This window comes from Streptomyces sp. NPDC051243 (assembly GCF_044455405.1).
Taxonomy (GTDB): Bacteria; Actinomycetota; Actinomycetes; order Streptomycetales; family Streptomycetaceae; genus Streptomyces.
In genome coordinates this window covers 115,344-229,130 of record NZ_JBITES010000005.1, presented here as the reverse complement: position 1 = coordinate 229,130, position 113,787 = coordinate 115,344, and the positions used below count along the sequence as shown (strand labels likewise).

At 71.0% G+C, this 113,787-nt stretch carries 95 protein-coding genes and 5 pseudogenes (2 of these 100 running past the window's edge); 47 read left to right on the top strand and 53 right to left on the bottom strand.

Translation table 11 applies throughout. The features are described from left to right. Window positions 1–1,296, bottom strand: partial view of a GAF domain-containing protein gene (locus tag ACIBAG_RS14800; RefSeq protein WP_399104868.1) — the 5' portion only. It extends 435 nt beyond the left edge of the window; 1,296 of the gene's 1,731 nt are visible here — the first part of the coding sequence; the start codon lies at window positions 1,294–1,296; its stop codon lies off the left edge, out of view. 122 nt (window positions 1,297–1,418) lie between these two features. Next, window positions 1,419–2,447: a type I glyceraldehyde-3-phosphate dehydrogenase gene (gap, locus tag ACIBAG_RS14795; protein ID WP_399104866.1), complete on the bottom strand. Its 1,029-nt coding sequence runs from the start codon at window positions 2,445–2,447 to the stop codon at window positions 1,419–1,421. 472 nt (window positions 2,448–2,919) lie between these two features. Between gap and ACIBAG_RS14790 the strand changes: the two genes are divergently transcribed. Then, window positions 2,920–3,372 (top strand): pyridoxamine 5'-phosphate oxidase family protein, encoded by a 453-nt coding sequence (locus ACIBAG_RS14790; protein ID WP_399104864.1) that lies wholly within the window; start codon window positions 2,920–2,922, stop codon window positions 3,370–3,372. An 81-nt stretch (window positions 3,373–3,453) separates the two neighbouring features. Here ACIBAG_RS14790 and ACIBAG_RS14785 read toward each other — a convergent pair whose 3' ends face one another. The 4 genes and pseudogenes from ACIBAG_RS14785 to ACIBAG_RS14770 form a co-directional block, all read right to left on the bottom strand. After that, window positions 3,454–4,284: a universal stress protein gene (locus ACIBAG_RS14785; RefSeq protein ID WP_399104862.1), complete on the bottom strand. Its 831-nt coding sequence runs from the start codon at window positions 4,282–4,284 to the stop codon at window positions 3,454–3,456. Between the two features lie 150 nt (window positions 4,285–4,434). Continuing rightward, window positions 4,435–4,875, bottom strand: a complete 441-nt coding sequence (locus tag ACIBAG_RS14780; RefSeq protein WP_399104860.1) for a pyridoxamine 5'-phosphate oxidase family protein — start codon at window positions 4,873–4,875, stop codon at window positions 4,435–4,437. A 120-nt stretch (window positions 4,876–4,995) separates the two neighbouring features. After that, on the bottom strand, window positions 4,996–5,676 hold the full coding sequence (locus tag ACIBAG_RS14775) for a helix-turn-helix domain-containing protein (RefSeq protein WP_399104858.1): 681 nt from the start codon (window positions 5,674–5,676) through the stop codon (window positions 4,996–4,998). 19 nt (window positions 5,677–5,695) lie between these two features. Then, window positions 5,696–6,592: pseudogene (locus ACIBAG_RS14770) on the bottom strand (zinc-binding dehydrogenase); the annotation flags it as partial. A gap of 218 nt (window positions 6,593–6,810) precedes the next feature. Here ACIBAG_RS14770 and ACIBAG_RS14765 point away from each other — a divergent pair. The 4 genes and pseudogenes from ACIBAG_RS14765 to ACIBAG_RS14750 form a co-directional block, all read left to right on the top strand. Further along, window positions 6,811–6,993, top strand: a pseudogene (locus ACIBAG_RS14765) (glycine/betaine ABC transporter substrate-binding protein); the annotation flags it as partial. A 222-nt stretch (window positions 6,994–7,215) separates the two neighbouring features. Next, window positions 7,216–7,977, top strand: coding sequence for a hypothetical protein (locus ACIBAG_RS14760; RefSeq protein ID WP_399104856.1), 762 nt, complete (start codon window positions 7,216–7,218; stop codon window positions 7,975–7,977). Further along, window positions 7,977–9,632 (top strand): PQQ-binding-like beta-propeller repeat protein, encoded by a 1,656-nt coding sequence (locus ACIBAG_RS14755; RefSeq protein WP_399104854.1) that lies wholly within the window; start codon window positions 7,977–7,979, stop codon window positions 9,630–9,632. The genes ACIBAG_RS14760 and ACIBAG_RS14755 overlap by 1 nt, the downstream gene beginning before the upstream one ends. 93 nt (window positions 9,633–9,725) lie before the next feature. Then, window positions 9,726–10,607 (top strand): annotated as a pseudogene (locus ACIBAG_RS14750) (IS982 family transposase). An 18-nt stretch (window positions 10,608–10,625) separates the two neighbouring features. On the opposite strand, the pseudogene ACIBAG_RS14745 reads toward ACIBAG_RS14750, so the two are convergent. Next, window positions 10,626–10,802: pseudogene (locus ACIBAG_RS14745) on the bottom strand (alcohol dehydrogenase); the annotation flags it as partial. Between the two features lie 246 nt (window positions 10,803–11,048). Between ACIBAG_RS14745 and ACIBAG_RS14740 the strand changes: the two are divergent. After that, window positions 11,049–11,429: an STAS domain-containing protein gene (locus ACIBAG_RS14740; RefSeq protein WP_399104852.1), complete on the top strand. Its 381-nt coding sequence runs from the start codon at window positions 11,049–11,051 to the stop codon at window positions 11,427–11,429. A gap of 22 nt (window positions 11,430–11,451) precedes the next feature. Here ACIBAG_RS14740 and ACIBAG_RS14735 read toward each other — a convergent pair whose 3' ends face one another. Beyond that, window positions 11,452–12,435 carry an Acg family FMN-binding oxidoreductase gene (locus ACIBAG_RS14735; RefSeq protein ID WP_399104850.1) on the bottom strand — a complete coding sequence of 328 codons (984 nt, stop codon included), beginning with the start codon at window positions 12,433–12,435 and terminating at the stop codon, window positions 11,452–11,454. A gap of 260 nt (window positions 12,436–12,695) precedes the next feature. On the opposite strand from ACIBAG_RS14735, the gene ACIBAG_RS14730 reads away from it, so the two are divergent. Then, window positions 12,696–13,271, top strand: a complete 576-nt coding sequence (locus tag ACIBAG_RS14730) for a hypothetical protein (RefSeq protein ID WP_399104848.1) — start codon at window positions 12,696–12,698, stop codon at window positions 13,269–13,271. 433 nt (window positions 13,272–13,704) lie between these two features. On the opposite strand, the gene ACIBAG_RS14725 is transcribed toward ACIBAG_RS14730, so the two are convergent. Beyond that, complete coding sequence (locus ACIBAG_RS14725) at window positions 13,705–14,733, bottom strand: alcohol dehydrogenase catalytic domain-containing protein (protein ID WP_399105427.1); 1,029 nt, start codon at window positions 14,731–14,733, stop codon at window positions 13,705–13,707. A 143-nt stretch (window positions 14,734–14,876) separates the two neighbouring features. Beyond that, window positions 14,877–15,746, bottom strand: coding sequence for a universal stress protein (locus tag ACIBAG_RS14720; protein ID WP_399104846.1), 870 nt, complete (start codon window positions 15,744–15,746; stop codon window positions 14,877–14,879). Between the two features lie 208 nt (window positions 15,747–15,954). Between ACIBAG_RS14720 and ACIBAG_RS14715 the strand changes: the two genes are divergently transcribed. Continuing rightward, entirely contained in the window at window positions 15,955–16,776 is an 822-nt protein-coding gene (locus tag ACIBAG_RS14715) for a universal stress protein (RefSeq protein WP_399104844.1), read from the top strand. A gap of 210 nt (window positions 16,777–16,986) precedes the next feature. Here the strand turns inward: ACIBAG_RS14715 and ACIBAG_RS14710 are convergent, their stop codons facing one another. Continuing rightward, window positions 16,987–17,658 (bottom strand): CBS domain-containing protein, encoded by a 672-nt coding sequence (locus ACIBAG_RS14710; RefSeq protein ID WP_399104842.1) that lies wholly within the window; start codon window positions 17,656–17,658, stop codon window positions 16,987–16,989. A gap of 116 nt (window positions 17,659–17,774) precedes the next feature. Between ACIBAG_RS14710 and ACIBAG_RS14705 the strand changes: the two genes are divergently transcribed. Both ACIBAG_RS14705 and ACIBAG_RS14700 read left to right on the top strand, forming a co-directional pair. Further along, window positions 17,775–18,698: a DUF1918 domain-containing protein gene (locus ACIBAG_RS14705; protein WP_399104840.1), complete on the top strand. Its 924-nt coding sequence runs from the start codon at window positions 17,775–17,777 to the stop codon at window positions 18,696–18,698. Between the two features lie 58 nt (window positions 18,699–18,756). Further along, a complete protein-coding gene (locus ACIBAG_RS14700; protein ID WP_399104838.1) occupies window positions 18,757–19,764 on the top strand; it encodes an Acg family FMN-binding oxidoreductase in 1,008 nt (335 codons plus the stop codon). A gap of 22 nt (window positions 19,765–19,786) precedes the next feature. On the opposite strand, the gene ACIBAG_RS14695 is transcribed toward ACIBAG_RS14700, so the two are convergent. Further along, window positions 19,787–20,464 carry a CBS domain-containing protein gene (locus tag ACIBAG_RS14695; protein ID WP_399104836.1) on the bottom strand — a complete coding sequence of 226 codons (678 nt, stop codon included), beginning with the start codon at window positions 20,462–20,464 and terminating at the stop codon, window positions 19,787–19,789. Window positions 20,465–20,662: 198 nt separating this feature from the next. Between ACIBAG_RS14695 and ACIBAG_RS14690 the strand changes: the two genes are divergently transcribed. The 3 genes from ACIBAG_RS14690 to ACIBAG_RS14680 all read left to right on the top strand — a co-directional run bounded on the left by ACIBAG_RS14690 (window position 20,663) and on the right by ACIBAG_RS14680 (window position 24,987). Continuing rightward, window positions 20,663–21,538, top strand: coding sequence for a universal stress protein (locus ACIBAG_RS14690; RefSeq protein WP_399104834.1), 876 nt, complete (start codon window positions 20,663–20,665; stop codon window positions 21,536–21,538). Between the two features lie 57 nt (window positions 21,539–21,595). Next, on the top strand, window positions 21,596–23,995 hold the full coding sequence (locus tag ACIBAG_RS14685; protein WP_399104832.1) for a glycoside hydrolase family 65 protein: 2,400 nt from the start codon (window positions 21,596–21,598) through the stop codon (window positions 23,993–23,995). Window positions 23,996–24,108: 113 nt separating this feature from the next. Continuing rightward, window positions 24,109–24,987 (top strand): potassium channel family protein, encoded by an 879-nt coding sequence (locus ACIBAG_RS14680; protein WP_399104830.1) that lies wholly within the window; start codon window positions 24,109–24,111, stop codon window positions 24,985–24,987. A gap of 49 nt (window positions 24,988–25,036) precedes the next feature. Here ACIBAG_RS14680 and ACIBAG_RS14675 read toward each other — a convergent pair whose 3' ends face one another. Next, window positions 25,037–26,398 carry a wax ester/triacylglycerol synthase family O-acyltransferase gene (locus ACIBAG_RS14675; RefSeq protein WP_399104828.1) on the bottom strand — a complete coding sequence of 454 codons (1,362 nt, stop codon included), beginning with the start codon at window positions 26,396–26,398 and terminating at the stop codon, window positions 25,037–25,039. 246 nt (window positions 26,399–26,644) lie between these two features. On the opposite strand from ACIBAG_RS14675, the gene ACIBAG_RS14670 reads away from it, so the two are divergent. The 5 genes from ACIBAG_RS14670 (at window position 26,645) to ACIBAG_RS14650 (ending at window position 30,514) form a co-directional block, all read left to right on the top strand. After that, complete coding sequence (locus tag ACIBAG_RS14670; RefSeq protein ID WP_399104826.1) at window positions 26,645–27,325, top strand: hypothetical protein; 681 nt, start codon at window positions 26,645–26,647, stop codon at window positions 27,323–27,325. 86 nt (window positions 27,326–27,411) lie between these two features. Continuing rightward, window positions 27,412–28,089 (top strand): hypothetical protein, encoded by a 678-nt coding sequence (locus ACIBAG_RS14665; RefSeq protein ID WP_399104824.1) that lies wholly within the window; start codon window positions 27,412–27,414, stop codon window positions 28,087–28,089. A 323-nt stretch (window positions 28,090–28,412) separates the two neighbouring features. Continuing rightward, complete coding sequence (dhaK, locus tag ACIBAG_RS14660) at window positions 28,413–29,405, top strand: dihydroxyacetone kinase subunit DhaK (RefSeq protein WP_399104822.1); 993 nt, start codon at window positions 28,413–28,415, stop codon at window positions 29,403–29,405. Between the two features lie 49 nt (window positions 29,406–29,454). Beyond that, on the top strand, window positions 29,455–30,054 hold the full coding sequence (gene dhaL, locus ACIBAG_RS14655) for a dihydroxyacetone kinase subunit DhaL (RefSeq protein ID WP_399104820.1): 600 nt from the start codon (window positions 29,455–29,457) through the stop codon (window positions 30,052–30,054). Window positions 30,055–30,076: 22 nt separating this feature from the next. Further along, window positions 30,077–30,514 carry a PTS-dependent dihydroxyacetone kinase phosphotransferase subunit DhaM gene (locus ACIBAG_RS14650; RefSeq protein ID WP_399104819.1) on the top strand — a complete coding sequence of 146 codons (438 nt, stop codon included), beginning with the start codon at window positions 30,077–30,079 and terminating at the stop codon, window positions 30,512–30,514. Window positions 30,515–30,616: 102 nt separating this feature from the next. On the opposite strand, the gene ACIBAG_RS14645 is transcribed toward ACIBAG_RS14650, so the two are convergent. Next, window positions 30,617–31,267: a TetR/AcrR family transcriptional regulator gene (locus ACIBAG_RS14645; protein WP_399104817.1), complete on the bottom strand. Its 651-nt coding sequence runs from the start codon at window positions 31,265–31,267 to the stop codon at window positions 30,617–30,619. A gap of 179 nt (window positions 31,268–31,446) precedes the next feature. Here ACIBAG_RS14645 and ACIBAG_RS14640 point away from each other — a divergent pair, with 179 nt between their 5' ends. Next, window positions 31,447–32,208: an SDR family NAD(P)-dependent oxidoreductase gene (locus ACIBAG_RS14640; RefSeq protein ID WP_399104815.1), complete on the top strand. Its 762-nt coding sequence runs from the start codon at window positions 31,447–31,449 to the stop codon at window positions 32,206–32,208. A gap of 7 nt (window positions 32,209–32,215) precedes the next feature. Here the strand turns inward: ACIBAG_RS14640 and ACIBAG_RS14635 are convergent, their stop codons facing one another. Then, window positions 32,216–33,007, bottom strand: coding sequence for a glycoside hydrolase family 75 protein (locus ACIBAG_RS14635; protein WP_399104813.1), 792 nt, complete (start codon window positions 33,005–33,007; stop codon window positions 32,216–32,218). A gap of 415 nt (window positions 33,008–33,422) precedes the next feature. Between ACIBAG_RS14635 and ACIBAG_RS14630 the strand changes: the two genes are divergently transcribed. Both ACIBAG_RS14630 and ACIBAG_RS14625 read left to right on the top strand, forming a co-directional pair. Beyond that, window positions 33,423–34,409: a fibronectin type III domain-containing protein gene (locus ACIBAG_RS14630; RefSeq protein ID WP_399104811.1), complete on the top strand. Its 987-nt coding sequence runs from the start codon at window positions 33,423–33,425 to the stop codon at window positions 34,407–34,409. Between the two features lie 167 nt (window positions 34,410–34,576). Further along, window positions 34,577–35,116: a hypothetical protein gene (locus tag ACIBAG_RS14625; protein WP_399104809.1), complete on the top strand. Its 540-nt coding sequence runs from the start codon at window positions 34,577–34,579 to the stop codon at window positions 35,114–35,116. Window positions 35,117–35,293: 177 nt separating this feature from the next. Here ACIBAG_RS14625 and ACIBAG_RS14620 read toward each other — a convergent pair whose 3' ends face one another. Continuing rightward, on the bottom strand, window positions 35,294–35,845 hold the full coding sequence (locus ACIBAG_RS14620; protein ID WP_399104807.1) for a PadR family transcriptional regulator: 552 nt from the start codon (window positions 35,843–35,845) through the stop codon (window positions 35,294–35,296). 53 nt (window positions 35,846–35,898) lie between these two features. Further along, entirely contained in the window at window positions 35,899–37,914 is a 2,016-nt protein-coding gene (locus ACIBAG_RS14615) for an FAD-dependent oxidoreductase (RefSeq protein WP_399104805.1), read from the bottom strand. Window positions 37,915–38,001: 87 nt separating this feature from the next. Here ACIBAG_RS14615 and ACIBAG_RS14610 point away from each other — a divergent pair, with 87 nt between their 5' ends. Both ACIBAG_RS14610 and ACIBAG_RS14605 read left to right on the top strand, forming a co-directional pair. Further along, window positions 38,002–38,319, top strand: a complete 318-nt coding sequence (locus ACIBAG_RS14610) for a DUF2716 domain-containing protein (protein ID WP_399104803.1) — start codon at window positions 38,002–38,004, stop codon at window positions 38,317–38,319. Window positions 38,320–38,411: 92 nt separating this feature from the next. Beyond that, the gene (locus ACIBAG_RS14605; protein WP_399104801.1) at window positions 38,412–39,572 is read left to right on the top strand and encodes a M20 family metallopeptidase; all 1,161 of its coding nucleotides are present in this window, start codon (window positions 38,412–38,414) and stop codon (window positions 39,570–39,572) included. Between the two features lie 29 nt (window positions 39,573–39,601). Here the strand turns inward: ACIBAG_RS14605 and ACIBAG_RS14600 are convergent, their stop codons facing one another. After that, window positions 39,602–39,979, bottom strand: a complete 378-nt coding sequence (locus ACIBAG_RS14600) for a hypothetical protein (RefSeq protein ID WP_399104799.1) — start codon at window positions 39,977–39,979, stop codon at window positions 39,602–39,604. A gap of 144 nt (window positions 39,980–40,123) precedes the next feature. Continuing rightward, window positions 40,124–40,996 (bottom strand): hypothetical protein, encoded by an 873-nt coding sequence (locus ACIBAG_RS14595; protein WP_399104797.1) that lies wholly within the window; start codon window positions 40,994–40,996, stop codon window positions 40,124–40,126. 269 nt (window positions 40,997–41,265) lie between these two features. Here ACIBAG_RS14595 and ACIBAG_RS14590 point away from each other — a divergent pair, with 269 nt between their 5' ends. After that, window positions 41,266–43,344 (top strand): SpoIIE family protein phosphatase, encoded by a 2,079-nt coding sequence (locus ACIBAG_RS14590; RefSeq protein WP_399104795.1) that lies wholly within the window; start codon window positions 41,266–41,268, stop codon window positions 43,342–43,344. Between the two features lie 151 nt (window positions 43,345–43,495). After that, window positions 43,496–44,254 carry a hypothetical protein gene (locus ACIBAG_RS14585; RefSeq protein WP_399104793.1) on the top strand — a complete coding sequence of 253 codons (759 nt, stop codon included), beginning with the start codon at window positions 43,496–43,498 and terminating at the stop codon, window positions 44,252–44,254. Here the strand turns inward: ACIBAG_RS14585 and ACIBAG_RS14580 are convergent, their stop codons facing one another. Continuing rightward, window positions 44,255–45,079, bottom strand: coding sequence for a putative protein N(5)-glutamine methyltransferase (locus ACIBAG_RS14580; RefSeq protein WP_399104791.1), 825 nt, complete (start codon window positions 45,077–45,079; stop codon window positions 44,255–44,257). It abuts the gene before it with no gap. A gap of 303 nt (window positions 45,080–45,382) precedes the next feature. On the opposite strand from ACIBAG_RS14580, the gene ACIBAG_RS14575 reads away from it, so the two are divergent. From ACIBAG_RS14575 to ACIBAG_RS14565, 3 genes are all read left to right on the top strand, one after another. After that, window positions 45,383–45,988, top strand: a complete 606-nt coding sequence (locus tag ACIBAG_RS14575; protein ID WP_399104789.1) for a sulfite oxidase-like oxidoreductase — start codon at window positions 45,383–45,385, stop codon at window positions 45,986–45,988. A gap of 91 nt (window positions 45,989–46,079) precedes the next feature. Beyond that, window positions 46,080–46,826 (top strand): ferredoxin reductase, encoded by a 747-nt coding sequence (locus ACIBAG_RS14570; RefSeq protein ID WP_399104788.1) that lies wholly within the window; start codon window positions 46,080–46,082, stop codon window positions 46,824–46,826. A gap of 76 nt (window positions 46,827–46,902) precedes the next feature. Beyond that, window positions 46,903–47,487: a hypothetical protein gene (locus ACIBAG_RS14565; RefSeq protein ID WP_399104786.1), complete on the top strand. Its 585-nt coding sequence runs from the start codon at window positions 46,903–46,905 to the stop codon at window positions 47,485–47,487. A 93-nt stretch (window positions 47,488–47,580) separates the two neighbouring features. Here ACIBAG_RS14565 and ACIBAG_RS14560 read toward each other — a convergent pair whose 3' ends face one another. After that, complete coding sequence (locus ACIBAG_RS14560; RefSeq protein WP_399104784.1) at window positions 47,581–48,960, bottom strand: 8-oxoguanine deaminase; 1,380 nt, start codon at window positions 48,958–48,960, stop codon at window positions 47,581–47,583. A gap of 103 nt (window positions 48,961–49,063) precedes the next feature. Here ACIBAG_RS14560 and ACIBAG_RS14555 point away from each other — a divergent pair, with 103 nt between their 5' ends. Together ACIBAG_RS14555 and ACIBAG_RS14550 are read left to right on the top strand one after the other, a co-directional pair. Next, window positions 49,064–50,032: an acetylxylan esterase gene (locus tag ACIBAG_RS14555; RefSeq protein WP_399104782.1), complete on the top strand. Its 969-nt coding sequence runs from the start codon at window positions 49,064–49,066 to the stop codon at window positions 50,030–50,032. A gap of 105 nt (window positions 50,033–50,137) precedes the next feature. After that, window positions 50,138–51,304 (top strand): serine hydrolase domain-containing protein, encoded by a 1,167-nt coding sequence (locus ACIBAG_RS14550; RefSeq protein ID WP_399104780.1) that lies wholly within the window; start codon window positions 50,138–50,140, stop codon window positions 51,302–51,304. Window positions 51,305–51,383: 79 nt separating this feature from the next. Here the strand turns inward: ACIBAG_RS14550 and ACIBAG_RS14545 are convergent, their stop codons facing one another. From ACIBAG_RS14545 to ACIBAG_RS14535, 3 genes are read right to left on the bottom strand one after another with little or no spacing between them, the layout of a single operon-like run. Then, window positions 51,384–52,181, bottom strand: coding sequence for an acyl-CoA thioesterase (locus ACIBAG_RS14545; RefSeq protein WP_399104778.1), 798 nt, complete (start codon window positions 52,179–52,181; stop codon window positions 51,384–51,386). A 60-nt stretch (window positions 52,182–52,241) separates the two neighbouring features. Further along, window positions 52,242–52,973: a class I SAM-dependent methyltransferase gene (locus ACIBAG_RS14540; RefSeq protein WP_399104776.1), complete on the bottom strand. Its 732-nt coding sequence runs from the start codon at window positions 52,971–52,973 to the stop codon at window positions 52,242–52,244. Between the two features lie 5 nt (window positions 52,974–52,978). After that, window positions 52,979–53,536, bottom strand: coding sequence for a PadR family transcriptional regulator (locus tag ACIBAG_RS14535; RefSeq protein WP_399104774.1), 558 nt, complete (start codon window positions 53,534–53,536; stop codon window positions 52,979–52,981). A gap of 70 nt (window positions 53,537–53,606) precedes the next feature. Here ACIBAG_RS14535 and ACIBAG_RS14530 point away from each other — a divergent pair, with 70 nt between their 5' ends. Next, window positions 53,607–54,005, top strand: a complete 399-nt coding sequence (locus tag ACIBAG_RS14530) for a nuclear transport factor 2 family protein (RefSeq protein WP_399104772.1) — start codon at window positions 53,607–53,609, stop codon at window positions 54,003–54,005. 228 nt (window positions 54,006–54,233) lie between these two features. Here ACIBAG_RS14530 and ACIBAG_RS14525 read toward each other — a convergent pair whose 3' ends face one another. From ACIBAG_RS14525 to ACIBAG_RS14515, 3 genes are read right to left on the bottom strand one after another with little or no spacing between them, the layout of a single operon-like run. Next, entirely contained in the window at window positions 54,234–55,502 is a 1,269-nt protein-coding gene (locus ACIBAG_RS14525; protein WP_399104770.1) for an RNA polymerase sigma factor, read from the bottom strand. Then, complete coding sequence (locus ACIBAG_RS14520; protein ID WP_399104768.1) at window positions 55,499–55,840, bottom strand: YciI family protein; 342 nt, start codon at window positions 55,838–55,840, stop codon at window positions 55,499–55,501. The genes ACIBAG_RS14525 and ACIBAG_RS14520 overlap by 4 nt, the downstream gene beginning before the upstream one ends. Continuing rightward, on the bottom strand, window positions 55,837–56,550 hold the full coding sequence (locus ACIBAG_RS14515) for an SgcJ/EcaC family oxidoreductase (protein ID WP_399104766.1): 714 nt from the start codon (window positions 56,548–56,550) through the stop codon (window positions 55,837–55,839). Before ACIBAG_RS14515 ends, ACIBAG_RS14520 begins: the two co-directional genes overlap by 4 nt. A 352-nt stretch (window positions 56,551–56,902) precedes the next feature. Here ACIBAG_RS14515 and rho point away from each other — a divergent pair, with 352 nt between their 5' ends. Further along, the gene (rho, locus tag ACIBAG_RS14510) at window positions 56,903–58,039 is read left to right on the top strand and encodes a transcription termination factor Rho (protein WP_399104764.1); all 1,137 of its coding nucleotides are present in this window, start codon (window positions 56,903–56,905) and stop codon (window positions 58,037–58,039) included. Window positions 58,040–58,132: 93 nt separating this feature from the next. Continuing rightward, window positions 58,133–58,966 (top strand): annotated as a pseudogene (locus ACIBAG_RS14505) (D-alanyl-D-alanine carboxypeptidase family protein); the annotation flags it as partial. 86 nt (window positions 58,967–59,052) lie between these two features. Here the strand turns inward: ACIBAG_RS14505 and ACIBAG_RS14500 are convergent. From ACIBAG_RS14500 to crcB (ACIBAG_RS14450), 11 genes are all read right to left on the bottom strand, one after another. After that, window positions 59,053–60,417 carry a glycosyltransferase family 87 protein gene (locus ACIBAG_RS14500; protein ID WP_399104762.1) on the bottom strand — a complete coding sequence of 455 codons (1,365 nt, stop codon included), beginning with the start codon at window positions 60,415–60,417 and terminating at the stop codon, window positions 59,053–59,055. Next, window positions 60,414–61,808, bottom strand: a complete 1,395-nt coding sequence (mptB, locus tag ACIBAG_RS14495) for a polyprenol phosphomannose-dependent alpha 1,6 mannosyltransferase MptB (RefSeq protein ID WP_399104760.1) — start codon at window positions 61,806–61,808, stop codon at window positions 60,414–60,416. Before mptB ends, ACIBAG_RS14500 begins: the two co-directional genes overlap by 4 nt. A 226-nt stretch (window positions 61,809–62,034) precedes the next feature. Further along, window positions 62,035–62,976, bottom strand: coding sequence for a glutaminase (locus ACIBAG_RS14490; RefSeq protein WP_399104758.1), 942 nt, complete (start codon window positions 62,974–62,976; stop codon window positions 62,035–62,037). Between the two features lie 50 nt (window positions 62,977–63,026). After that, window positions 63,027–64,436 carry an aspartate ammonia-lyase gene (gene aspA, locus ACIBAG_RS14485; protein ID WP_399104756.1) on the bottom strand — a complete coding sequence of 470 codons (1,410 nt, stop codon included), beginning with the start codon at window positions 64,434–64,436 and terminating at the stop codon, window positions 63,027–63,029. 144 nt (window positions 64,437–64,580) lie between these two features. Next, on the bottom strand, window positions 64,581–65,606 hold the full coding sequence (locus ACIBAG_RS14480) for an asparaginase (protein ID WP_399105425.1): 1,026 nt from the start codon (window positions 65,604–65,606) through the stop codon (window positions 64,581–64,583). A gap of 50 nt (window positions 65,607–65,656) precedes the next feature. After that, the gene (locus ACIBAG_RS14475; protein WP_399104754.1) at window positions 65,657–67,108 is read right to left on the bottom strand and encodes an amino acid permease; all 1,452 of its coding nucleotides are present in this window, start codon (window positions 67,106–67,108) and stop codon (window positions 65,657–65,659) included. Further along, window positions 67,105–67,782 (bottom strand): FadR/GntR family transcriptional regulator, encoded by a 678-nt coding sequence (locus ACIBAG_RS14470; RefSeq protein ID WP_399105423.1) that lies wholly within the window; start codon window positions 67,780–67,782, stop codon window positions 67,105–67,107. Before ACIBAG_RS14470 ends, ACIBAG_RS14475 begins: the two co-directional genes overlap by 4 nt. A 242-nt stretch (window positions 67,783–68,024) precedes the next feature. Beyond that, a complete protein-coding gene (locus ACIBAG_RS14465; protein ID WP_399104752.1) occupies window positions 68,025–68,351 on the bottom strand; it encodes a hypothetical protein in 327 nt (108 codons plus the stop codon). A 16-nt stretch (window positions 68,352–68,367) separates the two neighbouring features. Beyond that, complete coding sequence (crcB, locus tag ACIBAG_RS14460) at window positions 68,368–68,742, bottom strand: fluoride efflux transporter CrcB (RefSeq protein WP_399104750.1); 375 nt, start codon at window positions 68,740–68,742, stop codon at window positions 68,368–68,370. Next, window positions 68,739–69,119 carry a DUF190 domain-containing protein gene (locus ACIBAG_RS14455; RefSeq protein WP_399104748.1) on the bottom strand — a complete coding sequence of 127 codons (381 nt, stop codon included), beginning with the start codon at window positions 69,117–69,119 and terminating at the stop codon, window positions 68,739–68,741. The genes crcB (ACIBAG_RS14460) and ACIBAG_RS14455 overlap by 4 nt, the downstream gene beginning before the upstream one ends. After that, window positions 69,116–69,577, bottom strand: coding sequence for a fluoride efflux transporter CrcB (gene crcB, locus ACIBAG_RS14450; protein WP_399104746.1), 462 nt, complete (start codon window positions 69,575–69,577; stop codon window positions 69,116–69,118). The genes ACIBAG_RS14455 and crcB (ACIBAG_RS14450) overlap by 4 nt, the downstream gene beginning before the upstream one ends. Window positions 69,578–69,866: 289 nt before the next feature. On the opposite strand from crcB (ACIBAG_RS14450), the gene ACIBAG_RS14445 reads away from it, so the two are divergent. Beyond that, window positions 69,867–70,355, top strand: coding sequence for an SRPBCC family protein (locus ACIBAG_RS14445; protein WP_399104744.1), 489 nt, complete (start codon window positions 69,867–69,869; stop codon window positions 70,353–70,355). A 74-nt stretch (window positions 70,356–70,429) separates the two neighbouring features. Here the strand turns inward: ACIBAG_RS14445 and ACIBAG_RS14440 are convergent, their stop codons facing one another. The 3 genes from ACIBAG_RS14440 to ACIBAG_RS14430 all read right to left on the bottom strand — a co-directional run bounded on the left by ACIBAG_RS14440 (window position 70,430) and on the right by ACIBAG_RS14430 (window position 74,650). Continuing rightward, the gene (locus ACIBAG_RS14440) at window positions 70,430–70,717 is read right to left on the bottom strand and encodes an ArsR family transcriptional regulator (protein WP_399104742.1); all 288 of its coding nucleotides are present in this window, start codon (window positions 70,715–70,717) and stop codon (window positions 70,430–70,432) included. Window positions 70,718–70,910: 193 nt separating this feature from the next. Further along, window positions 70,911–72,479: an arabinogalactan endo-beta-1,4-galactanase gene (locus ACIBAG_RS14435; RefSeq protein ID WP_399104740.1), complete on the bottom strand. Its 1,569-nt coding sequence runs from the start codon at window positions 72,477–72,479 to the stop codon at window positions 70,911–70,913. Window positions 72,480–72,628: 149 nt separating this feature from the next. Next, a complete protein-coding gene (locus ACIBAG_RS14430) occupies window positions 72,629–74,650 on the bottom strand; it encodes a beta-galactosidase (protein WP_399104738.1) in 2,022 nt (673 codons plus the stop codon). A gap of 183 nt (window positions 74,651–74,833) precedes the next feature. Here ACIBAG_RS14430 and ACIBAG_RS14425 point away from each other — a divergent pair, with 183 nt between their 5' ends. The 6 genes from ACIBAG_RS14425 to ACIBAG_RS14400 all read left to right on the top strand — a co-directional run bounded on the left by ACIBAG_RS14425 (window position 74,834) and on the right by ACIBAG_RS14400 (window position 80,077). Next, the gene (locus ACIBAG_RS14425) at window positions 74,834–76,162 is read left to right on the top strand and encodes an ABC transporter substrate-binding protein (RefSeq protein ID WP_399104736.1); all 1,329 of its coding nucleotides are present in this window, start codon (window positions 74,834–74,836) and stop codon (window positions 76,160–76,162) included. Continuing rightward, the gene (locus ACIBAG_RS14420; RefSeq protein ID WP_399104734.1) at window positions 76,159–77,133 is read left to right on the top strand and encodes a carbohydrate ABC transporter permease; all 975 of its coding nucleotides are present in this window, start codon (window positions 76,159–76,161) and stop codon (window positions 77,131–77,133) included. The genes ACIBAG_RS14425 and ACIBAG_RS14420 overlap by 4 nt, the downstream gene beginning before the upstream one ends. Next, complete coding sequence (locus ACIBAG_RS14415) at window positions 77,130–78,038, top strand: carbohydrate ABC transporter permease (RefSeq protein ID WP_399104732.1); 909 nt, start codon at window positions 77,130–77,132, stop codon at window positions 78,036–78,038. The genes ACIBAG_RS14420 and ACIBAG_RS14415 overlap by 4 nt, the downstream gene beginning before the upstream one ends. Next, window positions 78,035–79,066 carry a LacI family DNA-binding transcriptional regulator gene (locus tag ACIBAG_RS14410; protein ID WP_399104730.1) on the top strand — a complete coding sequence of 344 codons (1,032 nt, stop codon included), beginning with the start codon at window positions 78,035–78,037 and terminating at the stop codon, window positions 79,064–79,066. The genes ACIBAG_RS14415 and ACIBAG_RS14410 overlap by 4 nt, the downstream gene beginning before the upstream one ends. 171 nt (window positions 79,067–79,237) lie before the next feature. After that, entirely contained in the window at window positions 79,238–79,588 is a 351-nt protein-coding gene (locus tag ACIBAG_RS14405; protein WP_399104728.1) for a VOC family protein, read from the top strand. Between the two features lie 99 nt (window positions 79,589–79,687). Continuing rightward, entirely contained in the window at window positions 79,688–80,077 is a 390-nt protein-coding gene (locus ACIBAG_RS14400; protein ID WP_399104726.1) for a MarR family winged helix-turn-helix transcriptional regulator, read from the top strand. Between the two features lie 24 nt (window positions 80,078–80,101). Here the strand turns inward: ACIBAG_RS14400 and pqqB are convergent, their stop codons facing one another. The 4 genes from pqqB to ACIBAG_RS14380 form a co-directional block, all read right to left on the bottom strand. Next, a complete protein-coding gene (gene pqqB / locus ACIBAG_RS14395; protein WP_399104724.1) occupies window positions 80,102–80,953 on the bottom strand; it encodes a pyrroloquinoline quinone biosynthesis protein PqqB in 852 nt (283 codons plus the stop codon). 164 nt (window positions 80,954–81,117) lie between these two features. Next, window positions 81,118–81,519, bottom strand: a complete 402-nt coding sequence (locus tag ACIBAG_RS14390; protein ID WP_399104722.1) for an SseB family protein — start codon at window positions 81,517–81,519, stop codon at window positions 81,118–81,120. Between the two features lie 173 nt (window positions 81,520–81,692). Continuing rightward, window positions 81,693–82,934 carry an acyl-CoA dehydrogenase family protein gene (locus tag ACIBAG_RS14385; RefSeq protein WP_399104720.1) on the bottom strand — a complete coding sequence of 414 codons (1,242 nt, stop codon included), beginning with the start codon at window positions 82,932–82,934 and terminating at the stop codon, window positions 81,693–81,695. A gap of 134 nt (window positions 82,935–83,068) precedes the next feature. Then, complete coding sequence (locus ACIBAG_RS14380; RefSeq protein WP_399104718.1) at window positions 83,069–83,809, bottom strand: Type 1 glutamine amidotransferase-like domain-containing protein; 741 nt, start codon at window positions 83,807–83,809, stop codon at window positions 83,069–83,071. 207 nt (window positions 83,810–84,016) lie between these two features. Here ACIBAG_RS14380 and ACIBAG_RS14375 point away from each other — a divergent pair, with 207 nt between their 5' ends. Next, entirely contained in the window at window positions 84,017–85,411 is a 1,395-nt protein-coding gene (locus ACIBAG_RS14375; protein WP_399104716.1) for a phosphoribosyltransferase family protein, read from the top strand. 118 nt (window positions 85,412–85,529) lie between these two features. Next, window positions 85,530–86,459: a peptidoglycan-binding protein gene (locus ACIBAG_RS14370; RefSeq protein ID WP_399104714.1), complete on the top strand. Its 930-nt coding sequence runs from the start codon at window positions 85,530–85,532 to the stop codon at window positions 86,457–86,459. Between the two features lie 23 nt (window positions 86,460–86,482). Here ACIBAG_RS14370 and ACIBAG_RS14365 read toward each other — a convergent pair whose 3' ends face one another. The 3 genes from ACIBAG_RS14365 to ACIBAG_RS14355 all read right to left on the bottom strand — a co-directional run bounded on the left by ACIBAG_RS14365 (window position 86,483) and on the right by ACIBAG_RS14355 (window position 89,840). Beyond that, window positions 86,483–87,031: a cysteine hydrolase family protein gene (locus ACIBAG_RS14365; RefSeq protein WP_399104712.1), complete on the bottom strand. Its 549-nt coding sequence runs from the start codon at window positions 87,029–87,031 to the stop codon at window positions 86,483–86,485. Beyond that, complete coding sequence (locus ACIBAG_RS14360; RefSeq protein WP_399105422.1) at window positions 87,028–88,527, bottom strand: purine-cytosine permease family protein; 1,500 nt, start codon at window positions 88,525–88,527, stop codon at window positions 87,028–87,030. Before ACIBAG_RS14360 ends, ACIBAG_RS14365 begins: the two co-directional genes overlap by 4 nt. 101 nt (window positions 88,528–88,628) lie before the next feature. Next, window positions 88,629–89,840, bottom strand: a complete 1,212-nt coding sequence (locus tag ACIBAG_RS14355) for a helix-turn-helix domain-containing protein (protein ID WP_399104710.1) — start codon at window positions 89,838–89,840, stop codon at window positions 88,629–88,631. Window positions 89,841–90,170: 330 nt separating this feature from the next. Here ACIBAG_RS14355 and ACIBAG_RS14350 point away from each other — a divergent pair, with 330 nt between their 5' ends. Next, the gene (locus tag ACIBAG_RS14350; RefSeq protein WP_399104708.1) at window positions 90,171–91,151 is read left to right on the top strand and encodes an esterase/lipase family protein; all 981 of its coding nucleotides are present in this window, start codon (window positions 90,171–90,173) and stop codon (window positions 91,149–91,151) included. Window positions 91,152–91,186: 35 nt separating this feature from the next. Here ACIBAG_RS14350 and ACIBAG_RS14345 read toward each other — a convergent pair whose 3' ends face one another. From ACIBAG_RS14345 to ACIBAG_RS14325, 5 genes are all read right to left on the bottom strand, one after another. Next, entirely contained in the window at window positions 91,187–91,663 is a 477-nt protein-coding gene (locus tag ACIBAG_RS14345) for a (2Fe-2S)-binding protein (RefSeq protein ID WP_399104706.1), read from the bottom strand. 12 nt (window positions 91,664–91,675) lie between these two features. After that, a complete protein-coding gene (locus ACIBAG_RS14340; protein ID WP_399104704.1) occupies window positions 91,676–94,018 on the bottom strand; it encodes a molybdopterin cofactor-binding domain-containing protein in 2,343 nt (780 codons plus the stop codon). 156 nt (window positions 94,019–94,174) lie between these two features. Further along, window positions 94,175–95,014 (bottom strand): hypothetical protein, encoded by an 840-nt coding sequence (locus ACIBAG_RS14335; RefSeq protein WP_399104702.1) that lies wholly within the window; start codon window positions 95,012–95,014, stop codon window positions 94,175–94,177. Between the two features lie 49 nt (window positions 95,015–95,063). Continuing rightward, window positions 95,064–97,748, bottom strand: coding sequence for a right-handed parallel beta-helix repeat-containing protein (locus ACIBAG_RS14330; RefSeq protein ID WP_399104700.1), 2,685 nt, complete (start codon window positions 97,746–97,748; stop codon window positions 95,064–95,066). Then, the gene (locus tag ACIBAG_RS14325; RefSeq protein WP_399104698.1) at window positions 97,745–109,786 is read right to left on the bottom strand and encodes a hypothetical protein; all 12,042 of its coding nucleotides are present in this window, start codon (window positions 109,784–109,786) and stop codon (window positions 97,745–97,747) included. Before ACIBAG_RS14325 ends, ACIBAG_RS14330 begins: the two co-directional genes overlap by 4 nt. A 240-nt stretch (window positions 109,787–110,026) precedes the next feature. Here ACIBAG_RS14325 and ACIBAG_RS14320 point away from each other — a divergent pair, with 240 nt between their 5' ends. The 4 genes from ACIBAG_RS14320 to ACIBAG_RS14305 form a co-directional block, all read left to right on the top strand. Continuing rightward, complete coding sequence (locus ACIBAG_RS14320) at window positions 110,027–112,273, top strand: hypothetical protein (RefSeq protein WP_399104696.1); 2,247 nt, start codon at window positions 110,027–110,029, stop codon at window positions 112,271–112,273. A 177-nt stretch (window positions 112,274–112,450) separates the two neighbouring features. Continuing rightward, a complete protein-coding gene (locus ACIBAG_RS14315; protein WP_399104694.1) occupies window positions 112,451–112,750 on the top strand; it encodes a hypothetical protein in 300 nt (99 codons plus the stop codon). A 272-nt stretch (window positions 112,751–113,022) separates the two neighbouring features. Beyond that, complete coding sequence (locus tag ACIBAG_RS14310) at window positions 113,023–113,592, top strand: sigma-70 family RNA polymerase sigma factor (protein WP_126397557.1); 570 nt, start codon at window positions 113,023–113,025, stop codon at window positions 113,590–113,592. Further along, a protein-coding gene (locus tag ACIBAG_RS14305; protein WP_399104692.1) for a hypothetical protein crosses the window boundary here: on the top strand, window positions 113,589–113,787 show its 5' portion. 1,073 nt of this gene lie beyond the right edge of the window; the window shows 199 of its 1,272 coding nt (coding positions 1–199); it begins with the start codon at window positions 113,589–113,591; its stop codon lies beyond the right edge, outside the window. The genes ACIBAG_RS14310 and ACIBAG_RS14305 overlap by 4 nt, the downstream gene beginning before the upstream one ends.

The window sequence follows — 113,787 nt, the reverse complement described above, 5'->3', positions numbered from 1 at the left end:
CCGGATGATCTTGATGGTCTCGTCCAGGTCGTCCACGGCTCGCGCCACACGGTCCGAGGCCTGCTGGTGCTCGATGAAGCGGCCGGCGCTCTGCAACGTCATGCCCGTCGCGAACAACCGCTGGATCGCGAGGTCGTGCAGGTCCCGGGCGATCCTGTCGCGGTCCTGCAGCACGGCGATCTGCTCCGCGTCCTCGCGACGCTCGGCCAGCTCCATCGCGATCGCCGCCTGTGCGGCAAAGTTCCGCAGCGGCGCGATCTCCTTCTCGGAGAACACCGCGTGTCCCGCCTCGCGCACCAGCAGCACGACGCCGCGTACGCCGTCGCCCGACCCGATGGGCATGGCCACGGCCGCCCCGAGCCCGTCGAACCGAGGTGAGGCGGACGGCACACGCTCGTCGCGGGTGACGTCCGGACTGGTGACCGGGGTGGCGGCGGTGAAGGCCTGGCCGATCAGGCTCTCGTTCATGGGCAGTACGAGCCCACGATGTGCCTCGGCGCCCTGCCCGACGGCCAGCTCCACCTCCAGCGCTTCAATGTCCTCCAGGGGCATGGCCACCACGGCGAGCGCCGCACCGGTGATCTCCCTGGCGCGCTCGGCGATCAGTCCGAGCGCTTGACCGCGCTCACTGCCGGACATCAGGCTGTGAGTGAGCTCCGCGTTGGCCTGCAGCCAGCGTTCCCGCAGCCGTGACTCCTCGTACAGGCGGGCATTGTCGATGGCGACGCCGGCCGCAACCGCCAAGGTCGACAGGACCGACTCGTCCTCCTCGTCGAACTGCGCCCCGCCCCGCTTCTCGGTCAGGTACAGGTTGCCGAAGACCTGGTCGCGCACCCGGATCGGGACGCCGAGGAAGGTGTTCATTGGCGGGTGGTGGGGCGGGAAGCCATAGGAGGCGGAGTGTTCGGAGATCTTCGTCAGCCGCAGGGGCTCGGGGTGGCGGATCAGCTCGCCGAGGATGCCGTGGCCCTCCGGGAAGTGGCCGATGCGGGCGATCTGCTCCTCGGAGACGCCGACGGTGTGGAAGGCGGACAGCCGCTTGCCGTCCGGTCCGATCACGCCGAGGGCGGCGTACTCGGCGTCGACCAGCACCGCGGCGGCCTCGACGATGCTGTGCAGTGCCTGCTCCAGGTCCAGTTCCCGACCGACGGAGAGCACTGCCTCCAGCAGGCTGTGTACCCGATCGCGCGTGCCGCGGGCCGCGTCGAGGCGGGCCTGCAGCTCCTCCAGCAGCTCGTCCAGCTTCAACTGCGGCAGCCGTACGCGGGCCTGACCAGCCTGCTCATGGCTCTCCACCGGTGCGCCTCCACGTCCCCTCGACCCGCCCGAAGCCGACCGTTGCGGTCATGTGCCACGGTAACGGTCCTGGGCAGGGGACGGTACGGAATCGGACCCGGTGCCCGGGGCGGGACGCCCGGTCAGCCGCGCGGGAGCCGGGCCGCGACGTACTCGGTGAGGTCGAGCAGCCGGTTGGTGTAGCCCCACTCGTTGTCGTACCAGCCGAAGGCCTTGACCAGTTCGCCGTGCGCCTGGGTCAGCGGGGCGTCCAGGACGCAGGAGGCGGGGTCGCCCACGATGTCGCGGGAGACGATCGGGGCCTCGGACACCCGCAGTACGCCCTTCAGCGGCCCGTCGGCGGCCTCGCGGAACGCGGCGTTGACCTCCTGCACGGTGACCGGCCTGTCCAGGACCACGCTGAGGTCGGTCAGCGAGCCGTCCTCGACGGGGACGCGTACGGCGATGCCGTCCAGGGTCCCGGCCAGCTCCGGCATGACCAGCCCGACAGCGCGGGCGGCCCCGGTGGAGGTGGGGATGATGTTGACGGCGGCACTGCGGCCGCGCCGCAGGTCCTTGTGCGGGCCGTCGAGGACGACCTGGTCGTTGGTGTAGCCGTGGATGGTGGTCATCAACCCCTTGACGATGCCGAAGTGCTCGTCGAGGACCTTCACCATCGGCGCCACGCAGTTGGTCGTGCAGGACGCGTTGGAGACGACGTGGTCGCTCTCCGGGTCGTACATGCCCTCGTTGACGCCCATCACCACGGTGGCGTCGACGTCTTTGCCCGGGACGGACAGCAGCACCTTGCGGGCGCCCGCGCTCAGGTGTCGGCCGGCCTGTTCCCGGGTGCGGAAGCGGCCGGTCGACTCGATGACGATGTCGACGCCGAGGTCGCCCCAGGCCAGGGCGGCCGGGTCGGGCTCGGCGGTTACGGCGATGCGCCGGCCGTCCACGGTGAGGGAGTCGTCGTCGTGCTCGACGGGGCGGCCGATGCGACCGTATGTCGAGTCGTATGTCAGCAGATGGGCCAGCGCCGCCGGTGAGGTGATGTCGTTGACCGCGACGACCTCCACCGAGGTGCCGGCGGCGGTCCCCGCGCGCTCCAGTACGCAGCGCAGGTAATTGCGGCCGATCCGGCCGAATCCGTTGATGGCAACGCGCACGCTCATGTCCGTCGTCCTCCCGATCGGGGTCCGGTGGTGTCCGGTGCGATGCCAGCCTCCGGCCGGCGGATCCGGTGCGGGAGGGGCCGTACGGGGCCGAGGTGCGGGGCAACCGGCCCCACTCCGCAGCCGTCACACCCCCTTCAGTGGCCCTCCCGGCCTTCGCCGATCAGGTCGAGACCACCGCCCACGGCAAGCGGACCCGAGGCGGGGGCGGGAGGCACTCGACCGTTCACCCAACGCATCCTCCGCCTGGTCCGCGTATCGCCCCCAACAGGCCGTCCGGTCACCGGCGAGGGCCGAACGGCCCTAGCGTCGGCCGGGCGGCTGCGGTTCGAATGATCTGATCGGAGAAGAGCCCGCGCACAAAGCCGCCTCACCCGCCCAGCGGCCATCGCAGCCCCATGCCGCGCGGCGGAACCGGTGAGCCGGTCGGAGACAGCGAGCAGTGAGAGACGAGAAGCTACGGAAACCCGCCATGGCCTGCGACAACGCCCTGCCGATCGCCCCGGGACCACGCCGGAGCATCGGCCTCGACAGCGCCGAAGCGCTGCGGCTCCTTGGCAGCGTGTCTTTCGGCCGGATCGTCTTCACACAGCACGCTCTGCCGACCGTCCGGCCCGTCAACCATGTCCTGGACGAGGGTGACATCGTCATCCGCACCCACGAGGGAGCGGCCCTGACGTCACGGGCCAAGCAGGCGGGAGCGCCGGGGGTCGTGGTGGCGTACGAGGCAGACAGCATCGACCCGGGCACGCACCTCGGTTGGAGCGTGGTCGTCACCGGCTACGCCCACCTCGTGACCGATGCCCGCGATCTGGCCCGCTACCAGGACATACTCCATCCCTGGGTGGGACGGGCCATGGACTACGCGGTCCGAATCCGCCCCGACCTTGTCACCGGAGTCCGGCTCGTCCCCGTCGAGGAATGATCGGTCTCTGGTGACTGCCGTCCTGGCGGGTGTGGGCTGCCCGAGGAGCCGACGGTCCCAGAACGACAGATTGCTCGCCGGTCAGCCGGTTGCCGGCACGATCACCACCGGGCAGTGGGAGCGGTGCAGGAGGGTGTGCGCGACCGGGCCGAGCTGCGGTCCGGGCCGGGTCGTCCGTCGATGTGTGCCGATGACGACGACGGCGGACTCTTGTGTGTGGTCCAGCAGGGCCTGGGCCGGTCCCCTGCGGACCGTGCGGGTCTCGACGTCGACCTGGGGGTGTGCTTCTCGCAACTGGGCCAGGTTGAAGCGCGGCACGGCCTCCTCGGCCAGGTCGTCCTGGGCGCGCCGCCGTTGCCCCGGGCTCGTCGCGGGAATCAGGGAGGGCAGTTCGGGGGTGATGGGGCGATGGGTCGAGTGCACGACACGCAGCCGGACACCGCGCCGCTCCGCCTCGTGGAAGGCATAAGAGGCCGCGTCGGCGTCGGAGTCGTCGTCCAGACCGAGCAGCACGCCGCGCTGGTCGTCGCAAGGGTGGTCGCCGCGTACGACGAGCAGCGGGCCGTGCACATGTGCGGCCAGGCGCAGACTCACCGAGCCGGCCAGCAGCCCGGTGACGCCGCCCAAGCCGCGGGTGCCGACGACGGTCAGGTCGGAGCCCTCGCTCTCACGCAGCAGAGCCCGAACCGTGCCGCCCTCCGCTGCCTTGGTCATCACCGACAGGGCGGGATGACGTCCCCGGACGCGTGCGGCGGCCGACGCGAGGACGGGGCCGGCCTCGTCGGGGTCGGGCACGGCGTACACGACTCGCAGTTCGGCGTCGCGGCGTGCGGCCTCGTCCGCGGCCCAGTCCAGCGCTCGTACGGCGTTCAGGGAACCGTCGACTCCGACGACCACATGATGGCGAGTCATCTCCCTCTCCCTTCTGCTCTGTGCCCCCGATGCTCGTCCTTCCGCGACGACGCGGGCAGGGGCCGCACGAACCCGACGACACGCCGTACGGCCCCCGTCACAGGGCCGTTCGGCCCCGCATCCGGCGAAGCCGGGAAGTCGCAGACCGGGTCAGTGAGAGACGTCCAGCCCGTACATGCTGCATCCGCCGACCAGTTCACGACCGGTCACCAGCTCGGGCTCGATCCGGACGAACACCTCCCGGGGCGAGGGCACCCAGGAGCGCGGACCGGTGCGGGCAAGGCGCTTGTGCTCGTCGGGGTCGGTGACCACCGTGGCAGAGCCGGTGACGACGACGCTCCAGCCCGAGTGCGTGGCCGCGTCGACCTCGTCGGCCTCGAAGGCGACCACCGTGCCGTCGATCGCGCGCACCAGTTCGGAGGTGGCCGCGGTACGCAGTAGCACCGCGCCGTCCTCGTCCAGGCAGAAGTTGACGGGGAGTACCGCGGGCAGGGCCTGACGCGTGTGCACGATCCGTCCGACCGGAACCTTCGCCAGCAGGCGCAGGCACTCCTGCCGTCCGAGTTCGCGGAATCCGTCGTTGCGGTACATGAGTCAGTCCGTCTTTCGCCTGATGCGTCTGGTGCAGCGGTGCGCTGGCAAGTCCATCGTTCGTCCTGCGAGGGGCCACTGACGAGGGCCATCAGTCCCGGACGTGCCGGACAACAGCCCTCATTCCACCGTGATCCGCCGGCCGGTGATCACGCGGGGATCGATCCGCACCCACCGGTCGCGCCGCCCGCCCGCCCAGGACCTGCTGTAGGCCTGTTCGTCGAGCCGACGTATCTCGTCGGGGTCCGTCACGGTCCGCGCGTGTCCCCGTACGAGCACGCTCCAGCCCTGGCTGAACACGTCGTCGATTCGGTCGATCTTGAAGGCGACCTGGCAGCCCGAAGCTTGCGACGGTGTCGTACCGGGGGCGGTCCGGAAGACGACGGTGCCGTCCACGACGCTGTAGTTGACGGGCACGATCACCGGCCCGGTGACGGTGGGTACGGCGATGCGCCCCACACCGTGGGTCGACAGCAGGGCGCGGCATTCCCGAGTGGACAGTTCTGCGATGCCAGGGCTTCGGGACTCATGCGGTGCGGTGCCGGGCGGCAGATCTGTGTCCCCGCCGGTGAGCTCCCTGACGGTGGTGTGCAGGGCCTCCGCCAGTACGTGGAGCGCTCCCCTGCCCGGTGCGGCGGCCGGATACTCCTCCAGGTGGCGGAGACAGCTGAGGGCCATGCCCGCCCGGGTGGCCGTCTCCTCCCGGGAGAGACCGAGTTCTTCGCGTCGCCGAGCGATCCGGCGTCCGAGGTCGCCCACGGGTGCTGCCCCGGTCGTCCTCGACTCGACCTGTTCGGTCATGACTCGTCCCTTCCTCTCGTCAGGCCGCCGGGAGAGCGACCACGTCGTGCCGCTCCCCGCCGAGGACGACCTTGAGGGCGCCGGTGTCGGCGGCCCGGCCGAAGACGTCGTACGCCTCCTCCATGAGGTCGAGCGGGAAGGTGTGGGTGACCAGCTGTGTGGTGGGCAGGCGGCCGACGGCCGCCATGCGCAGCAGGGTGGGGGCGGAACGGGTGTCGACGAGGCCGGTGGTGATGGTGACGTTCTTGATCCACAGGTCTTCGAGGTGCAGGGTCGCGGGCCGGCCATGCACGCCGATGTTGGCGACATGCCCACCGGGCCGGACCATGCGGGTGCACATCTCGAAACTCTCGGGCACGCCGACGGCCTCGATGACGACGTCGGCGCCCAGCCCGTCGGTGAGGTCGGCGATCAGCTGTTCGGGGGCCTCGCGGGCGTCGGCCACGGCATCGGCGCCGAGTTGTCGGGCTGCCTCCAGTCGGGCGGGGGCCAGGTCCACGGCGACGATCCGCTCGGGCGCGAGCAGGCGGGCCGTGGCGATGGCCGCGAGCCCGATGGGGCCGGCGCCGACAACGGCGACGGTGTCGCCGGGCCGTACCTGCCCGTTGAGCACGGCCACTTCGTAGGCGGTCGGGAAGATGTCGGCGAGCAGTACGGGGTCCTGGCCGTCCAGGGTGCCGGGCAGTGCGTGGACGGAGAGGTCGGCGTGCGGGACGCGCACGTACTCGGCCTGGGTGCCGTCGATCAGATGGCCGAGGATCCAGCCTCCGCCGCCCCGGCACTGGCCGTACATGGCCCTGCGGCAGAAGGGGCAACGGCCGCAGGCGGTGATGCAGGAGACCAGAACGCGGTCCCCGGGCCGTACGGTGCGCACATCAGTGCCGGTGTCCACGACCTCGCCCACCGCCTCGTGCCCTGGATGAATGAGTCCGATATCTGTGCTGGCCGCGACTATGGCGAAGGGCGCCCGTTGGCTCGTGTGTGACTACCGGCCTGGACGCCCTGCTGGCGGCACTGTACGTGTTCACCGACGACCACGTGGCCCCTCGTCGCCGGACCGGGCGACCTCCGAAACTCACGGACGCCGAACTGCTGTGCCCGGCGGTCGCCCAGGTCCTGCTGGGCTTCCCTAACTACGCTGACCGGCTCCCCACCTCCGAAAGCGGTGACAAGGGCCAGCTGATGGACGGCTCACCTTCGTACATCGCCAACGGCAAGGCCCTGGTGCAGAGTCTCGACCTCGACGACAAGGTCGTCTTCGCGAGCTCGGAGGCTGCCAAGATCACCCGGATCAAACAGTTCGCCACGAAGCACAAACGGTGGGCTCCGTGCCTGTCGGGAGCTGTACCGGGCCAGGCACGAACGGTGCACAGTGCCCCAAACAGGTTGTTACTCATATTTATTGGTAGATCAGCGCGGATCCGAGGGCATACGCACCAATGGTGACCGCCTGCGCTGCGGCTGGGCGCTCGATCCGCGCCAGGAGTTCCCGGGCAACTGCTGGTGAGCCGCGGGGATGTGCTGAGAGGAGCTGTCTGGATGCCTGATCGAAACCGGGCTTGGGAGCAGATGGGTGCCGCGAGCGGGCTGTTCGCCTCGTTTCTGTTCGTGGTGGCCTTCATCCTGTTCCTGACCACACAGCCCTGGGGCGGCGGGGGAGATCCCGAACTCCCGGACATCGCTCACGCGGAGAGCGCCGGTGCCTTCTTCGCCTTCCACCTCCAGGCGATCAGGGCCCAGGTGATGGTGAGCAGCATCGGGATCGTTTTCGTCCTGTGGTTCCTTGGCAGCCTCTGGGTGGCTCTGCGGAACGGGGAAGGCGAACCGGCGCGCGGATCGTCGATCGCGTTCGCCGGGGCGATCGTCGGTGTCGCCTCGGTTCTGGCGGCTCTGGTGCTGACCGCCACGTGCACGCTGAGCACCAGCGCGGCCCAGGCCCGGGTGGTTCCGGCCTTCTATACGGCGGCGGCGCTGTTCTTCAGTCTCGGCGGTGCGGCGTTCACAGTGTTCTTCCTCGGAGTCGCGGAGGTGATGTTGAGAACGGGCGCCGTGGGGAAGTGGCTCGGCGTCCTCGCCTTGATCGCCGCGGTGCTCTCGGCGTTCGGGTTCATCACGCCCTACTACGAGGATGGCGTCTTCAACGCGGCGACCGGTGCCCTCGGGATGTGGGCCCATGCCATCGCGTTCGTCGTCTGGCTGTTCCTGGCCAGTGTGACGCTCCTTGTCGCCCAGGTCCGTTGGGTCAGAGCCCGAACGCGGGGGGAGAACCAGGGCGGCGCTCCGGCTCCGGGGGTGGCCTGATGAGGCGGGTCTGGAATGTGATCAAGCGGTTCCTCGCCGGGATCTTCGTCCTGCTGGGCGTCCTGGCGCTGATCCTCGTCCCGACGCTCACCAATCTGGATGCGGTGCCTTCGCTCTTCCGGCTGCTGAACCAGGAGGCGTCCAATGTGTCGGCGAGCGAGCGCGCGGCCAACGGGCCGCTTCCCGGCGACCTGAGCCTGTACGCGAAGGAGCAGAGCTGTTCGCAAGGGCTGAAGACCCCCGGCTACTTCCCGTCGCTGAACGGCGCGGAGATCGCCGACGGGGCGCGCAGCGGGCTGTTCCCGTGTGCCACCTTCACCGGCTCGACCACGGCCGCCAACCAGGTGTTCGCGTACAAGAGCGAGGACAACTACCAGGGGCTGAGCTTCATCAACAACAAGGGCCCCAACGCCACCTACGTGGTGGGCGGGAACCAGCCCGCACCCTCCGGAAAGGTGCTCCCGGGCCCGTTCGTGGCGAAGGTCGACCCCACCACGGGAGCGCAGATCTGGCGCACGTACCTGGAGAACGCCAACGTCGACGACGTATTCGTCGCCACGACCAACCTCAACGTCCTGGCGGACGGCTCCGTCGTGGAGGCGTGGGACAACCAGCTCGTGAAGCTCAACCCCGACACGGGTGCGATCGTGCAGCAGGTGCAGCTGCCGCACGGCCCCGCTGCCCCGCAGAACTCCAGCTTCAAGCATGTGACCGTGGCACCCGACGGCACGCTGATCATCAAGGACCAGGTACGCCCGACGGGCTGCAAACAGCAGGGCAGCCCCTCGCTGGCCCAGTGCCCAGGAGCAGGTGACCCCGCGCATCAGGCCAATTCGCAGATCAACGCGGTCGATCCGAATACGTTCAAGATCCTCGACTCCGTCACGCTGCCGGAGGAGTCCACCACGCCGCACATCATCACGACCCACCAGGGCAAAACGGCGATCTACTTGTCCGCGAACAAGTACGCCTACCGTTATTTCTGGGACCCTGCCGCCAAGAAGCTGTCCGAGGACAAGTCCTGGGTGGTCGACTACCTCCAGAAGGGCCAGAGCACCGGGGACGCGCCGACCCTGATGGGCGACTGGATCTGCATCCAGACCAATGGCATCGGCGCGAGCGTGCCGTCGACCATCACCTGTGTCAACGCGAATGACCGCAAGAACATCACCAGGGTCACCCCCTTCGGCCCGCTCAAGAGCGGCCAGAATAGCTTCGCCCCGCCCAAGGCCGGAGGCGACCCCGAGAACAACATGCTCTATTCCGCGGACGGCGGCGTCGGCAAGGTGGCCGGAATCAGCATCGACCCCAAGACCGGCAAGATGACGACCAAGTGGACCGTCGCCGACACGAGCCTCGACTTCCTGCCCCTCATCGGCCCGAAAGACAACCGGATCCTGCTCACCACGAAGATCAACCCGGACGCCACCAAAGAAGACATGGCCACCGGCACCTACTCCCAGCAGGTCGTATGGCGTGACACCCGCACCGGCAAGGCACTCGCCGAATCCTCCTTCCTCACCCCCTTCACCGCGGGCGCACTCCTCACCCCCGGCTACGGCGGCCGCGTCTACTACCCCACACTCGACGGCTTCTACATCCTCCAGGTGATCCCGAAATCCAAGGTCCCGCCGACCCCGGAGTCGGCCGGCTGATCGGGCCCCGCCAGAGCCGGGCGACCCTGAGATGAATGAGTCCGGTGTGTGTGCTGGTCGCAACCATGGCGAAGGGCGCCTGTTGGTCAGTGTGTGAAGACAAACCTGGACGCCCTTCTGGCGGCACTGTACGTGTTGATCGACGACCACGTGGCACCTTGTCGCCGGATCGGGCGTCCTCCGAAGCTGACGGACGCCGAACTGCTGTGCCTGGCGGTCGGCCACGTCCTGCTGGGCTTTCCTTCTGCCCGGCACTGGACATGCTTCGCCCAAGCCCGGCTCGGACACCTCTTCCGCTACCTGCCCCAGCAGTCGGCCTACAACAAGCGCCTCCACACCGCTTGGCCACTGATCAGCCACGTGATCGAGATGCTCGCCCGGCAGGTGCCCTGGCACGACAGCCTCCGGCTGATCGACTCCACCCCGCTGCCCTGCGCGGCCTCCCGCGAGACCGTCAACCGCTCCGACCTGGCCGGACACGCCGGATACGGCTACTGCCGCAGCCATTCCCGCTTCATCTGGGGCTTGCGTCTCTCCCTGGTCACCACCGCCGAGGGCATGCCCGTCACCTGGTGCCTGGCCAGCCCCAAGCTCGAGGAACGGGAGGGTGATAACCGCACTGCTGGAACGCGACCACCAGCTGATCCAGTCAGGGCAGGTGATCCTGGCCGACAAGGGCATCGCCGGCCGGGAGTTCGAAGCCTTCGTCACCGACCGGCTCGGCGCCCACCTGGTGCGGCCGGACCGCAAGGACGAACCGGCCCGCTACGGCAAGGTCGCCCGCGCCCACCAGTGGATCGACGCCGTCATCGACACCCAAAAGGCCAACTCAGCCTGGAACAGCACGGCGGCAGAACCCCGGCCGGAGTCTTCGCCCGCACCGCCCAACGCCTGCTGGCACTGGCCACCGCGATCTGCCACAACTGGAACACCGGAGCCATGGTCAAACGCTCGTTGATCGCCTACGACCACTGAAAAACATCGGACTCATTCACCTAGCACCGTGCCCGGGCGCACCTCGGGCACGTCGCCCTTAAGGATGTGCAGGTCGGTGCCGCAGATAGTGACGGTGTCCACGCGCACGATCGTGTCGGTGGGGTCCTTGAGGCCGGGGTCCGGGACGTCCTCCCGGGAGGAGTGTCCGGGGCCCTGGAAGACGAAGCCTTTCATGACGATCTTTCCTTCCTCTGTCACCCCTGGTCGGGACCCCGGGCTGAGCGCGGGCTACAGCGGTGCCTGCACTACCCCGCAGGTCCAGCTTGTCCCGCACCTTGGTGAAAGTGCTTGGGCCGGTCGGCCCCGATCGCCCGGTCGGACGGGTCGGCGCCCGCCGTGGGGCCGGTCGGCCCCGCAGGATCGGGAAGGATGGGCCGACCGGCCCTTCCGCCCGCCGGCCGCAGGGGCTTCTCTTTGACCATGTCCGAGAACCACTCCAGGTCCATGCCAGGCCTCTCGGTACGCGCCGACGCTGGTACGACCGTCGTGGAGCTGCGCGGGGAGGTCGACCTCTTCGCGGCGTCGCACCTGGCGGCACGCCTGGATGCGCTGTCTTCCGGTACGTGCCCCGATCTGGTACTCGATCTGCGTGGCGTGTCCTTCATCGACTGCAGCGGGCTGGGCGTCCTGTGCCGGACCCGCAACCGGATCCTGGCCCGGCAGGGCCGGCTGCTGCTGGTCACGGACAGCGGGCGCTTCCTGCGTGTACTACGCATCGCCGGTCTGGCGGGCGTGTTCGAGATCCACCCAGGCTTGCCCGCGCCTGTCGAGGCGGAGGCCATGAGCGTCACGGTCGGCTGACGCACCTCGACCTGCCACCCGCTCACCGCCCGGCGTCGAGCAATGTACCCACCGCGCGCCGCGGAGTGGCGGGGCCCTCGGGGCCGTAGCCGAGGCGTATGAGCATGTGCGCGTGATCGGGCCCAGGGGTCACGGCCTCACGCAGATCGGGCCACTCCATCGCTTGGTGCAGGAGGGATGCACGCACACTGTGAGCCGTGGCGACCAGCAGGACGCGTTCGAGGGCCTGCCCGGCGCGCAGCCAGTCGGTGCGGCGATCGTGCTCGGAGGTCAGGACGGCGATGACGGGGGTCGTCTCGTACGGGCGGGCGGGAAGCCGATCGGGATGGCGTTGGGCGGTGAAGTCCCGCATGGGGAGCCGCTCCCGGGCGTCCTGCGGGCCGAGCACCGCCCACGGCAGGCCCGTGTCGGCCTCCGAGTACGGATCCCCGCGCACCCAGCGGCGGCTCTCCGTGCTGCGGTCGACGTCCAGCCGGTTGCGCTGCTCGCCGTCCGCGGTGAGCGCGAGCAGGCGCGCGCTCTCGGACTGCTCGGGGAAGCGGAGCCACGCGCCCTCCGCACCGGCCGCCGCGGCGAGTTCGGCGCGCAGACTCGGTGAGATCGGCCGACTCGAGAACGGGAAGCGGCTGCTGTGCCGACGCCAGATGGCCCCGAAGAGGTCGATGTCGCCTCGGCGCAGGCAGCCGGGGGCGGGCTCGGCCGGACGGACGGATGCGAGCAGGTCCGGTTCCTCGGGGCGGGGCAGAAGGTGGGTGACCGGGTCCCAGCCGAAGTGGGCCACAACGACGCGGAGATTGAGCACGCAAGCGCCCACCGACAGATGCAGGGCGCGGCCTTCCGGGTCCGTGTGCCGTAGGCCCCCACCGGGCGCGGCACGCACGTGGAAGGTGACCGTTTCCTGATCCAGACGGAAGCGCCACGGCTGGGAGTTGTGGATCGAGGGCGCGGCGACCGCGGCCGAGACACACGTCTCGAGGACCCCGGCATCGATGAAGGTGCTGTGCATGGCGTCCTCCTCTCGCCCGGAGTGGTGCTGCCTTCCAGCGTGAGCACTCGGCGGCGACGGAGTGAGGGGCCGATGGTCCTTCGTAAGGGCCGGGCAGGCCACATCCTCCGCAGAACACCGGCCGGGCAGGGCTGAAGGTCCCGGCGCAGTGCGCGAGTTGGTGCCGGTCGGCCCCGCGAGTCCGTCGGGGCGGCCCATGTCGGCGCGGTGCGCGCACTGGCACGGTCTGGACAGCGAACTCGCCGAGGAGGTGCGGACCGATGAGCGACGGCACATGCACGAAGAAGCGGTTGTGGCGCTGGCGCAGCAACCCGTTGCGACGCCGCGACGACGTCGTCGAGGCCTGGGTCGTGCTCGCCGTCTGGGCGGTCGTCCTGGTGGGCGGCACGCTGACCGGCCTGGTGACCGCCCACGCTGCCGACGACGTGTTCGCTCGGCAGCGCGCCGAAGGGCACTCCGTGCGGGCCGTGCTCCGCTCCGACGTCCCCGCCTCCGCCACCGCGACGGGTGGGACACGCGCCTTGGCCAGGATCAGCTGGACGGCTCCCGACGGCACAACGCACACCGACAAGACGCTGGTGGACACGGGGCAGAAGGCCGGAGCCGAGGTCGTGGTCTGGCTGGACGGCCAGGGCATCCTCGCCACCGAGCCGCCAAGCCCGACGGAGGCCGCCATCGAGGCCGGCGTCCTTGGTACGGCCGCCGCGCTCGGACTCGCCGGCACAGCGTTCGGCGCGGGGGCCCTCGTCCGGTGGAGGCTCGACCGGCGGCGCTTCGACCAGTGGGGTCGGGAGTGGGACCTGGTGGGGCCCCGGTGGGGGCACAAGACCGGGTGAGCAGCCCTGGTAGTCGGCTTTGCCGAGGGGTGCGTGGACAGCGGATCGTCCTCCGACCGGCACTTGAGACCCGATGTCGTTTCCGCCGTGCATGCCACCGCCGCCGGGCATGCCACGCATCGTGAAGATCATCATCAGTTGGACAGGCCAGTGGACCGCGTACAGACCGTAGTTGTGCCGGCCTGTGGTCATCACGGGCTCCTCCCAGGGGTGCCCGTGAGGGCTGGGTCAGCCCTTGCTGAGCCGGGACCGCTGCTCACCGCCATCGCGAACCAGCCCCAACCGCTCCGATCATGGTCGTACCAGAACATCGATCGCTCGCCTCCTCCCGGGCTACGGGAAGACGTGGTCCGATGCCCGCGGCTTGCCACCGCCTCCCCTTCAGTTCCATGGCACCGCCGCTCGCCGGCGAGTGTAGGGCCGGACGGCCCGTTCACTCGCGGTGGAGCACAACCTTGAGGGCGCCCGTGGTGGTGCCATGTGAGAACACCTCGTAGGCGTCCTCCATCCGATCGAGGCCGAAGGTGTGGGTGATCAGCTGGGAGACCGGCAGGCGTCCGAACCTCACCAGTTCCAGCAGCCAGGGTGTGGAGGACGTGTCCACCTGGCCGGTGCTGATCGTCACGTTCTTGCGCCACAGGGATTCGAGATGCAGCGTGACCGGTTTGCCGGGCGTGCCGATGTTGGCGATATGCCCTCCTGTACGGACGGCGCGGGTGCACAGGACGAAGCCTTCCGGTTCCCCCGATGCCTCGATGACGACGTCGGCTCCCGCCTCCTCGGAGAGGTCGGCGATCATCTTCCCCGGCAGTTCCGCGGCATCGGCGCCCATGCGGGAGGCGGCTTCCAGCCTGGCCTCGGACAGGTCCACGACGACGATCCGGCGGGGCGAGTAGAGACGCGCGATGACGACCGTGGCGAGACCGACGGGACCCGCTCCCACCACGACGACGATGTCCCCCGGGCCCACATGTCCGTTCCGCACCCCGACCTCGTAGGCGGTGGGGAGGACTTCGGCGAGCAGGACCGCCTCGCCCAGTGGGAGGGCGGAGGGCCGCAGGTGGGTGGAGTATTCGGCGAAGGGCACCCGCACGAACTCGGCCTGCGTCCCGTTGATCAGACTTCCCAGGATCCATCCACCGCCCCCGCGGCACTGTCCGCCCATGTTGTCGCGGCACGCCCGGCAGTGACCGCAGGCCGAGACGGACGACACGATCACCTGGCTCCCGGGGCGCAGGTCGTGGACGTCGCTGCCGACCTCCACGACCTCGCCCACCGCCTCGTGGCCGAGGATCGTCCCCGGTTTCACCTCGGGGAGGTCTCCCCGCAGGATGTGCAGATCACTGCTGCAGACGGTGGTGGCGTCGACGCGCACGATCGCGTCGGTCGCCTCCTCGATCGCGGGATCCGGGACGGTGTCCCAGGAGGTCTGTTCCGGGCCGTGGTAGACGAGCGCTCGCACGGTACTCACTCCCTCGTTCCGTCACTTCCACGGTCGCGCCCGCAGGGCTCCCGGGCAACACGGCTGCCCGTGCACCGCAGCCGGCACAGGACCGAAGCGTGCACACATCAGCCCGGCGCACCGATCTGAAGCGGAGATCCGGCTCAGTCATGCGGAACGACAGCGACGGGACAGGCTCCGTGATGGATGGCAGCCTGGGCCACGGGGCCGAGGTGTGGTGGCAGGCCGTGCCGGTGTGCGCGTCGGCCGACGATCAGGAGCGCGGCGTCTTCGGCGGCCCGAACGACAGCTTTGGAGGGGTTCTCGAGGCGGATGCTCTCGGCCACTTCCACGTGCGGGTACTTCCCGCGCCAGGGGCGGAGGGCATTGCTCAGTTGCTTCTGTGCATCCCGTGTCATCTCCTCGGTGACGTCGTGGTCCACACCCCAGGGCACGCGTGCATGGAGCGGCACGCTTCGGCCGTGGACGGCCAGGAGAGGAACTCCCCTCGCCGCGGCGGTGTGGAAGGAGAAGTCGAGCAGGTCGTCGGAGGATCCGTGCAGTTTCAAGGCCACGACCACGCGGCGCGCGGGTGCCGGGGATGGCGCTTCCTCATGGGTCTCGGCGCGGACCAGTACGACCGGCCGCTCGGCCCGTGCCACGACGGGCATGCTGACGTCGCCCAGGAAGTAGCTCTCGAAAGGCTCCAGTCCTCGGGAACCGAGCACGATCATCTCGGACTCCGACGCCGCTTGGAGCAGGGCGTTCTGGGCGTCGTCGGCGACCAGGTTCCCGACGATGGACAGACCGGGGTGGCGTGCCTGCAGCTCCGCCCGCGCGGTGTGGACGAGGCGCTTCGCCCAGTAGTTCTGATCGACTTCCGAGGGGACGCGGGTCGGTTCCGGTGCCAGCAGTGGCCACGCGTGCAGCAGGCGCAGGGTGAGCTTGCGCTTCTCGGCCTCGTCGGCGGCCCAGCGGGCTGCGGCAAGGCTCTCGGGTGAGCCGTCGAGGCCCACGGTGACGACTGGTTGCATGGCGACGGTCTCCGTCTCGTACGAAGCTGGAAATGACGGTGAATGACGGTGGACGAGTCCGATGGTGTGGATGGACCGGACGTCGCCGACATGCCAGGCCTGGCGCGCTCTCTCCTTCGAGGAGTACCCCAATCTCCTGCGCCGCGCATGTGGACCTGTGGAGGAGAAGGTCGAAGACCTGGAGTTCGGCGCGAGAGGAGACAGGGAGGTGACGATTCCCCTGGTGGTCGGCGTCGACGGGTCCGAGGCGAGCCTCGAGGCGGTGGACTGGGCCGCCGACGAGGCGTACCGGCACGAGCTGCCGCTCCATCTCCTGCACGCGGCGGCGAGGAGCCGCGAGGCGTCCGATGTGCTCGGCGCTGCCTCGGAGCGTGCCAGGGCCGGTGCCCCCACGGTGCGGCTGTCGAGCGAGGTGCTGCATGACGACGCGGCCTCCGCTCTGGTCGACAAGGGGCGCAACGCCTTCGCGCTGGTGCTCGGATCCCGAGGGATCGGGGGCCTCGCCGGGATGCTGCTGGGCTCGGTCAGCCTGGCCGTGGCGGCACGAGCGGACTGCCCGGTCGTCGTGGTGCGCGGCGCGGCGGAGCACCGTGGTGCCGAGTTCGGAGACGTCGTGGTCGGTGTCGAGGACGGGGAGGGCAGCGGCACGGCTGTGCATTTCGCGTTCCGCGAGGCTCATGCTCGCGGCTGCCGGCTGGTGGCGGTGCATGCCTGGAACACCCCGTTCGGTGCCTTCACCACACCTCAAGCCCCACCCTGGTACGCCCTGGAGGCCCATCGACGCCCGCCGGCGCAGGTGCTCGACGACGCCCTGCGCGGCGCGGCGGAGCGGTATGGCGACGTCCCGGTGAGCAGAAGGGTGATCGAGGATCCGGCACGCCAGGCGCTGCTGGAGGCGGCGTCAGGGGCAGACCTGCTGGTCGTCGGCGCCCGCAGGCGACAGGGGCACCTGGGTTTGCAGCTGGGTCTGATCAATCATGCGGTACTGCATCACGCGCCATGCCCGGTCGTGGTCGTTCCCCAGATATGAGCGCTGGACCCGGCGCAGACAGATCACGTCGACGGCCCGCAGCGCATCGAGATCACCGGCTGAGCCCGGGGGGCCGGGCGGCCACCCTGGTTCGTACAGGGTTCGGCCGGCCGACGCCGGTTTCCATGAAGGGTCGGCGGTTCCGTCGCCGCCGACCCTCGCGCAACCAGGGGTCCCGCGGGCCTCTCAGCTTCCCACGTGGACAGCTCCTCAGGTGGCGGGCGAACGTCCGGCGTCGTCGGTCCTGTACGCGATGTGCTCGGCGACCGACACCACACCGTCGACGCTCCGGCACAGCCGCTCGATGACCGGGATCAGGCTCCTGAACTCGACGGAGCCGCGGAGGCTGACCTGGCCCTCGTGCACCTCGACCGTCACCTCCGAGGGATCGAGCCCCATCGTCCGGCGCAGCACGTCCTCGGCGATCTCGTCGCGGATGGCGTCGTCACGGCGCAGGAAGATCCGCAGCAGATCGCCGCGGCTGACGATGCCCAGGAGCCGGTCCGTCTCGTCCACCACAGGCAGCCGCTTGACTTGGTGAGTCTCCATCAGACGGGCGGCCTCGACCACATTCCACTCCGGACGTGCGCAGACCGCCGGAGCCGACATCAGTTCCTCGGCGCGAGCCCCTTCGACCTTGGCCCTCTCCCAAGCCTCCAAGTGCGGAACAGGGGCCCTGCCTGACGGGTCGGTTTGGTCGGCGCTCTTGCGCAGCAGGTCGGCCTCCGACACCACCCCGAGGGGATGGTCCCGATCGTCCACCACGGGTACGGCGGTGACGTCGTTCTCCGTCAGCAGCCTGACGATCTCCTTGAACGGCATGTCACGCCGCGCCCGGACCACGTCCCGGGTCATGAGCTCCGCGACCGTTCGGTGCTGCATGTTGCCTCCCGGATACCGGCCGCCGACCTCGCGAATTGGGGCCTTTCGCCCCATGCGGCGGCGTGTCGCGCGTGGCACGTTGGATACAGCACCATTCTGCGGAGAGGGCGGCGATCATGCGAGCTCACCTCGGCGACCAACTCGTCATCGAAAGCCCGGCGACCGGGGCCACCAGGCGCGACGGCGAGATCGTCGGACTCCACCATGAGGATGGAACACCCCCCTACGACGTGCGCTGGTCGGACACGGACGAAGTGACGCTCGTGTTCCCCGGGCCCGACGCGCACATCCGCCATGTCGAGCACGCGCAGCCCAGCACCGCCCACGAGTCTGCCCGGCCGGACATGGGTGAGGCGGAGGCCGTGTCCGCGGCCGCCCCACCGACCGAGACGCCCAACCCCGGCGACATCGGTCGGCGCGTAGCTGTCGAGCGTCGGAGACAGCGGCTCAGCCGGGAGGAAACAGCCCGCCGCGCACGAATGTCCGCCGAGTATCTGGCGTACCTGGAGGAACGGCCCGCCGACCCGAGTGTGGCAACTCTCATCAGGCTGGCCGACGCGCTGGGCACGACCGTCACCGCCCTGCGGGGAGGAGGCATCGACCTCCCGCCCGGTCAAGGCCACGCGCTGCTGCATCCTCGGCTACGGGACCTGAGCCCGAAAGACTGCCGCACTCTGCTGTCCACGCACGGGGTGGGACGCATCGCGGTGTCGACGCCCGACGGACGCCCGGCGGTCGTCCCGGTCAACTACGAGGTCATCGACGACATGATCGTGTTCCGGACCTCGCCCGACTCCGTGCCCTCGGCGGCCGTGGGTATGGAGGTCGCCTTCGAGGTCGACCACGTAGACGAGGCTCTGAGCCAGGGCTGGAGTGTGCTGGCGGTCGGCCCGGCAAGCGTGGTGACGGAACCCGATGCCGTGCGCAGGCTCTCGCAACGCGCCCACACCACGCCGTGGGCGGGCGGCGCACGCGAGATGTGGGTGTCGATCCGGCCCACGAGCCTCACAGGCCGCCGCATCACTCCGGCCGATCAGTAGGCGGCCAGGGGCAGCGGCCTCGTCCCGGCGTGCCACCGACTCGTGAGGGGAGGCTCCGGTGAGCCGACAGCTGAGCCACCACACACCGTCCGACGAACGGGTGGCGGCCCTGGTCCACGACGCCGCGGCCGCCCCGTCGATGCACAACGCGCAACCCTGGCGCTTCCGCTATTTCCGGAGGGCGCGCACGTTCGAGCTGTTTGCCGACTTCGACCGCGCCATGCCGCACTCCGACCCCGACACTCGCGGCCTCCATCTCGGCTGCGGCGCCGCACTGTTGAACCTCAGGGTCGCCGCGGTCCACGAGGGCTGGCACCCGGAAACCCGGCTGCTGCCCGACTCCACCGACCGGGCCCTGCTCGCGAGCGTGCGGTTGACCGGCACCGCGGGCGGCGGCGAGAGCGACCTCGGCGCGCTGTATCCGGCGATCCATCAACGGCACAGCAGCCGCTACCCGTTCGAGGAGACGAAGATCCCCGAAGCGGTGCGGGAAGCTCTCGGCGAGGCCGCCCGCGATGAGGGAGCGGCCCTGTCCTTCCCCACTTCCTGGCGTCTGCAGGACGTGCTGGAACTGGTCCAGGAAGCCGAGGCACGCAACATCACCGACCCCGGCAGCGACCAGGACCTGACGCGGTGGACCCAGGTCGACGCCGCCTCGGTGAACACCGCCGACGACGGCGTCCCGCAGTACGCCTTCGGCCCGCGCAAGCGTGGGGGCAGGGCCCCGATGCGCGACTTCGCCGGCCACCGGCAGGTCGCGGGACGGGACGCCGCGGACTTCGAGCAGAACCCTCAGCTGGCCCTCCTCAGCACGGCCCACGACCACCCGGAGGACTGGCTCCGCGCCGGCCAGGCCATGGAACACGTCCTGCTGCTGGCCACCCTCAAGGGTCTGTCCAGTTCCTTCGTCACCCAGCCCCTCGAATGGACGGACCTGCGCTGGCCGCTGCGCGACCCGACGACGGGGACGGGCTACCAGCAGTTGCTGCTGCGTTTGGGATACGGGCCCAAAGGTCCCAGCACACGGCGCCGCCCGGTGACGGAGGTACTCGTCATCCAGCCGTGACCCAGCCCAACCACGCCTCAGATCACCGCGCGGTCTCCGGCCGGTCCTGGGCCGTGTCCTCCCCGCTGAGCTGCGATTCGACATCCACCACGCCCTCCACGGCGCGGACGAGGCGCTCGGCGACCCAGACCAGCGAGGTGTCGTGGACCCGCCCACGAAGCGTGACTACCCCGTCGTGCACGGACACGTGGATGGTGTGACTGAGTGCGGGGAACAGATAGGACACCACGGTGCGGCGGACTTCCTCCTCGATGTCCTCGTCCGGCCGCAGGAAGACCTTCAGCAGGTCGGCACGACTCACGATGCCCTGCAGCCGGTCCTCGTCATCGACGACGGGCAGCCGTTTGAGGTGCTTCACGGCCATGATCCGGGCTGCCTGGGCCAGGGTGACGTCGGGGTGGACCGTGACGGCGGGGGTGCTCATGAGTTCCTCCGCTGTCACCGCACCCGCCTTGGCGAGATCGGACAGACGCCTGATCTGCTCGGAGCGGGTGAGGTCGCGGTCCCGGAACTCCTCCTTGGGCAGCAGGTCGGCCTCGGAAACCATTCCGATGACCCGCCCGTCGCCCTCCACGACCGGCACGGCACTGACCTGCCACTGCTCCATCGCCCGCACGATCTCCTTGAACCGCGCGCCACGTCCGACAGCCACCACGGGCAGGGTCATCACATCGCTCACGATGTGCGGAGTGCCAGGCATGTCCTGAGTCCTTGAGGTGCTCGCCGGAGAAGGTCGTTCGGCCGTATGCCTCCAGCATCACCGCAACCTGGCGTACCGCAATCCGGCCGAGGGCCGCCCGGGCCGAGAGCCGGTCCGTATGTCGCGGCGGTTCGCGAGCGGTGCGACGGTAGTCGCAGGGGGTCTCTCAGCAGCCGGACGGACGAGGCGGTGGCGGCGATGGAACTCCCGCTGGTCGTGGGTGTCGACGGATCGGACTCGAGTCTGCTGGCGGTCGACTGGGCGGTGGACGAAGCCGCACGCCACGGGCTGCCGCTGCGCTTGCTCCACGCCTCCCGCTGGGAGCGGTACGAGAGGAGCCGGCCGTCCCTAAGCACCGATCGTCCTGCCGAGGAAGCCATGGTGCAGCACATCATCGCCTCCTGCACGGAACGTGCCCGGCTCCGCAATCCTGAGGTGAAGGCGTCGGGCGAGGTACTGCCCGACGATGCCGTGTCCATGCTCCTGGCGGCGGGTCACGAGGCGTTCGCCCTGGTCACGGGCTCCCGCGGACGCGGCGCGATCACCGGGCTGCTACTGGGATCGGTCAGCCTCGCGGCGGCGGCTCGCGCGGTCTGCCCCGTCATCGTGGTCCGTGGCTCGGAGCGGAATCTTCAGGGGTCCTTCGGCCGGGTCGTGGTGGGAGTCGGCGACTCGACCAGCGGCGACGGTGCCGTACGGTTCGCCGCCCACGAGGCCAAGGCCCGCGGCTGTGCCCTGACGGCCGTACGGGCCTGGCGCAGCCCGGCTCAAGAGCACGCGGACCAGCCGCTCATCGCGGACGACGCCTCAGGGGCGAATGAGGAGCAGGCCTCCGACCGCCTCACCGACGCGCTCCGTGAGACCGTACGGGAGCACCCCGAGGTCGAAGTACACCGTCGGCCGGTCGAAGGCCCCGCTCACCGCGTCCTGCTGGAGGCATCGGCCGAGGCCGATCTGATCGTCGTCGGCGCTCTGCGTCGGCACGGTCACTTCGGTCTGCAACTCGGCCGGGTCGCCCACACCTTGCTGCACCACTCCGAGTGCCCGGTCGCCGTCATCCCTCAGCGGGTCTGAGGATCCCGGCGCGGGCCGGGGCTCCCACGGCTTCACAGGGAGAAGGAAGGGCGGCGGATGTCGGAGTGGACGTGGGAGTGGGAGGGCTACGACCCCGATGCCGAGGGCTTGCGTGAATCGCTCTGCACGCTCGGCAACGGCTACTTCGCCACCCGCGGCGCTCTGCCGGAGTGCCGGGCGGGCCTGGTGCACTGCCCGGGGACCTACGCGGCCGGCTGCTACGACCGTCTGGAGTCGACCGTGTCGGGGCGACAAGTGGTGAACGAGGACCTGGTCAACCTCCCGAACTGGCTGCTCCTGCGGTTCCGTCTGCGCCGCGCCGCGGGAGAGTGGGGCCGGTGGTTCTCCCCTGACACCCATGCCCTCCTGGACCACCGGCACACCCTTGACCTGCGCCATGCCACGCTCACCCGCTCGTTCCGTCACCGGGATGACGAGGTGGGCGTGCTCGGCGTCGAGCAGACCCGCCTGGTGCACATGGAGGATCCACATGTGGCCGCGCTGAAGACCGTCTTCACTGCCGAGGACTGGTCGGGAGAGATCGAGATCGAGTCCTGTCTCGACGGCGACGTGATCAACAGCAATGTGCACCGTTACCGCGCACTCAACCGCCGCCATGTGGCACATGTGCGGACAGGGGCGCAGGATCCCCACACGGTCTGGCTGAGCTGCCGGACGAGTACCTCGGACATCGGTGTGGCCATGGCCGCCAGGACGGTCGTCGTCGGCCGTCCCTCGGCCTTGTCGGAGCTTCGGCCGGCTCGCCGCCGTGCGGTCCACCGCATGGTGGTCCCGATCGCCATCGGTCGGCCCGTCACCGTGGAGAAGACCGTGGCGCTGCACACCTCACGCGACATGGCGATCAGCGATCCCCTCGGCGAAGCGGTCGACCGGGTGTCCAGCGCGGCAGGTTTCCCGGCCCTGCTGGACTCCCACGTCGCTTCTTGGGAGCGGCTGTGGCGGCGCGCGGACATTCAGGTGCCGGGCCAGGCCGGTCGCATCCTGCGCTTCCACCTCTTTCACGTCCTGCAGACGCTGTCCCCGCACACCGCGGATCTCGACGTGGGTGTCCCGGCGCGCGGGCTGCACGGCGAGGCGTACCGGGGTCATGTCTTCTGGGACGAGCTGTTCGTCCTGCCGTATCTCAACCTGCACTTCCCGGAGGTCTCCCGGGCCCTGCTGAACTACCGCTACCGCCGTCTTGCGCGGGCCTGCCGGGCGGCCGCCGCAATCGGCCGGGCCGGGGCGATGTACCCGTGGCAGAGCGGCAGTGACGGCCGTGAGGAGACCCAGGAGTGGCATCTCAACCCACGCTCGGGGCGCTGGCTGCCGGACCACTCCCGGCTTCAGCACCATGTGGGTTCGGCGATCGCGTACAACGTGTGGCAGTACTGCGAGGCCACCGGCGACACCGAGTTCCTGCACACCAAGGGCGCGGAGATACTGCTCCAGATCGCTCGCTTCTGGGCGGGCCTCGCGGTCTTCGACCCCGGCACGGGCCGCTACCGCATCCGCGGTGTCGTCGGCCCCGACGAGTACCACGACGCCTACCCTGGTGCCGCGCTACCGGGACTGGACGACAACACGTACACCAACGTCACCGCCGCCTGGGTCCTCGTGCGCGCCCTGGACCTGCTGCGCCGCCTCCCCGCCTGGCGCCGCGAGGAACTGTTCGAGCGCGTTCGACTGGGCGGCGACGAACTCCCGAGGTGGGAGGAGATCTCCCGGCGGCTGCGAGTGCCGTTCCACCAGGGTGTCATCAGCCAGTTCGAGGGTTACGACGACCTCGCCGAGCTCGACTGGGACGCCTACCGGGCGCGCCACACGAGCATCCGGCGGCTGGACCGGATCCTGGAGGCCGAGGGCGACACGGTCAACCGCTACAAGGCGTCCAAGCAGGCCGATGTCCTCATGCTCGGCCATCTGTTCTCGCCCGCCGAGCTGCGGACCCTGTTCCGGCACCTCGGGTACGACCTGGACGACGAGGTCTGGCGACGGACCGTCGACTACTACCTGCGGCGCACCAGCCACGGCTCCACGCTCAGCGGGCTCGTCCACGGTCTGGTTCTCGCCAGGGACAGGCGAGCAGAGGCGTGGAGTTACGTCCAGGAGGCTCTGGAGGCCGACATCGCGGACATCCAGGGCGGCACGACCGGCGAAGGCATCCATCTCGGGGCGATGGCCGGAACCCTCGACCTGGTTCAGCGCGGTCTGACGGGACTGGGGACGGGCGAGGACGCCCTGTGGCTGGACCCGGTGCCTCTTCCGGCGCTCTCCGAGTACGGATTCTCGCTGCGCTACCGCGGCCACTGGGGTGTCGGCATCCGGCGCCGGAGCGGACAGCTGGAGATCAGTGTGCCCGACTCGGACGAGTCACCGATCCGCGTGGTGCTGGCCGACCGCGCCGTGACCGTCGCGCCCGGGGAGACGTGCACGCTCGTGCTGCCGGCGAGTTGATCCGCACGGAGGGGCGTGCCGGGCTCCGCGTTGGGCGCGTGATCCGTCAGTTTGAGGCCTGGGCTTCGAAAGCGGAAGTTCTGCGGAAGGTGGCATTGCTGTGGGAGGCGTGCATGAAGTGGTTGGTCTCGCTGGTCGGTGCCGGGCTCGTCATGATCGCCCTTCGGGACCTGTTCCACACGCTCTGGCACCCCACCCGCCACGGCGGGCTGAGCCGCCTCGTGATGACGGCGCTGTGGCGGCTGGCCCGACGCTTTCGTGCGCGCAGGCGGGTGGTCGGGCTGGTGGGACCGCTCGCGATGGTGACGGTGGTGGGCATGTGGGCCGGAACCGTCATCATCGGCTGGGCCGTCGTCTACTGGCCGCACATGCCGGAGGCGTTCACCTTCTCCGCCGGTTCCAAGGCGGCACAGGAACCGGCTCTGCTCGACTCGCTGTACCTGTCGCTCGTCACGGTGGCCACCCTGGGCCTGGGTGACATCGCGCCGGGCGAGGGCTGGCTGCGCCTGGTCTCACCGCTGGAGGCCCTCATCGGCTTCGCCCTGCTGACGGCCATGGTCTCCTGGGTGCTGGAGATCTACCCGGCGCTGACCCGCAGAAGGGTCCTCGCCATCCGCCTGGCGCTGCTGCGCGACGCGGACCCGACGCCCGGACAGCTCGACTCCACTGCGGGGGCCCTGCTACTGGACAGCCTGGCCACCGAAGTCGTTCGCGTCCGCCTCGACTTCACCCAGTACGCCGAGGCGTACTACTTCCATGACGGGGAGGACCACTCGTCACTGGCGGCCATGGTCGGCTACGCCGCCGCCCTCGCCGAGCGCGGACAGACAGCGCGGCGGCCCGAGGTACGACTGGCCGGTGACCTGCTCGCCGGTGCGCTGGCAGACCTCGCCGCCATCCTTGACCAGCGTTTCCTCCATACGGGAGGGCCCCCGGCGGAGGTGTTCGCCGCGTACGCCACCGACCATGGCCGCGGCCGCCCGCAGCCCTGAGCGAGGGTGTACTCCGAGGCGGCGGGCGATTCGGTGGAGCGTCGGCAGCTCAGAACCGGTCCAGCGCCTCCGCCATCCCGGCGGCGAAGACGTCCAGGTCCGGGACGGTGTCCGCGTCGCCGACCAGCGAGAAGTTGAGCTGTCCGGCGTAGGAGATCACTCCGACGCTGAGGGGCACGTTCCCCTGCACCACGCCCAATTGGAACAGCTCCCTGAACCGGGCGCCCGCGAGGCTCACGGGCATGGCCGGGCCGGGGATGTTGCTCGTGAACAGATTGACCAGCCGCTGGTGGAACATGGCCTGCACCAGTAGCGGCAGGGCAAGCCGGCCCATGGGCTGGTAAGGAGGCGACTGTTTGCGTGACGCAGTGGCAGCCGCGATTTGTTGCAGCCCTCGAAGCGGGTCGTTCTCGCTCACCGGTAGCGGCACCAGCATGATGCCCACGCGGTTTCCCCAGGCCCGTCCGTCCGCCGCCGAGGTGCGCAGGGATGCCGCCACCGAAGCCGTGACGGTCAGTCCGGGCGTCAGCTCACCCCGGGCCTGGAGCAGCCCGCGCGCTCCCGCGGCGACGGCCGTGAGCACGACGTCGTTGATCGTCGCCCGGTGGAGGTGCGCCGTGGCCCTGATGCCCTCCAGGTCTGCCCGGAGGAGGAGAAGACGCCGGTGCCTGCCGACCGGACGGTTCATCGACAGCTGAGGGGCCGGGCGCTCGTTCCGGAGTCGGCGTGCTTGTGCTGCCAGGAAACGAAGGCTAGTGGTCGCACGAGCCGGAGATCCGAGTGCGCGCGCTGCACCGGTCAGGGTTACGCGGTACCGGCGGAGGCTGTCCGAGCACAGTGCCCCCATGCCGGGAGGTGACTGAGGTGACCACGAGCAGGGGGCGGAGGACACCCCATCGCCGGCCGAATCGAGCAGCGCGCCCATCAGCGTGAGGGCGGCGAGACCGTCGGCGACCGCGTGGTGCAGGCGGACGAGTATCGCGACGGTGCCGTCGTCGAGCCCGGGCAGCAGCCACAGCTCCCACAGGGGGCGCGAGCGGTCCAGCGGCGGCTCGTACAACTCCGCGCACAGGCCGAGCAGGGCAGCCTCGTCGCCGGGGCGGGGAATCTCCTGAGTTCGCACGTGGTCACGGATGTCGAATCGCGGGTCGTCGACCCAAAGGGGCGGCCCCAGACCGAAGGGGGGCCGGTACAGCACCTGCCGCAGGCGAGGGGCAAGGCTCAGACGAGCCTCGATGTGTTCGCGAACCGCACCCGAACGCAGCCGCCCGTGCTCATCCATGAGCGGCGCCCCTTCCGCGAAGGCGAGCGCGGCGACGTGCATGGGTACTCCGCGAGTCTCGATGCGCAGGTTGCTCACATCCAGCGGGCTCAGCCGCTCGATCCGGCCCTCCGTGGTCCCGTTCGGCACGTCCCACCACATCCCTGGCGACGTCAGCGCCACGCCTCTGGTCACCACGGCCGACGCCGCGCCCGTCCCTGATGGCGACGGTCCGGCGAGGCGGTTCGCCAGCCCTCTTCCATTGTGCGAAACCCGTCGTACGAGGCCAAGGCAGCCTTCCTGCGCCAACCACTGCCACCGCCCCGTCCGGCTCACCGCCGCGCCGGGGACGCGCGCGCCGACCACACTGGAGGTGCCGGCCCGGAGGAGGTTGTGATGGACGCGAACACGGACGCCCGACCACTGCTGCTGGACAGTGCCATTCCGGACTTCCGCTTCACACGTCTGGAGTGCACGACCGTCGCCGTCGGCCCGTCTCCGACGTACCGGGCAGCGCGCGACCTCGATCTCCTCACGATCCACTCTGCGCTGTTCGACCTGGTCGCTCGGGCACGCGGCCTGCCCGACCGGCTGCGCGGCAAACCCGCTCCGCGACCGGCGTCGATGCGGCTGGCCGATCTCTTCGACACGACGACCAAGGACCGGCACGGCCAGGAACAGCGGGAGGACCAGCAGGAGCAACCGTGGGTCGGACTCGGCGAGGATCCTGGGCGGGAGCTGGTCTTCGGCGCCATAGGCAAGGCGTGGCAGCCGTCCATCCAGTGGCGCCGGGTCGAGCCCGGTGACTTCCCGGAGTTCACGGAGCCCGGCTGGGCGAAGATCGCCGCCGCAATGGTGGTCCACCCCTATGGCACCGGGCGGTCCCTGCTGACCTACGAGGCGCGCACGGCCTGCACCGACCAGGCCGCCACCAGACGCTTCGCCCGCTACTGGACGCTCGTCTCGCCCGGTGTCGGCATCGTCATGCGCGCGGCGTTGCAGGCGATCAAGGCAGCGGCGGAGGAAGGGGTCAGGTCCGCGAGCGGTGCGCGCAGCACCTCGCCGGACGGGACCTGACGGGTGTCAGGGCCGTCTGCAAGCGTGCTCGGTGACGCTTCCGCGTTCCTGTGGTACCAGCGGGACGGAGCTGAGACGCTGAAGACATGAGCGAGCACCGGCCCACGGCTGGGCAACGTTCCTTCGGTGTGGCTGCCGCAGCGCTGACCCTGTACGGCATCTTCCTGAGACCGCGGGTGCTGAGGTGGGGCGCGACGGACGAGGAAGCCGGCCACAGCTACCCCGGTGACGAGCTCATCCCCGATCCCGACGGATCGTCGACCATGGCTACGACCCTGCCGGTGCCACCCGAAGGGGTCTGGCCCTGGCTGCAGCAGATGGGCTGCAACCGTGGCGGCTGGTACAGCTGGGACCGTCTGGACAACGGCGGACACCCGAGCGCGGAACGTATCGTCCCGCAGTGGCAGCGCCTCGAGCAGGGACAGCACCTGGACTCCGTGCCGAGCGGGGAGGTCTGGTTCACCGTCGCGGTCCTGGAACTGGGGCGGACACTGGTCCTGCGCTCGCAGACGACACTGCCCTCCGGACGCCCCTTCGACAGGTTGGACGAGCCACCGCCGCGTGCGTACGCCGACTCGATCTGGGGCTTCCACCTGCGGCCGGCGCCCGGCGGGAGGACCCGGCTGGTGGTCCGCGCTCGGGGCCGCAGCCGCCCGCGGCCCCTCACCCGACCCATGGACTTGCTGTTCTGGGAACCCGCCCACCTGATCATGCAGGCCCGGCAGTTCCACAATCTGCGCACGCGTGTCAGTACGACGGCATGAGCCCGGGTAGGACGCCAATGGCCAGGGCTCTTGGACACCGCAAGCCGGGGCACGAGCCCAGGGCAAGCCCCGGAACGCTCGCGCACGTGACGATCGCCAAGGCAAGGGCGATACTGCCGACATCAGGGCTCCGGCGACGACACGCACCACGACCCCAGACATCTGACGACCCGTCATCAAAGTCAGCATTAAGTCAGCATCAGTACCGCCGGAACCCACCCCCGACCGCCATGGACCGCCAAGATCGACAACCGGCCCCACCCACTATGAGCTGGGTAAACGCAGATCATAAGCCCAGCTGCCAATCTCACCAGGAGGTATCCATGAAGATGTTGATCAACGTCGCGGAGACCGTGGTCGCGGACGCCCTGCGCGGGATGGCGGCCGCTCATCCCGACCTGGTCGTCGATGTGGAGAACCGGGTGGTCGTACGGCGGGACGCACCCGTGGCGGGGAAGGTCGCCCTCATCTCCGGCGGCGGGTCGGGGCACGAGCCGCTGCACGGTGGATTCGTGGGTCCGGGGATGCTGTCGGCGGCGTGCCCCGGCGAGGTTTTCACGTCCCCGGTTCCGGACCAGATGGCCCGTGCCGCGGCCGCGGTGGACAGCGGTGCGGGCGTGCTGTTCATCGTGAAGAACTACACGGGGGACGTCCTCAACTTCGACATGGCCGCCGAGCTCGCCGAGGACGAGGGCATCCAGGTCGCGAAGGTGCTCGTCAACGATGACGTGGCGGTCACCGACAGCCTCTACACCGCCGGGCGGCGCGGCACGGGCGCGACCCTGTTCGTGGAGAAGATCGCCGGTGCAGCCGCGGACGAGGGGCAGCCACTGGAGCGGGTGGCGGCGATCGGGCGTCAGGTCAACGAGAACTCCCGCAGCTTCGGTGTCGCCCTCAGCGCCTGCACCACGCCGGCCAAGGGCAGCCCCACCTTCGACCTGCCGCCCGGCGAGCTGGAGTTGGGCATCGGCATCCACGGTGAGCCCGGCCGGGAGCGGCGGGCGATGATGACGTCCGGCGAGATCGCCGATTTCGCCGTGGGCGCGATCCTGGACGACATGGCCCCCCGCAACCCCGTCCTCGTCCTGGTCAACGGCATGGGCGGGACACCGCTGTTGGAGCTGTACGGCTTCAACGCCGAGGTCCAGCGGGTCCTCACCGAACGCGGTGTCGCCGTCGCCCGCACCCTCGTCGGCAACTACGTCACCTCGCTCGACATGGCCGGCGCCTCGGTCACCCTCTGCCAGGTCGACGAGGAGCTGCTGCGGCTGTGGGACGCGCCGGTGCGGACACCGGGGCTACGGTGGGGCATGTGATCCGGCGGAGTCACACGATCGCAAGGCAACTGTCACGCAAGGAGATCCAGTGCTCGACGCCGATTTCTTCCGCCGTTGGATGACGGCGACCGCCACCGCCGTCGACCGCGAGGCGGAACGGCTCACCGCCCTCGACTCGGCGATCGGGGACGCCGACCACGGCAGCAATCTGCAACGCGGGTTCACCGCCGTCTCCGCCGCGCTGGAGAAGGAGGCCCCGGCGACGCCCGGCGCGATCCTGACGCTCGCCGGGCGACAGCTCATCTCGACGGTCGGCGGGGCGTCGGGCCCGCTGTACGGGACGCTGCTGCGCCGCACCGGCAAGTCGCTCGGGGACGCCGCCGAGGTGGGCGAGGAGCAACTCGCCCAGGCGCTGCGGGCGGGGGTGGACGCCGTCATGGCGCTCGGTGGCGCGGCGCCGGGCGACAAGACCATGATCGACGCGCTGGTGCCGGCCGTGGACGCACTGGGCGACGGCTTCGCCGCGGCGCGGGCCGCCGCCGAGGAGGGCGCCCTGGCGACGACGCCGTTGCAGGCCCGCAAGGGGCGGGCGAGTTATCTCGGGGAGCGCAGCATCGGGCACCAGGATCCCGGGGCCACGTCGTCGGCGCTGCTGATCGCGGGGTTGGCGGAGGCCAACGGTGAGTGACGAGGCGGTGGGTGACAGGGCCGTGGCTGACAACGCGGTGGCCGAAGAGAGGACGGGCGAGCGGCTCGTCGGCATCGTGCTGGTCTCGCACAGCGCGCAGGTGGCCGCCTCGGTGGCCGAGCTGGCGCAGGGGCTCGCGGGCGGCGGAACGGCCGTGCCGGTGGCCCCGGCGGGCGGCACCGAGGGCGGCGGCCTCGGCACCAGCGCCGAGCTGATCGCGGCGGCGGCCGCTTCCGTGGACCGCGGCGCCGGGGTCGCCGTGCTGACCGACCTGGGCAGCGCGGTCCTCACCGTGAAGGCATTGCTCGCGGAAGGCGACGAACTCCCTGCCGGCACACGCCTGGTGGACGCCCCCTTCGTCGAGGGCGCGGTGGCCGCGGTCGTCACGGCGTCCACCGGCGCCGACCTCTCGGCGGTGGAGGCGGCGGCCGCGGAGGCGTACTCGTACCGGAAGGTGTGAGCCGGCAGAACAGCCGCCGATCGGAGGCGCCTCCCACATTGCCGAAGGCACCTCCCACACCTCCGAAGGCACGTCACACACCTCCGAAGGCACCTCCCACACCTACGCCACCCCTTCCGCCACGACCTCCATCGCCGACCGCAGCGTCGCCATCAGCTCGGCCTGTGTCGTCTCCGGGTCCGGCGCCGCGTCGGTGGTGTGCCAGGCGTGGTACTCGACCGCCGCGCGCAGCGCCGCGTTGACCATGGCCGCCTGGATCGCCGGGCGCAGGTCGTCGGCGGGCAGGCCGGCGCGTTCGGCGAGGGCGCGGGCGAAGGCCGGCTCGGCCTCGTCGTACGTCTGGAGCCAGATCGCGCGCAGTCCGGGTTCGGTACGGGTCAGCCGTACCAGCGCCCCCACGGTCGAGCGGTCGGGTACGGCCGCCAGGTTCCCCTCGGCCGCGAACTCCCGGTCGAGGACACCCTCCAGAGGCTCCCCGGGACGCCACTTCCTCAGGCACTCGGCGATCACGTCGATACCGGCCGAGAACAGCGGCCGTACGCAGCTCTCCTTGCTGGGGAAGTAGCGCCACACCGTTCGCGCCGAGACACCGACCGCCGCGCCGATCTGCTCGCCCGTGGTCGCCGCCACGCCCTGACTGACGAACAGGTCCACCGCCGCCCGCGCGATCTCCAGCCGGATCTCGGCCTTGCGCTCCTCCGTCAGGGGCGGTCGTCCCGTAGGTCGTCTCGTGCCTTGGCGGGCTGCGGTCATGGTCTCCTCCGGCCGGCGTTGATCGCTCTCCCGGAATTCTCCCCGAAGACTTTATGTCACTCAGAGACATTAAGCCGTAAGGTGCAGCCCCAGGCGCATTCGACGGGTCATCCCGGCGGCATCGGGCGTCGAGCAACGGACAGCGGACAGCGGACAACGGACAACGGATGGAGCACTTCATGAGCGGCGGACTGGACGGACGCGGCGTCATCGTCACCGGAGCGGGATCGGGCATCGGGCGCGCGGCCGCGCTGGCCTTCGCCGAGGAGGGCGCCCGGGTCGTGGTCGCAGATCTGAACGCCGAGGGCGCCGAGGCCGTCGTCAAGGAGATCGAGCAGGCGGGCGGCGCCGCGGTCGCCGTCGTCGGCGACCTGAGCGAGCAGTCCGTCGTCGACCGGGTGGTCGAGACCGCCGTCGAGCGTTTCGGCGGTGTGGACGTCCTGGTGAACAACGCCGGGATCATGGACCGCATGTCGGCCCTCGCGGACGTGACCGACGCCGAGTGGGAGCGGGTCATCCGGGTCAATCTCACCGCCCCGTTCCTGCTCACCCGGGCGGCGCTGCCGCACATGCTCGAGGCGGGCAGAGGCGCGATCGTGAACACGGCGTCCGAGGCCGGCCTGCGGGGCAGCGCCGCGGGCGCCGCGTACACGGCGTCGAAGCATGGCATGGTGGGGCTGACGAAGTCGCTCGCGGTGATGTACCGCAAGCAGGGGATACGCGCGAACGCCATCGCCCCGGGCGGCACTCGGACCGGGATCGTCGTGGACGCCGCGCAGGACGCCCACGGGCCGGCGGCTCTCGGCCCCCACTTCGTCAACCTCGGCAGACTGGCCCAGCCCGAGGAGCAGGCCGCCGCGATCGTGTTCCTCGCCTCGGACGCGGCGAGCAACATCAACGGCGTGATCCTGCCGGTCGACGACGGCTGGTCGGCGGTCTGACACCCCCTCAATGCCTGCGCGGGGCAGGGCGGTGGTCGTACACGGACCGCTCACCGCCCCGCGCGGCTTCCTCGCCCCGCACTTCTCGTGCAGCCCGCACGACTCGCTCGCCCCGCACGAACTCCCTCGCCAGCCGCTCGCCGGCCGTCACGACCGCCGCGCGGTCCTCGATGGGCGTCACCGGCTCGTCCGTGAAGACGATGTAGGTGACCCCGGAGGCCGTACCGCCGCTGTGCGGGTCGGCCGGGATGCCGAGGGCCTCGGCGGTGGCGTACGACGCCTCGCCGATCATGTCGCGCGGACCGACGTCGCCGACCACCGCGTACAGCACCTGACCCCGGTAGACGACAGCCGCGACCGAACCGCCGCCGATCCCTTGGTCCCGGTGGTTCCAGACGCCGCTCGGGGCGGGCACGACGATGTACGGGAGGCGTTCGGCGCTCGGGTAGCGTCCGTCGGACTGCTGAAAGGCCGTCGCGGCGGAGAAGTAGGGATCCGTACGGCGGTTGCAGCGGCCGGTGGGCCGCCCGTCGCAGTCGATGTCCATATCGGCCTTCCAGAACACCGCGCCCGGCACCCCGCAGACCGGGATCGTCGCGGGCGTGTTTCTGTCGGTGCGGTAGCTCCCGCGGGACACGGACGCGCAGTCACGCACCTTCGACAGCAGGTCAGCGGCGCTGACGTCGGACTCGCGCCGCGCCATGGGCCCCGACTGCGGGGCGGGCGGCGGGGTGGGCAACGTCGTCGGAGCGAGCAGGGCGGCACTTGCCGCCGCCAGCGTCAGCGACCGGACACGCACAACAAGGACCCTCTCCTCAGGAAAACTGACGAGCACTCAGCCCGAAGCATTATCAACAGGGCACTCAGCTAATCTGATGCCGTTCGGATCATGCTGCCACCAGTGAGGCCCTGCGGCGCAGACCCCGGCGACACGACGGAAAGCCTCAGGAACCTCCGGCAGGGGCCGGGGGCCCGGGCCCGCGAGGGAACCCGGCCCCCCGGCCACCCGCGTCCGGCGCGGGAACAGCGACGACAGCGACCCGTGCCGACGGCATGAACTCCCGCATCCTCAGGGATAGTTCAGCCGCGAGGAGCTTCAGCATACGTAACTCCCGAAGCGGGTCGCCAAATGACCGCCCTCTTGATGTGATCGCGACAGCCGAGCCATATTGGTCCGGACCATTGCCGCGAGATCGCCCCCGGGAGGCAGTGTCGTGCGACGTACCTTCGTTCCCATTTCGAGTTTCTGTGCGATCGCACTGCTGTCCTCCTGCGTGACCTCCTGCGCCTGGAGCGGGGCGGACGAGGAGGGCGGCCGGCCGCCCGGGGCGCCCACGGGTGTCACGGCCGCGGCCGGCAGCTCCACCAGCGTGCACGTCATGTGGAACGCCGTCTCCGCGGACCGCGGCGTCCGCGTCTACGAGGTGTATCGGGGACCTACGAAAGTCAAGGAAGTGCCGGGTTCCGCACACATGGTGGACGTCACCATGCTCAAACCGTCCACCATGTACGCCTTCACCGTGCGGGCCCGTGACACCGACGGACGGCTCGGTCCGCCGAGCAAGGAGGTCCGGGCGAGGACTCCCGAAGCCGTGGCCGCCGACCGCTCCGCCCCGACGCGTCCGGGAAAGGCCCATGGCCGGGCGGTCGGCAGCCGGGCGGTCCAGCTGTCGTGGTCGCGGGCGACGGACGACCGGGATGTGGTGTCGTACGACATCCATCAGGGCGGCGCGAAGATCCACAGTGTGGGCGGGAACCAGACGGCGACCGTGGTCACCGGTCTTCGGCCCGGCACGCGCTACTCCTTCACCGTCCTGGCCAGGGACGCGGCCGACAACCTCTCACCCGCCTCGACGGCCGTCCGCGTCACCACACCGGGCACCGACGACGGGCGCGGCACCGCGCCGACCGCCTTCCGCGCCACGACCCATCGTGAGGACGGGGCCTACCACCTCGACCTGAGCTGGGTGCCGCCGCGTACGGACGGCGTGGTCGTGGAGTACCAGGTCCAGCTCGACGGCCGTACCGTCACCTCGCTGGTGTACGGCGGGGACGCGCCGCGCGAACGGGCCGCGTACAGCTTCTACCTGGGGCCGGAGAAGGGGGTCGGCCACCGGGTACGGATCCGGGGCAGACTACCGGACGGCACCTGGGGCGGCTTCTCGGCGGAGCGGACGGTGACGACGGGCGCGCGGGGCTGAGGCCGGGCCCGGCGTCCCCCGGATGCAGCAGTCCGTCACCTGTCCGGTTCAGGCCCGCATGCGGGCCGGGCCCGGGGCGCGTTGGCTGCCCCTGAGGCAGCACGGGCGTTCCCGATCCTCGGCGGCGCCAGGGATGTTCCGCCGACCGTGCCGCCGGAGGGCATCCCATGCGCAACTCATCGCTACTCCTCCGCTCGGGCCTGACCGTGGCAGCCGCCTCCGTACTTCCCCTCGTCGCGGCCGCCGGTCCGGCCACCGCGGGCCCGGGGATCTCCGTGAGCACCACCGGGTCAACGGTCTCCGTCACGACCAAGGCGTGCACCAACGTCAACGGCAGCTGGGGCACCGCCTCGCTGCTGAACAGCAGGCAGTCGAACTTCGCCCAGGGACGGCAGGTCTCCCTGTCGGGGACCGAGGCGCTGCAGTCGGCGGCCTGGTCGAGCGTGAGCGCGGGCACCTACACCGTCATCGTCGTGTGCTCCAACGGCGTCACGGCGGGCACCCAGTCGGTCATCGTCTCGGGCCCCACCCCGGCCCGCACGGTCTCCGCCACGGCCTCCCCGTCGCGCGGCGTCATGGGCGGCATGGGCGGCTCCTCGACGGACTACGGCACCCTGACGCTGGTCGGCGGCGGGATCCTGGTGGGCGCGGGTGGTCTGGCGACGGCCTGGTTCCTGCGACGCAAGTCGAAGCCGTACCGGCTCTGAGGCCGGGGCCGAAGCCCGGCCGACCTCTGAGGCCGTGGGCCGAGGCCCGGCGGCCCATGAAGTTCCTGGCCCGAAGCCCGGCGGCCCCTGAGGTCCGGGTCCGAGTTCGGGCGGCCTCCAGGCACTCGGCAGGAGCCCTGCCGAGTACCTGAGCCCGGCCTGTTCCCCCTGCCCGGCTCACGCCCCCTCGTGACCCGGCAGTTCCGCGAACTCCTCCAGGGCGCGCGTGAGCCACTGCGTCCAGAAGGTCTCCAGATCGATCCCGGCGCGCAGCACCAGGTGCCGCAGCCGGTCCTGGGAACTGTCCCTGCCGGGCGGGAAGTCCCGCTTCTGGATCTCCTCGTACTCGGCCAACTGCCGTCGGTGCAGGTCGAGATGGCGCCGAAGGTCGGCCTCGATGCCCTCGGTGCCCACGACGGCCGCGGCACGCATCCGCAGCAGCAGCGTGTCGCGGTGCGGCCGGGGGTCCTGGGACGCGGCGGTCCAGCGGGCCAGTTCGGCCCGGCCCGCGGGCAGGACCTCGTAACTCTTCTTCTGCCCACGGGCCGGCTGCTCGCTCGGCAGCGTGCGGATGAAGCCCTCCGTCTCCAGTTTTCCCAGCTCGCGATAGATCTGCTGATGTGTCGCCGACCAGAAGTAGCCGATCGACTTGTCGAAGCGGCGGGTCAGCTCCAGCCCCGACGACGGCCTTTCGAGCAGGGCGGTGAGGATCGCGTGCGGGAGTGACATGGGCTCATCCTAGGGACGCGAGGTCGTCGTCCCACGAACGCGATCACCGGTCCCTACAGGCTCGCCGCCAGTTCCGTGCCCTGCTTGATGGCGCGCTTGGCGTCCAGTTCGGCGGCCACGTCGGCGCCGCCGATGAGGTGCGCGCTGCGGCCCGCGGCGAGCAGCTCCTCGTACAGGTCGCGACGCGGTTCCTGCCCGGTGCACAGCACGATGGTGTCGACCGGGAGGACGGTGCTCTCCTCGCCGACGGTGACGTGCAGTCCGGCGTCGTCGATACGGTCGTAGCGCACACCCGGGACCATGGTGACGCCCCGGTGCTTGAGCTCGGTGCGGTGGATCCAGCCGGTGGTCTTGCCGAGACCGGCGCCGACCTTGCTGGTCTTGCGCTGCAGCAGGTGGACGGTGCGCGGCGGGGCGGGCCGCTCGGGGGCGGCGAGGCCGCCGGGGCCCGTGTAGTCCATGTCGACGCCCCACTGACGGAAGTAGGTCGCCGGGTCCTCGCTCGCCTTGTCGCCGCCGTCGGTGAGGAACTCGGCGACGTCGAAGCCGATGCCGCCCGCGCCGAGGACCGCGACGCGCTCGCCGACGGGGACGCCGTCGCGCAGCACGTCGAGGTAGCCGACCACGCTCGGGTGGTCCACGCCGGGGATGTCCGGGGTGCGCGGGGTGACACCGGTGGCGACCACGACCTCGTCGTAGTCGGCGAGGTCGCCGGCCGACACCCAGGTGTTCAGCCGTACGTCGACGCCCTGCCAGTCGAGCTGGTGGCGGAAGTAGCGCAGCGTCTCGTCGAACTCCTGCTTGCCCGGGACCTTGCGGGCCACGTTCAGCTGACCGCCGATCTCGCTCGCGGCGTCGAACAGCGTGACGTCGTGGCCGCGTTCGGCCGCACTCACGGCACAGGCGAGGCCGGCCGGTCCGGCACCCACCACCGCGACGCGCAAGCGCCGCCGGGTCGGGGACAGCGTCAGCTCGGTCTCGTGGCAGGCGCGCGGGTTGACCAGGCAGGAGGTGATCTTGCCGCTGAAGGTGTGGTCGAGGCAGGCCTGGTTGCAGCCGATGCAGGTGTTGATGGCCTCGGGCTTCCCGGCGGCGGCCTTGGCGACGAAGTCGGGGTCGGCGAGCATCGGGCGGGCCATCGACACCATGTCCGCGAAGCCGTCGGCAAGCAACTCCTCGGCCAGTTCGGGGGTGTTGATGCGGTTGGTGGTGACGAGCGGGACCGACACCTCGCCCATCAGCCGCTTCGTGACCCAGGTGTACGCGCCGCGCGGCACCGAGGTGGCGATGGTGGGGATGCGCGCCTCGTGCCAGCCGATGCCGGTGTTGATGATCGTCGCCCCGGCGGCCTCGACGGCCTTCGCCAGCGTGATCACCTCGTCGAGCGTGGAGCCGCCGGGGACGAGGTCCAGCATGGACAGCCGGTAGACGATGATGAAGTCCTCGCCGACGGCCTCGCGCACCCGCCGGACGATCTCGACCGGGAAGCGCATGCGGTTCTCGTACGAGCCGCCCCAGCGGTCGGTGCGCCGGTTCGTCTGCGTGGCGATGAACTCGTTGATGAGGTAACCCTCGGAGCCCATGATCTCCACGCCGTCGTAGCCGGCCTGGCGGGCGAGGCGGGCGGCGCGGGCGTAGTCGTCGATGGTCCGCTCGACGTCGGCGTCGGTGAGCTCGCGGGGCGGGAAGGGGCTGATCGGCGCCTGGAGCGGACTCGGCGCGACGAGGTCCTGGTGGTAGGCGTACCGGCCGAAGTGCAGGATCTGCATCGCGATCCGGCCGCCCTCGCGGTGCACGGCCTCGGTGATGACCCGGTGCTGCTCGGCCTCCGCCTCGGTGGTGAGCTTGGCACCGCCCTCGTACGGGCGCCCCTCGTCGTTGGGCGCGATGCCACCGGTGACGATGAGCCCCACTCCCCCGCGGGCGCGCTCCGCGTAGAAGGCGGCCATGCGCTCGAAGCCGCGCTCGGCCTCCTCCAGGCCCACGTGCATGGAGCCCATGAGGACGCGGTTGGGCAGCGTGGTGAAGCCCAGGTCGAGCGGGCTCAGCAGGTGCGGGTAACGGCTCATCGGGGCCCTCCGTGCGCGGTGTCGTGCCTGACGTAGTTGTAGAGGACCCCGACGCCTTTATGCAACTAGTTGCACAACCGTGGAGGGGTGACACTGGCCACGGACACCGGAGCCTCGGAAGATCCCGCGGCCGAGCTGCCCGATGCCGAGGAACGACGCGTCTGGGACCGCTTCCTCGCGGAGTTCGCCTTCCAGCCGCGCATGAGGTCCGCCGTCAAGGAGCCCGCCGCGTCGGCCATCTGGAGTCTGGCGGCGCTTCCCGGCCCGGGCCACGAGCGTGTCGACCGCCTGGTCGAGGTGGTCAAGCGGGGGCCGGCCTCCTGCGTGGGCCCGCAGGGCGCGCTGTTCTCGCAGGTCCTTGGCCGGCCGATCCGCAGGTCCGGCAAGGCAGTGGGTTCCGTCTGAACCGACGATCCGCCGGTCGAAGCCGCTCGGACCTCGTGTCCGGAAATGCGGACGGAACCCTGCCACCGGCCGCCCTCGGGCACAGTGACCCCATGACCGCACACGCCGATGTGATCGATCTCGCCCAGCGGCTGATCCGCTGCCCGAGCCGCGCCGGGATCGACGACTACGGGCCCGTCCTGGGCGTCCTGGAGGACTGGCTCAGCGGGCGGGGGCTGCCGTATCGCCGACTGCACGGCGGCAAGAACGCCGCCGTCGGTCTGCTGATCGAGGTCGCGGGTGGCCGGCCCGGTTCCTGGTGGGCGCTGGACGCCTGCGTCGACACGGCCCCGTACGGCGAGGAGGCCGCCTGGTCGTTCGCGCCGGACTGCGGCGAGGTCGTCGACGGCTGGCTGCGCGGCAGGGGCGCCGCGGATTCCAAGCTCGCCGCGGCCATGTTCTGCGGCATCGCGGCCGAGCTCCACGAGCGGGCCCGCGACCTGCGCGGCGGGCTCGCAGTACTCCTCGACGTGGACGAGCACACGGGCGGCTTCGGGGGTGCTCGCGCCTACCTGGCCGATCATGACGCGGTTCGTCCGGCCGGGGTGATGATCGGATACCCGGGGTTCGACGAGGTCGTGGTCGGCGGACGGGGCCTGTGGCGGGCCACGATCGCGGTCCACGCGGCCTCCGGCCACTCCGGGTCCCGGCGCACGACGCCGGGGGCCGTCTCCCGCGCGGCACATCTCGTGCGCCTCCTGGAGGAGGCCGAACTCCCGGGCGCGGACGGGGAGTTCCCGTTGCCGCCGAAGCTGACGGTCACCTCCTGCCACGGCGGGCAGGGCTTCTCGGTCGTGCCCGACCTGTGCGAGCTGGGCGTCGACATCCGCACGACTCCGGGCTTCGACGCCCCGGCCGCCGAGGGGCTGGTCCGTGAGGCGGTGGGCGAGCTGGACGCGCAGCTGCCCGCCCCGAGGCCGACCACGCTCACCCGGGTGGCCGCCTGGCCGCCGTACCGGCTGACCGAGGACCAGCAGCCCGCGGCGGCACTGCTGGAAGCCGCCCGCCGTCAGGGCCTCACCGTCCGACCGAAGACCGCCGGCCCCTCGAACATCGGCAATCTGCTCGCCGGCGAGGGCATCCCCGCCACGGCGGGTTTCGGAGTGCGGTACGAGGGGCTGCACGGCGTGGACGAGCGGGCCTGTCTCGCGGATCTGCCCGCCGTCCACGCCGTCTACCGCCGAGCCGTACTCGGCCTGCTGGGTTCGTCCTGACCGAGCTGGTCCCCGCCGGCCCCGGTCGGCTACAGACCGGGGCGGCTCTTCAGCACCACGTGCAGCTCCCGCTCCTGATCGCCCGAGGCCGAGGTCAGGTCGTGCACCGTGAACAGGGAGTCCAGTGTGTTACGGAGCCGTTCGATGGCCCAGTAGCCGCCCTGCGCGTCGGCCTCGACGGTCGACGACAGCCGTGCGGGCGGCGGGCACTCGTGCGCGTCCGTGACCTCGAACGTCCCGAGCCAGACCATGGGCCGCGTCTCGTGGAGCTGCTGCGGCACGTCGTCGGGGCCCCGGTCGGACTCGAAGCAGGCGCACAGCGTGTCGAACACGATCTTGGCGTCCTCCTTGCTGCATCCGCTGATCTCGACGGAGACGGGTTCCTCGTGCAGTCGTTCACGGTCCATCGTGATCGCTCCTCTCGTGGCCGCCGCGGTGCCACGGGTAGCCCGCGGAACCGGTCCCCAACCCCAAGAAAAGCACCACGGACGGCGGAGCACTAGCGGCGGAACCGTCCCCTCCACGCCGTCCCGGCCGTATGCCGGCCGGCCTCAGCCGCGCGTGAACCGGTACGTCTTGCTGTCGGTCAGCACACAGAAGCCCGGGGAGAGGACGATCACGCGCAGGGTGCCGGTACGGCGGTCGTAGTCGATGCCCTCCGTCTCGAACTCGCCCGAGCAGGAGCTGCGCAGCGGCAGCCGGCGCAGGGCCGTGACATGGCCGGTCACGTCGGAGGTGCCCGGCTCGGCGCTGAGGTCGATCTGGAGCAGCGGCTTGGTCATGCCGAAGAGGGTGCCCGCGGGGTCGTCGGACGAGCAGAGCAGTGTCGTGGCGTTCAGGAAGTCGCAGCCCTGGATGTCGCGTACGGCATGGTCCAGGCGGATGCTGGACGTCCAGGGGAGGTTCGCCGAGGGCGACGTACCGGGGTTGACGCCGGGGGTCGGGTGGACCAGCAGGCGGGTCATGGTGCCCCACTCGCCCGAGACCATCCACTGACCGCCGGGCGTGATGGCGACGAAGGAGTTGTTCAGCGCCTCCCCGGAGCCCAGCGCATGGACGTATTCCGACCAGGTCCCGTCCGGCGCCTGCACCCGGAACATCTTCGCGCTGCCCGAGTCCGCCTGGTACGGCTCGACGTAGTAGCCGTTGTAGGAGGCGTCGGGGTCGCCGACGTGGTTCCAGCCGCGGCCGCTCACCGAGGTGGGGATGGTGCCGATGCCGGTGTAGCGGTTGGGGCTGTTCGCCGGGACCTCGACGGAGGTCAGGCCCTGGCTCTCGGTCAGGGGGTCGGCGCGGTCGGAGCCCACCTCCGTCCAGGTGTCGGCGGCCCGCGCGGGCGTCGCGGTGGACAGTACGGCGGCGGAGGCGAGGGCGACGAGGCCGGTGAGAGCGGCATGACAACGTTGCCGGGCGCGCAGGGCCATGGAAGGGACTCCTTGGGGGGTGGGAGCGTGTCGGCGCACAGTCTGGCGGGACCTTGTGGTCATGTACAGACCAAGAAAACGAACGTGCGCTGTCTGATCGGCCACAGTCACGTGCGCCGGTGACCGCTTCGGCGGACGTTCCCCGCCGTGTTGAGGGATGGTGGAGGTGAACGACCAAGGGGGCCCGAATCCGGTTGAACGCGGTAGAACAAGGGGAGTCGGCACGGGGGAACGGCGTGCCGCGAGGATGGGCGAAGGCGGTGCGTGGGATGTCTGCAGCCGAACGTCCCGTGCCGAAGGGCCAGGAGCCCGTGCGCGGGCCGGTGGGGCCGAGCGGGCTGCTCGACGTGCTCGGCGTGGCCTCGGTCGTACTCGACGTCGAGGGGCGCATCGTGCTGTGGAGCCCCCAGGCCGAGGAACTGTTCGGCTATGCGGCGCGCGAGGCGCTGGGCCAGTACGCCGCCCGGATCATGGTCCATGAACAGCACCTGGACCTGGTCGTCAAGCTGTTCTCCGATGTCATGGAGACCGGTGAGGGCTGGGCCGGGGCCTTCCCGATCCGGCGCAAGGACGGCAGCACCCGGCTGGTGGAGTTCCGCAACATGCGGCTGCTGGACGACGAGGGGGACGTCTACGCGCTGGGCCTGTGTGCCGACCAGACGACCGTACGGCGCCTGGAGCGGGACGTGGCGCTGTCGACGCGGACGATTGCGCAGGCCCCGGTCGGCCTGGCCGTCCTCGACACCGACCTGCGGTACGTCTCGGTCAACGAGGCGCTGGCACAGCTCAACGGCATCCCCGCCGAAGACCACATCGGCCACACGCCGCGCGAACTGCTGCCGGACATCGACGCCGACGCCATCGAGGCGGCGCTGCGCCAGGTGCTGCGGACCGGTGACCCGATCATCAACCAGCGCATCGTGGGCCGGACCCCGGCCGATCCGGACCGGGAGCACTTCTGGTCCGTCTCGCTCTACCGGCTCGAGGACACGACGGGGACCGTGCTCGGCGTCGCCGGCATGGCCGTGGACATCACCGAGCAGCACCAGGCCGCCGAGGAGGCCGAGACGGCACGTAGGCGCCTGGCTCTCATCGCCGACGCCTCCGCGCGGATCGGCACCACGCTCGAGCTGGAGATCACGGCGCACGAACTGGCCGACGTCGCCGTGCCGGAGCTCGCCGACGTCGCGGCCGTCGACCTGCTCGAAGCCGTGGTGGAGGGCAGACGCAGCACCCTCGGCCCCTCCGAGTCGGCGGTGATCCGCGCCCTGGCCGTCGAGTCCGACCATGTCACCGTGGCCCTCGCCGCCGCCGACCAGCCCGGCGAGGTCGCCCGCTACGGCCCGGACCGCCTGGTCACCGAGTGCGTGCGCACGGGCAGCCCCGTGATGGTCGCCCGGGTCGAGGAGAAGGACCTGCTGCGGATCGCCCGCTCCCCCGAGGCCGCTGTCCAACTCGGCCGTGCGGGCGTGCACTCGTATCTGGCGGTGCCGCTGATCGCGCGCGGCGAGGTGCTCGGCGCCCTCGACCTCAAGCGCACCCGCAATCCGCTGCCGTTCAGCGAGGACGACCTGCTGCTCGCCCGTGAACTGGCGGCTCGCGCGGCGGTGCAGATCGACAACGCCCGCTGGTACCAGAACGCCCGCGACACCGCCCTGACCCTGCAGCGCAGCCTGCTGCCCAGCCATCCGCCGGTGACCGGCGGTCTGGAGGTCGCCTCCCGCTACCAGCCCGCGGGCGCCAGCGCCGAGGTCGGCGGCGACTGGTTCGACGTGATCCCGCTGGAGGGCGGCAAGACCGCGCTCGTGGTCGGCGATGTGATGGGCAGCGGCATCGACGCCGCCACGACCATGGGCCGGCTGCGCACCGCGACCCACACCCTGGCCTCCCTCGACCTCGAACCGACCCGGCTCCTGGAGCACCTCGACAAGATCACCGAGGGTCTCGACCACTCCATCGCGACCTGCGTGTACGCCGTCCACGACCCGCGGCTGCGGCAGTGCCGCATCGCCAACGCGGGCCATCTGCCACCGGTCCGGGTCCGCCGCGGCCACGACCCGGAACTCCTCGAACTGCCCACCGGAGCACCGCTGGGCGTGGGCGGCGTCGCCTTCTCGACGACGACCGTCGACCTGGAGCCCGGCGACCAGCTGGTGTTCTACACGGACGGGCTGGTCGAGACCCGCCAGCATCCCCTCGACGAGCGCCTCGACGCGCTCCTCGAACTCCTCGACGACCCCGACCGGCCCCTGGAGGAGTGCTGCGATCTCCTCCTGCGCACTCTGCACCAGCCCGACAACTCCGACGATGTGGCGCTGCTCATCGCCCGTGTGCTGCCGCCTGGTTGACAGTACGGCGCCGAGGAGCGGGGCTACCTGACGTCCGTCCCCCCCCCGTTTTTCACAGGAACTGATTACTGGTTCCTTACCGTCCGCGACCCACAATCACAGCAACGCATGGCATGGGGATGCCGGGTGCCGTGACCGATGGGAGCGAGCCGTGAATCACGATCCGGATCGGGGACACCACGCCGGCGCGGAGCCGGACGGCACAGAATTCGAGGTCCTCACGGGGCCGGGCGGTCCGGAGGGGGAGCGCACCCGGGGTACGGCGCTGCGCGGGCGCTGGCAGCGGCAGTCCGTCCGGGCCCGGGCGGTGACCGCGGCGGCGACGGTCGCCGCACTGACCCTCGGCGGTACGGTCGCCTACGCCGCGACCTCGTCGGGCTCCGGCGACGGCGCCTCGGCCGCGGCCACCGGGTCGGCCTCGCCGTCACCCGACGCGCCGGGCGAACCGCACGGGCACGGCAGGTGGTTCGGCTTCGGCGGAGGCGCCGTGCACGGTGAGGCCACCGTCAAGGACCCCGACACCGACGAGTGGGTCGTACGGATCTGGCAGCGCGGCACCATCGAGAAGGTGGACGGCGACCAGGTCACCGTCCGGAGCGAGGACGGCACCGAGTGGACGTGGACCGTCGGCTCGGACGCCACCGTGCGTCACGACGGGGACAAGGGCTCCGGCACCGGCGACCTCGAGAAGGGCGAGAGCGCCTTCCTGGCCGGCACTCGCTCCGACGACGACACCCGGACGGCTTCCCGCGTGTTCGCGGGCACGTGGGAGGACTGGAAGAGGGACGAGGACGGGAAGAAGGACCGAGGGCCGGGCGACTGGCGGGGCACGTTTCCCGGACCTCGCCACTGGGACTGGCGGGTCCCCGACCCCTCTCAGAGTGCTTCGAAGAGCGGCGCGGCGGCCTGATCAGAACTCGTTGCCGGGCTGATTCAGGCCTACCACGACATTCGCGTACAGCTCCTCCGAGACGGCCAGGCGCGCCGACAGTCCGCTGCGGGTAAAGGCTTCCAGGGCCGCCGGCGCCTGGCGTTCGCTCGTCTCGATCAGCAGGCAGCCGCCAGGGGCGAGCCATCGAGGCGCCTCGTCGGCCACCCGGCGCAGGACGTCCAGCCCGTCCGGACCGCCGTCCAGCGCGACCCGCGGCTCGTGGTCGCGGGCCTCGGCCGGGAGGAGACCGACCTCGCCGGTGGGCACGTACGGCACGTTGGCCGCGAGGATGCCGACGCGGCCCCGCAGACTGCCGGGCAGTGCCCCGAACAGATCGCCCGCGTGGACCCGCCCGCCGAAGGGGGTCACGTTACGGCGGGCGCAGCTCACCGCCGCCGGGTCGATATCGGCGGCGTGCAGCTCGACCCGGCCGAGTGCGGCGGCCAGCGCCACGCCGACCGCGCCGGAGCCACAGCACAGGTCCACGACGACGGAGGCGTCGGGGGCATGGGCAAGGGCCTGTTCGACCAGGAACTCGGTACGGCGGCGGGGGACGAAGACGCCGGGTGCCACGGCGATACGCAGACCGTGGAACTGGGCCCAGCCGACGACGAGTTCGAGGGGCAGGCCGGTGACACGGCGGTCCACCATGGCCGCCAGTTCGTCCGGGGTTCGGGCGGCGGCCAGGATCAACCGGGCCTCGTCCTCGGCGAAGACACAGCCGGCGGCCCGGAGTGCGGCCACGACGGCGTCGTGCGTGAGCGGCGAAGAGGCCGAGGGCGAGGAAGAAGACAGAGGGGGCATGGATGCCGAGAGCCTTTCGGAAGCCGAAGGGTGCTCTCGCGGGCGCCTACTGGCGGTGATCCGCGCCGATTCGAGGTGGGAGCACCCGAGCTGACACAGCGGTAATGGGTCTCACCTCCCGCGCTCCGCACACCGGGACCCTCCCGGCCGGACGGCCACCCTACCCCAACGATCACTCAGCGCTCCCGGCCTTTCCCGCACCTACGGTTGAACGAACGCTTCACCCGTACGGTTGAATGAGCACGTACTGATCACGCTCGACCCACGGGCCGTCGCCCCTGGCGGCCTGGAGGCACCACCCGTATGAACGTCACCCGAGGCTTCACCGGACGCCCACGCGTCCAGAACACCGGCCTGCCGCCCGGCCAGTACGACGCGGGTGACGACTGGCCCGTCCTCTCCGCCGAGGTCACGCCCGAGCTGACGCCCGCCGAGTGGTCCTTCCGCGTCGACGGTCTGGTCGAGGAACCGCGCACCTGGAGCTGGGAGGAAGCGCACCGGCTGCCGGCGTCGGAGTACGCGGGCGACATCCACTGCGTGACGAGCTGGTCGAAGTTCGGTGTGCGGTTCGGGGGCGTGTCGCTGGACGCCTTCCTCAGTGTGGTCCGGCCCCATGTGTCCGCCACACATGCCGTCGCCTATTCGCACACCGGGTACACCACGAACCTGCCGCTCGCCGACCTCACCGGCGGGCGGGCCTGGATCGCCTGGGAGTACGACGGGAAGCCGCTCGCCGCCGAGCACGGTGGGCCGGCCCGGCTGCTGGTGCCGCATCTGTACTTCTGGAAGAGCGCCAAGTGGATCGCGGGCCTGCGGATCCTCGACCACGACGAGCCGGGGTTCTGGGAGCAGAACGGCTACCACGCCCGCGGCAACCCCTGGGAGGAGCAGCGGTACTCCGGTGACTGAGGCACTTGGAACGAGCCCGGCGGCGGAGGGGATCGGTATGACAGGGGCGACGGCTGCGACTGCGACTGCGACTGCGACTGCAGGGAACGAGATGTTCACTCCCCCGACCCGGTTCGCCGTGCCCGGCCGGATCGCCGTGAGCGGCCAGGCCGCCGCGGTCTGGCAGACCGCGACCATCACGGAGATCCGCCGGGAGACCCCGCGCGCCGCCACTTTCCGTCTCGCGGTCCCGGCGTGGGCGGGGCATCTGCCCGGTCAGCACCTGATGCTGCGGCTGACCGCCGAGGACGGCTATGTGGCTCAGCGCCACTACTCGATCGCATCGGCGCCGGACGATTCCGGCCACATCGAGCTGACCCTCGACCACGTCGAGGGCGGTGAGGTCTCCGGCTGGTTCCACACGACGGCCGAGCCCGGTGACACGGTCGAGGTGCGCGGCCCGCTCAGCGGCTTCTTCGCCTGGCCCGGGGACCGGCCCGCGTTGCTGATCGGCGCCGGCTCCGGTGTCGTGCCGCTGATGTCGATGGTGCGGCACCACCGCGCGCGGGGCCTGGACCTGCCGTTGCGGCTGCTGGTGTCGGCGCGCACCCCCGAGGAGCTGATCTACGCGCGGGAGTACGGCGCGGAGACGACGCCCGTGTTCACACGGAGCGCGCCGGAGGGTGTGCCGGTGGGACGTATGGCCGCAGCACATGTGGCGCCACTCCTGGCCGAGCAGCCTCCCGGTGGGTGGGAGGCCTATGTGTGCGGCTCCAATGGATTCGCGGAGCACGCCTCACGGCTGCTCGTGGCGGCAGGTCAGCCCGTGGACCGTATCCGGATCGAGCGCTTCGGCTGATCAGCGGCCGGTCCTGGGGAGGTGTTCGTCCGGGATCGTCAGGAACGATGTCCGGTGCGCGGGGTACCCGCACGCCATGCGAAGCCGGGTGCGTGGCTGGCGCCGGCGGCCGAATCCGCTGCGGCGCCGGTCGGATGTCGTGGAGGCGTGGGCCCTGCGGGCCGTGACCGTCCTGCTGGTCGTCGTCGCGCCCCTGGTCGGGGTGGTCGTGGGCTGGTGGGCCCATGACGACGCCCGGACCACGGCCCGGGAGCACCGCGCCGGTCACCGTCATGTCCGGGCCGAGGCGGTCGGCGCGGCCGCGGACGCGTTTCCCCCGGCGCAGGGCGGACGGCAGCCGTCCGCCGAGATGACGGTCCGCTGGACGGAGCCCGGAGACGGTCCGCGTACCGCCACCGCGCGCGTTCCGGCCGGCACCCGGGCCGGTGAGCGGGTCGACGTGTGGCTGGACGACCGGGGCCGGAGCGTGCCCCCGCCGCCGGACGGCACGGCGATCTGGCAGCACACCGTCGTCCTCGGCGCCTGCGCGACCGGCGGCGCGGTCGCCGTGATCCTCCTCGGCCACTGCGCCGTACGGCATGCGGCGATGCGTCGTCGCCTGGACGAGTGGGAGCGGGAATGGGCCCGCACCGAGCCGGCGTGGACGGGCCGTCGGGCGTGAACCGTGCGGGCCGTTCGTCCGCTTCCGGTACAGGCCGCGCCCTCCTGTGGGTGGCTCGTACGGCCGTCTGCTTCGTCCGCCGTCCGTCGTCGGCTACGCGCCGCTCTGCATCCGTTGTGCGATGCGGGCATGCGCGCTCAGGGCGTCCGCCAGGCCGGTCAGGCGGGGCTCGCCGCGGTCGACCAGGACCCGGCCCGCGACCACCGTGGTCCAGGCCCGCGCGGGGCCGCAACGCAGCCACGCCTCCACGGGATCGCTCAGCGCACCGGCCAGCGCGACCTGGTGCAGGTCCCAGACGACCAGGTCGGCGCAGGCCCCGGGCCGCAGATGGCCCAGCTCGTCGTCGCGGCCGAGGCAGCGCGCCGAGCCGCGGGTGGCGATGTCGAGGGCGTCACGGGCGGTCATCGCGCCCGGTCCGCCACGGTAGCGGCCCAGCAGCAGCGCGGCCCGGGTCTCCATCCAGAGGGAGGCGTGGTCCGTGGAGGCGGAGCCGTCGCAGCCGATGCCGACCGGCAGGCCCAGCTCGCGCATCTCCCGCACGCGCGCGGTGCCGCCGCCGATGAGCATGTTGGAGCTGGGGCAGTGCGCCACGCCGACACCCGCGGCCGCGAGGCGGCGCAGCTCGGCGTCGTTCGGGTAGATGCAGTGCGCGACCCAGCTGCGGTCGCTCATCCACCCGGTCTCCTCGAAGTACTCGACGGGCCGGCAGCCGTACGTCTCGAGGCAGTACGTGTCCTCGTCGTGGTCCTCGGCGAGGTGCGTGTGCAGCCGAACGTCGTGCCGTTCGGCGAGTTCGGCGGTCGCGGTCATCAGTGACCTGGTCACCGAGAACGGCGAACAGGGCGCGAGCGCGACCCGCACCAGCGCGCCCGGCTCGGGGTCGTGGTACGTCCTGATCAGACGCTCGCTGTCGGCGAGCACCTCCTCCTCGGTCTGGGTGACGCTCCTCGGCGGCAGCCCTCCGTCCTCGACGGAGCGGGTCATCGAGCCACGGGTGGCGTGGAAGCGGAAGCCGATGTCGCGGGCGGCGCGGATCTCGGCGTCGACGAGGCGGGGGCGGGGATGGACGTAGAGGTGGTCGGACGACGTGGTGCAGCCGCCCATCAGCAGTTCGGCCATGCCCACGTACGCCGACACGTACGCGGCCTCCTCGTCGAGGTCCGCCCAGAGGGGATAGAGGGTGGTCAGCCAGTCGAACAGCGAGCCGTTCACGGCGGGCGCGTACGAGCGGGTGAGGTTCTGGTAGACGTGGTGGTGGGTGTTGATCAGGCCCGGGGTGACGAGCCGGCCGGCCGCCGAGACGGTCGTGCGGGCCTCGGGCTCGCTCCCGGCGGCCCCGACGCCGGTCACCCGACCACCGCTGACGGCCAGCCAGCCGCCCCGGATCTCCCGCCCTGCCTCGACGACGAGCAGTTCGGCGTCCCTGACCAGCAGTTCCGCGGCCGGGACCGGGGCATCGACGGCAGACGTCATGGCGCCATCGTAGGTGCTCCACGCGGCAGGGATCTGGCGAGTCGTCCGATCACCCACGTACGGTGTGATCATCCGCAGTCACCTTTAGCAAAGGCGGTCCTCCATGGCCCTGTTCGACCTTCCGCTCGACGAACTGCGCGAGTACCGCAGCGAGTCCGTCGAGCCCGAGGACTTCGACTCGTTCTGGTCCAAGACCCTCGAGGAAGCGCGCGGGCACGATCTGGACGCCCGTTTCGAGCCGGTCGACACGGGGCTGTCCACGGTGCGGGTGTACGACGTGACGTTCGCCGGGTACGGCGGTCACCCGGTGAAGGGCTGGCTGCGGCTGCCCGCCGGGGCGACGGAGCCGCTGCCGCTGGTCGTGGAGTTCATCGGCTACGGCGGCGGGCGCGGTCTGCCGCACGAGAACCTGCTGTGGGCGTCCACGGGGCGCGCACACTTCATGATGGACACGCGCGGCCAGGGCAGCGCGTGGGGCGCCGGTGGCGGGACCCCCGACCCGGTGGGCGCCGCGCCGGCCTACCCCGGTTTCATGACCCGTGGCATCGACGCGCCCGAGAACTACTACTACCGCAGGGTGTTCACGGACGCGGTCCGCGCCGTGGAGGCGGCCCGCTCGCACCCCCTGACCGACGCCTCGCGCACGATCGCGCTGGGCGCCAGCCAGGGCGGCGGCATCACGATCGCGGTCGGCGGCCTGGTGCCGGACCTGACGGCGATCGCGCCGGACGTGCCGTTCCTGTGCGACTACCCGCGCTCGGCGACCATCACCGACCGCCACCCGTACCGCGAGATCGGCCTCTACCTCAAGACGCACCGCGGCCGCACCGAGGAGGTCCTGCGCACCCTGTCCTACTTCGACGGCGTCCATTTCGCGGCCCGTGGCCGGGCGCCGGCGCTCTTCTCGGCGGCCCTGGAGGACCAGACCTGCCCGCCCTCGACCGTCTTCGCGGCGTTCAACGCCTGGGCCCACGACGAGAAGGCCATCGAGGTCTACGACTTCAACGACCACGAGGGCGGAGGTCCCTTCCACGAGGCGGCCAAGCTGAAGTGGCTGCGCTCGCACGCCTGAGAGCGTCCGGGACCTTCCACCCAGTCCGACCAGTCGGTACGTTCAGGAAGTCCGGGTCGCCCCGCTGCGGCCCGGCTCTTCCTGCGGACGACGAGGGGTGGGCTCATGGCGGAGCACGAGGCGCGGGTGCACGGGCACTGCGATCCGCGGTTCGCGGCGGTGCGGACCGCGTTCGAGGCGAACTTCCGGGAGCGCGGGGAGCTGGGCGCCGCCGTCGCCGTCACGGTGGACGGGCGGAGCGTGGTGGACCTGTGGGGCGGCTGGGCCGACGCGGCCCGCAGCCGCCCCTGGGAGCGCGACACGCTGGTCAACGTATGGTCCACGTCCAAGGGGCCGACGGCCCTGTGCGCGCACATCCTCGCCGACCGGGGACTGCTCGACCTCGACGCCCCGGTGGCCGCCTACTGGCCGGAGTTCGCCGCCGCGGGCAAGGACCAGATCCTCGTACGGCACCTGCTGTCGCACCGCGCCGGCCTGTCCGGGCTGCGTGAGCCGCACTCGCTTCAGCAGCTCTGCGACTGGGAGTTGACGACTCGGCGGCTCGCGGCGATGGAGCCGTGGTGGACACCCGGGACGGGGTCCGGGTACCACGCGCTCACCTACGGCTTCCTGGTCGGGGAGGTCGTACGGCGGGTGTCGGGTCTGCTCCCCGGGGCCTTTCTGGAGCGGGAGGTGACCGGTCCGCTCGGCATCGACTTCGCGATCGGGTTGCCGGAGAAGGACTCCGGGCGGGTGGCCGAGCTGGTGCAGCCACCCGTCGCGGCGACCAGTGAACAGGCCGCGATCTTCAGCCAGTTGGCGCCCGCCGCCCTGGCCGCGCTCGCCAACCCCGCGGTGGGCGCGGCGCAGGCGAACTCGCCCGAGTGGCGGGCCGCCGAGATCCCCGCCGCGAACGGCCACGGCACGGCACGGGCCGTCGCCGCGCTGTACGGAATCTTCGCGGGCCGGGGGTCGTACGACGGCCACCGCGTCCTCTCCCCCGCGGCGGCCGAGCGGGTGCGCGAGGGGCAGGGCAGCTGCCGCGACCTGGTGCTCGGGGCCGGGTTCGAGAGCGAGACCGAGGTCGGCCTCGGCCTGTGGCTCAGTGGGCCGAACGGCTCGTACGGGCCCAACCCCCGGGCCTTCGGACACGACGGCTTCGGCGGCTCCTGCGGACTGGCGGATCCGGAGGCCGGGCTGTCGCTGGGCTATGCGATGAACTCCATGGGACCTCATATCGCCGATGACCCGAGGAAGATGGCGCTCGTGGACGCCGTGTACAGCGCCCTGTGACGCTCGGTCGGCACGGGCCGCCCCGGCTCGGGATGGGGCAGGCCGGCCCCCGCCAGGAGGTGTGTCGTGTCTTCCCTGCCTACGAGTCGGCGTCGCCGACGGCAGGCCGAGAGCGCACGACCCGCGACTGACGGGCCAGCGCCAGCAACCCGCCGTCCGCCGACCAGACCGCACTGTCGTCGACCGCCCAGCCGCTGCTCGCGTGTGCGGTACGGATGCGGACGAGCGCCCAGCCCTGGTGGGTGTCGTCGAGGGCGTCGGTGAGGTGGACGGTGAGTTCCGCGGTGGGCACCGGGCGTGGGGTGCGCCAGCGGGCGTACAGCGCGGGCGGGAGGACGTCGGTGAGGGTGACGGCGGCAGGCGCGTCGATGGCCCGGCCGTCGAGGAAGCGGATCCATGCCGTGAGCTCGGCCTTGTCACCGCCGGCGAGCGGGCGGTCCCCGGTCGCCGGACGGATCTCCAACTGCCGGGCGAACGGGGACAGTTCGTCAGGGAGCTCCAAGGAGCGGCAGTCCTGGGGCCCGGGCACGTCCGGGGCCGGGTGCCCGTCGTACGCCGGCCCGGGGCGCCCCGCGCCGAACAGCGCCGAGCCGACGAGGACCGGTACCCCGTTCTGGTGGCCGGTGAAGACGCAGGTCGCCGTGCGACGGCCGACTGCGGCCGGTGCCGTGCCGGAGAAGTGCAGCGGGCTGTCGTCGACCGGCGCCAGATGGTGCGTGGTCAGGGTGCGGACCGGGTGGGCGCCGCCGGTGAACCGGTCGCGTACGGCGGTCAGGGCGAGGGCGGCCACATGGCCACCATGGGCCCCCTCCCAGGACCACCACCGTGGGTCGATACGGATCTCGGAGTCGGTCGTCAAGGTCACGGAGCCCACCATAGCCAGGCGAGTTGGAAAAACAAACCCTCTACGGCAGGCGAGTAGGAAATTCCAACCCACCTAGTCCGCGCGGCGTCGTGCCACCACCATCCGCACGCGTGGACTTCCGTCCCGCCGCCGCCCGAACTCGGGCAGGGCCTGCAGCTCCACCTGGAATCCGCCGCGTGCCAGTTCGCTCCGCACCTCCCCGAGCCGGAAGGCCCGGTAGTACATGACGAACGGCGGCCGCCACAGGGCGTTGCGCACCCGCATCACCGCGTCGAAGCCCAGCAGCATCCAGTAGACCGGGGACATGGGACCCGGCGGGGCCACGACCGGGAAGACGAAGCACCCGCCGGGCCGCAGGACGGAGTGGACCTGGGCGAACAGCCCCGGCAGCTCACGGGGCAGGAAGTGGCCGAACGCGCCGAAGCTCACCACGAGGTCGAAGGCGGGGGCGAACGGCAGGGCGCGGGCGTCCGCGCGGACCCAGTCGACCCGCGGCTCGCCCGCCGCCCGCACCCGGCGCCGGGCGACGTCGAGCATGCCGGCACTGAAGTCGACGCCGGTGACACTGCGCCGGCACACCTCGGCCAGCACCTCCACACCCGCCCCCGTACCGCAGCACAGGTCGAGTCCGTCGTCGTACGGTCCCGTACGCGCGAGTGCCGTCGTGACGGCCGACAGCACCGAGTCCGGCGTACGGAACGGCGTGTGATCGAACTTGGGGGCGAGCAGGTCGTATCCGCGCTCGACGGACGACAGCGCCTGGACGGCGAGTTCACGCAGGGAGGGACCTTCGGGACCGAACATCGCGGTCACCCCCGCCCGACGCGGTGCTTCAGGACGGCGAGGACGCGCTCGCACCAGCGCAGGTTCTCCTCCTCGAAGGAGATTCCGCGCAGCAGTGTCAGATACGGCCCGACACGGTCGGACTCACGCAGGTACTCGTCCTCGGACCGCCCGTCGAGGAGGCGGTCGCGGACGCGTTCGTACCGGTCGAGCTTGCCGCGCGCCCAGGTCATGCGTTCCTCGATCAGGGCACGGGCGGCCTCGGGATCCTCCATGGCCTGCACCTTGATCAGGAGTTCGTCGCGGACGGAGGTGGGGCGCCGGGGCGGCTCGACGGCGAAGGCGCGCAGGTCCTCCCGTCCGGCCGGGGTGAGCGTGAACATCCGCTTGTTCGGCCGCCGTTCCTGCTGCACGAACCGGGCCTCGACCAGGCCGTCCTGCGCGAGGCGTTCCAGCTCCCGGTAGAGCTGCTGCGGGGTCGCGGGCCAGAAGTTGGCGAACGAGACGTCGAAGGACTTGGACAGCTCGTAGCCCGAGGCCTCGCCTTCCAGGAGGGCGGCGAGGACGGCGTACTTCAGGGACATGTGGACACGTTAACAGCAGGTGATTATTGTCATCCACACCTACTCAACTAATTGACTATGGGGTGATCCGATGCGCGCGTTCCGCGAGGCGGTGGAGGCGGGCGACGCCGACGCCATAGAGGCCCTGCTGGCTGAGGACGTCGTCTTCACCAGCCCGGCGGTGTACAAGCCCTACGCCGGCAAGGCGATCACGGCGGCGATCCTGCGCGGTGTCATGCGGGTGTTCGAGGACTTCCGCTATGTGCGCGAGATCAACGACCCGGGCGGCCGCGACCACGCTCTGGTCTTCACCACGCGCGTGGGCGACCGGGAGATCACCGGCTGCGACTTCCTGCGGGTGAACGAGGACGGCCTGATCGAGGACTTCATGGTGATGGTCCGTCCCCTGTCCGGCGCGCAGGCTCTGGCCGCGGCCATGGGGGCGCAGTTCGAGCAGATCGCGAAGGAGGCGGAGGCGCGGTCGGCGTGACGGCCGCGTCCGGCCGCGGGCATGCCTCGGCTCACCCTCGCAGGCGGAGTCCGGCGAGCCAGACGTCGGGCGTGCCCGGTCCGTCGCCGGGAGCAGAGGGCGCTCGGCATGCCCGCAGCACTTGGGCGAGGATCTCGCGCAGCTTGCCAGTGCGGTGCGTGGGAGTGTGCGCGGCCATCGGGGCCTGCCATGTCGTAAGGGCGTATTCACCCCACCGACGAAGGCCTCCTAAGCGGATCGACACTCCGTCAGCCGCCTCTCCAGGAACCTCCGTTCCGCGTCGTTCTCCACGAGTTCCAGGGCCCGCCGGTACGCCTCTGCCGCCTCCTGAGTACGGCCCGCCCGGCGCAGCAGATCGGCGCGGGTGGCCGGGAGCAGGTGGTACCCGGCCAGTTCTCCCTGGTCCTCCAGCTCCGTGACCAGGGCGAGGCCCGCCTCCGTGCCGGCGGCCATGCCGACGGCCACCGCGCGGTTCAGGCGGACGACGGCGGAGGGTACGAAGCGGGCCAACTCGCCGTACAGGGCGGCGATGTCCGCCCAGTCGGTCTCCTCGGCGGTGGGTGCGGTGGTGTGGCAGGCGGAGATGGCGGCCTGGATCTGATAGGGCCCCGGCCGGCCGCGTCGCAGCGCGGTCTCCAGCAGGGCGGCGCCCTCGTCGGCCGCGGACCGGTCCCAGGCCGTGCGGTCCTGCTCCTCCAGGGTGACCAGGTCGCCGGCGGCGTCCACGCGCGGGTGCCGCCGTGCGTCGTGCAGCAGCAGGAGCGCGAGCAGGCCGAGCACCTCCGGCTCGTCCGGCATGAGGCGGGCCAGGACGCGGGCCAGCCGGATCGCCTCCGCGCAGAGATTCGTGCGGACGAGATCGGCGCCCGCGGTAGCCGCGTAACCCTCGTTGAACAGCAGGTAGATGACGCCGAGCACGCCCGTCGTGCGCTCGGGCAGGAGGTGCGCGGGCGGCACCCGGTACGGGATCCCGGCGTTGCGGATCTTCCGCTTGGCGCGTACCAGGCGCTGTGCCATGGTCGCCTCGGGGACGAGGAAGGCGCGGGCGATCTCCGGGGTGGTCAGGCCCGCGAGCGTGCGCAGGGTCAGCGCGACCCTGGCCTCGATGGGCAGCGCGGGATGGCAGCAGGTGAAGATCAGCCGCAGCCGGTCGTCCTGGACGCCGCTGTCGTCGCCGCTGTCGTCATCGTCTTCGGGTCCGTACGACGGTTCGTCGCGGGCCGGCACCGCCGCCTCCCGGAGTTTCGCCGCCCCGACCGCCTCCCGGCGCAGTACGTCCAGGGCGCGGTTGCGGGCGGTCGTGGTCAGCCAGGCTCCCGGGCGGCGCGGCACTCCGTCGCGCCGCCACCGGTCGAGGGCCTGGGCGAAGGCGTCCTGTGCGCACTCCTCGGCGAGGTCCCAGTCGCCGGTCACCCGGATCAGGGTGGCGACGACCTGGCCCCATTCCTCGCGGAAGGCCGTGGCGACGGCCTCCTCGACGTCGTTCGTGTCGTTCACTCCCAGACCGGCCGCACCTCGATCGAGCCGCCGCCCAGGGCCGCCGGGTGCCGGGAGGCCAGGGCGATGGCCTCGTCCAGGTCGGCGACCTCGATGATGTCGAATCCGGCGACGTACTCTTCCGACGCCACGAAGGGCCCGTCGCTGAGCAGCACCTCGTCGCCCTGGACCCGGACGGTCGTGGCATCGGTGTGCGGCCGCAGACGGGCCCCGCCCTTGACGACGTCACGCCCGCGGATCTCGTCGGTGTACGCGGTGGGGCGCGGGTACTCGGCGATCTCCTCCGGGCCGAGTTCCTCGCCGCGGACCGGCGTGCAGATGAACAGGACGTACTTCATGACCGTTCCTCGGTGGCGAGGGAGACGTGCTCGTGCGCGATCAGCCAGCGCAGACCGGCGTTGCGGTAGCCGGTGGTGACCCGCGTCAGGTCGTCGAGCCGCGTGCCGTCCGTGCGGGTGGCGCGCAGACGGACGAGGGCGTGACCGAAGGCGACGCTCTCGTCGACGTGGACTCGGAAGTCCAGCACCTCGCGGGTGACGGGGCCGGTGACGCCGGCGAGCAGCTCCTCCATCGACTTGCGCAGGGCGTCGGCCCCGCGGTGTTCCCGGCCGTCGACGAACGCCGCCGCGTCCGGGGCGTAGCACGCCGTCATCCGGTCGACGTCGCGCTCCCGTGCGGCGGAGGTCAGCTCGGTGTCGAGCGCGCGGAGCCGCGCCTCGTCACCCTCGTCCTCCCAGAAGGGCCGCACCTCCATGGCCCCGATGGCGGCCACGGGATGCCGTGCGGCGGCCTCGATCGCCTCCTCCATGCTGTCGCACTCGAGGATGTCGAACCCCGCGACGTACTCCTTCGTCTCCGCGAACGGGCCGTCGCTGCGCAGCACCTCACCGTCGCGCACCCGTACGGTGACAGCCCGGTGCGGGAGCGCCAGACGGTGGCCGTGCAGGCGTACCCGGCGGTCGCCGAGATCCTCCACCCAGGGCTCGACGGGGTTCATTCCCGAGGCGTCGGCGGTGTCGTCGCCGCAGACGAGCAGCATGTACTTCATGGATCCTCCCGGTCCTCGTGAGCTTCCTACATCCCACCGACGAACGGGACCGGCCCGAATCGACAGCCCGGCCATGAATCGACAGCCCGGCCATGAACTGGGCCACTCGTGGTACCGTCAAGTCAGCACTTGTGTACGCCCGATCGTGGGCGCCGGTGCCAGTTCCCCTTGCAGTTCCGTTCGCCGGTCGGCCTACCGGCTTCGTCTCACCACCTCGTGACCAGCGGTTCCGCCGCGCTCGAGGTGCTGTTTCCCGCCGCCCGGAGGCGCTCCGTCCGCCCTCCCGATGTCCGCGGCCCACCCCTTCCCTTCGCATGTCCCATGCCTTCCGTCCGTGAAAGGACCGACCACCGTGACCACCACACTCGAAACACCTCCCGTCCAGCAGCAGCCCCCGGTCCGAGCCGTCACCGGCGTCCTCGACGTCGACGCGCACGGGAAGGGCCACCTGCGCGCCGAGAACCTGCTGCCCTCCCCCTCCGATCCTCAGCTCTCGCCCGCCCTGGTCCGCCGGTACGGCCTGCGCAAGGGCGACCTCGTCGAGGGCGCACTCGGCGACCGGCGCGCCCTCACCGAAGTCGCCCGCGTCAACGGGCGTACTCCCGACAGGAACCGACGCCGCTTCGGCGAGCTGACGCCGCTTCACCCGCGTGAGCGGATCCGTCTCGAACACCCGGCGTCCGGCCTCACCGGCCGGGTCACCGACCTGATCGCGCCGGTCGGCAAGGGTCAGCGAGGGCTGATCGTGGCCCCGCCCAAGACCGGCAAGACCGTGCTGCTCCAGCAGATCGCGGCGGCCGTCGCCGGCAACCACCCGGAGTGCCGGCTGATGGTGGTGCTCCTCGACGAACGCCCCGAGGAAGTCACCGACATGCGGCGATCCGTGCGGGGCGAGGTGTACGCCTCCACCTTCGACCGGGCGCCCAAGCAGCACATCGCGCTGGCCGAGCTCGTGATCGAGCGGGCCAAGCGGCTCGTCGAGGCGGGCGAGGACGTCGTCGTCCTGTTCGACTCGCTGACCCGGCTGTGCCGGGCGCACAACAACGCGGCCGCGTCCGGTGGCCGCACCCTGAGCGGGGGCGTCGACGCCGCCGCGCTGCACGGGCCGAAGCGGTTCTTCGGCGCGGCGCGGCTCGCCGAGGAGGGCGGCTCGCTCACCATTGTCGCCACCGCGCTGGTGGAGACCGGCTCCCGGGCCGACGACTTCTTCTTCGAGGAGCTCAAGAGCACCGGCAACATGGAGCTGCGCCTGAGCCGGGACCTCGCCTCCCGCCGGGTCTACCCCGCCGTCGACATCAACCCGTCCGGCACCCGCCGCGAGGAACTCCTGCTGCCCCCCGCCGAGTTGACCACCGTACGCGGCCTGCGCCGGGCGCTGCAGACCCGGGACGGCCAGGCCAACCTGGAGACCCTCCTGGAGCGCATGCGGGAGACCCCCGACAACGCGACGTTCCTGCGGCGGATCCAGCCGACGCTGCCCGGCGACTGACCCGCCCCGCGGGCATCGCCCGTCCGGGTGCCGGCGCGGTCCACCCGGCCCGGGCAGCGCGGTGGACGGCGGCCGCGTTCCTACGTTGACGGTATGAAGATCGGATTTCCCTCCCGAACTCTCGCGAGCGCGTGCGCGCTGTGCACGGCGGGCCTGCTGACGCTCGCGCCCACCGCCGCGGCCGCCCGCGCGGGGCACGACCCCGATCCGCCCGGCGGCCCACGGGCCACGACACCGCGGCCGGCGCTGCTGTACCGTCCCGGCACCCACGTGCGGCCGCACGCCGGCGCACCCCGGCTGCCGCGGGTCTCCGCCCTGTCGTGGCTGGTGGCCGACGCGGACACCGGAGAGGTGCTCGCCGCGCACGACGCGCACCGGGAACTGCCGCCCGCCAGCACCTTGAAGACCCTGTTCGCCCTCACCCTGCTGCCGGCCCTGCCCGCGGGCGTCCCGCACACGGTGAGCGAGGAGGAGCTGGCCGGGATCGGGCCCGGCAGCAGTCTGGTCGGGGTCGCCGAGGGACGTACGTACCGGATCGCCGATCTGTGGCGCGGGGTGTTCCTCAGCTCCGGCAACGACGCCGTGCGGGTGCTGGCCGCGCTCAACGGCGGCTGGCGCGCCACCGCCGCCCGCATGCAGGACAAGGCCCGTGCGCTGGGCGCGCTCGACACACGGGTGCTGTCGCCGGACGGCTACGACACGCCCGGCCAGGTCTCGTCGGCGTACGACCTGGCGGTGTTCGGCCGGGCGGGGCTGCGCAACGCGGACTTCGCCCGGTACTGCGGCACGGCCGAGGCGACGTTCCCGGGCAGGGACGGATGGTCGTACGAGATCCGCAACACCAATCGGCTGCTGACCGGGGCGCCCGGCGTGGACCCGTATCCGGGGCTGATCGGCATCAAGAACGGCTACACCAGCAGGGCGGGCAACACGCTGATCGCCGCCGCCCGCCGGGGCGATCGCACCCTCGTCGTGACGGTGCTGAACCCTCGGGCGGGCGGCGGGTTCGCCGTCTACGAGGAGGCCGGCGAACTGCTCGACTGGGGGTTCGACGCGGCCGGGCTCGTCGAACCGGTGGGCTCGCTCGACGCCTTGCGGGCGAAGCCCAGGCCAGGGCCCGCGACGGTACCCGTGGTGGCCGACGTGGCACCGGATGGCGGGTCTGCCGGGCTCGGCTGGGCGGAGGCGTGGGCGATCGCGGGCGCCGCCGGGGTGGGGGCCGGCGCCATCTCACTGGTGCTGCGTGCCAGGTGGTTCGAGCGGGTGGAGCCGGACTGACCGACCGGCAGCCACAGCAGCAGGCCGAGCGTGATCCAGGCGTAGGTGTTGCTGCCCAGGAAGCCGTCGACGCCGGACGCGTCGTCGAACCACAGCCACACCACGCTGGTGCACAGCACCGCGTACAGGGCGCCCGCGATCCGGGTGTGCCCCGCGCGGACGAGGACGGCGAAGGACGGCAGCAGCCACACCAGGTGGTGGACCCAGGTGATCGGGCTGACCAGACAGGCGGTCAGCCCGGTGAGCGCGAACGCCGCCGTCCACTCCCCCGCCGCGACCGCCCGTCTGGTTCGCGCCGCCCAGACGCCGAGGACGAGCAGCACGACGCACGCCCACACGGCGCGGTCCGACACGCCGAGCCGGGCCAGGATGCCCTGCAGCGACTGGTTGGAGACATAGTCGAGGCGGCCCACCCGGGTGGTGTCCCACATGGCGTGCGTCCAGTAGAAACGGGAGGCGTCGGGGGCCACCCAGGCGGCCAGCGCCGTGGCCGCTGCCGCGACGGCCGTCGCCACGGCCGCGGTTCGCCAGCGCCGGGCCACCAGCAGCAGGCCGATGAACGCAGCCGGCGTCAGCTTGATCGCGGCCGCCAGGCCGATGCCCACGCCCGCCCAGCGCTCCCGCCCGGTGGACAGCAGCCAGCAGTCGAGGAGCACCAGCGCCAGCAGCAGGATGTTCACCTGGCCGAAGCTGAAGGTGTCCCGCAGCGGTTCGAACAGGGCGAGCGCGCAGGCGAGGAGCGCGCAGCCGTACCAGCCGTAGCGCCGCCAGGACCGCCCGGCCAGCACCCGCAGCGAGAAGGCGAGTGCGGCCAGGTTGAGCAGCAGCGCCAGGGCGATCGCCGCGTGCAGACCGACCAGCGCCATGGGCGACATGACCACGGCGGCGAAGGGCGGGTACGTGAAGCCGTACATGGTGCCGGGCACCCGGTAGTCGTAGATGCGGCCGCCGTGGTGGATCCAGCTGTCGACGGTGCCGTAGTAGACGCGCAGGTCGAACCAGTCGCGCAGCAGCGGCACGGTCACGGTGAACACGGTCACGGCGGCGGCGAGCGCGAGCACGAGGGCGAGCCGGCCGCGGTCGGTGCGCGGAAGTCTCATGCGGTGCGCTCCAACGCCGGGGCCTGCGCGGCCAGCTGCGCCTGCCAGAGGACGACCACCGCGAGCGCGCCACCGGAGACGGCCAGCACCAGCTGGCCGACGTCCGCGGGGCCGCCGCTGGGCAGGACGGCGAGGGCGAGCACTCCGGTGAGGGCCGCGACCCGGTGCCGTACGGATGTGCTGGGTGCGGCGGCCGCGATGAGGAACAGGCCCCACAGGGCGTACCAGGGGCGGATCGCCGGTCCGAAGGCGGCCACGGCGGCCAGGCTCAGACCCAGGGCGTACACCGGGCGCGGACGCCAGCGCCACCATATGAGGACCACGAGGACCGCCGTGAGCACCATCCCGAAGGCGTGCCAGGCCGGGACGGCCAGCGGCGCCAGATCGCTGCCGATCCGGTCCAGGAGCGAGGCGGTGGCCCGGCCCAGCAGACTGGTGAGCGCCCAGTTCTGCGAGGAGACCGGGGTGTCCAGGGCACCTATCCAGCCGTATCCCGTGCCCGCGACGGCCGTTGCGGCCACCGTGGTGGCGGCGGACGCGGCCACGGTGGTGAGCAGGGCCCTGGCCACGTGGTGACCGGCCCGCATCATCAGCAGCACCACCGCGGCCAGGCCCAGCGCGGCGGGCGCCTTGACCAGGGCGGCGAGCGTGACGAGTACGGCGCCCAGAACGGGCCACCGGCCGAGGGCCGCGACCAGACCGGCGCCGAGCAGGCCGAGCATGATGGCGTCGTTGTGGGCGCCCGCGACCAGGTGCAGCAGCACGAGCGGGTTCAGGGCGCCCAGCCACAACGCGGCGGCCGGGTCGGCTCCGCTGTGCCGGGCCAGGCGCGGCAGCACGGCCGCCATCAGCGCCACGCCGAGCAGCGCTATCAGGCGCATACCGAGGAGCCCGGCGGGGAGTTCGCCGCGGGTCAGGCCGGACAGGGCGGAGGCTACGCCGAGGAAGACCGGGCCGTACGGGGCCCCCGTGTGCTGCCACAGCGGGGCGACCTCGTCCGCGAGCGGGCCGCCGAGGTGCGCGGGTCCGTACGCGTACACGTCGATATGGGCGTCGACCATGGCCCCCTGGGCCAGGTAGCTGTACACGTCCCGGCTGAACAGCGGTGGCGCGATCAGCAGCGGGGTGGCCCAGACCGCCAGCACCAGCAGCAGGGCGCGCGGGGTGGGCGGGTCGGCGCTGCGTACGAGCCGGCCGAGCAGCAGCCATGCCGCTATCAGCAGGACGACGCCGAAGTACACGCCGACCAGGCCCAGGGCCGCGTGGACCGAGGACGGGGCCAGGAGTTCCCGGACCGGCAGCGCACCGGCCGTCTCACCGCCCAGGGCGAGGAAGGCGGTGCCGGCCAGACCGAGTATCTGGCAGCGGCGGAGATCGACGGGGAAAGCCATGGCCAACACTCGCTCAGCGTGTCAACGCCGGGTGGCCGTCATATGACGGGGTTCCCTCCGGAGGGAGACCGCGATGTGTCCGGCGCGTGATCGTCTGCGGGTGGTTGTGTTCTCTGGGGCGCGTCTGCCTGGCGCGGTTGTTCGCAGGCTGCGAGCCGGTGGGGGCTGGTCGCGCAGTTCCCCGCGCCCCTACGGAGATCACCGCATCGCCGGCCGAGATGTTCCGTTAGAACACCGACAGTCCGGTCAGCGTCGTGAATCTGTCCAGGGCCGCCACCCCCGCCACCGAATTGCCCCGTTCATCCAGCCCCGGGCTCCACACGCACAGCGTGCACCGGCCCGGTACGACGGCGATGATGCCGCCGCCCACGCCGCTCTTGCCGGGCAGGCCCACCCGGTACGCGAAGTCGCCCGCCGCGTCGTACGTGCCGCAGGTCAGCATCACCGCGTTGACCTGTTTGGCCTGGCTGCGGGTGAGGAGGCGGGTGCCGTCGGCGCGGATGCCGTGGCGGGCCAGGAACGTCGTGGCCAGGGCGAGGTCGGCGCAGGACGCCTTGACGGAGCACTGGCGGAAGTACTGGTCGAGCAGGGCCGGCACCGGGTTGTCGATGTTGCCGTAGGACGCCATGAAATGGGCGAGCGCGGCGTTTCGGTCACCGTGCGCCGTCTCGGAGGCGGCGACGTCCTTGTCGAAGTCCAGGGCGGGGTTGCCGCTCTCGGCGCGGAGGAAGGCGAGGAGTTCGCCGGCCGCGTCGCCGGTACGGGTCTGGAGGCGGTCGGTGACGACGAGGGCGCCCGCGTTGATGAACGGGTTGCGCGGGATGCCGTTCTCGTACTCCAGCTGGATCAGGGAGTTGAAGGGGTTGCCGGAGGGCTCACGCCCCACGTGCTCCCAGAGTTCGTCGCCCTCGCGGGCCAGGTCCAGGGCGAGGGTGAAGACCTTCGTGATGGACTGCGTGGAGAACGGCTCGCGCCAGTCCCCCACGCCGTACACCGAGCCGTCGAGTTCCGCGACGGCCATGCCGAAGCGACGCGGGTCGCAGGCCGCGAGCGCCGGGATGTAGTCGGCGGGCCGGCCGCGGCCCGGGGTCCGCTCGATCTCCTCCGCGATGCGCTCCAGGATCGGCTGGAAGGTCAGTGACGACGTCGACGCTGCCATGATCACCATTGTGCCTCCCGGCCGGTCCCGGCGCGCATCCGCGGTTCGGTTCGCGCTGGTCAGGCCAGGGCCTGCCCGCTGCCCGCGACGACCTCCGGGCGCAACAGGTCGGCGAGGGTCTCGGCGGGCAACAGGCCCTTCTCCAGGACGAGTTCGGCCACCCCGCGGCCGCTGACGAGGGCCTCCTTGGCGATGTCGGTGGCGGCGGTGTAACCGATGTGCGGGTTCAGCGCGGTGACCAGGCCGATGGAGTTCTCCACACTCCGGCGCAGCGCCTCGGTGTTGGCGGTGATGCCGGCCACGCAGCGCTCGGCGAGCGTCACGCACGCGTTGCGCAGATGTGTGATGGACTCCGACAGGGAGTGCAGGATGATCGGCTCGAAGGCGTTGAGCTGGAGCTGTCCGGCCTCGGCGGCCATGGTGATGGCGACGTCGTTGCCGATCACCTCGAAGGCGACCTGGTTGACGACCTCGGGAATCACGGGGTTGACCTTGCCCGGCATGATCGACGAACCCGCCTGCACCGGCGGAAGGTTGATCTCGCCGAGTCCCGCACGCGGCCCGGACGACAGCAGACGCAGGTCGTTGCAGCTCTTGGACAACTTCACGGCGATGCGCTTGAGCACGCCGGACATCTGCACGAACGCACCGCAGTCCTGGGTGGCCTCCACCAGGTTGGCCGCGGTCACCAGCGGCAGCCCGGTGATCTCGGCGAGGTGGCGGCGCGCCGACTCGGCGTATCCGGCGGGGGCGTTGAGCCCGGTCCCGATGGCCGTGGCACCCAGGTTGATCTCATGGATCAGCTCGACGGCCTCGGCGAGCCGGGCCCGGTCCTCGTCGAGCATGACGGCGTACGCCGAGAACTCCTGCCCGAGCGTCATCGGCACCGCGTCCTGCAGCTGCGTACGGCCCATCTTGAGCACGTCGCGGAACTCCACCGCCTTGCGGGCGAACGCGTCCTGGAGGACGGCCATCGCCTTCAGCAGCCCGCGCACCGCGAACACCGTCGCGATCTTCACGGCGGTCGGGTAGACGTCGTTGGTCGACTGACCGAGGTTGACGTCCTCGTTGGGGTGCAGGAACCGGTACTGGCCCTTCTCGTGGCCGAGCAGCTCCAACGCCCGGTTGGCGACGACCTCGTTGGCGTTCATGTTGGTCGAGGTGCCGGCGCCGCCCTGGATGACGTCGACGACGAACTGGTCGTGCAGCTCACCGGCACGGATCTCCCGGCAGGCGGCGACGATGGCGGCGGCCTTCCTCGGCTCCAGCAGACCGAGCTCCTCGTTGGCGAGAGCGGCGGCCTCCTTCACGGCGGCGAGGGCGTCGATGAGGTGGGGGTAAGCGGAGATGGGTGTTCCGGTGATGGCGAAGTTCTCGGTGGCGCGCAGGGTGTGGACACCCCAGTACGCGTCGGCGGGAACGTCGCGGTCGCCGAGCAGATCGTGCTCGCTACGGGTGGCGGCGGTCATGAGGGAACGGGTCCTCTTTCAAAGGGGTTGAGGGTGGACGCACCCCATAGGGGCGCGGGGCTCTGTCAATTTGCGGCTCCGCCGCGTGGGCGCGAGCCAGCCACGAAAGGCCCGCAGCCGCCGGGCAAGGAATCCGGCAGATCCTCAGGCGCAAGCCGGGACGACAACCGGCTCCAGCGAACGAACGGGCCGCACACACCCGACCTCCCTGCCGCCGCCGAGAAGCGCCTCACCCTGGAACTCGGTGAGCAACTCGGGATCCACCCCGGCCCACCCAAGAGCGGCGGCAGCCACTGGCACCCGCGCCCGATTGGCCCCGTCGGCGATCTTCACGGCAACGGCCCGCCCGTCCGGCAGCGCGGCGACCTGCACGCCCTCGAAACCGTCCTTGGCCAGCAGCCCCGGCACGGACCGCATCAACCCGGCCACATCCCGCCCCGAGCCGGAAGCCATCTCGGCGTGCTCCCGCATCGCGTCCGCGACCCGCGCCTCGGGCGTACCCGGCGCCGCGGTGGTGATCCGAGCCGCCGCGCGGGCAAGCCCGTGCAGCGAGACGGAGAACAGCGGCGCCCCGCACCCGTCGACGGTCACACGTGCGATCCGCTGCCCGGTGAGATCCTCGACGATCTCGGCGATGGCCTGCTGGAGCGGGTGCCCGGGGTCGAGGTAGTCCTCCAGGGACCAGCCGTTGAGCCGGCAGGTGTACAGCATGGCCGCGTGCTTGCCGGAGCAGTTCTGGGCGAGCCGCGACGGCAGCCGGCCCTCCCGCACCCACGCGTCCCGCACCACCGGATCGAACGGCATGTCCGGGACGTTGCGCAGCTGCTCCTCGGTCAGCCCGGCGAGTTCCAGGATCCGCCGCGTCCCGGCGAGGTGGCGTTCCTCGCCGGAGTGGCTGGCCGCCGCAAGGGACAGCAGATCACCGTCCAGCGGCAGCCCGGCGCGCACCATGGCGACGGCCTGGACGGGCTTGAGCGCCGAGCGCGGGTAGAAGGCGGCCTCGATGTCACCGAGCTGGAACCGGACTTCGCCGTCGGCGCCGAGGACGACGACGGAGCCGTAGTGGGTGCCTTCGATCATTCCGCCGCGTACGAGGTGGGCGACGGGGGCGTGGAGGGGTTCGCGGACAAGGGGTGCGTCCGCTATGGCACTGCTGGAACTGCTGTACATCACTGCCTGGTTGTCGTGGGTCGAGGAGGGGTCGTCGACCGACACGGGTTTCACGCGTCGGCCTTGGAGGAGGCGCTGGTGGAGGCGCGCCCGATGCGGCCGCGGATGGTGTACCAGCCCACGACCAGCGCTCCGACGATCAGCGGCAGGCACAGCACGGTGGTGCGGCCGGCGCCTCCGTCGGCGTACATGAGGACCAGGACGGAGGCGAGGAAGGCCAGCGTCACGAGTTCGGTCCAGGGGGAGCCCGGCAGTCGGTAGCCGGGGCGGGTGAGCTCGCCCTTCTGGGTCTTCTGCCAGAAGAGCAGGTGACAGATCATGATCATGCCCCAGGTGGCGAGGATGCCGATCGCCGCGAAGTTCAGCACGATCTCGAAGGCCTCCGCGGGGACGACGAAGTTGAGTCCGACGCCGAGGACACAGATACCGCTGGTGAGCAGGATGCCGCCGTACGGGACCTGGCTGCGGCTCATCACCGAGGTGAACTTGGGGGCGGAGCCGGACATCGCCATGGAGCGCAGGATGCGGCCGGTGGAGTACAGGCCGGAGTTGAGCGAGGACATGGCCGCGGTGAGGACGACGAGGTTCATGACGCCGCCGGCCGCCGGGACGCCGATGTTGGACAGGACGGTGACGAAGGGGCTCTCGCCCGCCTTGTACGACGACCAGGGCAGCAGCATCGAGAGCAGGACGACCGAGCCGACGTAGAAGAGACCCACGCGCCACATGATCGAGTTGATCGCCTTCGGCATGATCTTCTCGGGGTTCTCGGTCTCACCGGCCGCGACGCCGACGAGCTCGACGGAGGCGTAGGCGAAGACGACGCCCTGGACGATCAGCAGCATCGGCAGCAGGCCGTTGGGGAAGACGCCGCCGTTGTCGGTGATCAGGGACGGGCCGGGGGTGTGGCCGTCCACGGGCTGCTGGGTGACCAGCAGGAAGATGCCGATCAGCATGAAGACGACGAGCGCGCCGACCTTGATGATGGCGAACCAGAACTCCAGTTCGCCGAAGATCTTCACCGAGATCAGGTTCACGGTCAGGACGACCGCCAGGGCTATGAGTGCGATCACCCACTGCGGTATGTCGGAGAACATGCCCCAGTAGTGGGTGTAGGTGGCCACCGCGGTGATGTCGGCGATGCCGGTGGTCGCCCAGTTCAGGAAGTACATCCAGCCCGCCGTATACGCGCCCTTCTCCCCCATGAACTCCCGCGCGTACGACACGAAGGCGCCGGAGGAGGGCCGGTACAGGACGAGTTCGCCGAGGGCGCGGACGACGAGGAAGGCGAAGATTCCGCAGACCGCGTAGGCGATGAACAGGGACGGACCGGCGTCGGCGAGTCGGCCGCCGGCGCCGAGGAACAGGCCGGTGCCGATGGCACCGCCGATGGCGATCATGTTGACGTGCCGGGCCTTCAGCGACTTGCTGTAGCCGTGGTCTCCGGCGTCTACGTGACCGGACGAGGGGCGCGTCTCTTCTTTGAGGTGCTGCTCGCTCACGCCTCGGGTCCGCCTTCCGTGGGGCTGTCCGTGCGCTCGGGGCGCACGATGTCGGTGAGGGTGGTCTCGACGCGGTCCAGGTGATGTGCCATGGCGTCGGTGGCGTCGAGTTCGGAACCGTCGATCAGCGCCTCGACGATCGCCCGGTGCTCGCGGTTGGACTGCTCGCGGCGGCCGCCCAGTTCGTTGAGGAAGGCCGACTGACGCGCCAGTGCGTCGCGGATCTCCTCGATGACCCGGCGGAACACCGGGTTCTGGGCGGCCTCGGCCACGGCCAGGTGGAAGAGGGTGTCCATCGCGACCCACGCGGTGGTGTCCGTCTCCCGCTCCATACGGTCGAGCAGGTGAGCCAGGTGGTCGAGGTTCTCCGGGGTGCGGCGCAGGGCCGCGTACCCGGCGACCGGGATCTCGACGTGCCGGCGCACCTCCAGCAGGTCGCTGGCCGAGTAGTCACCGAAGGTGGGGTCCTCGACGGTGCTGGCGACGACGAAGGTGCCCTTGCCGGTCTTGGAGACGGTCAGGCCCATGGTCTGCAGGGCCCTGAGGGCCTCGCGCAGCACGGGGCGGCTGATCTCCAGGGTGCGGCAGAGCTCCGCCTCGGAGGGGAGCTTGTCGCCGACGGCGTACTCGCCGCGCTCGATGGCACCGCGAAGGTGTGCCAGGACCGCTTCCATGGCGCTGATGCGTCGCGGGGGCTGTCCGGCTGTCCGGCTGTCTGACAGGTTCACGGGAGAGATACTCCGGGTGAGCCGAGGGTGGTGTCAAGGGGAGCCGAAAGGAAAGATTCACCGGGGGTGAACCCTGAAAGTCGAGTACACACCACCCCCGTTCCGGGGTTTGGCAGGACAGCGGCGCGCACTGTCCTGCCAGGGCTCCCGACGGAATGGCTTGACCTGCGGCTTTGCCGTGGTTCGTCTCAGCGGGCCGCGCAGGGCCGGATCGCGACGAAGTCGGCGTAGTGGTCGCGGTAGGTCTGCGTGAAGGTCGACGGAGGGCACAGGCCGGCCCGGCGGCTCATGTCACGGGCGTCCTGCGGCAGGAGGAAGCCGGCCCTCCGGTAGTCGCGGAGCTTGTCGGCGAAGGCGCTCGCGTAGGCCTGGTGGCCGCTGAAGCCGAGTTGCCGCATGGTGCGTACGTTGTCGTAGCTGCCGATGAAGCCGGCGACGAAGCGGGCCTCGCCGAGCTCGACGAACGGCAGCCGGGGCAGGCGCCGGCCGGTGCGGTCCTCGGTGATCGCGGCCACACCCGCCCGGCTCGGGCTACGACCACACCGCCCCGGCGATCGACACCCCGAGGAACGCCGCCCCGAGTCCGGCGGTCACACTGCCCACGGCATTCGCGACGGCGTACAGCCCGGCCCCCGTCTCGGTCAGCCGCAGCGTCTCGTACGAGAAGGTCGAGTACGTGGTCAGCGCCCCGCACAGGCCCGTGCCCAGCAGCAACTGGAGGTGGGGGCTCGCGGCGCCCGCGGCCGCCGCGCCGGTGAGCAGGCCCAGGATCAGGCAGCCGGTGACGTTGACCAGGAAGGTGCCCCAGGGGAACACCGAGTCGTGCCGGGACTGCACGGCCCGGTCGGTGAGGTAGCGCAGGGGCGCGCCGACGACTGCGCCCGCGATCACCAGGAGCCAGTTCACGGCGACTTCTTACCTTCCGTGTCCGAGGCGGGCGAAGTGTCGTCGCGTCCGGCGTACCGGATGACCTCGCAGTCGTCGAGCGTGACGAGCCCCTCGGTGACGAGCTCGTCGAGTTGCGGCAGGAAGGCCCGTACGCGCTCCTCCGTGTCCACGATCACGACCGCGACCGGCAGGTCCTCGCTCAGGGACAGCAGGCGTGAGGTGTGGATCAGGGAGGACGCGCCGAAACCCTCGATGCCACGGAAGACGCTGGCGCCCGCGAGGCCCGCGGCGTGGGCGCGGTGGACGATCTCCGAGTAGAGGGGTTTGTGGTGCCGGGTGTCGTTCTCGCCGACGAAGACGGTCAGGCGCAGGGCCCTGCCGGTGAGCCGGGTCATGGGTGCCTCCACTTCAGAACGCGGCGGGTCGCCGCCGCGCCGAGCCAGACCGCGCCGAGTGCCGCGACCAGGGTCGCGGCGAGGTAGGCCAGTGCGGTGCGGGGGTGGCCGTTGTCGATCAGTCGCTGGACGTCGACGGCGTATGTGGAGAACGTGGTGAAACCGCCGAGGACGCCGGTGCCGAAGAAGGGGCGGACGAGGCGGTGGGCCGCCCACACGTCGGTGATGACCACCATGAACACGCCGATCACGGCGCAGCCGGCCACGTTGGTCCAGAACGTCGCCCAGGGGAAGCCGCCCTGCTGGCTCGGCCACCACAGGGCGAACGCGTAGCGGGCGGTGGCCCCGACGGCTCCCCCGAGTGCGACCACCGTGACGACCGGTGCCTGTGTCCGCCAGGCGGGCCGCCGCGGGGTGCGGGCGGGAGCGCGGAGGTTCTCGGTGTCCGGGGTTGTCACTGGCGTACGTCTCCTACTCGCCGGGGCCCGGGCGTGCGGGCCGCGTCGTCGCAAGTAGGGACCGTTGGCGGCACCGATGCCGCGGTTCGGGTACGGCGGGCCCCACCGCCGTGCCGCGAGGCTGGTCGCGGCCGGTGAACAGGGTAACTCCGGGCGGCCGGGAGGGTCACTTCGGGGCTTCGGCCTCGGCGGTGCCCGCTTCTGCGGATGCTCGGCGGGCGTCGCGCGGCTACCGTCGAACTGCCCGCTGAGCAGCACAGGCCCGTACTCCCGAAGGAGCGTGGTCGGCGTGGCCCGCACCCGTCGTCTGATCCTGAGCTCGCCGTCCGAGGTCTGGGGACTGCTGTCCGACGGCCATCGCTACGGGGAGTGGGTCACCGGCACCCAGGAGGTCCTGGCCGCGGACCCGCACTGGCCTGACGTGGGCGCCCGGCTGCGGGTGCGCGTCGGTGTCGGGCGGCTGACCCTGGAGGACACCTGCGTCGTCCGCATCTGCGAGCCGCGGCGCCGCCTGGAACTGGAGGCGAAGGCGGAGCCCTTCGGCGCGGCCCGCATCGCCATGCGGTTGATCCCTTGGGGCGAGCACACCCTCTTCGTCCTGGACTGGCATCCCCTTCGGGGCCCCGGCACGCGGATGCACGGGCTGCCCGTCGACTACGTCGTCGCCATCCGCAACGGCATGATGCTGACGAAGCTGGCCCGGATCGCGGTGCGCGAGCATCGCGAACTCGGTCGGGAGGCGGAACTCGGCCCGCGCTGGAGTGACAGGGCCGGCTGACCGGATCCCGAACCGCCCGGGTGCTCCTGCGCTACCAGGCGCTCCTGCGCTGCCCGGCCCCTCCCGCTCTCCGCCTACCAGCCCTTCTCGAACATCCGCGCGACCTCGGCGATGCGCATCTCGTCGCGCCGGTAGTGGAGGCGCCGCCTGATCCGCTTCGTGCGCAGCAGACCCAGGTCCACGAGGAGTCCGAGGTGAGTCTCGGCGACCTTGCGCGGCACGCCGAGTTTCCCGGCCACGGCGTCCGCGGTGACACCGTCCTCGACCGGGTCGCCATGCCGCTGGTCCGGGAAGTGCGCGGCCGGGTTCTTCAGCCATTCCAGGATGTCCAGGCGCCTCACGCTGACGGGAGTCCTCAGCATCTCGTCCCTCCCTCCGTCGGGCCACGTGGTAACGCGTCTTCCCACTGTCCCGCAGCCGAAGCCACCGTGTCCGGCAGTCCTGACCCCTTGTCCGGTACCGAACGGCCGTACGACACAAGGCGGTTCGGTCCTGACGCGGCGAGGCCCGGCCGCAGGGGCGCGGCCGGGCCCTTCTGTCGCAGAATCAACGAACTCAGCGGTGGCTGAACCACGCCATCGAGGACAGCGCCTTGTCGTCGTAACCGAACAGCGCCTGGTTCTCCCAGCCGTTGCCGGACGAGGCGTCGGTCGGGTCCCAGCCGTTGCCGGAGACGGCGGTCCAGGTCGCCTCCCAGTAGAAGACGCCGAGGCCGCGGCCGTTCGGGACGGCTTCCACGATGCTCGCGATGTCGTTCATCCACCGGCGCTGCCCGGCCGTGTTCGCCGGGTAGCCGGAGACCAGCTCGCCGGTAGTGTTGATGATCTCCTCGTGGGAGTCCTCGCTGTCCAGCCGGAACGGGTAGGCCGTCTCGGCGACGAAGACCGGCTTGCCGTAGCGGGAGGCCGCGTCGTCCAGGGTCGTCTGGAAGTCGTAGAGCGGGCCGTGCCAGTAGCCGTAGTACGACAGGCCGATCGCGTCGAACTTCACGCCGTTCGCGACCGCGCTGTCGAACCACCAGCGGGTGCCGGACAGGTCACCACCCTTGGCGAGGTGCAGCGCGACCGCGGTGGACGAGTTGACCGCCTTGACCGCGTCGTAGCCGGAGTTGAGCAGCCCGGCGAGCTGCGACCAGTTGTTCGTGGAGCCCTCGTTCCACAGCATGCCGCCGTTGATCTCGTTGCCGACCTGGACCATGTCGGCGGTGGTGCCCTGCGCCTTCAGCGCGCTCAGCACGTCGTACGTGTGGTTGTACACGTCGGTCTTCAGCTGGCTGTACGAGTGCCCCGCCCAGGCGGCCGGCTTGCTCTGGGCGCCGGGGTCGGCCCAGGTGTCCGAGTAGTGGAAGTCGACCAGCAGTTTCATGCCGGCCGCCTTGACGCGCTTGGCCATGGCGAGGACGCGCGTCTTGTTGTTGTAGCCGTCGGCCGGGTTGACCCAGACCTTCAGGCGCGCGTAGTTCATGCCGGCGTTCTTCAGAATGGCGACCGCGTCGCCGGTCGTGCCGGAACTCGTCTTGTAGACGCCGCCCTTGGCCTCGCTCTTGGCCAGGGAGGAGATGTCGGCGCCGTGGATCGAGGTGCCGCCGGTGCCGGACGCGAAGGTGAGGTCGTCGACGTTGATCCAGTTGCCCGCGTTGGCGTCGCTGTTGATGCTGATCGTGCACTGGTTGTTGGTGACATTGACCGGAACGACGATGCGGATCCAGCCGCTCGCCGAGACCGGGATGTCGGTGCGCTGCTCGGCGCCGCCGCAGTTCTTCAGCGCGAGGTACGCCGAGTTCTGGCCGCCGCCGGAGCGGACCCAGGCGGTGAGCTTGTAGTTCCCGTTGGTCAGGCCGGACAGGTACTGGTAGGTCTCCACCTTGTAGGCGGAGGACGCCCAGTGGGTCAGGCGGTAACTCCCGCCGTGGCCGCCGGCTTCGGTGAAGGAGGCCGAGTTCTGACCGGCCGCCGAGTACGTGGACCAGCCGGCCGGGGTCGCGGTGCCGGTGCCGTCGGACTCGAAGCCGCCGTTGGTGAGCGTGCTCGCCGCCGAGGCAGACGGCGCGGGCAGGGCGGTGAGGGCGAGTCCGGCGGCGAGCGGTATCAGCAGGACTCGGAGGGTGCGTCTGGGATGGAACATCTTCGTCCGTCGTCCCTTCGACGTATGGGGATGGGGGTGCCCCCCGCCGGGAGGGCCGGCGAGGGCCTCGCCACCGCGATGGGGAACCCCTGCGGTGAGGAGCCCCTCCGCCCGCGGCTCGTGGCACGCGCGGGCGGAGGGGAGTCGGCTCAGCCGTCGAGTCGGACGACCCGGACGGCTCCCGCGGGCACTTCGAGGCGGCCCGCGGCGCGTTCACCGGTCAGCAGCTCGGTGCCGGGTGCCTCCAGCGGCACCTTGGCGTCCGACGCGGTGTGGTTGACGGCGAACAGATAGCTGCCCGACTCGCCGGCACGGCGCACCACCTCGACGTCCCGGGGCAGGTCGACACGCGGTGCGACCTGCGCGTCCTCGATCGCACACCCCAGCAGCGCGTCGAGTCCCCCGGCGCCCGGGCGGGTGGAGACGTACCAGGCGGTGCCCTCGCCGAGTCGGTGCCGGGTGACGGCCGGGTGGCCGGCCACGAGGCCGTCCTCGTACGTCCACACGGTCTCGGCGCCGTTCGGGACGACGAACTCCGACCAGACGTCGCCGGTCAGCTCGGAGCCGTCGGGACCGGTGATACGCACCGACTGGTCCTGGAGCAGCGGCGAGAACTCCTCGACGGTCAGGCCGAGCACGTCCCGCAGCGGGCCCGGGTACGCGCCCTCGTGCACGGCGTCGTGCTCGTCGACGATGCCGGAGAAGTACGACACGACGAGGGTGCCGCCGTTCTCGACGTACCGGCGCAGATTGCGGCCGGCCGCCTCCGTCATCAGGTACAGCGCGGGCACGACGACAAGGGGATAGGCCGACAAGTCGGCTTCCGGGTGGGCGAAGTCGACCGTGAGGTGGCGGTCGTAGAGCACCTCGTAGAAGGCGTCGGCCCGCTCGCGCGGGTCGTGGTCCTCGCTGGGGCGCCAGTCGAGGTTCTGCGCCCACCAGGAGTGCCAGTCCCACAGCATCGCCACGTCGGCCCGCGTGCGCGTGCCGCGCACGCCGCTCAACGAGTCGAGTGCGGCGCCGAGTTCCACCACCTCGCGCCACACCCGCGTCTCGGTGCCGCCGTGCGGGAGCATCGCCGAGTGGAACTTCTCGGCGCCGCGCCGGGACTGCCGCCACTGGAAGAACATGGCGCCCTCGGAGCCGCGCGCCACATGGGCGAGGGAGTTGCGGGCCATCTGGCCGGGCGCCTTGGCGGGGTTGCGGGGCTGCCAGTTGACGCCCGACGTGGAGTGCTCCAGCAGGAGCCAGGGCGCTCCCCCGGCCACCGAGCGGGTGAGGTCGGCGGCCATCGCGAGGTTGACGTGGGTGCGGCGGCCGTCGGTGATCAGGTAGTGGTCGTTGGTGACGATGTCGACCTCACGGCCCCAGGCCCAGTAGTCGACGGAGTCGCACTGGCTCAGGGCCGTCATGAAGTTGGTGGTGACCGGGACGCCGGGTGAGAGGCGGTGCAGGATGTCCCGCTCCATACGGAAGTTCTCGCGCATGGTGGCGTCGGCGAAGCGCTTGTAGTCCAGCGCCTGGGCCGGGTTGACGGCCGTCGGCGTCAGGCGCGGCGGGTTGATCTGCCCGAAGTCGGTGTAGCGCTGGCCCCAGAACGCTGTGCCCCAGGCCTCGTTGACCGCGTCGACCGTGCCGTACGCCGACTCCAGCCAACGCCGGAAATAGGCCGCGCAGGACTCGCAGTAGCAGGCCGAGACGGGGACGCCGTACTCGTTGTGCACGTGCCACATCGCCAGCGCCGGGTGGTCGCCGTAGCGTTCGGCGAGCTTGGTGGTGATGTTCGCGGCGGCCGCCCGGTAGTCCGCGTTGCTGTGACAGATCGCGGCTCGGGAACCGAACTCGTGGCGCACGCCCTCCGGCGTCACGGGCAGTGCCTCGGGGCGGGCGCGGTAGAACCACACCGGCGGGCACACGGTGGGCGTGCCGAGGTCGACGCGTATGCCGTGCTCGTGCAGCAGGTCGAGCAGGCGGTCCAGCCAGCCGAAGTCGTACAGCCCGGGTGAGGGCTCCAGCAGGGCCCAGGAGAAGATCCCGACGCTCACCATCGTGACGCCGGCCTCCCGCATCAGCCGGACGTCCTCCTGCCAGACGCTTTCCGGCCACTGCTCGGGGTTGTAGTCCCCACCGAAGGCGAGCCCGGTGAGGCCCCTGGGGGTGGTCTCCGGCATGGATCTCTCCCGTTTAATCGATCATTTGGGAACGTGCACACACTCGATCAGCGGTGTTGGCCCAACATAACCGCACAGCAACAACCATTGACAAGTGTCCGGGATGTTTCTCTACTGTGAACGCTCACAGAAGCATGGCAGGTCTTCGCAGCGGGCGAAGACCCCAGGTCAGGGGAGAGATCCATGCCCATCACCAAGCGTCGGCGGCTCCTTTTCAGAAGTGCGGCCCTCTGCGTCTCCGTCGCCCTCGGCACCACCGCCCTCGCCGCTTGCGGTTCCGAGGACGACACCGAGGCCGAGTCCGGTCCCGTCTCGCTGACGTACTGGACCTGGACGCCCGGCATGGACAAGGTCGTCGACCTGTGGAACAAGGGCCAGGGCAAGAAGGACCAGATCACGGTCACGGTGAAGAAGCAGGCGTCCGGCGACACGCTGGTCACCAAGATCCTCACCGCCCACAAGGCCGGCAAGGCGCCGGACCTGGTCCAGGCCGAGTACCAGGCGCTGCCGACCCTCGTCAGCAATGACGCGGTCGCGGACATAGCCGGTGAAGTGGGCGACGCGAAGAGCAACTTCGCCGACGGGGTGTGGCAGCAGACCACGCTCGGCACGGACGCGGTCTACGCCGTCCCGCAGGACATCGGGCCGATGATGTTCTACTACCGCGAGGACCTGTTCAAGCAGTACGGCCTGACGGTCCCCACCACCTGGGAGCAGTTCGCCGAGACCGCCCGCGCGCTCAAGAAGAAGGCCCCGGACAAGGACCTGACCACCTTCTCCGCCAACGACTCCGGTCTCTTCGCGGGCCTCGCCCAGCAGGCCGGCGCCAAGTGGTGGACCACCGAGGGCGACAAGTGGAAGGTCGGCATCAACGACGCCGCCTCCCAGAAGGTCGCCGAGTTCTGGGGCGACCTCGTCAAGGAGGGCGCCATCGACAACCAGCCGATGTACACGCCGGCCTGGAACAAGGCGCTCAACACCGGCAAGCAGATCGCCTGGGTCTCCGCGGTGTGGGCCCCGGGCACGCTGACCACGGCCGCGCCCGACACCAAGGGCAAGTGGGCCATGGCCCCGCTCCCCCAGTGGTCGCAGTCGGAGAACGTCACCGGCAGCTGGGGCGGCTCCTCCACCGCCGTCACCACGGACTCCAAGCACAAGGCGGCCGCCGCGAAATTCGCCGCCTGGCTCAACACCGACGACGCCGCCCTCCAGGCGCTGGCCAAGGAGAGCGGCATCTACCCGGCCGCCACGAACGCCCAGACCAGCGGCGCCTTCACCACCCCGCCGGCCTACTTCTCGAACCAGTCGGACTTCTACACCAAGGCCGCCGGGATCGCGAAGACCACCGCCCCGTCCGCCTGGGGCCCGAACGTGAACGTCGCCTATACGACCTTCAAGGACGCCTTCGGCAAGGCCGCCAAGGACAAGTCCGACTTCGTCGCCGCCCTGACGGCCATGCAGGACGACACGGTCGCCGACCTCGAGAAGCAGGGCTTCGAGGTCTCCGAGTGACCAGCACAAGCCGGAAGGCGTACGGGGTGAAGGGGGCCCCGTACGCCCACCCGTCTCCCACCACCACCCTCAAACGAGCGCGGAGCGCGCCCTATTTTTTCCTCCTCCCCGCGACGGTCCTCTTCCTGCTCTTCTTCGCACTGCCGATCGGCTACGCGATCTGGCTCAGCTTCCACAAGGTGAAGGTCTCCGGGCTCGGCCTCGGTTCCGGCGCCCGCAAGGAGGTCTGGGCCGGCCTGGAGAACTACACGGACGCCCTCACCGACAGCGAACTGGTCACCGGCGCGCTGCGCGTGCTCGGTTACGGCTGCATCGTGGTCCCGGTGATGCTGGGCCTCGCCCTGCTGTTCGCGCTGATGCTCGACTCCGAGAAGGTGCGGCTCGCTCCGTTCACCCGGCTCGCGATCTTCCTGCCGTACGCCATCCCCGGCGTCGTGGCCGCGCTGCTGTGGGGCTTCCTGTACCTGCCGGACGTGAGCCCCTTCTACTTCGTGCTCGACAAGCTGGGCCTGCCGCAGCCGGACCTCCTCGACGGCGGTCCGCTGTACCTCGCCCTGTCGAACATCGCCGTCTGGGGCGGCACCGGCTTCAACATGATCGTCATCTACACCTCGCTGCAGGCGATCCCTGCCGAGGTGTACGAGGCGGCCAGGCTGGACGGCGCCACACCGCTCCAGATCGCGCTGAAGATCAAGATCCCGATGGTGGCGCCGTCCCTGGTGCTGACCTTCTTCTTCTCGATCATCGCGACGCTCCAGGTGTTCAGCGAGCCGACCACCCTCAAGCCGCTCACCAACTCCGTGTCCACGACGTGGAGTCCGCTGATGAAGGTGTACCAGGACGCCTTCGGCAAGGGCGACATCCACGCGGCGGCCGCGCAGGCCACGATCATCGCCCTGGCCACGCTGCTGCTGTCCTTCGGCTTCCTGCGGGCCGCCAACCGTCGCAACAAGCAGGAGGCAGCGCGATGAGCTCCCTCGCCGTCGGCAAGGCCGACACGGCCGCCGGCATCACGCCCGGCACCGCCCGCAGCCGGCCGCCGCTGCGCCGCCGGATCGCGCTGATTCCCACGGTCACCCTGCTGCTCGGCGCGATCTACTGCCTGCTGCCCGTGGCGTGGGTGGTGATCGCGGCGACGAAGTCCGGCAGTGAGCTGTTCTCCACGTTCACCTTCCTCCCGGGCACGGGTTTCGCGGACAACCTCTCGGACCTCAGCGCCTATCGGGACGGCGTGTACTGGCAGTGGATGGGCAACTCGGCCCTGTACGCGATCCTCGGCGCCCTGCTGTCGACGGCCGTCTCCGCGTTCAGCGGCTACGCGCTGGCCGTCTACCGCTTCCCGGGCCGCGAGACGATCTTCGACGTCCTGCTGACGGGCGTACTGATGCCGCCGGTGATCCTGGCCATCCCGCAGTACCTGCTGCTGGCCAAGGCCGACCTGACGGACTCGCACCTGGCCGTACTGCTGCCGCAGATCCTCTCGCCGTACGGCGTCTACCTCTCGCGGATCTACGCGGCCGCGGCCGTCCCGGCCGACGTGGTCGAGGCCGGGCGGATGGACGGGGCGAGCGAGTGGCGGATCTTCACCCGGGTCGCGCTGCCGATGATGGTGCCGGGCATGGTGACGGTGTTCCTGTTCCAGTTCGTGGCGATCTGGAACAACTTCCTGCTGCCGTACATCATGCTCAGCGACGACGAGAAGTTCCCGATCACGCTCGGTCTGTACACGCTCCTGGAACAGGGCGCCAACACGCCCGCGCTGTACACCCTGGTGATCACCGGCGCGTTCCTCGCGGTGTTTCCGCTGGTCGCGCTCTTCCTGGTCATCCAGCGGTTCTGGAGCCTCGATCTGCTCTCCGGAGCCGTAAAGTCATGACCATGAGCAACACGGGGGGCCGACGCAGACCGCCGACGATCCACGACGTGGCGCGCGAGGCCGGAGTCTCACGGGGCACGGTCTCGCGCGTGCTCAACGGCGGGCACTACGTCAGCCCGGCCGCGCAGGAGGCGGTCAACGCGGCGATCCGCAGGACGGGTTACGTCGTCAACCGGCATGCCCGTTCGCTGATCACGGGGCGTTCGGACTCGATCGGCTTCCTGCTGACCGAGCCGCAGGAGAGGTTCTTCGAGGACCCCAACTTCAATGTCCTGCTGAGCGGCTGCACCCAGGCGCTCGCCTCGCACGACATCCCGCTGCTGCTGATGCTGGCCGGCACGCGGGACGAACGGCGGCGCATAACGCGGTACATCACGGCGGGCCACGTCGACGGGGTGCTGCTGGTGTCCAGTCACTCCGGTGATCCGGTGGCCGAGGAGTTGCGTGCGGCGGGGGTGCCCCTCGTCCAGTGCGGCAAGCCCATGGGGCTCGGTTCCAAGGTGAGTTACGTGGCCGCGGACGACCGGGACGGCGCCCGTGACATGGTGCGCCATCTGCTGTCGCTGGGCCGCCGCCGTATCGGCATGGTGAGCGGCCCGCTGGACACCCCGGGCGGTGTCGATCGCCTCGCCGGCTACAAGGAGGTGCTCACGGAGGCGGGCGTCGAGGTCGACGAGCGGCTCATCGTCTCCGGCGACTACAGCCGGGCCAGTGGCGAGGCGGGCGCCGACCGGCTGCTGGCGCAGGTCCCTGACATGGACGCGTTGTTCGTGGCGTCCGACCTGATGGCACAGGGCGCCCTGGCCGCGCTGCGCCGGGCGGGCCGCCGGGTGCCCGAGGACGTGTCGGTGGGCGGTTTCGACGACTCCGTCGCGGCGACGGAGGCCACCCCCGCCCTGACGACGATCCGCCAGCCCTACGACCGGATCAGCGCCGAGATGGTGCGGTTGCTGCTGGCACAGATCGGCGGCGAGGACCCGGCTGCGGTGATCCTGCCGACGGAGCTGGTGAAGCGGGAGTCGACGTAACGGCGTCACGGCACAAGCGGGCCCGCGAGGGTGCGCCGCACGGTGATGCGGCCGTCGGCGCGCCCTCGACAGGTGATCGGTCAGGAATCGAGAAGTCCGGTGCCGCTCCCCCGTCCTAGCGTGAAGCCACCGACGAAACACGTCGGACCGCACGTCACCCAGGAGGACGTCATGACCGCCGGACTCAACACGATCATCTACCCCGTCAAGGACCTCGACCGGGCAAAGGCCCTGTTCACCGCCCTGCTGGGCACCGAACCGTATGCGGACGAGCCGTACTACGTCGGCTTCAAGGACGCCGGACAGGACGTCGGCCTCGACCCCAACGGGCACACCAAGGGCATGACCGGCCCGGTCCCCTACTGGCACGTGACCGACATCAGGGCGACCCTGGCGGCCCTGCTGGAGGCGGGTGCGGAGACGCTGCAGGACGTGAAGGACGTCGGCGGCGGCAGGCTGATCGCGTCCGTGAACGACGCCGACGGCAATCTCGTCGGGATCCTGCAGGACCCGGCTGCCTGAGCCCGCCCTGTCGGGCAGGCGTGGCTCGATCAGGCGTTCGCTTGCGCATGCACTAGTTGCACACTCAATGAATGGCCGAATCGGTGCTACCGTGCCGGTATGGCAGCGAAAACGGCCGGCGCGGGGCTCGAGGAACGGTGGCGGGACATCCTGTCGGTGCACGCGCGCACCATGAACGAGATCGACCGCGTGCTGCACCCGCACGGGCTGGGCGCGAGCGACTTCGAGGTGCTCGACATCCTCGCGTCCACCACCCCCCGGGAGGGCGACCAGTGCCGGGTGCAGAACCTCGTGGGGCGGGTCCATCTCAGCCAGAGCGCCCTGTCCCGGCTCATCGGCCGGCTGGAGAAGGACGGCCTGGTGGAGCGTTCCATCTGCGCGGAGGACCGGCGCGGGGTGTACGTCACCCTCACCCGCAAGGGCCGTGACCTGCACGCCGACGTCCTGCCACTGCAGCGCGACGCGCTGGCCCGGATGCTGGGCTCCTGACGCCGCAGTGCGCAGGCAGAGCGGCTAGAGCACGAACTCCGCCCCGTCCGGGAGGACTTCGGCACCCGCCTCCGACACCTGTGCGCGGGCCGCCGAGGCGGGGTCGAGCAGGGGATTCGTGTCGGCCAGATGGGTGTAGATCCGGCGGGCGTGCGGATGGCGGGTCAGGGCGGTGAGGCTGCCGGCGGGTCCGGAGACGGGCAGATGCCGCCCGGCCCGCGCCGCCTCGTCCGCCGCGAAGTGGGTGCCGTCCAGGACGACGCAGTCCGCCGCCGCGACGAGGTCGTCCAGCATCGGAGTCCAGCTCCGCACGCGGGGTGCGTACACCAGGACGCCCCCGGTGGCCAGGTCCTCGATCCGGTAGGCCGTCACCCAGCGGCCGTCCCTCGCCCGGCCCGGCACGTATGCCGGCGGCTCCCCCGTGACGGGGTGCGCCGTGACGACCAGGCCGCCGGCCAGCACGAAACCGCCCTCGGCCAGGCTGTCCGCCCACTCCCACGGGGCATGCCGGTCGAGGGCCACCTGGGCCGGGCCCAGGGCGCCGAGCACCTCGGGAGCCGCGTACGTCTTCAGCCCCGCGGTCTCCCGGAGCACTGCCAGGCCGGCCAGATGATCGGCCTCGGCATCGGTCAGCAGGACGCCGCGCACCGGAGTGTGCCGGGGGCCTGGCCACAGGGCGGAGGCGGCCGTGAGCTGGGCGCGGATGTCCGGCGAGGTGTTCAGCAGCCACCAGTCCCGGGAGTTGCCGGTGACGGCCGCGCACTCCGGGGTGCGGGCGGGCAGCTTGCCGTCACGGGCGGCGGCGCACCGCGCGCAGGCGCAGTTCCACCGTGGGAAACCGCCTCCGGCGGCGGTACCGAGCAGGACGACCCTCAAGACGACCCCCCACCCTTTCACGTCGGCCCTCCCGGTGGGATCTTCCCTCTCCGTACGTCCGAACCACCCGGCGGCGGGGAGCAGTTCCGGCCGACCTTCACCGAGGCGCTGTGGGCGGGGATGCGTTCTGCGGGATGCGTCCTGCGGGGATGCGTCCTGTGGCGCTACGGCCGTGCCAGCAAGGTCCGTACGCCCTCCGAGGTCAGCGTCAGGGGGTGGGGCGAGCCGGCGTCTATGGTGAGCGCCAGGTCCTCGGTGGGCCACTGCGAGGCGAGTGCGCCCAGGGGGACCAGGCGGTAGCGGGAGACGAAGGGCAGCAGCGCGGCCATGGCGGGCTCGGAGGTGAACACCGGGACGGTCGGGTCGCCGCCCGGCTGCTCCATGACCGGCAGCGCCACGGTCGCGGGGTCGGCGGCGTCCTCCTCGCGGGCGTCGTCGGGCACGGGGACGAGGACGTCGCTGCTCGCGAGCCTGTCCATCGCCGCCCTGTCCTGCGTGTCCTCGGCCAGCGCGTCCAGCGCCCGGCGGGCCGGAGTGGAGGTGTAGTCGTTCGCGGGTGTGGTCATGGCGGATCCCCTGGTAGCGGCAGTCGTACGGCCCTGCTCGCGTACCCGATCCGGAGCGGGGCATTCCTATAGGCGTCCAGGGGATCGGCCGGGTGGTCGGGAGATCGAGAGATCGTTCTCAGCGGACCGATGGGATCAGGGGATCAGGGATCAGGGATCAGGGGCTCAGGGGATCAGGGGATCAACGGAATGTGGTCGGACGGCAGGCCCAGGCGGTCGCAGCCCACCCGGCGGGCGAGGGGCTCGGCCATGCCGGGGCCCACATGGGTCCAGTACGTGGCCGCGTCCCGGAAGTAGCGCTGCATCCGCTCGCCGTCGCGCGCGTGCCGGGAGCCGGCCGTGCGGAAGAGGATGTTCTGCAGGACGTCCCAGGTCATCCGGCCCGCGCTCAGGAACATGAGGGCGAGGCGGTTGTCCTCGGCGATGGTGAACGGGGCTTCCCCGGTGGCGTTGCGGCGGCAGGTCTCCATCCACTCCTCCGCGGTGCGCCGCAGCGCCGCCTCGGCCGTGTGGATCACGCCGAGGGCCTCGCCGAGGTGCCGCTGGTAGTCGTGGAGCTCGGCGCGGGTGCGGTCGGGCTCGAGGAGCAGAGGGCGGCCTGCGACGGCACGGGCGTACTCGTCGGCGGCGGCGTGGGCGGTGCCGATCATGATGGCGGCCAGCTCGCCGTGGAAGAAGCTCGGCGCACGACCGGCGTACATCGGGTTGCCGTGCAGTTCGGAGCCGGCGCTGCCGCCCTCGACGGGCAGGTCGAGCAGGCTCGCCTCACAGGTCAGGTACGCGGGGATACGGGCCTTGTCCATGTGGATGCTGTTGGAGCCGCTGCCCCGCAGGCCGAGGACGCCGTGCCAGTCGTCGAGCACCGTCCACACCGAGCGCGGGGCGACGAACAGCACCGGCGGTCCGGGCGGACCTCCGGGCCGGTCGGGGGCGCGCAGGGTCTGGCCGACGTAGTGGGTGGAGTAGGGGGCGCCGGAGGAGTACGGCCAGGTGCCGTCGAGCACGACATGGGCGTCGCCGTCGGGCTGCGCGACACCGATCGGCGCGACCGTGGAGGCGGCCCGGAAGTCGCCGTCGGCGCCGAAGATCTCGTCCTGCGCCCGCTCCCCGAAGAGTGTGGCGACCTGCAGTACGTGTGCTGCGGTCAGCGACAGCGCCCAGCCGGTGGAGGGGCAGCCGCGGGCGACCTCGGTGACCACCCGGTAGAAGGTGGGCAGCCCGAACTCGTAGCCGCCGTACCGTCGCGGCTGGAGGATCCGGTAGAAGCCGGCCCGCAGGAAGTCGTCGTGCGTGTCCTTGGGGTAGTGCGTCAGCCGTTCGGTCTCCGGCTGGCGTTCGAGCAGCACGGGCCGCAGGTTCACGGCGCGTTCGACGATGTCGCGTTCGGTGAGACCGGGCTCGGGAACGGCGATCACGATGCCTCCTGACGTGTGGGGCCGTCCGTTCGTGCCGTGATGCGTGACGCGATACGGGTGATTGAACACGGCAACCGCCGCGGGGTACCGACGGGATATCGCCAAAAGCCGGGCGCCTGGGGGCGAGAGCGTGATCAGGGGTGCCCGCGGGGCGCGGGGCGCACAACGCGGCACGGCACAGCGCGTTCCCGGACCCCTCCGCCTGGCTCGACCGGCTCCACCCGGCACACCCGCGCACCGACGGCACGCGTCACCGCCTCCGTCAGCGCGCCGTCCGTGAAGAGCGCCCCCGTTCCGTCCTCCAGGGCCCACCCGGCGGGCAGCGCTCCGCTCGCCACCGCCGAGCGGTAGGAGGGGCGGCGCCCCGGCTCGCTGTCGTAGTGCGGGCACACCGATCCCGGCAGCAGTCCCAGCCCGTCCGCCAGGGACGTCAGCGGCCCGAAGGAGTCGGTGTGCGAGGCCTCGGCCCAGCAGTTGGCGCCGGCGCTGATGCCGCACAGCAGCGTCCCGCGGTCATAGGCCTCGCGCAGCAGCCGGTCCACACCGTGCACCCGCCACACTGCCAGCAGGTTGGCGGTGTTGCCGCCGCCCACATAGACGACATCCTGGGCCAGGAGGAAGGCACGCAGCGTCGCGTCATCGAGTGTTCGCTGGAACAGGGACAGCACGGACGGCACGACGGACCGGCGCGTTCCGAAGGCGGCCAGAAACCGCTCGGTGTACGCGGGGGCGTCTCCGCTCGCGGTGGGCAGGAAGCAGACCTTGGGGCGCGGCGTGCGCGCGTGGTCCAGGAGCCAGTCGTCCAGGAGACCGTCCTCGTCGGTGGAGAAACCTCCTCCGAGGAGGGCCAGGCGGCGCGGGGCAACGTCGGACACCGGTGGGTCTCCTCTGCGGGCATGGCGAGGCGGGCAGCTGCCCGGGCACGATGCCGGGTCCAGGGCCCGGCACGCAACCGGATTCGGGCGCCTCGGCGTGCTCCCGCGCCGAGGCGCACTGTGCCTCCGGCATCTGCCTGGGGCGAACAGTCGTAGCCTGAAGAGGACGGGACAGGCTCCCGCCCTGATGGGCGCGGGAGGCGGTGTATGCGTTACGACGACCGTAGGGCGGCTGGGCGGCTGCTGGCCGAGGGGCTCGAGGAGCTGCGCGGGCAGGATGTCGTCGTGCTGGGGCTGCCTCGGGGCGGTGTGCCCGTGGCAGCCGAGGTGGCCCTGAGTCTCGGTGCCCCGCTGGATGTGCTGGTGGTGCGCAAGCTGGGCGTGCCCGGGCAGCCGGAGTGGGGCTTCGGGGCGATCGGCGAGCACGGGGTGCGGGTCCTCAACCAGGACGTGATCGACGCGGCCGGGTTGCGAACCGGTGAGCGCGAGGCCGTGGAGGAGGCCGAGCGGGGCGAGCTGGAGCGGCGTGTGCGGAGTTACCGGGGGGAGCGGGCCGCGCTGCCGGTCGCCGGGCGCACCGCGCTCGTCGTGGACGACGGACTCGCCACCGGGGCCACGGCGGAGGCGGCCTGCCGGGTCGTACGAGGTCAGGGGGCGGCCCGGATCGTGCTCGCGGTCCCGGTCGGGGCTGACCGAAGCGTCGCCCGGCTGCGGAGCGTGGCCGACGACGTGGTGTGCCCGCACACGCATCGGATCCTCGGCTCGGTGGGCGCGTGGTACCGGGACTTCGACCAGGTCACGGACGCCGAGGTGACCTCCCTGCTCGCACAGGCGGCCCACCCCGTGCCACGCCCTTCCAGCGCGCCGTCCTCGCAGGCCGAGAAGGCCGCAGAAGCTGCAGCAGTGCCCAACACACCCACACGCTCCGCGCCATCCGCATCGCCGTCGGACCGCGAGGTACTGGTCCCCGCCGCAGGCGCGCGGGTCGGCGCTCGGCTGGTCGTGCCGGACGGAGCGCCGGCGGTCGTGGCGTTCGCGCACGGCAGTGGCAGCAGTCGGCACAGCCCGCGCAACCAGTACGTCGCCACCGCCCTCAACCGCGCCGGCCTGGCCACCCTGCTGCTCGACCTGCTCACCGAAGACGAGGCTCACGACCGGCACAACGTCTTCGACATCCTGTTGCTGGCCCGGCGCCTGCACGCCGCGTCCGTGTGGCTGCACGATCAAACCGGACTGCCCGTCGCCTACTTCGGCGCCAGCACCGGAGCGGCCGCAGCGCTGGAGGCCGCCGCACTGTCCGGCTCCGGGGTCCGCTCGGTGGTCTCCCGTGGTGGCCGCCCCGATCTGGCGACCCCGGCCGCACTGACCCGCCTGCGGGCGCCGACCCTGCTCATCGTCGGCAGCCGCGACACCCAGGTGCTCAGTCTCAACCGCCTGGCGGCCGACCGGATGCACTGCGAGCACCGGATCGCGGTCGTCCCGGGCGCCACCCATCTCTTCGAGGAGCCCGGCACGCTCACCACTGTGGCCGAGCTGGCCCGGGACTGGTTCACCGCCCACCTCGACCGGCCCGGCACGGGGACGCCACGCCGTTCCGCGTAGCCCGGGGGCTCGTTCCCGACCGTCCGGAGGGCGTGGTTCCGTCGATTCCCGGGCCCATGGAGATTGCGTGCAGAAGATCTGTTTAAATTCCGAACATCTGCACGGAGAGGGACCCCACGTGAGCGAATCGAACGGCCCCGTCTGCCCCGAGTGCGGCATGCCCCGGGCAGCGGACGGGACACCGGCCTGCTCGTGCGGCCGGCTAGCGTCCGACGCCCGTCGCGAGACACGCACCGCGGAGGCGGCCGCCGCGGAGGACTTCGATCCGGTGCGGATCCGGCCGTTCGTGGAGCTGGATGACGGCCCCGGGACGGATCGGGTCGAAACGCCGCAGCGAGCAAGGGAGTCGACGGCTGCGGACGCTCTGCCCACATCCCCGGACGCCGCGGAGACACCACCGGGCCATGCGTCGCTCCTCGAAGGGGATACAGACGCGGACGAGGCGCCGGCCGCGGACACGGAGGACGGTCCCCGGCGCAGGCGGCGCGCTCTCCTGCTCACCGGAGCGGGCGTCACCGTGGTCGCGCTGCTGACGGGCGCCTTCCTGGGTGGGCTGTTCACCTACGACAGCCCGTCACGGGACGAGGCCGTGTCGGACGACATACGGGCGCCCGTCCCGGACGGTTCCGCCGAAGACGGCACCTCCCCCGAGGGCCGTTCCTCCGGAACGGCGTCGGCATCGCCGTCCCCGAGCTCGACACCATCGCCGGTCACGACCCCGGCCGACCGCTCCCCCACACCGACCGCCGTCCCGACGGCGGCCCCCTCCAGCGCGGGAACCACCACCAGCGCCGCCCCGGAACCGAGCGACGCGGAAGGACGACCCCCGGTCCTCCGCTTCGGCGACCGGGGACCGGAGGTGGTCGAACTCCAGCTCCGCCTGCGCCAGATCGGCCTCTACGGCGGTGACGCCCGCGGAGAATACGACCGTACGGTCGAGGGCGCGGTACGCACCTACCAGCTCACCCGCGTCGTCGTCACGGACGAGTCGGGCGTCTACGGCACGGCTACCCGGGCATCGCTGGAGTCCGAGACGTCGGAGCCGTGACCCCTCCGAGAGGGAAGGCGTGACTACCTCGTCGCCGCCGGCAGCTCGGCGACCGTCGTGACCCGGATCAACGGCCGGTACAGGTCCATCACCTGCAACGCCTTGGCGTGCGAGTCGTCGTCCGCACCCGCGCAGGCGTCGGCGACGACCAGCACCTCGACGCCCGCGTCGGCGGCCGCCAGGGCGGTCGACAGGACACAGCAGTCGGTGCTGACGCCGGCCAGGACCAGCCGGCCCTCCGAGGTGGCGCGACGGGCCAGTTCCGGGGTCCACTTGCCGAAGGTGGTGGTGTCGAGCACGTGCCGCGCGTGGGAGGCGAAGTCGTCCGTCAGCTGCCAGAGTCGGGCGTCCGGGGGTTGCAGGGCGAAGGGCCACTGCTCGTAGTAGGCCCGCCAGGCGCCCTCCGGCTTGTCGGGTGCCACGAAGCGGGTGAACGTCACCCGGTCGCCGAAGGCCGGCAGCAGACGCCGTACGCCCGCCGCCGCCTCGGCGTATCGAGGGGCGGCCCATGGGCTGTCGGGGTCGGCGAAGACGCGCTGCATGTCGATGACGGCGAGCAGCCCGGAGGTCATGCGGTCACCCCTTGGTCCACCGTCGGGCTCGGCGCCTGCGCCTCCTGTTCGCGGACGCGTCCGCGGCGCAGCACCAGCGTGCCGAGGAAGCCGAGCGCGAGGGCCGCGAGGACGCCGAGGTTGGCGTATGCCCAGGCGCCGGACCTGCCGCCCAGGCCCAGTGGGCCCAGCAGATAGCCCTGCCACTCCAGCCAGTTCGCCGTCGAGTTGGTGACGAGGCCCCAGCCGAGGGCGGTGGCGGTGAGGGTGAGGAGCAACGGGGTGAACGGTATGTCGCCGTAGCGGCCGGCCGGGCGGTAGAGGTCGGCCTCGTCGTAGTCGCGGCGGCGCAGGGCCAGGTCGGCGAGCATGATGCCGCACCAGGCGGCGATGGGGACGCCGAGCGTGGTGAGGAAGCCCATGAACGGGCCGAGGAAGTCGTCGGCGACGAACACGATGTAGATCGAGCCCGCGATCATCAGTACCCCGTCGAACAGGGCTGCCACGTAACGCGGCACGCGCAGGCCCGCCGAGAGCAGGGCCAGGCCGGACGAGTAGATGTCGAGGACCGCGCCGCCGACCAGGCCGAGGACTGCGACGACGGCGAAGGGGACGAGGAACCAGGTCGGCAGGATCGTCGTCAGCGCGCCGATCGGGTCGGCGGCGACGGCCTCGTTGAGCGTGCTGGAGGAGCCGGCCAGCAGCAGTCCGAAGACCAGCAGGAGCAGCGGTGCCAGCGACGCGCCGAACGCGGTCCAGCCGACCACGCCCCGGCCCGACGCGGTGCGCGGCAGATAGCGGGAGTAGTCGGCGGCCGCGTTGACCCAGCCGAGGCCGAAGCCGGTCATCATGAAGACGAGCGCGCCGATGAACTCCTGCGCGGAGCCCGCCGGTACGGCGCTGACGGTGGACCAGTGGATGTGGTCGGCGACCAGGACGACGTAGACGACGGTCAGTACGCCCGTGACCACCGTGATCACGGTCTGCAGCCGCATGATCAGGTCGAAGCCCATGACACCGACGACGACGGTCAACGCCCCCACCAGGACGAGGGCGACCACCTTGGTCTCGGTGCCGCCGCCCCAGCCGAGCCGGCCGAAGACGGTCGCGGTGGCCATGGTGGCCAGGGCGCACAGGACGGTCTCCCAACCGACGGTGAGGATCCAGGAGATCACCGACGGCAGGCGGTTGCCGCGCACGCCGTACGCGGCGCGGCCGAGCACCATCGTCGGCGCGGAGCCGCGTTTTCCGGCCACGGCCACGAACCCGCACAGCAGGAACGAGAAGACGATGCCGGCGACTCCCGCGACCAGCGCCTGCCAGAAGGAGATCCCGAAGCCGAGGGCGAAGGCGCCGTAACTGAGGCCCAGGATGGACACGTTGGCGCCGAACCAGGGCCAGAACAGGGTGCGGGGTGTGCCTTTGCGTTCGGTGTCGGCGATCACGTCGAGCCCGTGGGCCTCCACCTGGAGCTTTCGGGTCGGGGATCTGCCGTCGAGTGGGTCGGGGGATGTGATCACCCCGGCATGGTCGCACCCGCTCGCCCCGCCGGGGAAGGCGGCGGCCGATCAGCGGGACGCCGCGTGGGTGCCGGTGACCTGGCTCGGACCTCTGCGGCTCAGCCGGCGTCCGCCCGCAGCGCATGGGTGCGCAGTGCCAGCAGGGCCTCGAAACGGAAGCGCGGGTCCCCGAGCCGGTCGCCGAACAGTGTCTCCAGCTGGCGCAGGCGCTTGCGGGCGGTCTGCGGGTGGATGCCCAGCGCCTGGGCCACCTCGGGAGCCGTACGTCCCCAGGACATCAGCAGGGCGTCCAGGGTCTCGGCGAGCCGGACGGCTCTTCCCCGGGGCAGGTCCGCGAAGACGCCCAGCACCCGCCGCCCGAGCAACTGCCCGATGGGGGCGCCCCGCAGCAGGTGCAGCTCGGCCAGCTCGTCGTCGACGCGCAGGAAAGCCCCGTCGTCCGGTACCGCCGGCAGATCCGCACGACGGTCGATGGCGAGGCGGGCACACTGCAGGGACAGCCACGCCTCGTGCGGGGGAACGGCCGGGCCCACGACGGCGACACGGCCCCGTGCGGCGTCCCGCACCCGCTCGAGGAGCCCGCTCGTCTCCGGTCCGGGCACGATCAGGACGAGGTCGCTCCCCCGGCCGAGGGAGAGCAGTTCACCCTCCGCGCCGAGCAACGGGAAACGGCCCGCCGACCGTACGACCACGCACGCGACGGCGTCCGGCAGCGCCCACCGGGCATGCTCGGCCAGCGGTCCGAGCGGTGCGCGCTCCTGCCCTCGCGGCGGCTCCAGCAGCCGCTCCACCAGGGCCCGGCGGGCGCGCTTCACCTCGCCCTCCGAGCGCAGCTGCGCCGCGAGGAAACCCTTCACCGACTCGTTGGACAGGGCGTTGATGTGGATCAGCACGGCTTCGTGCAGGGTCAGGACGGTGCCGGGCGGCAGCGAGTTCTCCTGCGCGAACTCGGCGTAGCGCCGGCTGCCCACCCGTGCGCCGACCCGGAAGGCGGCCTGAATGGCGTCCGTCGTCCGGCCGTTGAGGAACTCGATGCGGCCGAGGTGCCGGAAGTGGTGGAGGTGGTGGTCCTGGGCACTGTCGGGGTGCTCGATCAGCTCCGCGAACTGCAGCACGGCCCGGCGGATCGACTCGGTCAGGTCGCGGCCGAGGGCGGAGTCGAGCGGTCGGCGGTATGCGGGCACCTCCTCACGGATCGCCCTGGTCATGTCGCCGACGATGTGCTCGGCCCGGGAACGGATCAGCGCGGCGAGCACCGGGGGCAGCTCGTGCCAGGGCTGACGCGTGAACGTCTCGGCCTGTGCCGTCATCGCGTGGCTCCGTCTCGGGCGTGGGGTGAGGGTGGCGTGCGCGGGCGGGGCGCTTGCCGGCGACGGGGGGCGGTGGTGCGCACAGGAGCTGCCCCTGGTGAGGCACAGCTCGGCAAAAGTGTCACGCCCATGACACCTTTCTCGCCTCCCTCCACGGCTCTCCTGGTCGGCTCCCGCGGGCGACGCGAGTGTGGACCCGACGTTACGCGCCAGTAGCTTCCGTGTCTCGCCCTTGTGACAAGGCTCCAATTCCCCTGCCATGCAATCCCCTTGTGACAGGCCACACGGATCCGCTGACGCTCCCCACGACCACCAAGAGGAGCCTCCACCATGCGCACCCGCAGACTCAGGCGCACCCGGCGCCGACGCCTTGTGACCTCGTCCCTGGCCGGGCTCACCGCGGCCGTCTGTATCGGCGTGGTCGGCGTCGACCGCTCCCAGGCGACCCCGGACCCGAGCGACGTCGCGCCGGTCGTGGCGGCCGATCCGGTCGCGGCGGCCGATCCGGTCGGCCCGCCCCAGGACGACTTCCCGTCGGCGCTCGCGTACTCCCTCGCCCACCCCACGGCCGTACCGACCGGCGCCAACGACTTCGCCTGCCGCCCCGGCCCCGCCCGTCCGCGTCCCGTCGTGCTGGTGCACGGCACCATGGAGAACCGCTACGACAACTGGGCGGCGCTGTCGCCGCAGCTGAAGGAGGCCGGGTACTGCGTCTTCGCGCTCAACTACGGCGGTGGTTCAGGAGCACTCCAGGCCACGGGTGACATGCGGGACTCGGCCCGGCAGCTGGCGGACTTCGTCGGCCGGGTCCGGGCGGCCACCGGCGTCGCGAAGGTCGACCTGGTGGGCCACTCGCAGGGCGGTGTGGTGTCGCGCTACTACGTCAAGCGGTTCGGGGGCGCGGCCGAAGTCGACAAACTCGTCGCCCTCAGCCCGGCCAACCACGGCACCACGTTCTCGGGTCTCGGCCTGCTCGCCGCCGCGATCCCGGGCGGCACCACGCTCCTCGGCGCGGGCTGCGAGGCGTGCAGCCAGCAGCTCGTCGGCTCGGACTTCCTCGAGGAACTCAACGCGGGCGGCGAGACCGACCCGGACCTCACCTACACGGTGATCGCCACGCGGTACGACGAGGTGGTCACCCCGTACACCTCGGCCTATCTCGATGCCGCCCCGAACGTCACCAACGTCAAGCTGCAGGACCTCTGCCCGGCCGATCTCTCCGAACACGCGGGCATCAGCTACGACGACGTCGCCACGCGCCTGGTGTTCAACGCCCTCGATCCGGCCCACGCACAGCGCCCCACCTGCTGACACCGTCGCCCCGTGGCCGCCGCCGCGGGGCACGTTCAGTACTTCCTCGCTCCCGCCACGATCGCCTCCCGGATGCGGTGGTACGTCCCGCAGCGGCAGACGTTGCGGATCTCGTCCAGGTCGGCCTCGCTGATCTCGCGGCCCTCCTCGCGAGCCAGGCGGACCTTGGCGACGGCGGTCATGATCTGGCCCGGCTGGCAGTAGCCGCACTGGGCGACGTCGTAGTCCAGCCAGGCCTCCTGCATCGGGTGCAGCTCGCTGCCGACGGTGGCGGGCAGGCCCTCGATGGTGGTGACCTCGTCGGTGGGGCGCAGGTCCTTCACCGGGACCGAACAGGGGTTGAAGGCCTTGCCGTTGATGTGGCTCGTGCAGGCCTGGCACACGCCGATTCCGCACCCGTACTTCGGTCCGGTGACGCCCAGGACGTCCCGCAGCACCCACAGCAGCCGTACGTCGTCCTCGATGTCCACGGTCACGGACTCGCCGTTGAGGATGAAGGTGTGTTCGGGCACGGTGGCTCCTGGCTACTGGAAGGCGCGGCTGAGGCCGTCGGTGGGGGACGCGGGGATCGGTGGGCTGGTGGGCAGCGGCTCGAAGCCGAGCGGTTCGCCGTGATTGAGGGGGAACGTCGTCGGCATGGTGCCCGTCGCGCGTCCGTAGGCGCAGGCCACGGCGGCCATGGCGCCGGCGACGGCCAACTCGCCCGCGCCACCCGGGGTCTCGGTGGTCGGCGGCATGACGACGATCTCCAGCTCCGGTGGGGTGTTCCAATGGCGGGTGTAGAAGTAGTTGTCCCAACTGCCTTCCAGGAAGTGCCCGCCCGCGAGGTGCAGCCCCGAGCTGAGGGTGATCGCGATGCCGTCCATGATGCCGCCCATCATCTGGGCCTCGAGGCCCTTCGGGTTCACCGCCAGGCCCACGTCCACGGCGCACACGACCTTGGTCACGCGCGGCCCGGTGTATGCGTCGGGGATCTCGCGTCCGGTGGTCTCCGGACGGCAGTCGATCTCCGCGAGGACCGCGACGTACGCGTGGTACTCGGGGTGGAGTGCGATGCCCTGCGCCGTCCCCTCCGGCATCTCACGTCCCCACTCCCCCACCTCGGCGACCTTGTCCAGTACCGCCCGCGCCCGCTCGTCCTTCAGGAAGGCGCGGCGGAACCGGTAGGGGTCCTTGCCCATGCGCCTGGCCAGTTCGTCCACCACCAGCTCCTGCGCGCACCGCACGTTGGGCGAGTAGATGTTGCGCATGGAGCCGGTGTTGAAGCGTTTGTCGGTCTCGCTGAGGAGCTGGGTGACGACGCCGAAGTGGTACGGGGTCTGCTGGGTGAGCGCGAAGACCGTCTCGGAGAAGGTGAGGTCGCCCACGGGCAGACGGGCGGCCTCGGCCGTGATGATCTCGCCGACGCCGTGACCGAAGTCGGTCGCCACGGAGGTGTGCCGCTGGTCGTAGGCGAGCACCTGGCCGAGGGCGTAGGTGGCGCGCACGCGTGAGGTGGACATGGGGTGGGTACGGCCCTGCCGGAAGTCGTCGGTCCGGTGCCACATCAGCTTGACCGGCTTGCCCATCGCCCGCGAGATCTCGGCGGCCTCGGCGGCGGCGTCGTGGAAGAGCTTGCGGCCGAAGGAGCCGCCGCCCTCGGTCACATGGACCTTGACCGCCGTCACCGGCAGGCCGAGCTTCGTCGCGATGTCCTCCTGGGCGACGATCGGCGACTTCAGGCTCGCCCAGATCTCGGCCGAGTCCTCACGTACGTCGGCGATGGCGCAGTTGGTCTCCAGGGCGCTGTTGCTGGCGAAGTGGAAGGTGAAGCGGGCGTCGACCGACTTGGTGAGCAAGTCGAGTCCCGGCAGCGGGAGTTCGGCCCTGCGCAGTTCGGCGCGGATGTCGTCGTCGGAGGCGCCCTCCGCGGTGCCCGGCCCCCAGGTGACCTCCAGCGCACGTACCGCGTCGATGCACTGCCCGAAGGTACGGCCGCGCACGGCGACGCCGGTCGAGACGCGGACGACGTCGGTGATGCCGGGCATGGCCCGCACCTGCGCCAGGTTCTCCACCGAGCGGACGGTGCCGTTGATCGTCGGCGGTCGGCACACCATCGTCGGCAGCGCGCCCGGCACGTGCACGTCCATGGCGAACTTCTTGCGGCCGGTGACCGCCTCCAGGGCGTCGATGCGCCGTCGCGCGGTGCCGATGACGTTGAAGTCGGCGGGCTCCTTCAGGGTTACGGCGACCTGGCCGGTGGCCACCGAGGCGGCCTTCTCGGCGAGTTCGCCGTAGCCGAGGCTCTTCCCGGTCACGGTCGAGGTGATGACACCCGCCTTCGCCGCCAACGTGCCGACGGCCTCGCCCAGTTCGAGCGCGGCGGCCCTCAGCAGCCGGCCACGGGCCACGGCGGCCGCGACGCGGATCGGGGTGTAGGTGGAGATGGTGGTGTTGGAGCCGCCGGTGAGCTGGTTGAACAGCAGCTCGGGCCGGGCGTCGGCGAGGGTGACGCGGATCCTGTCCAGCGGCAGGTCCAGTTCCTCCGCGATGAGCATGGCGCTGGAGGTGGTGATGCCCTGGCCGACCTCGGCGCGCGGCAGGGCGAAGGAGGCCGTACCGTCGGGGTCGAGGCGGATGGTGATCAGGTTCGCCGTGGGCAGCGCGGCGTGGGTGAGCATGTCGTTGAGGTCGTAGATCTCGGCCGGGCCCGGCACCGAGGGGACCGCCGCGGCGGCCTCGGTGGGTGCGAGGAGCGTCTCGCCGAGCGGGGCGGCGACGGTCAAGGTCGAGGCGGCCACCACGTACCCCAGGAACCTGCGTCGGCCGATGCCGTCGGTGGCGGGGGCGGACGCGGTGTCCGGCCGCTCCGGGCGGTGTGTTCCCATCGGCTGCCCTCCCGACGACGTGGCCTGCACCCGTCCAGTGCGGCTCCTGACTGTGCACGGCCGACGCGCGTTCCGGAAGATCCCTGGAGCACTTCGACACGCAACACCCACATCGCGCCGCACTCGTGAAGCCGGTGGCCGTCGGCGGCTCCCGGCTCAGAAACCGCCCTTGCGGTACTCGGTGGCCCCGCCGGTGGAGGTGGCGGTGACGTTGTAGCGGTCGCCGCCGGCGTCACGATTGCCCTGGTTGTGGTTGTACTGGAACCTGAAGACGTAGGTGCCGGGCTCGAGGGTGTTTCCCGGCTTCAGCGTCACCACGTAGTCCAGCTCGCCGCTGCTCGACGCGGAGGCCACTGACACCTTGTCCCCGAGGTTGGTCCAGGTGCCCGTGCTGGCGACGCCGCCCGTCTGCACGATCTTGACGACCACCTTGAGGCTTTTGAGTGTCTTCGTGGTCTGCACGGTGACGCGGCTCTGGTCCCAGTAGGCATTGGAGTCGCCCTCCACGACGGCGTCGGACCAGAGGTAGCCGGCCGGCGCCTGCTGCGAGGTGTCCGTCGACCGGGGCGCGGAGGTCCGTGCCGCCCCGGTCGTACCGCCGTCGTCGGTCCGGTCCGAGCCGCCGGAGCCGGCGCCCCCGCCGCCGGGGGCGGGGAGATAGACCACCGCCGGACCCTTGTCCCGTTCCTGCCGCTCGGGTGCGGCCGAGGACGCGGGCGCGCTCGGCGTACCGCTGTCCACAGGGGCCTTGTCCTGCACGGCGTCCTTCTTCTCGGCCGCCGTGGTCACCGTGTCCTCGCTTCCGCTGCTGAAGTCGATCTGGGAGACGATCGCCGTGGCGCCCGTGATCACCAGGACGACGGCGGCGCAACCCCCGACGGCGTTCCAGACTCTGCGGCCGGGCAGGAAGCCGCGCAGCGGGGTACGCGCCTTGCGGGCGAACAGGTCGGCGAACTCGCCGTCCGAGCGGGTGGGTCGAACGGGGGTCTGCGGCATGAGGCGGGTCCTTAGGGGTGGGCTTCGAGAGGGGGCGGGCCGGGTCGCCCTACGGGAGGTCTTCCGGCGTGAGTGTCATCAGGTCCGACTCAGAGATGTCGGGCAGCTCGGCTACGCGGTAGGCCTGACGCTCCGTCATCGTCTGGAACAACTGGCGGGCGGCGCGGCCGTTGCCGAATCCGCGTTCCCGGGGCAGCGTGTCGAAGTGGGCGGTCAGGGCCTCGCGGGTGGTCGGCGTGAGCTCGTACTGGTGCTGGGCCGCCTGGTGCTCCACGATGCTGACCAGTTCCGCGGAGCCGTAGTCCTCGAAGAGCAGCGTGCGGTTGAAGCGAGAGGCCAGACCGGGGTTGGAGCGCACGAACGTCTCCATCTCCCGCGGGTATCCGGCGACGATCACCACCACGTCGTCGCGGTGGTCCTCCATCAGCTTCAGCAGGGTGGCGATCGCCTCTTGGCCGAAGTCGTTGGTGCCGGCGTACTGGGTGAGGGTGTAGGCCTCGTCGACGAAGAGGACGCCGCCGCGGGCCTGTTCGAAGACGCGCGTGGTCTTCGGGCCGGTGTGGCCGACGTACTCGCCGACCAGGGCGGAGCGGTCGGCCTCGACCAGATGGCCGCGGTCGAGGAGGCCGACGGCGGCGAGGATACGGCCGTAGAGGCGGGCGACGGTGGTCTTGCCGGTGCCGGGGTTGCCGGTGAAGACCAGGTGGCGGCTGAGCGGGGGTGCGGACAGGCCCATCTCCTCGCGGCGGCGCACGGTCTGCATCAGTTTCACCAGCGAGGAGACGTCGTTCTTGACCCGGTCCAGACCGGCCAGTCCGTCGAGTTCGGCCAGCAGGTCTTCCAAGGTGTCCTCAGAAGGGGCTTCGGTCTCCCGCGCCTGGGTCGCCGGGGCTGTGTCGCCGCCCTCGGCGGACGCGAGCGCCTCGGCGCGGCCGGTGGGCAGGGCGGGGTTGGTCACGTCGCGTGAGACGCAGCCGTCGAACACCGGACGGGCTCCCTTCTCCGCCGCGACGTCCTCCTCCGCGTCCCGCACCACACAGCCGCGCAGCACGGGCGCGCTGCCGGCCGCCATATGGACGGCCGGGAACGCCTCGCCGTCGCGGCCGGCGCCGGCGAAGACGCACTCCTCGAAGGTGCCGCGTGCCTTCTCACCGACGAACAGGCTGTTCTTGCCGGTGCGGGCCACGGTGACGGCCTTGACGCGTGGTTCGGCCGCGGGGCCCAGGACCAGTCCGGAGCCGGTCGCGTCGCGCACGGTGCAGTCCTCGATGCTGGGTGTCGCGCGCTCGCCGATCACGAGGCCCGCGGTGCCGGTACCGCTGATCCGGCAGTCCCGCAGCACGGCCGTGGCGCCGGGTCCGCAGGTGATGCCGGCGCGTTCGGCCTGCGTGACGTCGCACTCCTCCAGGACGACCGTGCCGGCGGACTCGGCGTTGATCCCCGTGCGGCCGCGCAGCACGGACAGTCCGCGAATCCGGGCGGCCGCCGCCGAGTCGATCTGGAGGCCCGAGAGTCCGCAGTCGCTGATGCGCACGCCTTCGACGGTGAGCTCGGCCCGGTCGGTGGCCCGGACGCCGTGTTCCGGCGTGGAGCCGATCCGGCAGTCGCTCAGCGACAGCCGGGAGTCGTCGCAGGCATGGACGGCGCTGAAACCGCAGTCCGTCACATCGCTCGACGCCAGGGTCACCCGCGAACGGTCGCCCGCCAGCAGGCCGTTGGCCCGGCTGCCGTGCACCGAGGTGCCCTCGGCGGACAGCCGTGCGTTGCCCCGGGCCACCAGGCACGAGCCGTGCGGCCGGTCCACCCGGCAGTCGACGAGTACGGCCGTGCTGTCGTCGTCGGCGCTCACGCCGGCCCCGGAGCCGCCCCGTATCCCTGTGGTCAGGAGCAGGACGTCCCCGGTGCCGGAGACGGCGACCCCGTCCGTGCCGGTACGCAGCACCTGGCAGTCGGCGAGGACCACACCCCCGTCGGCGGCCTCGGGACGCCCCGGGCTCCCCTCGGGACGGCGGGAACTTCCCAGCACCCGTATGCCTTCCGCGCCGGTCTCCTCCAACCGGCAGTCCAGCACGGCCACGGACGCCTCGTCCTCGATCAGCAGCCCGCTGCGGCCGGGGCCGGTGACACGGCAGTCACGGAGCACGGCCGCGGCCCGGCCCCGTACGCGGACCCCGGATCCGGTGACGTCCCGGACCGTCAGCCCGAGGAGGTCGGCCGTCGTGGCGGAGCCCAGGACGACTCCGGTGCCGTCGACGTCCTCGACCAACGTGTCGATCAGCTCGGTCCGGCCGGTGGTGTTCGCGTGCACCCCGGCCAGGGCCGCACCGGAAACCCGGCAGTCGCGCAGCGACAGCGAGGCGTCGGAGCCGGCCTCGACCCGGCCGCCGGATATCTCACAGCCGTCCAGCTCCAGGCCGCCGGCCGCCACCAGTACGGCGGGCAGGGCCGGGTCCTGGCCGGTCAGCGCGATTCCGTCGACGCGGACGTGCGGTGCGGTGATCTCCAGGACGGGTCGGCCGGGGTCCGCCGCCAGCAGCCTTACGGCGTGGTCCGGCCCTTCGTCCGGCAGCAGGCTCACCGCGCGGTCCAGGACCAGCACCTCGACGTAGTCGCCGGGGGCGATCCGGATCTCGTCGCCGTCGGCCGCGGCGCGTACGGCGGCGGTGATGCTGCGGTGGGCGCCGCGGCCCTTGGGGGCGACCCGGTGCACGGCAGGGATGGCGGTGACGGTCACGGGAGCTCCAATCCCTCGACTGGTGCGTCGGGTTGATCGGCCGGGGGCTGCGAAGGCGGTGGTGGCGGTGGCGCGGCGGGGGTGGTGGCCGGCTTCGGGAACGCCCGGCCGGGAGACGGCAGGTGGCCCCCGTTCTGGCTGTCCGCCTGGCTGATCTGGAAGGCGATGTACCGGGACAGCGCGGACTCGACCCAGTTCATGCCCAGTTCGCCGAGGCCGCCCTTGTGGAAGACCCGGGAGCCCGTGGCCAGGTGCCAGGCGTTGCGTGCCAGGCCGGTGCTCACCCCGCCGAACAGCGAGCCCGCGGCACCCCACATGCCGGCCCGCAGCGCGTCGACGCCCTGGACCTCGTTGCCGTTGACCCCGAACACCGACGCGCTGATGGCGTTGCTGACGAAACCGCTGAGCGCGCCGGTCGCGAGGCCCACGGTGTTGGCGTAGGTGGCGCTGCGCCAGCGGGTGGGCTTCTCGAAGGCGGCCCAGTCGGTGACCCAGTCGTCGGTGTTGCCTGCCAACGCCTGCTTGGGATGAGCGCCCCAGTCGCGCGCGCCCAAGCTGGTCTTGAAGTACCCGAGCGGGGTGTGGTTGTACAGGGTGTTGAGTCCGCCGCTGAAGGTGCCGCCGACCGCGCCGGACAGCAGCGCCTTGAAGACGTCCTCCGGCTTGAGACTGCCGTTGTTGGTGAGCTCGGTGATCAGCAGGCCCGCGGTGAAGTCGGTGACGAAGCCGGTGCTGAACGAGGTGAGGAAGCTGCGGAGCTCGCGCTGCCACATGGGCATCTCGACGGACTCGCCGTTCCTGACCCCTTGGAACAGACCGTGCCACGGGTCCTGGACCTCTCGCAGATAGCCGAGGGCCTCGATGTCGGCGCCGCGGTAGTCGAACTCCCGGCCGATGAGCTGCCAGGCCCGGTCGCCGGGCAGGCCGACCTCGCCGCCGACCCTGGGCAGGACCCCGGCGAGGTAGTGGGGCATGACGGCCGGGCCCGACATGCTGAGTCGGCCGAAGGGGTCGGTCCGGTAGACCCGTCCGTCGAAGACGCGCTGCTCGACCAGATGGCCGTTCTGGTACTCCCGCCACTGGCCCCACTGCTTGTCGACCTCGCGGTAGCGGACGGGATCGCCGTCCACCTTGACGCGCTCGCGGAAGACCTTGCCGAGGTCGTACTCCTTCCAGGCCTCCCGGTCCACGCGGACCGTGCTGGGCGTCTCGAAGTGGCGCGCTGACTGGTCGAGCAGATCGCGCAGCGTCGTCGCACGCGTGAGGTCGACCGCGGGCGACGCGGGGCGCTGCGGGGTGACGATCTCGTACGCGTACTCGCGCACCCGGCCGCCGTCCCTGCTGCGGACCACCTGATCGTCGATAAGGTCCCGCCAGCGGCCCTTCGCGACGTCGTCGTACACCCGGACGCCCTCGGAGTGGACCGTGCCGTCGGCGGCGGTCTTCGTCCACATGTAGGTGCCGTCGGGCTGCCGCACCGCGTCGACCCAGGAGGCATTGACGTCGGTGGCGTTGCGCTCGCGCACCACGTTGCCGAGCCGGTCGAGGTCGACGAAGGAGTCGTCCCAGGTGCGTGAGTAGAGCGAGCCGCGGTTCTGCTTGCGTATGCCCTCGTCGAGCACCGTGGCCGGGTTTGCGGAGTCGTACGTCTTCCATGTCCAACTGGTGCGGTAGGGGCTGCCGGACGACTCGACGAACACGTCACCCACCAGGTCCCGCCGACCGGTGACGTGCAGCAGCGAGTTCTTGTCGACCCAGATGCCCACGCGGTCGTTTGCGGCGAGGGCCCGCAGAGTCGGTGCCTCGAAGAGGTACTCGCGTGTCCCGGCACCCTCGCTGCGCAGCCGGACGCGCTCGACGCCCTCGCCGTCGGTGAAGACGTCCCGCCACCCTCCGACGCCGTCGGCGTGCCGCGTGCCGGTCTCGCCGGTCGTCGTGTTCCGCCAGTGCAGCTCGTACGGGGCACCCTCGCGGAACTCGGGAAGCGGCGCCCAGCGCGTGGCGTCGTCGGCGCTGCGCCCGACCTCGATGACACTGCCGTCGTCCAGCTTGCGGCTCTCCCGCACGACGCGGCCGAACTGGTCGACGTCGACCCAGTTGGCGCCCGAGGGGTTGAGCCGGACACCGGTCACCGTGGTGCCGTCGGCAGCGGTCTGGGTCCAGTGGCTCACGCGCTGCAGGGAGTCGCCCGCGAACAGGTCAGCGAAGAAGTTGTCGAACGGGTTGCGGCCCGCCGCTCCCTTCCACATGAAGGCGGGCGGACGCATGTCGGCGAACCGCTTGACGAGCAGGCTGCCGCCGTCCGCCAGCGTCTCCAGGCTCTCGATCTGCGCGTTCGCCGGGCCCTGACCGACATATGTGCCGGGGTCGATCCTTGTTCCGGCCGGGGCGTGGCCGGGCAGCAGTGAGTGCTCCTGGTACATCCGGGAGCCGTGCAGTCCGCCGAACGGCCAGGTCTGGCCACGCCGTTGGGCCACCGTCTCCAGGCCCGTGACGGGGTCGAGGAAGGTGTCCTTGAAGCCGACGTGGTTCGCGCTCCAGTGCCGGGTGCCGGAGAGCGCCTCCACGCCGTCCTTGTCGAAGCGCTGCCAGGTCCAGTGGCCGTCGGCCCCCTTCTCGGCGCGCACGAGGCCGCCGTCGAGGGCCTTGTGGTACGTGCGCACGTCGGAGGTGTTGAGCAGGCGCCAGGAACCGTCCGGCACGTCGTGGTACGTCCGCTGGTCCGGGTCCCCGATGCGCTCGCCGGACCGGACCCGGTTGCCCGCGTCGTCGAACTCGGTCCAGCGGGCGTGACCGAAGCGGTCCCGGGCGATGTGCAGGGTGTTGCCGTTCTTGAGGACCTCGTACTCGAACAGGGTGACCTTGCCGGGCTCCTTGCCGGTCAGCTTGAACTGTCCGGTGGGAGACGTCTCCAGCTTGGCGGTGTCGAAGCGGCCGGTGAACGGGGTGCGGTCGCCGTCGACGCGGACGCCCTTGCCGGTCACGTGGTCGATGGTCCAGTACGAGCCGGTGGGCTTGCCTCCGCTGCCGCGGATGGCGACGGTCTCCTCCAGCAGCTTGCCACCGCTCGCGTCGAAGACGGTCCGCTCCAGCGGTTGGGTGGCCGGCCCGGTGTGGATCAGGGCGATACGGCCGTCGTCGAGCCGCTCCGCGCGCAGGGTCAGGGACGCGTTGCCCGACGTGTCGAGGACCCGGGGCACCCCGTCCGGAGCGGCCGCCTCGAACCGGAACACGCCCCGGCCGCCGACGAGTTGGACGTCCCTCAGGGCGAGCGTGCCCTCGGGGCCGTAGTGCCACTTCGTCGTACCGGCGGCGTCGGTGACGGTGAAGCCGCCGCGCACCTCGGTCGGGAGGTTCGGGTCGAGTCGCGTGAGGGTGAACGCGTCGTCGGCCACATGCGTGCCCACGAGCTGGAAGGAGTCGGGGGCCCAACCGCCCTCGGTCGAGCGGCCGGTGAGCCCGAGCTTGGTCCCGTCGAGCTCAGCGGGGCCGCCCCGGACGAACACTTCCCGGTAGAGCAGCTCGCGGTTGGGGCCGAAGCCGGTGGTCAGGTCCGTCGGTGTGTGCGTGACGGTGAAGCGGCTGCCGCCGGGGCCGCCGTGCGGGGTCGGCGTGACGGTGAAGTCGCCGAAGACGCGGCTGCTGCCGCCCTGGAGGTCCTCCAGGCGCGTGGCCAGGGGCAGGTTCTGGTACTCCCGCATGACGGTGGCGGCGCCCTGCCGGATGCCCTCGTGGGCCTGTGCGGTCATGTGGCGGAGCTGGTCGTGGAGGAGTTCGGGCCGCAGCCCGGGGAACCTGTTCAGCGAGTCGGTGGCGTCGCCTGCGAGCTGCTGCACCCGCAGGAGGTCCAGGTTCTGGATGGCGTGGGAGTCGGGTGCGGCATGCAGGAACTCCATGGCTCCGGAGATGGACGACAGGTCCGCCGCTGCCGCTTCCTCGGGCAGGGCGGCCCGTATGCCCGATGCCTCGTCGAGGGTGCGGTCGAAGAGCTGGGAGATGTCGGTGAGGCCCTCGTCGAGGACGTCTTCCTCCGGGATGGAGCTGAGCGGGAAGCGCTCGGACAGCGGGTCCACCAGCCGAGTCGGCTGCGCCCCGTGCGCGCCCTCCGTGAACCGCAGGAAGCCCGAGCCGTCACTGGCCGGCAGGTCGCGGAAGACGAGGGCCCCGGTCCGGTCGAAGTGGAAGCGGCTGCCGGTGACGGTATCGGTGAGGGTGAAGCCACCGGGCAGCCGCCCGGCGAGCGCGCCCTCCGGCGCGGTGACCTGCAGCGACCTGACGGCACTGTCAGGACCGAGCAGATCGACCTGCGTGAACCCGCCCGCCTCGTTGCGGGTCGCCGAGACCCGCAGGCCGGCGGGGAGTCCCTCCCCGGTGAGCACGGCCTCGCGGCCCAGGAAAGAGCCGTCCTGGGCGAAGGTCCACGTCGTGTTCCCGGCCGGGTCGGTGATGACGAACCCGCCGTCCGGGATCCGTTCGACCGTGAAGTCCGCGCCGCGGACCGTTCCGTCCGCCGCCGGGGCACGGTCGAGGAGTTCGAGGCGGAAGGAGCCCGGTGCCGAGTCGGTGGACGGTACGCGCACCACCCGTATCTCAAGATCGGCGAGGTCGTCCGCGCCGGTCAGCCGGATCCCGGGCGTCCGTTCCAGGAGCCCGGTCCAGTGCTCGTCCAGGGTTCGCCAGGCCGCGCGGAGGTCGAGGTCGGGCGCGTCGCCCGGGTTCAGCCGGGTGAGCCACTGGTCGCCGTGCTCTCCGAGGGCGTCGGACAGTCGCAGGGCGGCGGCATCGTCCAGGCCGGACAGGTGCGGAACGGCACCGAGGGACAGATCGGCGACATCCGGCATCGGACGCACGCCGCCCGATGCCTCGTCCAGGGTGCGCTGGAAGATCCCGGCGAGGTCGTCCAGGCCCGAGGAGCCGCCGAGGTCGTCGAGCCGGACGGGCGGGACATCGGGCGCGCCCTCCGTGAAGCGCAGGAACCCGGAGCCGTCATGGGCCGGCAGGTCGCGGAACGCGAGGTTGAGGTCGGCGTCGTAGTGGAAGCGGCTGCCCGTGACGCTGTCGGTCAGGGTGAAGCCGCCCGGCAAACGGTCCTGAAGCGACCGGTCGATGGTGGTGAGCGGGAACGAATCGGTGACTTCGCGGGGACCGACCAGCCCCACGATCCTGGAGGTGATGCCGTCCGTCGTGGTCGTGGCCGTGGTCCTGAACCACAACCCGGACGGCAGCCCCAGATCGTGGTCGACGAGCGCCGTCTCGCGGGCGAGGAACTCGCCGCCGGCGCTGAACTCCCAGCGGGTGGTGCCGGCCGGGTCGGTGACGCGGAACGCGCCGCTGTCCAGGCGCTCCACCGTGAACCGCGGCTGCGGTCCCGGCCCGTGGGGCGCCGGGACGGCCTGCGTGACGTCCAGCCGGAACGTACCGGGCACGCCGTCGGCGGCGTTACCGCCGACGATCCGGAACTCCAGCCCGGCCAGGTCGCCCGCGCCGGACAGCGGCACGTCCTGGAACTCGGTCAGGCGCGCGAGGGGCAGGCCGGCGGGCGGCGTGACGTCCGCCGCACGCGCGACGGCCGGCGCGTCGGCACCGGGCAGCTCGATCCTGGGCAGGTCGATCGCGCCGCCGTCCAGGGGGTTGTGCTCGGGGACGGAGTGCAGCGGGAAACGCTCGGACAGCGGGCCGCCGAAGTCGTCGACGGCCGTCAGCGGGCCGACGTTCGGGTCCGGCAGGGTCGTTCCGGCCGTTTCCGGCAGGGTCGTCCCGGCAGCGTCCAGCCGTATCGGCGGCGCGTCCGCAGGGAGGTCCACGAACCGGCCCGCCCGGTCGAAGACGAACCGGTCGCCGGTCGCCAGGTCGGTCACCGCGAAGCCCCCGGCCGGCAGCCGCCCGGCCGCGTCACCACCCGGCAGCCGTACGACGGAGAAGGCCCCGTCACCCAGCCCCGGCGCGGTCAACCGGAGGGTCGGCACCATCTCACCGCCCGGCCCTCGGGTGAACGTCGTGACCAGCCGTGCGTCGGTCAGTGCACCGCCGGCGTGGCCGGAGAGCCGCAGTTCCTCGGACAGTCGTGTGCCGTCGAGGTCGAACCGGGCGACCCACGCCCCGTCCGGCGTCCCCACCTTCACCCCGGTGACGACACCGAGCGCGCCCCTGACAGGTTCGGTCGCCACACCCCCGGCCAGCGGCACCCCGTCCGGACCGACCCACCGCGGCAGCGTGTCCGGACCCGGCGCGGCCTCGAACCGCAGGAAACCGTCCGTCCCCGGCACCCGGTAGTCGCGGAACTGAAGAGCCTCGTCCGCACCGAACACCAGGCGCGCACCGCCCGCTTCGTCGGTGAGCGTGAAACCGCCCCCCTCCAGCGGAGCCCGGTCCCACTCCACCCGCATGTGCGACGTCCCGGCGACCTGCTCCGGACGCAGAAGCACCGTCTCAGTGCGGGGCGCGGGAGCGTCGAACCGGTCCAGCCGTGTCATGTTCGTCGTGAACGGGTCGCCTGCGCGGAGGCTGCCGGCCAGCTCGTCACCGACCCCGCGGACCGCACCGCCGGCGGGAAGGATGTCGGCGAACACGATCACCTTGGCCTTGTCACCGAACTCGCCGATCAGTTCCTGCGCGAAGTGACCGTCCCGCACCAACACCTGGTTGATCTTGATCTGGGTGTTGACCGGGAACGTCACTTCCGCCTCGGCCAGGTTCTCCGACCCCAGTACCCGGCCCGGATGACCCTGCTCCGGCACGTCGAACTTCCAGATCAGTGCCTTCGAGTTGACGAAGTTGTGCGTGGTGGCACTGCCCGTGGTCGTGGACATGATCCCCGGCCAGGAGATGGTCCTGCCGACGTCGTGGTACCCGCCTCCCGGGTAGTGCGCCGGATCCAGGATCCCGTCGAACGACGAGAAGATCTGCTGACTGTCGCCGCGCACCACGGTGTTGCCCGGGATCACCGGGGACGGGAAGTCGTCCCACGCCCGGTGGATGGCCTTGATGCTGTCATGCCACCTGTGGAGGTCCTGCAAGTCCCAGGACTCCGTCACCTCCCGCGACGCGTACCCGCGTTCCGTGGCCACCCGCTTCCAGTTCTCCAGAACGTCCGCGGCCCGGTCCGAGAAGTCGAAACCCACATGTCGCACCTGTGCCGCCGTGTATCCGGCCTCCTCGAACGCGGCCAGCAGCGGATTGATCGACCGGTACCCCGAGCTCAGGTACTTCCCGCCCTCCTGCAGATCCGCCTTCTTCAGCTGCTCGGCCGCCCTCTTCAGCTGTTCCGCCTCGAACACCTGGCGTGAGGCGGCGGCGTTGTCGAGGGTCGCCCACGCGCGATCGCTGGCGGAGACCAGGGAAACGGAGCCGTCTTCGGTGTTCCTGATCTTGTAGCGTCCGAACGTCGCCTTGCCGTCGATGACCCAGTGCGAGGTGTCCCCGCCCGGTGCGTGCCTGACCACGGGGGTCCCGGCATCCAGTCCCGACCCCAACCCGTGTGCGCCCGCGGAGGGCGGTGGAACCGGTGCCATTCCCACGATTCCCTTGCCGAGCGGCGGAACGGGGGGAGCGGAAGGAGCGTGAGGAACCGGGTGAACGGACGGAACGGCGGGAGGCCGCGGCGGTGCCAGCGGAGCCGGAGGCGGCGTCGTGGCGGTGACGGGAGCGGCCGGGACCGCCGGGCCGTCGAAGGCCACGCGCTCACCGGTCGGGCCGACCTCGCCGATGCGCAGAGTGCCCGAGTTCAAGCCCTCGGGGCCGCGCAGTTCGGCGAAGACGGGCTTCACCTCGAAGTCCGCCTTGAACGTGTCCGACAGACGGAGCTTGCCGGCGGCCTCGTCGAGACCCCGGAGCGAGCCGGCCGACAGCGCGTCACCGATCCCGGAGGAGGCTCCCGCCCTGGGGTACGGACCCTCCAGATAGCTCCTGGGAATGACGCCCTTGATCAGCCATTCCTGGTCACGGGTGGTGTTGAGCAGGACCCGGACATCCGCGACGAACTTGTTGGACTTGGCCGGATTGACGTCGTGGCTCTTGAGGAAGTTCAGGACGTCCTGCCGGGAGCTGTTCCCGCTGAGCGCGGAGGTGAAGTCCAGGCGTTTGCCGATGGTCCTTTCGATCTGGTCGGCGATCAGCCGCTGCAGATCCTTGGCCGGGAGAATCCCCACGTCCGGCAGCCGTCCGGCCTTGATGTCCACGCCCAGCCTGTAGGCGTCGAGGGTGAACTCCATGTCGCCGTAGACCTTGTGGTTGCCGATTTCGGCGAAGGAGGTGAAAGGGCTGTTGCTCTTTCGCGTGGCGTTCTCCGCGCCGGCGACATGCTGGAACGCGGTCGTCCTTCCTTCCGGGTTGGCGGGGATCATGCCGACGTCCGGATCGAAGTACGACTTTCGCAGCCCCTTGAGGTCCTGCTGGACCATGTGGAAGTTGTCCTGCCGGACGAGCTTGACGCCGCGCAGGTCCTCAAGGTCGACGTTGGACATGTAGAAGTCGTCCGACTTGAGGACCGGCTTGCGCACTTCCACCGGCGGCAGCCCGGATCCGGAGGCGCGGCCCGCCGATTCCAGTGCGTTCGTGGGGGCCGTGAGTGATGTGCTCGGTGCGGCCGGTACGTGCTTCAGGGAGTCGACCGTCGCATACGGGCCCCTCAGGTAGTCCGAGGGGATGACGCCCTTGATCAGCCAGGTGTTGTCCCGGCGCACCTGCAACAGGGTCTTGATATCGGCGGTGACGTTGGCGGCCACCCGCTTGGCGACGCCGTTCTTGGCCAGGAACTCCTGGATCTCCTTGTTCCCGGTCGTGTGGGTGAACGTCGACGGGACTTCCAGATCGAGCACTTCGGTCTTGTTCCGGATCTGTTCGAGGATCTTGTCCTGGACCTTGGTGGTGGAGAGGATCTCGATGTTCCTGACGTTCTCGACCCCGGCGTTGATGTCATTCCGGAGGGCGATCAGATCGAGTCCGATCTCCTGGTTTCCGTAACTCTTGACGATGCTGCCGGGCGGGGAAAAGGCCGTGAACGGGCTTTCCGCCTTGAACGCCTTGGCGTTGGTCGTCGACACCGCCTGGAGCGGATTGATGGTGCCGTCGATCTTGACCGGTACGAGGCCGTCGGAGGTCAGATGGCTCTTCATGCCGGACTTGAGGCTCGACGCCGCGAAGTCCATGTCCTGCCGCACCAGCCAGTGGACCTGTGGCACGACCGGCACGTCCACCTGTGCCGGATCGGCGCCGTGGACCGTCGACGGGCCCGCCGGCACCTCCGGGCGCACTGGGACGTCGACGCGCAGGGGCGCGCCGTCCGGGCCGAACCTGGTGACTATGCCGTCGGGGGCGGTGACGGTGAAGTGGCCGTCGACCATCTCCACCTTGACGTCCGGGACGATCCCGGCGTCCGTTCTGAGTACGTAGGTGATCTGCTCCCCGGGCTCCATCGTGATCCACTGCCCGGTGGGCCGTGCCAGGTCGTCCAGCAGCCGGAGTTCGCCGACGGGCAGGTGCGCCCCCGGACCCTCCAGGCGGACCATCATCACCGTGATGTTCTGGCGGACGGTGTCCAGGTTCATGCCGAGCCGGTCGAATTCGAGCCGCGCGTGATTGAACTTCAACTCGGCCGCGCTCAGGTCCAGTTCGGCCTCGGCACGGTGCAGGGGCGACACGTGGGGCAGGTCGGCGACCTGGGCGAGCTTCTGGCCGGCCGTGTCGAGGTCGACGGCGGCGTTCTGTGCCCTGACCCAGGCCTGGAAGCGCTCGGCGCCGGTCTTGCCGACGGCTCCGCCGGTGATGATCTCGCGCAGGGTGAGCGGGGGGAACCCGGGCTGTGCGGAAACCGGCTTGGTGACGAGGTCGGTCTTCACCGGCCCCAGCCCCAGCAACTCCCGTGCCCGGCCCAGCTCGCCCGGCCTGTCCGGGAGCAGCCGGGCCAGCTCGTCGAGCTTGAAGCCGAGGCCCGCCGGCGAGTCCACTCCGGTGAACTTCCCTGCCAGCGGGCCGGTGCCCAGGTCGTCGGGGTCGAGGACGCGGACCGTCACCTCGTCCTTCAGCCCGACATGGACGTTCACCGGGTCCGTCTTGCCGATGCGCAGGATCACCCCGTCCGGTACGACGTCCACCAGGTCGATCTCACCGTCGAGTATCTTGCGCAGCTGGCCCGTGGTCAGGCCGCCGAAGTTGCCGTCGATGCTGAAGGGCGCCAGCTCGGCCAGCTCGTCCATGGGCTTCAGCAGGCCGGTCCCGGTGCGGTCCATGCCCGTGAAGGCGTCCAGGTCCCGCAGTCGGGCGACCGCGCTCTGCGGCTGCTCCAGCAGAGGGGACCGGACGGCGGTGCCGGTCCCGGCCAACTCGTCGAGGTCGTCCAGGGCGTCGAGGGCGTTGCGGAACTGCGGGGGCAGCAGCCCACCGGCGCCCAGGTCCGCCACATCGATGCCGCCGCCCCGCAGCAGGGGGCCGGAGCGGGAGCCGAGGGCGTCCAGGTCCCTGAAGGCGGCCGGCTCCACGAGGTCGTCGAAGGCGCTGGAGAACCGGCCCGAGGGCATCCCGGGAACGCGGGGCAGCGAGCTCGCGCCGGTCGAGCGTGGCAGCGCGGCCGGCGCAGGCGTGAACTCGGTCAGCGCGTCGACCGCGTCGTCCCAGGCCGGGGTGCCGGGCACGACCAGCCTGCCTTGTTCCCCGAGCGGCCTCGGCGCGTCGGGGGTGCGCAGCCCTCGGCCGGTCCTCGCAGCCAGGTCGCCGGCGACAGAACCCGCGGCCCTGCCGAGGGCACCGCCGATCGGGGGCTTCCTGAGCAGGCCGCGTTCGAGGATGCCCATGCGCCAGGCACCCCGGAAGCCGAACTTGGCGAGCTCGGAGTAGCGCAGCGGCAGGAGCGCCGACAGCACGAAGTCGAAGGCCCGGCCCACGTTGGTGAGCGCGTAGACGCCCAGCCGTCGGCCCATGCCTCCGCCGACGAAAGCGGTAGCCATGAAGAAGTCGCGGCGCAGCGCGAACCGCCCCCACCGCACCGCGCCCCTGGCGAGGCCGCCGGCCGTCCGCATCGCGCTCGCGAAGGCCCGGGGCGTGCCGGCGAGCAGGCCGGGCAGCCGGGACATGCCGGTGGCGAACATGCGGCCGCCGGCCTGGAACAGCTTCCACAGCCCCTGGCCGGTCAGGGCGGCCATCGTCCGGGGCGCCATCACGAGTCTGCCGGCCTGCAGCACGAGACGGCCTCCCGCGGAGAGGGCCCTGCCGGCACCCTTCGCGCCGATACTGGCGCCGGCCTTGAGCATGCGCATCAGTCCGCCGGCCGTGGTGAGGCCCTTGGTCGACGGGAAGAGCATGCCGAGGAAGGCAAGGCCGAGGCCGAGGCCGTTGATCTTGCCCTGGCGGTAGTCCACCAGCGCCTTGAAGAAGAGGACAGCGCTCAGGCCCAACGCCAGCAGCCCCAGCGGGCCGCCGACGATCATCGCCACGATCGAGACCACGATCGTGACGATCTCCAGTGCCTTCCAGAGCCCCTCGATGAACCTCTGCTTGAAACTCTTCTTCGGCGGCGCGATGGGCGAGGACACCATGTCGGCCGCCGACCGGAGGGCGTCCTCGAGGATCTTGGCCTCACCGGTGATGAAGTCGACCTCGGCCGCGATGTCGTTCTTCGCGGCGGTGAGTTCCGCGGGGGGCGGGGCGTCCTTCCCCACCAGGCCGGCCGGCGGGATCGCCACCGCGCCGCCTCGTGCCGCGGCGCTCTCGGCCCGGCCCTGGGCCTCCCGCAGTGCGTTCGCGTATCTGGCCGTGGCCGAGGCCGCGAGGTCGAAGGCGCTGTGGGCGTTCGCCATGAACTTCTTGAGCGACTGCTTCACGTAGGTGCGCAGAGCGTCCGCCGTCTTTCCCTCGAAGCCGCCGTCCGACGCGGTGCGCAGCATGTTGTCGAGGCCGGCGTCGACGTCACCCGCCAGATCCCGAAGCAGGCGGAAATCCCGTGTGAAGCCGTCGAGGACACGAGGATTCCCGGCGACGGGATTTCCGCCGTACCCCACTTGATTCCAGTCGCCAGGGCTGGCCACAAGGTCCTCCAAGGTGTCCACGGCGCAAGGGTCGGCCCTTTGCATGCGGATGACTTCCTGGTGACGCATTCAAGGGGATCAGCGGTTCAATGAAGTGACCGAAACCACATACCTGCTGGTCAGTAAGGTTCCGGCGGAAATTCTTTTGAACCTTTCGGGTCCGTCTCTGCGTCTACAGGTCGGACACGATGCCACCGTTTGTTCGGTATCACGAACATTCCTGGCCCTCGGCCCGAACACCGGAAGAAAGGACGGAATTACGTGACCCGCGTATCGATCGACTACGATCTGATGTACGTCCTCGCCCGCCAGATCTGGCATCTCCGGGATGAAATGGATATCCCCGCGGGTGTGAAGCACAGTTTCGAAGCCGGTGACATCGGGCCCCGCCAGGAGACGGCGGAGGAACTGGCGAACTTCTCCACCGCCTGGAAGAAGGCGTTCACCGAGGGCTGGCAGGTCATGACGGACCTCGGCAACCTCCTCGACGAGATCGGGAAGGCCTTCTACGACTCCGACGCACAGACGGCGGCCGGCGCCGCGTCGATGGCGGCGGCCTACCAGCGGCAGAACGTCAAGGCGGCGAACGACGCATACAAGCAGCGGCAGGACGCCCTCTACAAACAGGCCGAGGCCGCGAACGTGGAGCGGCGGCACAGACCCGGGCAGCTCTACCTGGAGCGACAGCAGCAGGAGTTGGAGAAGAAGCGGGCGGCTCTGCAGAAGGAGCAGGACGCCCAGGCGAAGCGCCAGGAGGACCTCACCAAGCAGCAGGAGGAGCTCCAGAAGCGGCAGGAGCCCTTGCGGCAGCGCCAGGACGAACTCACCCAGCGGCAACAGGAGCTGTGGCGGCGACAGAAGGCCGAGCGCGCGGAGCAGGAAGCGGCATTCGCGGCGAAGCAGGACGCCCTGAACAAGGAATCCGAAGCCCTGCAGAAGGAGCAGGAGCCGCTGCGGCAGCGCCAGGACGAACTGCAGCGCAAGCAGCAGGAGTTGTGGAAGGAGGAGTCGGACCAGCGCCATGCGCAGGAGGCTCTCTATATGGCGCAGCAGGCGAGCCTCCAGCAGCAGCAGGACGCCTACGACGCCAAGAGCAACACGCTGACCGCGAGGCAGAAGGAGCTCTGGAAGGAACGGGACGCCCTGCTGCGCAAGAAGGGCGTCACACAGGGCGAACTCGACGCCTGGCAGCGCAAGCAGGACGCCCTGTTGGCCGAACAGGACGCACTGTCGAAGCAGGAGGGCGAGCCCCTCCAGCAGAAGTGGGACGACCTGGAGAAGCTGCGGGCCGACCAGGACAAGGCGCTCGAACCCTTCCAGGCGCGGCAGGAGGCCCTGGACAAGGAGCGGGCGGCGCTCACGAAGGAGCAGGAACCTCTCGGCAAGCAGGCGGAGGAGTTGCAGCGCAAGCAGCAGGACCTCTCGAAGGAACAGAACGCCGCGCGCCAGACCCTGGAAGGCAAGCAGGCGAAGGAGCAGAACGACCTGAACCTGGAGCGGGACTCCCTGCGGAAGGAACAGGACGCCTTCACCCCGGAATGGGGCGAGCTGGACAAGAAGCAGCACGACCTGTGGAAGGACCAGGCCGCGACCGAAGAGGCGCAGAAACAGCTCGACAAGGACGAGGAACCGCTGCGGCAGCGGGCCGAGGAGATACAGAAGGCCTACGCCAAGGAGCAGGAAGAGGTGGCGAAGAAGCCGGCCTGGACCCCGGAGAGCGGCGAACCCAACCCGCTGCACATGAACCGCGAACTCGGCCCGGACGGCCCGGCGGAGACCCCTCCGCCCGCCGTACCCACCACCTACGAGCGGGACGACGACAACGGCCACACGAAGATCGAGTACAAGCTGAACGCCAACGGTGAGATCGAGGTCGACAAGAACGGCAACCCGGTCGAGACGACGACGACGATCACCAACAAGAACGGGCTGTCGTACACCGAGACATACCGAGCACTTCCCCGCGAGGGCGATTCCGTGACGACCACCCACCGCTCCGACGGCACGGTCACCAAGGTGTACGTGGACGCGCATCCCGAAGACGGCTCAGGGGAAGCGATGCGCTACGTCACCGACGGCAACGGCGTCCCGCTCCAGACGTGGCGCAAGACGCCGGACGGCGAGTGGACTCTGGGCTGGGACAAAAACAGTGATCCCGCAGGCGAGGAGAACGTCCCGCACGGCGCGGGCAGGCCGCCCGCGTACCTGACGGTCGAGAAGCCGCTCGTCGACGGCGCAGGCCGCCCGGCCGACGACTCCTTCTCCCCCCCGATGGACATCAAACTGCCGAACGGCAACGTCCGGACGGACTACATGCGCGAGGACGGCTCCGAGCTCAGGGTCGTCACGACGGACACCACACGCTACGTCGCCGACGCGAACAACGAGATCCAAGAGGTCTGGTACAAGAACCGGAGCGGGACCTGGTATCTGAAGGAATCCAGCACCCAGCACACCCGCTACGGCGACGAACCCCCACTCGGGACGCTCGGAGAGAACTGGCAGTGACCGTCCCGCGGACGGACGTGCCTCCCATTGCCCGGCTTCCCACCCCATGACTCCCTGCGGGCGCCCACCCCCTGGCGCCCGCAGGGTCCCCACGGCCCGTATCCGCGGGCCCGGCAGTTCCCTCACCCAGGCGCACATCCGGTCGAGACCGGGCGCACCGCAACAGAAGGAGGCCCCATGGCCAAGACTCACGTCGACGAAGAGCAGGTCAACGCCACAGCCGCCAAGCTCAACAACGCCGTCAGCTCCACGCTGGTCCCCCAGCTGTCGGATCTCCAGAGGGAGGTCGAGGCGCTGCTCGGCGACGGCCTGGTACTGGCGCAGACCAGCCCGAAGCTGCGCGAGTCCTACGCAAACTTCAACACGTCGGTGACCCAGGCGGTGAACAACATCACCGAGTTCGCCAAGCAGTTCCAGCAGATCGCCAGCTCCGTGCGCGACCTGGACAGCCAGATCGCCGGCGGCATCCCCGCCTGATATCCAACAAGTGATATCGAATCGGGGCGAATGGGACACAGTTCCCATTCGCCCTGATCGTATTCGCAGGTTAAAGGTCACGTTCATCTAAAGGGGGTTGAAGCTCACGGAAACGCTCATAGACTCGCCGCCACAAAGGGAGTTACCGCTTCCGCTTGTGGCGGCGGTGTCACCTGAACTCACGTATTTCACTCCGCTCAGCACTCGCCGCGCCCGCGGCGCCCGAACAGACCGGCTCATGACACGGACGCCGGTTCCGGGGGAGGCACCACATGAGTACGTCCACCACCTGCCACGATGCCGAGAGCTCGCACAGACGCGGCGGGAGCGCTCCCACGAGCGACGCGTCCTTCCGTGAGCTCTACGAACGGCACCACGGGCCTCTGCTGCGCTACGTCTCCCGCCTGATGGGCGGCGATCGGCAGCGCGCCGAGGACTTCGTCCAGGAGACCCTGCTGCGCGCCTGGCTGAGCAGCGCGGACCAGCCCCCGGACTGGTCGCCCTGCCGGACCTGGCTGTTCCGTGTGGCGCACAACCTGGTGGTGGACTGGACACGACGCGAGCAGGTCCGCCCCGAGTACCACCAGGAGCTGCTGGAGTCGCACGCCGAGCCCGTCGACCCGATCGGCCAGGTGGTGCACCGCCGCTTCCTCGTGCACGCCCTCTCCCGCCTGTCCCTGCCGCACCGCGAGGTGCTCTTCTACGTCTACGTGCTGGGCTGGACCGGCCCGGATGCCGCGGACGCCCTGTCCATCCCGCCGGGCACGGTCAAGTCCCGCACGCATCACGCAATACGGGAGCTGCGCCGCCGCCATCCCGAGGGTGCGCTGGTGGCCGCATGACCCGGATACCGACCCAGAGCCACCTGATCTCGCTGGCCAAGCCCGACTCGTCCTTGGTGACGACGGTGATCGTCATCGTCGCCGTACTCCTGCTGCTGTTCCTGCTGCTGCGGCACGTGGTGCGCAAGCGGGGCGGCTGGCGGCGGTTCCGACGGAGCGTCGCCCGCGAACTCGCCCTGACCGGGCGGGCGTTCG

Excerpts from the sequence above, each read along its gene's own strand:
- aspA (WP_399104756.1), bottom strand. The coding sequence starts at position 64,436 with ATGACCGCCGCCACCCGTAGCGAGCACGATCTGCTCGGCGACCGCGAC.
- ACIBAG_RS14760 (WP_399104856.1), top strand. The coding sequence starts at position 7,216 with ATGCCTGATCGAAACCGGGCTTGGGAGCAGATGGGTGCCGCGAGCGGG.
- ACIBAG_RS14405 (WP_399104728.1), top strand. The coding sequence starts at position 79,238 with ATGACCGCCGGACTCAACACGATCATCTACCCCGTCAAGGACCTCGAC.
- ACIBAG_RS14615 (WP_399104805.1), bottom strand. The coding sequence starts at position 37,914 with ATGAGCCGTTACCCGCACCTGCTGAGCCCGCTCGACCTGGGCTTCACC.
- ACIBAG_RS14790 (WP_399104864.1), top strand. The coding sequence starts at position 2,920 with ATGGCCTGCGACAACGCCCTGCCGATCGCCCCGGGACCACGCCGGAGC.
- ACIBAG_RS14640 (WP_399104815.1), top strand. The coding sequence starts at position 31,447 with ATGAGCGGCGGACTGGACGGACGCGGCGTCATCGTCACCGGAGCGGGA.
- ACIBAG_RS14365 (WP_399104712.1), bottom strand. The coding sequence starts at position 87,031 with ATGACCTCCGGGCTGCTCGCCGTCATCGACATGCAGCGCGTCTTCGCC.
- ACIBAG_RS14410 (WP_399104730.1), top strand. The coding sequence starts at position 78,035 with ATGACCATGAGCAACACGGGGGGCCGACGCAGACCGCCGACGATCCAC.
- ACIBAG_RS14535 (WP_399104774.1), bottom strand. The coding sequence starts at position 53,536 with ATGTCCCTGAAGTACGCCGTCCTCGCCGCCCTCCTGGAAGGCGAGGCC.
- ACIBAG_RS14540 (WP_399104776.1), bottom strand. The coding sequence starts at position 52,973 with ATGTTCGGTCCCGAAGGTCCCTCCCTGCGTGAACTCGCCGTCCAGGCG.
- ACIBAG_RS14565 (WP_399104786.1), top strand. The coding sequence starts at position 46,903 with ATGCGAAGCCGGGTGCGTGGCTGGCGCCGGCGGCCGAATCCGCTGCGG.
- ACIBAG_RS14605 (WP_399104801.1), top strand. The coding sequence starts at position 38,412 with ATGACCGCACACGCCGATGTGATCGATCTCGCCCAGCGGCTGATCCGC.
- ACIBAG_RS14530 (WP_399104772.1), top strand. The coding sequence starts at position 53,607 with ATGCGCGCGTTCCGCGAGGCGGTGGAGGCGGGCGACGCCGACGCCATA.
- ACIBAG_RS14780 (WP_399104860.1), bottom strand. The coding sequence starts at position 4,875 with ATGTACCGCAACGACGGATTCCGCGAACTCGGACGGCAGGAGTGCCTG.
- ACIBAG_RS14670 (WP_399104826.1), top strand. The coding sequence starts at position 26,645 with ATGGACGCGAACACGGACGCCCGACCACTGCTGCTGGACAGTGCCATT.
- ACIBAG_RS14500 (WP_399104762.1), bottom strand. The coding sequence starts at position 60,417 with ATGAGACTTCCGCGCACCGACCGCGGCCGGCTCGCCCTCGTGCTCGCG.
- ACIBAG_RS14645 (WP_399104817.1), bottom strand. The coding sequence starts at position 31,267 with ATGACCGCAGCCCGCCAAGGCACGAGACGACCTACGGGACGACCGCCC.
- ACIBAG_RS14730 (WP_399104848.1), top strand. The coding sequence starts at position 12,696 with ATGAGCGACGGCACATGCACGAAGAAGCGGTTGTGGCGCTGGCGCAGC.
- ACIBAG_RS14555 (WP_399104782.1), top strand. The coding sequence starts at position 49,064 with ATGGCCCTGTTCGACCTTCCGCTCGACGAACTGCGCGAGTACCGCAGC.
- ACIBAG_RS14595 (WP_399104797.1), bottom strand. The coding sequence starts at position 40,996 with ATGGCCCTGCGCGCCCGGCAACGTTGTCATGCCGCTCTCACCGGCCTC.
- ACIBAG_RS14375 (WP_399104716.1), top strand. The coding sequence starts at position 84,017 with ATGCGTTACGACGACCGTAGGGCGGCTGGGCGGCTGCTGGCCGAGGGG.
- ACIBAG_RS14740 (WP_399104852.1), top strand. The coding sequence starts at position 11,049 with ATGTCCGAGAACCACTCCAGGTCCATGCCAGGCCTCTCGGTACGCGCC.
- ACIBAG_RS14690 (WP_399104834.1), top strand. The coding sequence starts at position 20,663 with ATGGAACTCCCGCTGGTCGTGGGTGTCGACGGATCGGACTCGAGTCTG.
- ACIBAG_RS14705 (WP_399104840.1), top strand. The coding sequence starts at position 17,775 with ATGCGAGCTCACCTCGGCGACCAACTCGTCATCGAAAGCCCGGCGACC.
- ACIBAG_RS14625 (WP_399104809.1), top strand. The coding sequence starts at position 34,577 with ATGCGCAACTCATCGCTACTCCTCCGCTCGGGCCTGACCGTGGCAGCC.
- gap (WP_399104866.1), bottom strand. The coding sequence starts at position 2,447 with ATGAGCGTGCGCGTTGCCATCAACGGATTCGGCCGGATCGGCCGCAAT.
- ACIBAG_RS14425 (WP_399104736.1), top strand. The coding sequence starts at position 74,834 with ATGCCCATCACCAAGCGTCGGCGGCTCCTTTTCAGAAGTGCGGCCCTC.
- ACIBAG_RS14430 (WP_399104738.1), bottom strand. The coding sequence starts at position 74,650 with ATGCCGGAGACCACCCCCAGGGGCCTCACCGGGCTCGCCTTCGGTGGG.
- dhaK (WP_399104822.1), top strand. The coding sequence starts at position 28,413 with ATGAAGATGTTGATCAACGTCGCGGAGACCGTGGTCGCGGACGCCCTG.
- ACIBAG_RS14470 (WP_399105423.1), bottom strand. The coding sequence starts at position 67,782 with ATGGAAGCGGTCCTGGCACACCTTCGCGGTGCCATCGAGCGCGGCGAG.
- ACIBAG_RS14390 (WP_399104722.1), bottom strand. The coding sequence starts at position 81,519 with ATGACCACACCCGCGAACGACTACACCTCCACTCCGGCCCGCCGGGCG.
- ACIBAG_RS14415 (WP_399104732.1), top strand. The coding sequence starts at position 77,130 with ATGAGCTCCCTCGCCGTCGGCAAGGCCGACACGGCCGCCGGCATCACG.
- ACIBAG_RS14695 (WP_399104836.1), bottom strand. The coding sequence starts at position 20,464 with ATGCCTGGCACTCCGCACATCGTGAGCGATGTGATGACCCTGCCCGTG.
- ACIBAG_RS14575 (WP_399104789.1), top strand. The coding sequence starts at position 45,383 with ATGAACGTCACCCGAGGCTTCACCGGACGCCCACGCGTCCAGAACACC.
- ACIBAG_RS14560 (WP_399104784.1), bottom strand. The coding sequence starts at position 48,960 with ATGACGTCTGCCGTCGATGCCCCGGTCCCGGCCGCGGAACTGCTGGTC.
- ACIBAG_RS14455 (WP_399104748.1), bottom strand. The coding sequence starts at position 69,119 with ATGACCCGGCTCACCGGCAGGGCCCTGCGCCTGACCGTCTTCGTCGGC.
- ACIBAG_RS14620 (WP_399104807.1), bottom strand. The coding sequence starts at position 35,845 with ATGTCACTCCCGCACGCGATCCTCACCGCCCTGCTCGAAAGGCCGTCG.
- ACIBAG_RS14710 (WP_399104842.1), bottom strand. The coding sequence starts at position 17,658 with ATGCAGCACCGAACGGTCGCGGAGCTCATGACCCGGGACGTGGTCCGG.
- ACIBAG_RS14515 (WP_399104766.1), bottom strand. The coding sequence starts at position 56,550 with ATGAAGTACATGCTGCTCGTCTGCGGCGACGACACCGCCGACGCCTCG.
- ACIBAG_RS14340 (WP_399104704.1), bottom strand. The coding sequence starts at position 94,018 with ATGGGAACACACCGCCCGGAGCGGCCGGACACCGCGTCCGCCCCCGCC.
- ACIBAG_RS14685 (WP_399104832.1), top strand. The coding sequence starts at position 21,596 with ATGTCGGAGTGGACGTGGGAGTGGGAGGGCTACGACCCCGATGCCGAG.
- ACIBAG_RS14520 (WP_399104768.1), bottom strand. The coding sequence starts at position 55,840 with ATGAAGTACGTCCTGTTCATCTGCACGCCGGTCCGCGGCGAGGAACTC.
- ACIBAG_RS14785 (WP_399104862.1), bottom strand. The coding sequence starts at position 4,284 with ATGACTCGCCATCATGTGGTCGTCGGAGTCGACGGTTCCCTGAACGCC.
- mptB (WP_399104760.1), bottom strand. The coding sequence starts at position 61,808 with ATGGCTTTCCCCGTCGATCTCCGCCGCTGCCAGATACTCGGTCTGGCC.
- ACIBAG_RS14735 (WP_399104850.1), bottom strand. The coding sequence starts at position 12,435 with ATGCACAGCACCTTCATCGATGCCGGGGTCCTCGAGACGTGTGTCTCG.
- ACIBAG_RS14580 (WP_399104791.1), bottom strand. The coding sequence starts at position 45,079 with ATGCCCCCTCTGTCTTCTTCCTCGCCCTCGGCCTCTTCGCCGCTCACG.
- ACIBAG_RS14720 (WP_399104846.1), bottom strand. The coding sequence starts at position 15,746 with ATGCAACCAGTCGTCACCGTGGGCCTCGACGGCTCACCCGAGAGCCTT.
- ACIBAG_RS14545 (WP_399104778.1), bottom strand. The coding sequence starts at position 52,181 with ATGGTGGGCTCCGTGACCTTGACGACCGACTCCGAGATCCGTATCGAC.
- ACIBAG_RS14680 (WP_399104830.1), top strand. The coding sequence starts at position 24,109 with ATGAAGTGGTTGGTCTCGCTGGTCGGTGCCGGGCTCGTCATGATCGCC.
- ACIBAG_RS14590 (WP_399104795.1), top strand. The coding sequence starts at position 41,266 with ATGTCTGCAGCCGAACGTCCCGTGCCGAAGGGCCAGGAGCCCGTGCGC.
- ACIBAG_RS14570 (WP_399104788.1), top strand. The coding sequence starts at position 46,080 with ATGTTCACTCCCCCGACCCGGTTCGCCGTGCCCGGCCGGATCGCCGTG.
- ACIBAG_RS14310 (WP_126397557.1), top strand. The coding sequence starts at position 113,023 with ATGAGTACGTCCACCACCTGCCACGATGCCGAGAGCTCGCACAGACGC.
- ACIBAG_RS14435 (WP_399104740.1), bottom strand. The coding sequence starts at position 72,479 with ATGTTCCATCCCAGACGCACCCTCCGAGTCCTGCTGATACCGCTCGCC.
- ACIBAG_RS14400 (WP_399104726.1), top strand. The coding sequence starts at position 79,688 with ATGGCAGCGAAAACGGCCGGCGCGGGGCTCGAGGAACGGTGGCGGGAC.
- ACIBAG_RS14440 (WP_399104742.1), bottom strand. The coding sequence starts at position 70,717 with ATGCTGAGGACTCCCGTCAGCGTGAGGCGCCTGGACATCCTGGAATGG.
- ACIBAG_RS14490 (WP_399104758.1), bottom strand. The coding sequence starts at position 62,976 with ATGGTGATCATGGCAGCGTCGACGTCGTCACTGACCTTCCAGCCGATC.
- ACIBAG_RS14600 (WP_399104799.1), bottom strand. The coding sequence starts at position 39,979 with ATGGACCGTGAACGACTGCACGAGGAACCCGTCTCCGTCGAGATCAGC.
- ACIBAG_RS14335 (WP_399104702.1), bottom strand. The coding sequence starts at position 95,014 with ATGCCGCAGACCCCCGTTCGACCCACCCGCTCGGACGGCGAGTTCGCC.
- ACIBAG_RS14355 (WP_399104710.1), bottom strand. The coding sequence starts at position 89,840 with ATGACGGCACAGGCCGAGACGTTCACGCGTCAGCCCTGGCACGAGCTG.
- ACIBAG_RS14550 (WP_399104780.1), top strand. The coding sequence starts at position 50,138 with ATGGCGGAGCACGAGGCGCGGGTGCACGGGCACTGCGATCCGCGGTTC.
- ACIBAG_RS14665 (WP_399104824.1), top strand. The coding sequence starts at position 27,412 with ATGAGCGAGCACCGGCCCACGGCTGGGCAACGTTCCTTCGGTGTGGCT.
- ACIBAG_RS14315 (WP_399104694.1), top strand. The coding sequence starts at position 112,451 with ATGGCCAAGACTCACGTCGACGAAGAGCAGGTCAACGCCACAGCCGCC.
- ACIBAG_RS14755 (WP_399104854.1), top strand. The coding sequence starts at position 7,977 with ATGAGGCGGGTCTGGAATGTGATCAAGCGGTTCCTCGCCGGGATCTTC.
- ACIBAG_RS14350 (WP_399104708.1), top strand. The coding sequence starts at position 90,171 with ATGCGCACCCGCAGACTCAGGCGCACCCGGCGCCGACGCCTTGTGACC.
- ACIBAG_RS14775 (WP_399104858.1), bottom strand. The coding sequence starts at position 5,676 with ATGACCGAACAGGTCGAGTCGAGGACGACCGGGGCAGCACCCGTGGGC.
- ACIBAG_RS14480 (WP_399105425.1), bottom strand. The coding sequence starts at position 65,606 with ATGTACAGCAGTTCCAGCAGTGCCATAGCGGACGCACCCCTTGTCCGC.